This window comes from Neptunomonas marina (assembly GCF_004005935.1).
Lineage (GTDB): Bacteria > Pseudomonadota > Gammaproteobacteria > Pseudomonadales > Balneatricaceae > Neptunomonas > Neptunomonas marina.
Genome location: NZ_SACQ01000006.1, coordinates 57,672 through 173,014, shown reverse-complemented (window position 1 = coordinate 173,014; position 115,343 = coordinate 57,672). Strand labels below are relative to the sequence as shown.

Here is a 115,343-nt window from a genome sequence, read left to right as displayed (position 1 = left end):
TGGGCGATGCGCAGTTACCAGCAACTCGATAGCTGGGGGATGTTAGAGATCTACCTTCTTGGTGTTTTTGTATCGATGATTAAACTTGTCGATATTGCCGAGGTCACACCGGGGATTGGTTTATACAGCATGGCGGCGCTTATCTTGACGACGCTCATTACCTCAACACAGTTGGACCAGCACCGTTTTTGGCGGCGCATTGAGCAGTTGGAGCGCGCCCGATGAGCCATAGCGCACTTAAACAAGGTTTGTTGTGCTGTACACAGTGCCACAAAACGTTACCACACAGTTACGACGGGCGGCCCTGTCCGCGTTGCGGCACTAAGGTCCACCAGCGGCGTCCGCACTCGATCACCTATTCGTGGGCACTGCTGATCAGCGCGGCATTTGCTCTTATTCCAGCTTATATGCTGCCGATCATGACGCTCAAATCATTAGGGCAGGGCGCACCTTCCACCATTATTGGCGGCGTTATTGATCTTATCGAGTACGATATGCTGGGAATCGCCTTTGTGGTGCTCACCGCATCGGTCATTATTCCGCTGATTAAAGTGGTGGGGATGGTGATTTTATTGTTAACCGTGCAGCGAGGTGTTGTCACCAACCTGCACCAGAAAATGCTAATGTACCGGTTTGTCGAATGGATCGGCCGCTGGTCTATGCTGGACATCTTTGTTGTGGCGATTTTGGCCGCCATTGTGCAGCTCGGTAACCTCGCTTCCATCAATGGTGAAGTGGGTGCCACTGCATTCGGAGCCGCCGTGATTTTAACAATGTTATCCGCCACGGTGTTCGATACGCGCCTTATTTGGGATAAGCACTTACAACAGCTCGAGGAGTCGCAATGAGCGATAACGATCCTATCATCCGCCGCCGACGTATGCCCTCTGCGGTATGGCTCCTGCCGCTCATCGCCGCCATTATCGCAGGCTGGCTGGTCTACAAAAACTACACGGACCGTGGCATTAAGATTGAAGTCCTATTTGACTCTGCCGCAGGCCTTGAGGCCAACAAGACGAAAGTGCTTTACCGTGGTTTACCGGCAGGTGTCGTTAAAAAGCTCGAAATTGACGAAAACTTACGCCAAGTTCGCGCATTTATCGAGATGGCACCGCAAGCGGATGACTCGCTCACCGACAAAGCTAAGTTCTGGCTTGTTAAGCCACAAGTGTCATTATCGGGTGTGCGCGGGCTCGAGACGCTCCTCTCTGGCCACTATATCGGCTTTCAACCTGGCCTTGGTGGCAACTCGACACGCGAGTTCACGGCGCTAAATCAGCAGCCGCCGCCGATTAAAGATGCGGAGGGCCTCTATCTGACTCTCACCGCCGACAGCGCCCGCTCGGTGTATCAGGGTGCGAATGTGTTTTATCGCGACATCTCTGTCGGCGAGGTGCTCAGCCATTCGCTCAGTAAAGATGGCAAAGAGGTGCTTATCGAGGTCTATATTGAGCCACGCTATACCCACCTTATCCGCGAAAATACGCGCTTTTGGAACGCTGGCGGCATCAAGGTCAAAGCTGACTTGCCTAAGATCGATATCGAGGTCGGCTCTCTCGCCTCTTTAATTGCAGGGGGTATCCACTTCTCAACACCACAAACAGACTCGCCAGCCGCGCAAAGTGGAGCACTGTTTACGCTCTTTGGTGACTTTGAAGATGCGCAAGATGGCATTGAGATCACCCTACGCTTTCCAGGCGCTACGGAGCTAACAGAGGGTGCGAAAGTGCAAAGCCGTGGCGTACAGGTGGGCCGCGTGACACGCGTTGCGCTAACTGACGACTTCAAACACCTCGACGCCACGCTGCTGATCGACCCAAGAGCGCAGCATATGCTGCGCAGCGGTAGCCGCTTCTGGCTACAAAAACCCGATCTATCACTGGATAATTTAAAACTCAGCGCCTTGCTGCGTGGCAGCTATATCGAACTAGACGCGGGCCAAGGCGAGCCACAACGCCAGTTTACGGCACTGACGATTCCACCCGCCAAGCGCCAGCTATCGATGGGAGCCTCTATCGAGCTACACACCAAGCAGCTAGGCTCTATTACGCAGGGTTCGCCATTACTTTATCGTCAGCTTCCGGTTGGGGAGGTGATCAGCTATGAGCTGGCTACCGCTGGCGATTACGTGGTGATTCACGCCGTTATCGAGCAACGCTATGCGCATTTATTGTCGAGTAATAGCCGCTTTTGGAACGCCAGTGGTATACGTTTGTCGGCAAACATAGACGAAATCAAATTGCGTACAGAATCCACGAGCGCGTTGTTACAGGGCGGGATCGCGTTCTTTAACCCGACGCAAAAACGCACTCCGGTTAGTAAAGATAAAATCTACTCTCTGTTTGAAGACTATCAAGCTGCAACAGAAAATGGCCGCTTAGCCGATGCAAATCGCGCACAAACACTGCGCTTTCGCCTTCATACAGAATCTGTAGGGTCACTCACATCAGGCGCACCTATCCTCTATAAACAGGTCCCGGTTGGGCAGGTGCTGGAAACCGTTTTGGATAAGAATGGTCGCAGCTTAACGATTTTTGCCGAGGTCGAAGCGAAATATCGCCACCTTGTCCACGAGGGTAGCCGCTTTTGGGATGTCAGCGGCATCAATGCTCAAGTCAGCCTGAAGGAAACGCGTATTCGTACCGAATCACTCAAATCACTGCTACGCGGCGGTATCGCCTTCGAAAACCCGCAACAAGGTGCGAAGGTCAAAGCCAACCACTTATTTACACTCTATCCCGACCACGAAAGCAGCGTACAGCAGCCACTCGCGATCCGTGTCACCTTCCCAACGGGTAAAAACTTGCAGCCTTTGGCCGATATCCGTTATCGAGGGCAAAACGTGGGTAAAGTCAGGACAGTGCGCGTTGTCAACGAAGGAAAGGCCATCGAGGCTGATATCGATCTCTATCGTGACGGACACTTCCTAGCACGCGAGGGTAGCGATTTCTGGATTGTTGAGCCTGTCATTCGTCTGAGTAGCATCGAAAACCCCGAAGGCGTCATCCTCGGTAACTATGTCGAAGCACGCAAAGGCGATGGCGCCGCGAAGGTTCAATTCACTGGCCTGCGTGAGACGCCTCCGTTTCAAGATCGCAATGGGTTAAATGTTGTTGTGCGTGCAGCTCAGCTAGGGTCTTTGGTAAAAGGCTCCCCCGTGTTTTATCGCCAAGTCCCTGTTGGATCGGTTGTCGGGTATGACCTACACCCAACTGAGCCTTGGGTAGAAATTTTCCTCAATATTGCGCCTGAATATGCCAATTTCGTAAAAAAACAGAGCGAGTTTGCCAATATCAGCGGTTTGCGGGTGGATTTCTCCTTACTGGGTGGGCTAGATATCCAAACTGAAAGCCTTGAAACACTGGTAGGTGGCGGTTTGAGCTTTACCTCGCCCACCAACGGGACACCAGCACAATCAGGCGATACGTTTACGGTTACATCAAACCGATAGCGAGGTCAGGATGTTAAGAAGCTTATGTATCGTATTGCTAGTTTCATCCTTAGCGCTCCTCTGTGGGTGTACCGCAGGCACCGTGCCATCGTTTAACCTGAAAAAATTGGCCAAGTCTGATATCGATATGGTCATCGACCGACACATCAGCGAAACTAACCGTCTTGCTGCGCAATTGATGGTCAAACTCTATAAGCGCAACCCCCGCGAGCTGCGCAAAGGCCCACCGGGAATGACAGTCGCGAAGCGTCTTAAACTACTCTTCAACACGCCTTACACGGTCAACTTCAATGAGCTGAACGGGGCCTACGGCAACCGCGCAATTCCGTTAGCATTTGATCCAAACTTCAAGGGTGATCGCGTGTTTGCCTTGATGGCGGGTATCGCGGGCATGCTCCATACGGCCTACAACCATCAAACGGAGTACTTTATGTTTGATGATCTCGACCAGCAGAAGATCTACCACTGTGCTCGCAACCTTGAATCAATAGCCTGGCAGCTTAATAGCCGCCGCGCGGACAATGGTGAGTTATTTATTCTGGCGAACAGTATTGACGCACAAAGTGGGCTATCTAACTTCAGCTTTGAGCGCCTCTTCGGCAAGATGATTGCCATTCAAGATGTGCTGGCGCAGATCATCTCTGATAAAAATGATCGCGCCATCAATAAGGTGGTACACGGCGTCGCTTCCACCGTGTTGTTGCCGATTTAACGTTTCTTATCCATCGACGCGATAAATGCGTCTGATTCACGGATAGAGCGCTGCATATCACGCATTAGGCGATCAATGTTCTGACGGATGTTAGCAAACTCACCCTTCAGCGCGCCGACCGCTTGCGCATTTAGGTTGTGCTTGAGGTAAAGCACGTTATCGTTCAACGCTAAAAGCACTGGTTGCATGCGCTTTTCAGCCTGCTTCATGGTCGCGATCAAACTCTGATAGCGAGCTTTCGTATCACGTAGTTGGCGGGCGCTCTGTACACGTAACCGATCACTCTGATACTGCAGCAGCTCTTCATCCCACTCTTCAAATAGCGCCTCAGCGACACTTTCAACACTGCGGATACGGTCAGATACACGCTCTGCAGCGTCATAGCTATCATCATACTCAGCTTGCAGACGCTCATAGAGCTGGTCTAACTCACCGCCATCAAACTGCACAACAGCGCGGTACTGTTCGAGCGCATCGCGAAACTCCTCTTGCGCTTCACCTTGAGCATCACGTGTTTCTTCCACACGATCCACCAAAATATCGCGCTTATGGACACCAACTTGCTCCATCGCCGAGTAGTAAGCGCTTTGGCAGCCGGTTAAGGCAACCAGCAGCGTTGCTGCAAATAATTTCTTCATCTTTATTACCTCACTGCTTAGCGTGCAGATGCCGCTCTATAGCGGGTTGTTGATCTGGATTTTACTAATTTTGTGGTTTTCATTGAGCATAAGCGTGATATCTGCTCGGTTTGGCATCTCATCCAGCATCGTGCGCGTTAAGCGCTCGTAGTGTTGGATAAAACGCTCAATCTCTTGCTCGTTCATGATGCGCAGATGATCAGTCGGCTGCTGAGTGTCAAAGATATATTTTACCCGCTCCGCCAGCTTCTTCTCTTGTAACGAGCGCCATTCAAATACAGCCTCCATACTCGGAACTTTCAGCATCACCAAAGTATCGATCATGCCAAAGAGCTGTTGGTAGCGCCCGGCTAACTGCTCGTTCACGTATTGTCGCCATTCGCCGCTGGCGTCTTCATTTCGTTCCAGCGTATTGATCGGCACATCAAGCGCACCCTGTGTCTGCGCCATCGCGCCCACACACCAACCTTCAAAGACAATCACATCCGCAGGCCCTACCCACTCCTGCCACACAGCGGTCTGACAACGGTCGTCAGTTGATTTATCAAAAACAGGAATTTTGGTCGGCTGCTCGGCATCACCTTTGATGAGGGAGTGGATAATATCGATGCCCAGCTGAACATCATGCGTACCCGGCACGCCACGTGTCATGAGCAATGGGTGAACCGCTTCAGACAGTTTTTCACGCTGCGCCCGCGTTTTGTACAGATCATCCAAAGAAAAGCCCACAACGCGTTGCCCAAACCCCTCGCTGAGGATCACTTCGATCAGGTTAAACAGCGTTGATTTGCCCGCGCCCTGAGCACCATTTATGCCTACCACCAGCGGCCCATCTTGCTGTAAACGTCGCTGATATAACCATGCTCCGAGTGGCACATAGATCGACTCAAACATCTCTTTGAGCCCAATATCTACTTTGAGGGAAGCTAGCGCAGACGCGAACGCCTCCTCCACCTTATCCACAGCTTGCTTGCGCGCTTCATAGCTCAAACACAACTGCTCTTTTGGCCACAATGACATGGGTGTGACATCCTCCTGCTTACCAATTAGTGAGTACGTAACCACTCACAAACATGACTGATTTGATCCGTCTCCATCAATGACGGTACATGCGGCACGCCAGCAACGCGATATAGATCGAGCTGGGGGTTTTCGTTGCACATCTGCGTTACTGTTGGTTCTGTTAGCACATCTGACTGGTCGCCCCAGATCAGTAATTGTGGGCACTGAATCGCACGCCAAATAGCCCACAGATCAACATCCTCTGACGCCGCGACTCGGGTGATATCGCCAATCGTTGGATCATAGTGCTGTGTCCAACCCTGCTCGGTTTCACGAAAGCCGTGCTGAACAAGAGTATCCCAGCTCTGCGCTGAAATCTTACTCAAACCTGGGTAGGTCTGCTGCATAAAGGCTTTGGCCTCAGAGAGGTCAGCGAAGTACTTGGGTACCAGATAATCGCCAATATGAGCCAGCGCTTCTTTAGAAACAAACGCACCAATATCGTTAAGAATCAGCTTACGTATCGGCGACTGAGGCAATGCAGCCATCGCCATTCCAATAATGCCGCCCATCGATGTCCCCAGCCAATCAACAGATGCCACGTTCAATCGCGCCAACAGCGCTGTCATATCAGAAACATACTGGGGGATCGCATAGTGTGCAGCCGCTGCAGACGGCAACCAGTCGCTCTCTCCCCGACCAACCATATCGGGGCAAATAACGCGATATTCACGCGATAAGACCTTTGCGATCTCATCAAAATCCCGGCCGTTGCGTGCTAAACCGTGCACGCAAACTAAGACTCTTTCGTTATCTTGGCTGCCCCACTCGCGGTACGCAATACGATGAAAACCCGTTGGATTTAACCCTAGAACAACCCCTTTACGCATCATTTCATCCTTTATTGATTTAGGTAATAGGTGGATAGCAGGCTCACCCTGGATAGATTAGCAGAGTAGAATGTAAAGTTTGGTAAACACATCAATAGGTTTCACTACAAACGCTGGGCTTTAGATTATCATAAGTTAGCGTCTGACTCTCAGCTTGATAGCAGAGATATCTGGTGCTGCGTTAACGGCAAACAACCGTTTACCGGTCTGATGCGTATAGTGAATGGAATAAAACTGAATAAGGTGAACTAGATGTCAGCTGTGGAGACAGATTCACGCCCCTCCCTTGCTAAAACTCTCATGAAATGGCTCCTGCCGCTGCTCATTCTGGCCGCTGCAGTCTTCATTTTTCAGTACCTCAAGGGGAGTAAACCTGTTGCCAGCTCCAAGCCGCCGCAGCAGCGCTTATGGAGTGTACAAACCCAGCCGGTCGCATTTGAGCGCCATCAACCGGAGCTAGTGCTTTACGGAAAGGTGGAGTCCCCAGCGGCATCAAAACTCACCGCCGCCGTTACCGCTTATGTGGAGAAAGTTGCCGTTAAAGAGGGCCAAACTGTAGCCAAGGGAGATCTTCTACTACAACTTGACCCGCGCGACGCAGAACTATCCGTACGCCAGCAAGAGGGTAATCTACAAAGCATCAAGGCACAGTTGGATGCCTTAGAGGTTCAGCATCGCGCTGATAAAGCGGCGCTGCGCATTGAAAAAGAGCTGTACGCTTTAGCCGAGAAATCAGTCAAGCGTTTTCAAAATCTTGCTAAACGTAAAGTCAGCTCAGAAGATCAGCTAGATAACGCGAAGCGTGCTTACCAACAGCAAGCCCTGTCACTGAATAACCGCGAGCAAGCCATTCGCAGCTATTCGGCCCGTAAAGCTCAACTGCAAGCCGAACTCACTCGCGCTAGCGCAGCCCATGACGCCGCCAAGCTCGATTTAGACAGAACCTCAGTCACAGCCCCCTTTGCTGGGAAAATTGCGAGTGTGGATGTTTCCGTGGGTGACCGAGTGCGCAGCGGCGAGATCTTGACCACGCTATACGATCCCAGTGAGATCCAGATCCGCTCGCAAATCCCATCAAAAGATTTGGCGCAAGTACGCGCATCACTGGCAGCAGGTCAGCAATTACAGGCGAAAACACAAGTTGACGGGCAAACGGTATCGCTAACGCTAGCACGCTTGGCCAGCTCAGTAGCGGCAGGGAAAGCGGGCGTTGATGCCCTATTCGACCTGCAGCAAGGCAGCTTTGCCCCCGAGACAGGACGCACCCTCTCGCTCACACTTGCCCTAGCGCCTCAAGACAACACCATTGCCCTACCACCACTGGCGTTATATGGCATTGATCGTGTCTATCGTGTTCAAAATGGTGCTTTAGAAGCGGTTAACGTTGAGCGCATTGGTAACACACAGACTAGCGTTGGAGAAACCCGTGTACTGGTGCGTTCACAGGCTCTTAAGCCGGATGATCAGGTCATTATTACCCAACTGCCCAATGCCATTTCAGGCTTGCCAGTTAAGATCGCGGAGTAGTGTGATATGTCGACCTACTCTGGCCCTCTACACAGTTTAACCGCCACTTTTACGCAGCATCGCGTTGCCGCCAACCTTTTAATGATCCTGATGATCTTGGCGGGCGTATGGGGCGTTAAAAAGCTAAATACACAATTTTTCCCCTCGTTTGAGCTCGATATCATTACCGTTGGTGTGACTTGGTCAGGTGCGGCGGCTGAGGATGTGGAGACCTCCATCGTACTGCCGATTGAGGAGGAGATTCGCTCGATTGATGGGCTGGATACACTCTACGCCACCAGCAACCAAGGACGCGCGTCATTTCGCCTGGAGCTACTCGAAGGCACCGACGTCCAATACACGCTGGATGAGGTCAAACAGAAGATCGATGGTATTCGCTCCTCTTTACCGAGTGATGCCGACGAACCCGTGGTGCAGCGGATTATCCGTTATGAGCCCATTGCATCGCTGCTGCTAACGTCTGACCGTAGCTCCCTTGAGGAGCTGCGCCCGCTAGCCAATCGTATCGAGCGGGAGTTGCTCGAAACCGGCATTCGTAAAATTGATATTAACGGCCTGCCTACAGAAGAGATCGCCGTTCAAGTGCCGACAGCAAAGTTACATGCATTAGGTATGTCGTTAAACGACATTGCGCAAGAGGTTGGTCTACGTAGTATCGACCTCCCCGCGGGCACCGCCGCAAAAGAGGAAGGCGCCAAGCAGATCCGTAGCCTCAGCCAGCAACGTGATGTGGAGGGTTTTCAGCAGCTGCCGCTGATCGCCGATGCCAATGGGCGTCTGGTACGCTTGGGTGATGTGGCAGACATTGAGTGGCGCGCCAAAGATCAGCAGGTTGAGCTTAACTATCGTGGTCAACCCGCAGTGCTAATTGAGCTGCGCCGTACCGAAAACGAAGACTCTCTGAAAGCCGCCAAGCTCATGCACACCTGGCTACAAGATGCGAAAACCGACCTCCCTGAAGGGGCTGAGCTTATCGTATTCGATGAGTCTTGGACGAAAGTACAGGCGCGGATCGACCTGCTTTTAAAGAACGGTCTCGGCGGCTTGGTCCTCGTTATCATCATTCTATTTCTATTCCTGAACGCGCGCGTCGCATTCTGGGTTACCGTGGGTATTCCTGTTTCGTTTCTGGCAACCTTGGCTATTCTTTATATGATTGGTGGTTCCATCAATATGATCAGCCTTTTCGGGCTGATCATGGCACTGGGGATTATCGTCGATGACGCCATCGTGGTGGGGGAAGACACGCTGACCCACCTACAGATGGGCGAAAGCGGCCTAAAAGCGGCCATTGGGGGCGCCCAGCGCATGCTAGCGCCAGTTGTTGCTTCCTCGATGACAACCATTGCCGCCTTTCTTCCTCTGCTCCTCATCGGCGGTACCATCGGCAATATCCTAATCGATATTCCCACCGTGGTGATCTGCGTGATCGTCGCTTCACTGATCGAGTGTTTCCTAATCTTACCCGGCCACTTACACCATAGCCTGCACAGTAAAAAGGACTTACACCCATCGAAGATGCGTACAGAAATCGAAGCGCGTGTTAACCGTTTTCGCGATCACTACTTCAGACGGGTGGTGCGAGCCGCTATTCGTTTGCGTTGGGCGACGATAGCCAGCGCTTTGGGGATTTTCATCATCGCCATCGGCTTGGTGATGGGTGGCCGCGTGAAATTTGTGTTCTTCCCCGCCATCGACGGTGAGGACTTTACCGCCAACGTACAGTTCACATCGGGTACCGATGATCGCCATGTCCGCGACTTTCTTAACCATCTCGATAGTACCCTGCGGGCAACAGATGCCGAGCTAGGCGGCGGGTTACTTACGGTCGCGGTGCAGGAGGTCGGCAAGATCAACACTGACCGCCGCACTGCAGGTCCCACAACCGGTGACGAATTTGGCTCTCTTTATGTGGAGATGATCCCCGTTGATACACGTGACGTCACCAACCGCGAATTTGTGGCCAAGTGGCGGGAGCGGATTGAAATTCCGCCCGGTGTCGAGAAGTTTACAATCGACCAGTCTCGAACCGGGCCGCGCGGGAAACCGGTCGAGATAAAGCTGATCGGCACCGATATTGGCGCCCTCAAACAAGCCTCGCTTGATATCCAAGAGCTACTTAAAGGTTATCAGGGGCTAAGCAACGTGGATGACGACTTACCTTTCGGCAAGCCGCAATTGATCTACTCCTTAACGCCAGCCGGTGAAGCAAGCGGCTTGCGTTTGCAGCAGGTAGGTCGACAGTTGAGCGCGGCCTTTAATGGTATTGAGGTTCAAACCTTTTATGAAGATCAAGACGAGGTTGAGGTGCGCGTCATGCTGCCAGATGACGAACGTAACCAACTACGCTCGTTAGAAAGCATCCCCATTGTGCTGCCCGACGGCTCAACGGCACCGCTCGCCAACATCGTGCACTTCGAACCAAAGCAAGGCCTAGACTCCCTGCAGCGAGTGGATGGCCAGCTATCGATTAACGTGACCGCAGACCTTAACGAAGCCGTCGCCAATGCCAATGAGATTATTGCAGATCTAAGGGAAGGTGCGCTTCCTGCCATCCTCGGTAAGTGGGGCGTGGAAGCGAGCTTCGAAGGTAAGAACCGAAACCAGCGCGAAACGCTGGCCGATATGAAGCTGGGCTTATTGATCGCCCTATCGCTTATCTACATCATTTTGGCTTGGGTGTTTGCATCCTACAGCTGGCCGATTACCGTGATGCTGGCTATTCCGCTGGGCTTAACGGGTGCAATCTTTGGACATGCGCTGTCTGGGCTGGATCTTACAATACTGTCGCTATTTGGTTTCTTCGGTTTATCAGGCATTGTGATCAACGATTCGATCGTCTTGGTGACCTTCTACCAAAAACTACGCGCCAGCGGCATGGCTGTCGAAGCTGCTATAGAAGAGGCCGCATGTCAGCGTTTACGCGCAGTCTTGCTAACATCCCTCACGACTATCGCGGGGCTTACCCCCATCTTGTTTGAGACCTCATTGCAGGCGCAGTTCTTGATTCCAATGGCAACATCCATCGTCTTTGGCCTAGCGTATGGCACCCTGCTGATCCTGTTGTTCATACCTGCCGTACTCACGGTGCTGGAGAACACCAAGCGTAGGCTGGGACTGCGCCTTCAATACAGCTAAACGCCCTCAGAAATAGCGACTTACTAAATTAGTCGCTATTTCTGAAATCATAACTAATTGATTTATAAGACTTAAAAAATAAACACCAAAAAAAGTCACCAAAAAGCAACACTTTAATACCTATATCGCCTCACACGCCTGCCACCACCTCTAAAATTCAAAAAAACAAAACATAACCCTTTGTTTTAAATAACTTTTTTAGAAGCAGGCACAGCTTTCGCTATCTCCTTCGCAACAACATCATGACCGTAAGGAGATCTACTCATGAAAAAAACTATCGCAATCGCAGCAGCCATCTTCTCTTCCACTCTGATGGCACAGCCTGAAGGCGGCTCAGATATGTTCCAAGCACTGGATGCTGACAACAACCAAGCCATCAGCTCCGAAGAGGCGCAAGCCTATGAGCCGGTGCTGGCGAAATTTAAGGCACTCGATAGTAATCAAGATGGCGAACTCAGCCGCGCTGAGTTCGAACAACTATTACAAGGCTAACCCAACCCGCGTAACGGAACACGCTAAGCGTTAGCGAAGCTGTAAAACAGGAGATCTATAAATGAAAAAACTTATCGCATTATCCGTCATGGCTATCTCTTTCAACGCCCTCGCCGATGGGCACGAGACACTCTTCAAGACATTAGATACTGATGCAAATCAGATGATCTCAGCGGAAGAAGCACAGATCCACGAGCAATTAGCGCAACAGTTCAGCCAGCTCGATGTGAACAAGGATAGCCAGCTGAGCTTGGATGAGTTCCGCGCATTGCAAAAATAATGCTCTGCAACCCACACACATAAACTTACAAATACGCGCGCCGATATGCCCGCGCGACAGGAGAGAAACATGAAAAACATCATGACAGCTACAGTGATCGCACTATCCACAGCAACGTTAGCTCAAGCAGACGGCACTGAGCTTTTCCAGCAACTGGACGCTAATAACGACCAAGCGATCAGTTTGGAAGAAGCGCAAGCATCTGAAGCGCTGGTGGCACAATTTGAGCAGCTAGATGCGAACAAAGATGGCCTTATTAACGCAGCTGAGTTTACTCAGTTGGTTAAAGGCTAACCAACTGCACATCAGTTTTTCGCTAGGGCTAGTCCTTCATCACCACTCGTTCTAGCGACTACTCGAAAGTGGCATCCTGCTGCTTTCCCAGCATTTTGCGCCCAGTACATCCCTCTTTTCGCTGGGCGCTTTTTTTACCCTTACCAAAAACCTAGTCTCTTACTTCCTCTCACATCATTCCGTGCTACTCTTACTAGAGTAAATAAGAAGTTATTTAATTCAAATTCAATAACATAAATAGCATCAGAGAGTCCGAGATGAACAGCCTACGTGAATTTACATCTTACTTGCTTGGACTCGCTGGCGTGATCTTAGCCTGTAACGGATACGCGAGCCCTCAATCGGAATATATTCGTGTTACCGACTATTTAGCGGAACATCCAGACCAGCCAAAGATCATGGCGCGCTTCTCTGATGTTGTCAGGAGCACACCAAAGGCGCTCACAGCCCAGCAAACCGCGCCAGTAAAAGTTGCGGTTGTCTATCCGGGTGTACAGAGTTCAGATTACTGGCGCCGCAGTTTGAAAGCCTTTGAGCGCCGCCTGCAAGACCTAAAGGTTAATTACGAGATAAAGACCTACCTCTCGCGCCCCTCCGTCGATCTGGACCTTCAGGCAGAGCAGTTGATTGAGGCCCTGCACTGGCGGCCAGATTATCTCATATTTACGGTCGATGCCTTGCACCATCGCAGTATGATCGAACGTGTTATCTTGCGCGGAAAGCCCAAACTCATTCTGCAAAACATCACCACGCCTATCACTGACTGGCGCTTCAAGCGCCCCTTTATGTACACAGGATTTGACCACGCCTTGGGCACCGAGCTACTGGCTGAACGGATGCTCAATAAAGAACAACTGAATCGCTTTGGGTTGCTATATTTCTCACAGGGCTATGTTTCCGTTATGCGCGGCGACACCTTCCTCAGCGCAGCACAACAGCATGCAAACAATAAAATGGTCGGCGGATTTTATACCGATGGAAATCGAGGTAAAGCTCGAGCAGCGACTACGCAGCTCTTAAAGGACGAGCCAGATATGAACATGCTGTTTGCATGCTCAACTGATATTGCCCTTGGCGCGCTTGATGCACTTCGAGACGCAGGAAAGATAGGTAAGGTCACAGTCAACGGCTGGGGTGGCGGTGACGCAGAGTTACAAGCCCTACAAGCCAAAGAGCTAGATCTAACGGTTATGCGCATGAACGACGATGCGAGTGTCGCGATGGCAGAAGCGATCAAACTCGACCTCGAGGGCAAGGCCTCCCAAGTTCCCCACATCTACTCGGGTGATATGGTGTTGATCGACCAGAACACCTCCCAAGAGATGATTCAAAAATACAAATCACGTGCATTTCGATATAGCAATGAATAGATTTTGTTCTCCCTCCCGCGGTCAGGCGTTGTGTAGTGCGTAGTCTACGTTTTTCAACTGCCATTCTAAGTATCGTTCTCTTGGCACTGCTATTTGTGTCAGGTGCATTATTGCTGCTCGCTTATGAAGGTTCACAAACCGCCCTCGACGAGGAAGTGAAGCTTACTTACGATCAAGACCATAAAGTCGTTAGCCGCATGGTCAAAGAATATTTGACGGGTGTTGCTGGCGTTGCCGAAGAGATCGCCAAGCGGAATGACATTCGTGCCAGTGCCGCGGCAAACGATTTCATGACAATAGATATGATCCTTGGCGACAGTATTCGAGGCCCAGCGGGCGAGCGGATTCACGCCATCGTGGTAGACGTAAACGACCTACAACCGGTAGTTGTCAGCGGCGTCTCGATGTACAGCATGGATTTGGCGCTCAATACCTTTACTAACGATACAACCCCAATGCGCGCTTGGGACAACATAATGATCAGTACAGATGAGGGAGACTTCCATCTATTACGCTATAAAACACCGATCATTCGCCAGTCGCTCGGAGAGGTGATGGGAGCGCTTTATGCTTATATTCTTGTTAACGACAACTACTGGCTTCTGACTGAAATCCAAGAGATAACAGGCGCAGGTAGCCTCTCTTTCTTCTCTGGCATGGACAACGTCGGTAGTTTAGAAGCGAGTATGATCCATCCTAATGAACTATTGGTCGCAACGCCCAATAGCCCCATTGTGCCGCTTAGTGATGGGACTGCTCACTTCCATTCGTTAACGATTGGTCGCGAGCCATTTAGGCTATATCTGCACAAGCCCGGCAACTCATCATTAATACTTACCCGTGCTTATAACGAAAATCTACTCATCGGTACGGTGACCGTTATACTGATCAGCTTAATCGTCATGGCACTGATCCGGTCGCTCACACAGCGCTCCCTTGGGAGATTGCTCAAGTATGCAGAGAAGGTTCCCTACCAAGTCATACCAACACCCTATAAAAATGGGCTGTTCGATGAGTTCAACAAGGTCGGAACCGAAATAGAAGAGATGGTGCGCGATATTCGCGCCCAAGAAAACCAGCTCGATGCGATCTTCCATAACGCGCCAAGCTTAATGTTTATCAAAAGCGCGGATCTAAAATATATCATGATCAACCCAAAAGCCCCCGAGCACTATCAATGCCGGGAGATGGATATTTTGGGTAGCAACGACTTTGATCTACTCCCGCAGAAACAAGCCGAAATCCTCCGCGAAGCTGATCTTAGAGTTGTCAGCCAGCATCGACCAGCACAATGTGAATACAGCATTGATCAGAACGGCACGACTCGTCATTACCTCTGTACCAAGTTCCCGCTACTGCGGGACAGTGGCGAAGTCTATGCCATTGGCGGAATCACAACCGATATCACCGATAAAGTGAATGCCGAAGCAGAAGCGCAAATATCAAACAAGGTATTTGAAGCCGCCGCTGAGGCGATTCTGATCATGAACGATAAAGGTAAAGTGTTAACCAACTCGGCGTTTACGCGGATTACCGGTTACTCTTCACAGCGGGCGCGTCGCTTCGCCTTAAGCTTGTTAGCTGAACACCCTGAAATAGAGATCGCACTTGATAAACATGGCCGCTGGAAAGGCGAGAGCACCCAACGCCGCGCGAATGGCGAGAAACTGCCTGTTTGGGCATCAATCAGTGTGGTGGAAGAGATCACCGGCGGGAAGATCTATGTTGCCGTATTCTCTGATATTTCGGACCTAAAAGAGGCGGAGCAAAAGCTCGAGAAGCTGGCTCACTACGACAATCTGACCGGTTTACCAAACCGGACCTTGTTTTACGACCGCTTCGAGTCAGCCCTGCAGCTTTCCGAACGCTTGGGTAGTAAAACAGCCCTGCTCTTTATCGACCTAGACCGATTTAAGCCGATCAATGACAACTACGGGCACCATGTCGGCGATAAAATGCTAATCGAAGCAGCCGGCCGTATCCGTCAGCATATTCGCCCCAGCGATACCGTTTCCCGCCTTGGAGGCGATGAATTTACGGTTATTCTCTCTGACCTGAGCTCATCCGATGTCGCTCAAGATATTGCGCGCCGCATTCAAAGCGAACTCAAGAAAGTTTACGTGTGTGAAGGTAAAGAGCTGTTCTCTTCGGCGAGCATTGGTATCGCGCTCTATCCGGATGATGGTAGGAACACACAGGTGCTTTTAAAACATGCCGATACAGCGATGTACCATATCAAGGAACGTGGCCGAAATGACGTTATGTTCTTCGATAAAGCACTGAACGCTCAGGCTGAGGCACGTATCCAGCTTGAAGAAAATCTTCGTATGGCGATTAATACTCAGTCTCTTTTCTTGGTGTATCAGCCACGCTTTGATATCGCCGGTCAACGTGTTTTATCTGCCGAAGCGCTGATCCGTTGGCACCACCCGATTCGCGGCATGATTCCACCGTCTGAGTTTATTGTGTTAGCCGAAGAGTGTGGGTTGATTGTAGAACTTGGACGCATGGTACTGCGCCGCGCTTGCCAAGCAGCCAAAGACTGGAATCAGATCTTAGAGCGTCCCGTCCCTGTGTCTGTCAACCTATCGGCTCGCCAGCTGCATTCAGAAGAGCTCGTCAGCGATATTGAAGCAGCGCTCAAAAGTGCTGACTTAGCCCCAGAACTGCTTGAGCTTGAGATCACTGAGACCATGGTGATTAAAGACCTGAACACCGTCATAAAGACGCTACAGTCTATACGCGCATTGGGTGTGAAGATGTCGGTGGATGACTTTGGCACCGGCTATTCATCGCTGATCTATTTGAAACGCCTCCCTGTGAGTACGGTAAAAATTGACCGCTCATTTATCGACGATGTACCCGGCAGTGAGGATGGCGAGAGTCTCGTTAAGGCGATTATCTCTATGTCTCACACTCTAAATCTGCGGGTTGTCGCTGAGGGTGTTGAGGAGCAATCACAACTGGCTTTCCTGCGCCAACACCAATGTGATGAGATACAAGGCTTTCTGCTCGCTAAACCTGACCATCCCAGCAAAATTCACGCGCTACTCAGCCATGAACTAAACGGCTCCCACTCAGCGACGATTCCATAAAACCTGATAACATAAGACCTAAGTTAACACGCGATATCATTCATGGCAGGTCGCGTGTTATGCAGGCATCCGGTATACTCTCCAGCCGTTTTTTGATGAAAACCGCAGCTGGAAGGAAAAACTATGAACCGGGATCTCGCGCGCCTGCAACCCTACCCTTTCGAGAAGCTAACTGCATTGAAAGCAGAGGTCACTCCGCCTTCTGAGTTGGCACATATCGCCTTTTCTATTGGTGAGCCCAAGCACGCTTCCCCCTATTTTGTCGTCAAGACCCTAACAGACAACATCAACGCACTGGCAAATTACCCGACCACAAAAGGTATGCCTGAGTTGCGCGAGGCGATCGCTACATGGTGTACGCAACGTTTTCATCTGACTCCGAATACGCTAACAGCCGACAGCCATGTGCTGCCGGTGAATGGCACACGTGAAGCTATTTTCGCATTTACGCAAGCCGCGGTTGAGCGCAAGCCAAACGCTCTGGTGATTTCACCCAATCCGTTTTACCAGATCTACGAAGGCGCAGCTTACCTAGCAGGTGCAGAACCTCACTACCTTAACTGCACCGGCGATAATGGTTTTATCCCCGATTACGACGCCGTCTCTGCTGATGTATGGGAGCGTTGCCAAATTTTATTTATCTGTTCACCCAGCAACCCAACCGGCGCCGTTACGCACTTCGATACGCTGGCGAAATTAATTAAGCTGGCTGATCAGTATGACTTCACTATTGTTTCGGATGAGTGTTACTCCGAGATCTATCTAGATGAAGCGAATCCGCCAATCGGCCTGCTGGAAGCTTGCGCGAAACTCGGCCGCAACGACTTCGATAAGTGTATCGTGATGCATAGCTTGTCAAAGCGCTCTAACCTTCCGGGGTTACGTTCTGGCTTTGTCGCAGGGGATGCCAAGCTACTCGGTCCATTCCTGCAGTATCGCACTTATCACGGTTGCTCAATGCCGGTTCAGCATCAACTAGCGTCTATTGCTGCATGGCAAGATGAAGCACACGTTAAAGCCAACCGCGACCTGTATCGCGAGAAGTTTGCCAAAGTGGTTGAGATCCTCTCCCCGGTTATGGAGGTAGAGCAACCAGAGGCGAGCTTCTATCTGTGGGCAAAAACGCCGATCGCAGATGATATCTTTGCTCAACGCCTATTCGCGGAGGAGCACATGACTGTGCTACCAGGCCGCTACCTGTCTCGTGAAGTCGATGGGGTTGTGCCGGGTGCAGGCTATGTGCGCATGGCGTTGGTCGCGACAGTTGAGGAGTGTGTTGAAGGTGCAGAGCGCATTCGCCGCTTTATCGAGCGCCTAGGAGACAATGCATGAGTACGACGTTATACGGCATTAAAAACTGCGATACGATTAAAAAAGCGCGTAAGTGGCTAGATAATCAATCGATCGATTATCAGTTTCATGATTTTCGTGTCGACGGCCTTGAGGAGCAACTACTCGATAGCTGGTTAGAGCAACTAGGTTGGGAAGGCTTGATCAACAAACGTGGCACGACTTGGCGCCAATTGAGCGACGAGCAGAAAGCGGCGATGGACAACACGTTAGCGCGAGCGGTGATTTTAGAAAACCCTGCGCTCATTAAGCGTCCAGTTTTGATCAATAACGAACATATTGAAGTGGGCTTTAAGGAGCCGACTTATCAAACAATTTTTGCGCAATAAGCATTAGACGGAGACGATACATGAGTTACTTTGCATTTGGTCTAGGGATCGGTACCCAATCTTCCAACGGTGACTGGTTAGAGATCTACTACAATAAACCGCTTCTTAACCCGTCTGACGCGCTGATCCAAGCGGTAAGCGACAAGCTTGGCTATGAAGGTGGCGATGCTGCTATCGAGATTTGCGAAGAGCAACTAAAAGACTTAGAAGCGGCATTTCTAAGCGTTGATGCCGAAGATCAAGCCGAGATCGTGGAAGTACTGAAAGGTACGCAGCAACCGATGGTTGTAACAATCTTGGCAACAGATTCAGCACCGGCAACCACTGCTGAGGTATACCTTAAGCTTGCCCTGTTGTCCCATCGCTTAGTTAAGCCGCACGGCACTGACCTATCAGGCATGTTTGGTTTGCTACCGAACGTTGCGTGGACAAGCGAAGGCGCTATCGCGCTTGAAGACCTGCCACGCCGACAGCTGGCAGCGCGAGCACAAGGCCGTGTACTCAATGTTCAATCTGTGGATAAATTCCCACAAATGACCAACTATGTCGTGCCAGAGGGCATCCGTGTCGGTGATGCATCACGCATCCGCCTAGGCGCGCACGTCGGTGAAGGCACCACGGTAATGCACGAAGGTTTCATCAACTTCAATGCCGGCACAATGGGCGTATCGATGGTAGAAGGCCGTATCTCCGCTGGGGTTGTGGTTGGCAACGGCTCTGACATTGGCGGCGGTGCATCCACGATGGGTACGCTATCAGGGGGCAATAACGTGGTGATTTCTGTGGGCGAAAACTGCCTGCTAGGCGCAAATGCGGGCCTCGGCTTGCCACTAGGCGACCGTTGCACACTGGAAGCAGGACTTTATGTTACTGCAGGATCAAAAGTGACATTACTGGATGATCAGAACAACGAAGTCGGTGTTGTTAAAGCTGCAGAGCTTGCCGGTAAACCAGATCTTCTGTTCCGTCGTAACTCTCAAAACGGCCGTATCGAAGTGAAGACAAACCAGTCTGCTATCGAGCTAAACGCAGAGCTACACAAGCACAACTAATCTCGTGTAAATCTGTAAGCCGACAGGCCCGTTTCGACGGGCCTGATTTTTCTCTACTACTCGAACACTGGAGCTGTGATGACATCTGCCACGCTTGAACTTGCCAAAGACCTAATCTCCCGCCCTTCGGTCACACCTGAAGACGCTGGCTGCCAGGAGATGATGATTGAACGGCTCACTGCCATGGGCTTTACCATTGAGCGCTTGCCGTTTGAAGAGGTGACTAACTTTTGGGCACGCCGCGGTACCGAAGGCCCGCTGTTTTGCTTTGCTGGCCACACCGATGTCGTACCTACCGGTCCCGTTGAGCGTTGGTCACACCCTCCGTTCGAGCCTGTTATTCAAGACGGTTACCTATGTGGCCGTGGCGCTGCGGATATGAAAGGAAGCATCGCTGCCTTCATGACTGCTTTAGAGCGCTTTATCGACCACCATCCTGACCACAACGGCTCCATTGCCTTGTTAATTACCAGTGATGAGGAGGGGCCATTTATCAATGGTACCACTCGCGTCATAGACCACCTTGAAGCTCGGAATGAGAAGATTGACTGGTGCATCGTGGGCGAACCGTCCAGCACAGCTAAAGTCGGCGATATCATCAAAAATGGCCGCCGTGGTTCACTCAGTGGCAAGCTGCATGTTAACGGTATTCAGGGCCATGTTGCTTATCCACACCTTGTGCGTAACCCAATCCACGAGGCGGCACCGGCATTAGCGGAGCTAGCCGCGAAAGAGTGGGACAAGGGTAATGATTTCTTCCCGCCCACTAGTTTCCAAATTTCCAATATTCATGCCGGCACTGGCGCAACTAATGTGGTGCCTGGCCAGATCGAAGTGGACTTCAATTTCCGCTTCTCCACCGAATCCACAGCTGAGGGTTTAAAAGCGCAAGTACAAACGATTCTTGAGCAACATAACCTTGATTGGAGCATCGAGTGGACTCTCTCAGGCAACCCTTTCCTAACAGCTGAGGGCGAGCTGGTTAACGCCGCTCAACAAGCTATTAAAGCGATTACCGGCTACGACACTGAGTTATCCACATCGGGAGGCACGTCAGATGGCCGCTTTATTGCCCCAACAGGTGCTCAGGTTGTGGAGTTAGGCCCAGTCAATGCGACGATTCACAAAGTGGACGAGCGCGTCAGCGTCAAAGACTTAGATACGCTGAGCGATATGTACGAAAACATTATGGCGCGCTTACTAACCGAATGAGCGGTAACAATCAGATGGCCCAACTCAGCTGCCCGCTCTGTCAAGCTCCCTTAGTGCTTACACAACGCACGCTACGGTGCGCCAATAACCACAGCTTTGATCAAGCGAAGCAAGGTTATTGGCACCTGCTACCCGTGCAGAAGAAGCGCTCGCGGGCACCCGGCGACAACGCGCAGATGGTTGCGGCAAGAACGCGCTTTCTGGAAAAAGGCCACTATCTACCCTTTCTGAGTGCACTTTGTGCAAAAATTAGCCAGAAAACACAACGGCACGATGCACCCAAAGTACTTGATATGGGCTGCGGTGAAGGCTATTACACTGCAGCGATCGCCGCCGCTTTGCCAAGTTCTGCCGAGGTGATCGGGCTCGATATCTCCAAAGAAGCGATCAAGGCGGCATCACGCCGCAACCGTGATATCTGTTGGATTGTTGCCTCTGGGGCCGATATGCCCGTGCCACAGCACTCCCAAGATATCTTGGTTGTACTCTTCAGCCGGCTGATGCCCGACGCACTCGCACAGGTTATGAGTTCAGGCGGGACCTTGCTATATGCATGGCCCGGTGAGCAGCACTTAATCGAGCTGCGCCGAGCTATCTACGAGGAGATTAAGCCCTCACGCTTTGATCCCATCAAAGAGCTGGCCGATCATTTTTCAGTCGCTGAGGTAGAGCAACACAGCTTTTCGTTCAGCTTAACCAATGAAGATGAGCTCGACGCGCTGCTACACATGACGCCTCATGGCCAACGTATGAAGCAGGAGAAACGCCAGCAACTGCTTGAACAGCTGCCGCTGACGTTAACCTTTGATGTCAACCTGGGTGAGTTTCACCCCAGCTCTGATGACCATGCACACGCTCACTAAACGCGTTCTTAGGCGTGTGATACGCCAAGCCGATCAGGTGAAGCAAAACCTCGTTTGGCTGCTCGGAGGTCTAGCGAGTTGTTTCTTCGGGTTACTGCTTATTGTGACTGCTGAATTTTTGTTTCAGCAGTCACTCACCCAAGAGATCGTCGCCTTTACTGGCGTTGTGCTTATCGCCGTTGGGCTGCTCTTCGCCGCCGCTGGCTTTATCAGTCTGAGCTTGCTACGCCTGATTCGTTTTCTTCAAGAGGATTCTCAGCGCTAAGATCAAAATGTTTACCATTCACAGTAACGATCTCTTCAGAGAACACAATCCGACTGATGTAGTTACTCCCCTTCTCGCTCATCCAGCCATCCAATGCAAGCTGTCCCATATCTATACCAGCCACCTCTTGCAGCCAAGGCGCAAGGGTTTGTTCCATACGCAAACTACCCTTCGCTTGCGTGCGCGGCCCTAAACGACCGTCACCAGCACCAACACGGCCACTGCCACTCGCCTCAATACGCGAACCACCGACGGATACGATGGTCTCTTTTAACGTCATCTCTGCACCGCTTGCTAACCATTGTTCGAGCTGTGCACTCGGCCCTCCCTCCGTGAAGCTGCCAAGAAAACTGACTAAACGCTCAGCACCTAAGTGCGGTGTCTCCACTGCAAGATCGGCACGAAAAAGATCAAACTTGCGGCTTAAAGCCCCTGGCGTAGACACCACCGCAGAGGTAAATAGCAGATCGATATCGGAACGAAGCGTTTGTGCTTCGCGCTTTTGAAAGAGATCGACCTCCGCTCCCGACACCTCGGTTTTCGTCGTAACTTGATCGAAGGTGGCTGTTTCTACGCGAATCAGCCCCTCTAGCTCAGCAAAGCGCCCGTCATGATCTAACAGCCCAGACTGATTACCGTGGATATCTTGCAAGGATAACTCGCCCTGCTCCCCGACTAGAGTCAATTCATCCACCTTAAACATCGACTGTAAACGAGATCCACGATGATAGTAACTGATACCAATTTCGCCAAGATGCCCTCGGGCCGAATCGGTAGAGAGTGTAAACGCATCCGTTTTGATACGTAGCGCCTCTATCAACCTCGTATCGAACGGCGATAGTCGATGCGTTGCGGCGATTTCAAATGGCACTTGCTGCGGGTTGTCTTGATAGAATGCTAATCGCTCTCGCAGCACACCTGGCAGAATCTCAACACGCGAATGAGCGCTAAAAAATCCGTGACTGACTCTTAAAGCAAGCGTTACAACCTCCCCCGACCGTAGCCAGCTATTGAAGGGATCAGGCAATGTATCAACCAACAGTGAGAGCTCATATTCACTGCTGAACAATCCAGACTGCCCTGTCACCGAAAAAGCGCCGAAAGGGGCTAATTGCTCAGTCAACTGCTTAGTTTGTGACTCAACTGTAAGGGAAACCTTTTGGCTGGTCATATACACACCACCAAAATAGACCAGCACAGCAGCTACTGTTACATACCCCATTACACGCCGCAGCTTTCGTAAGCGCCGCCGAGTTCTCCGTCTCATACGATTATCTATCCTTTTCCTATAAACTATGCTGAATCAATACGGCACCCAATGCTTGTTAGCATCACTTTGAATGCTGACAGCACATGAACGATGGGTGCTAAACTCTTTTTAAGCTTCTTTACTGACGACTGATACTGATCATGAGTGACAACCGCCACCCCGACATCGAAATATATGTAAAAAATTGCTCGCCAGATAGCCTACATAAGTGGTTACAAAGCGTTGCTGAACAGGTCACGCAGGAAGCCTCTCAACCCGGCACCCATGCATTTACCTTACTTATTGCTGGCCATCGAGTCCCGGTACTCATCCATGAGAAAGTAGCCGGAAAAGCGTGGACAAGTGTTTGGTTCAAGGAGAACCACACGCCTTGGGAAAAGGATATCGACTGTGCAAGAGCGGCTTCAACAGCATTAGAAACACAAATTCGCTGCATCGCCAGCGGATGGAATAATGGTGATGACCCAGATGAATGGTGGAAGGTTGAAGGGGATAATGAAGAGTTGATTACGTGGTTAACTTAGCGCGACTAAGCTGTTGCCACCAGGCGCGACTGCGTGATCTCATCAAGCATCAGCTTACCTGCTGACATTAAGCTAACTTTCGCAAATGCATCAGCCCCAGATGAACTGCTACGCGGCTGCTCAGCCTTAGTTTTTACATGGCTATTTAGGTAAGCAAAGTCACCCGTTAAATGCTCTGCTACAGCGGTATTGAAGCGGCGCACAATCGTTGGCGTGTGGATATCCTCTGAGCGCGTTTGTGTATCCGTTTCGGGTAACCGGAAGTCAGTACCGGTAGCGTGCTCCAACGCCCTTGCGGTAGGCACATACTGATTTGCCTGATTTTCAGAGATCAGGCTTAATAGCATCGCAAACTGAGCACCATGGGACGCCTGCACCGCCTGAGGCAGTGACGAAGTATACGTCTCTATTCTGTGCTGGATTTTGTCTGCTTGCATGAGAATGCTCAGGTTAAGTGATCAATTTTTTATAGCGGCATCGGTAGGCACATCTTTACCACTTTAATTCGACGAGGTTAATTCATGGGACGCTGGCGCGCACCACAACCACGCAGCAGCAAGTATATCACCGTAGAGGGGTATGAGCGCTTAAACAGCGAGCTAAAAGAGCTTTGGAAAGTGAAGCGGCCACAGGTCACACAGGCCGTTAAAGAAGCTGCAGCACAAGGTGATCGCTCCGAAAACGCCGAATATATTTATGGCAAGAAGCAGCTACGCGAGATTGATCGCCGCGTGCGTTACCTCGCTAAGCGGCTTGAAGATATCGTTGTGGTTGAAAGAGCACCGGATAACCCAAACATGGTCTTTTTTGGCGCTTGGGTCACACTGCTAGACGAGGATGACCAAAAGCATTGTTACCGCTTAGTTGGAGCAGATGAGATTGGCGACCAACCTGACTACATTAGCATCGATTCACCTCTCGCGCGCCAACTGGTTAAAAAGCAGCTCAACGATGAGGTCACGTTTACTAAGCCCAATGGCGACGAAGTGTACTATGAGATTGTGGGTATCGAATATCGATATGACAAACGAACCACCTAAATACAGCGTAAAAGGTAGTCAAAAAGAATGGTGGGTCGTATAGGATTTGAACCTATGACCAATTGGTTAAAAGCCAACTGCTCTACCACTGAGCTAACGACCCGGAGAAAAAATAGAGTTGGCTCCTCGAGCTGGACTCGAACCAGCGACCAATAGATTAACAGTCTACTGCTCTACCAACTGAGCTATCGAGGAACTCAAAGCCCAAATAAGCAAATTACTTATCTAGGAAAATGGTGGGTCGTATAGGATTTGAACCTATGACCAATTGGTTAAAAGCCAACTGCTCTACCACTGAGCTAACGACCCATATAAAGAAGAAAAGTGGTGGGTCGTATAGGATTTGAACCTATGACCAATTGGTTAAAAGCCAACTGCTCTACCACTGAGCTAACGACCCACTGAAGTGGCTCCTCGAGCTGGACTCGAACCAGCGACCAATAGATTAACAGTCTACTGCTCTACCAACTGAGCTATCGAGGAACTTCAGCATCCTTTAAATGGCGGAGGGGCAGGGATTCGAACCCTGGGAGCCTCTCGACTCGCCGGTTTTCAAGACCGGTGCTTTCGACCACTCAGCCACCCCTCCAAAGGATGGGCGCAGATTTTATAGAGTTCGGAAAAAGAGTCAACACCCTTTTTCTATTTTTTTGATTTTTTTTCAAAAAAATCGATTTTTTTCAAAAACTTGAGTAATTTTCGAACAATAACAACCAAAAGTGATCAAAATTCAATCAGAAAGCGCCATTATGGCGTTAGAACACTTTTGGTAGCTCGTAAGCCGACATATAGTTTTTTAATAAAAACACCCGAGGTCATCATGCGTGTTATAAAGAAAGAGGCTGTCATTTCGGTACACCACTGGAACGACTCACTCTTCAGTATCCGAACCACCCGTAACCCTAGCTTTCGTTTTGAGAACGGCCAGTTTACGTTAGTCGGTATTGAACGCGACGGCAGAAAGGTGATGCGCGCTTACAGTATGGTGAGCGCCAACTATGAGGACCACCTGGAGTTTTTTAGCATCAAGGTGCCTGATGGCCCCCTAACCTCCCAGCTAGCGACCATACAGCCCGGAGATGCGCTCTGGGTAAGTCAAAAGACGACAGGCACCCTTGTAAATGGCCACCTACTGCCAGGAAAACGGCTCTACATGTTCGCCACAGGCACAGGGCTAGCCCCTTTCCTAAGCCTAATAAAGGACCCCTCTATTTATGATGCATATGAGAGTGTCATTTTGGCGCACTGCGTACGTAAGGTCTCTGACTTAGCTTATCAACGCGAAATTAGCCACGTATTGACGAGCAACCCCTACTTTGGAGAAAGCGTCAAGGAGAAGCTCATCTACTTTCCAACGGTAACGCGCGAGCCATTTCGCAATCAGGGCCGTTTGACCGATCTGCTCAAAACAGACCAGCTCACTAACACGCTTGGCTTGCCGCCGCTTGCACCCACGGCCGATAGAGTCATGTTGTGCGGAAATCCAGAGATGATAAAAGAGATGAGTGAACAGTTGAGCGAAAGAGGGTTTGCAGAAGCAAAAAGTGGCCACTTAGGCCACTATGTTATCGAGCGAGCATTTGTGGAGCGTTAGCCACATTAAACTGACATATTAACGACGCCGTCATGCACAAACTGAATTGCCAATGCCGCAAGAATAACGCCCAGAAAACGACGCAAAATATCATCACCAGTGCGACCAATGATTCGCTTTACGTATCGTGAAAGCATCATCAGCAAAAAGGTAGATACCGTAATGGATAAGATGGCCAGAGTAACCGCCATGTTAGACGCAGACGCCTCTCCTTTTGAATAAAGCAGAATCGCCAACGTTAACGACCCAGGCCCAGCCATCAGCGGTATAGACATGGGAAATACAGCAATATCTTTACGTTCAGTGGTAGTGGTGTACTCCATATCTTTGGTGATCATATTGAATGCGGTGTAAAACAACAGAATCCCGCCCGAAATCCGTAGCGCATCAATACTGATACCAAGCTTGTGCAGCAAAGGCTCACCAAAGTTACCAAACAACACCAACAACGCGAAAGAAATAACCCCTGCCTTTAACGCCATTTTAAAGCGGTGAGCCATATCATCAGGTGGCACAAGGGAATGAAAAATTAGCGCTGCGCCGATAGGATCAATAATCACAAATAGGGCGATCAGCGCATTCAAATAAGCAGCTATATCCATGTAAACCTCGAGAGTAGACGAACGTCTAAAACTAAAGCGCAATGGTAATATGGACGCACTAAAAAAGCACCCGAAGGTGCTTAGCTGATATGCCGCTGTGGCGAAAACGCTCAGTTAGTCACGCTTATGCGGGGTGAGCAGCGAGTAGTTCGCTAAGACTTTACCCCCATCTAAGGTGCCGTTCTCAAAGGTTGTGAGACGGAACCCCAGCATAGGCACCCGGGGCTGCGTTCGCTCAGCCGGTAATGCCCATGTCAGCACCGAAGCACGACCGTTAAGCAGATCAACCAAGGTGCGAGGGGCTTGGACCCAGTTCTCTGCACCTGCGTCGGCTAAGACCGGCTCCGCACCAAAGCCCACCACATTCACCGCATGGCATAGACCGGCGGGGCGAGTCGGGCTGTACTCCGTGTCTTGTGGTTGTAGCGCGGTAACGCCTTGCTGCTGATTAACCTGCACACTTGCCGCCGGTTCTGCTGAGGTTGTGGGATAAACCCCAAAGCTATCGCACCACTGCGTCGTATGGCCTAAGTCGGTGGTATAGGGTTTATGGTTCATGTAGCCGGCTAGGGGATAGCTAACGACCCATTCGGTTGCTGCATTAATATCTTTAAGCTGTACCACTTCATTGGTGAGACTCGCCACTGACAAGGCATCAGCGACCGCCGCTATACCCCCTTCAGCACGTGAGAGGTCGTAATTATTCAGTGTTGGATGGAAGTGCTCGGCTGGGAGGTTCAAGCCTCTCAGTGCAGTGGCTCGATAACTAGAGAGCAAGCCCCGACCTACATTTGCAATCGCAACATAACCTTCTAAGGTTCCGTGAGTATTCGCTAACCCTACACTTGTCGTTTGCTCACCTTGCTGCCAAAGATTCACCATAGCGTCGCAATTATTAAGGCCATCAACCACACTAATAGGGTAAATTTCTAAAGAGCCACTACTTTCCTCTAACTCAACTGAACTCTGATAGCTCGTATTTTGATAGGAACGAATAGGCGCATCGATAACTCCCCCAATGATGCAATTATGACCAACAGAGCTATCAACGAAATTAAGCATTGCCCTGCCGTTTTCAAGCGAATACATAGCCATACTAAAAAGAGCAGCTTTGCCGAGGTACACATTATACGAAGCTAAAACGTCGCCGTTCACTATACTACGAAATTTGATATGCAGAGCTTTCGAATCTGATGCAATATTTAAGTATGTTTCCCAGTTATTCTGGGCGCTGAAGAATGGGACAATTAACGCCTCTCCACGATGATCACCAGCCAACTCAAGATTGCCTGCAACGCTCATTTGCGACGTAAACATTCCCATAAGCATTACCATAAACAAACTTAGCTTCCGCATGACATATTCTCCTTGTCGTTGCAGATTGGGCGGTGAGCATCTAAAAACATGTAATTCGACAGTACTTTTCCACCAAATAACGTTCCGTTTACATATGTCGTTAAACGAAAGCCAAGTACTGGATGCTTAATTTCACCTACAGTCTTTCCGTTACCAAAGTTTTGTTGGCTTTGAATAAAGCTGAGTTTTAAGAGCCCAACCTCTGTTCGACTGAACGAAAAGCCCTCCGTGATTAACGATGACGAATCACTTAAACTGTTATAACTACTCACTTGCCCCACAGGAGCATATAGATTCACAGCATTGCAAAATCCATGGCTAACGCTATGAGACTGATTCAACACCGATGTAAAGTTAGTGACAAAGACATCTGTATGATGAGCGAGCTCTGCTGTCACTGAAGAGATATTTGAGTTGTGTGCGATGCCACAGCTGGTTTCAACATCTCGCACGTATGGTTTTGTATAGCCGTACCCTGCTAATGGATACGTGACTACCCACTGAGTGTCCGCAGCAGTGAAATCGTTACTATCAACAAAATTCGAGATTCCCGTAACATTCAAAGCATCCGCGACCGCCTGAATACCACCAACAGTTTGCGTTAAATTGATCTGGTTTTTAGTTGGATGCTGATGGCTAAATTGTATCCCTGTTTCGGCAAGAGCGACAGCGGTGCTGACTGCCGAAAGTCCTTTCGTTACACTAACTAAGTTAACATTGCCACGGATCTGTGCGGTGTAACCTGCTGCATCCATGTCCGCATCGGGGTGGGTCTGCCAGCGCCCATTTGTAGCCCAGTTAGCCGCATACTCTGCGCAGCTAAAACCGGTTCGTCCATACTCAGGCTGCATGCCATTCATGGCTAAGCCCGTTGCAAAGACTTCGATAAAACCGATATCTGCCGAGAGCGGTAGGTCGGTACCAACACCGCCTTGATGTAGTACTTCAGATCCCACTTGTCCGCCAATCACACATTGCCCTTCTGCAACACGCATGACGGTTTTACCTGGTGCGATGGTCGATAAGCTGGCACGAAACGTGGACGCGGCTCCCCCGTAAATATGGAAAGAGTCCAACACTTCACCCGTTTGCGCACTGCGGAATTTGATGTGGACTAAACCGCCCTGTGTAAACAGGTTTAGGTAGGTATCCCACCCGTTTTGGGCGGTATAGAGCGGAAAGAGCAAGACTTCACCGCGATCATTGGAGGAGACGTTAACGGCATGAACAAAGGGGGCTGTGAGTATCAACAGCCCACAGCACAACAAACGCTGTAAGTAGGTTTTCATCTCAGTACTGTCCTTGTATATATTTTGTATCATTGTGGTGTGGTGGTTATTAGGGCATGGCTCCACAGTAAGACATCACACGTTTAGTCACGCTTATGCGGGGTGAGCAGCGAGTAGTTCGCTAAGACTTTACCCCCATCTAAGGTGCCGTTCTCAAAGGTTGTGAGACGGAATCCCAGCATAGGCACCCGGGGCTGCGTTCGCTCAGCCGGCAATGCCCATGTCAGCACCGAAGCACGACCGTTAAGCAGATCAACCAAGGTGCGAGGGGCTTGGACCCAGTTCTCTGCACCTGCGTCGGCTAAGACCGGCTCCGCACCAAAGCCCACCACATTCACCGCATGGCATAGACCGGCGGGGCGAGCTGGGCTGTACTCCGTGTCTTGTGGCTGTAGCGCGGTAACACCTTGCTGCTGATTAACCTGCACACTTGCCGCCGGTTCTGCTGAGGCTGTGGGATAAACCCCAAAACTATCGCACCACTGCGTCGTATGGCCTAAGTCGGTGGTATAGGGTTTATGGTTCATGTAGCCGGCTAGGGGATAGCTAACGACCCATTCGGTTGCTGCATTAATATCTTTAAGCTGTACCACTTCATTGGTGAGACTCGCCACTGACAAGGCATCAGCGACCGCCGCTATCCCCCCTTCAGCACGTGAGAGGTCGTAATTATTCAGTGTTGGATGGAAGTGCTCGGCTGGGAGGTTCAAGCCTCTCAGTGCAGTAGCTTGGTAGCCGGACATGAGCCCTCGGGCGACATTGATTAAAGTAACCTCGGCCCCCAGTATCGCTTGGCCGTCGTCACTAAAGCTCCCTTCCTCGACGATGGCACCGCGTGTTTGCCATTGTTCTGCAATTTCCTCACAGGTTAAGGATGCTTCCCAACGCTCGGCTAACGAGGCCGGTATGGCATATAACTCGACAGAGCCTTGGTCTACCGGTAAGTCAAATCTGAGAACCTGGGAATAATCATCTCTTATAAAGGAGGTTGGCTTACCCACATCTCCGCCAACCAAGCATATTGATGCACTTAAGGAATTTGCGAAAGCAGCTCTGCTTCTACCCTCGGAGTCTTTGTATAATGCAAAAGCAAGTAGTCTTTTTTGTACTTCGTCTATGTAATAAATGTTATAAGCAGCGCGTACTGCACCTGTGTGTGCATCTCTTATTTTCATGTGCAAGCGCTCGCTAGTAGGCTCTACATTGATGTAAGTCTCCCACCCGCTTTGGGCTGAGAAGAACGGCACAATAAGCGCTTCTCCAAAGCGCGAGTGCGTTACTCGCTCTGGCACATTATCGCTATTTGCTGCTACAGAGAGACTTATGGCAGCACCTAATACAAAAACTTGAGCGGTTAATCTTTGCATCGCTGACCATCCTTGCTGTCGCAGCCGAAAGTATGTGGTGTTAAAAATGAGTAGTTAGCCAGTGTACCACCACCGTTTAATGTGCCGTTTTCATAACTAGTCAATCTGAATCCAATAACCGGATGTTTCATGGGGTGATAGGTTACGTTTGTGGGTGCCTGGGGTACATGCCTACGATCTGGATATACAGGCAACTCCCCATCTTCAGGCCGCTCAAATTCAAAACTGACCTGCGTAAACCATGATTGCCAGGCTACAGCACTCACAAAACCCAGCCTGTTACTCGCTGTAGAAAGACTTGAACTATTAGGGTGGCGAGGTTGAAGATGTTGGAGATATTGAATATTAGCGGCTTCGCAGAAGAAGGGCGCAAGAGAAGGTGCAGGTACTATGGAGTCGAGCGTCCTTATTGGATAGAAATCTGTGCTACTGCCATCAGAAGAAATAATACCGCCGCTTCGTACGCTACCTAATTCGTTAGTATCGGATATCACTGTCCAGCCACCGCAGTTTAAGCCTTCCCCGTCTTGTTGAACGGTATACGGTTTCTCATAGCCATACCCCACTAACGGGTAGGTAACGACCCACTCAGTATATGCATTTACGTCGGAGGAGTGATCCATGACATTCGATATTCCTGTCACATGCAGAGCCTGCGCGACTGCCTCTATCCCCCCTTGGGTCTGGGTAAGATCTAACGTATTACGGGTGGGGTGCTGATGCGTGAAACGCGCTCCGGTATTGGTTAACGCAGTGGCATGATTCGCAGATGACAACCCCTGCGTTACATTCACAAAGTTAACAGTGCCATGGATCTGTGCGGTGTAACCTGCTGCATCCATGTCCGCATCGGGGTGGGTCTGCCAGCGCCCATTTGTAGCCCAGTTAGCCGCATACTCTGCGCAGCTAAAACCGGTTCGTCCATACTCAGGCTGCATGCCATTCATGATTAAGCCCGTTGCAAAGACTTCGATAAAGCCGATATCTGCCGAGAGCGGTAGATCGGTACCAACGCCGCCTTGGTGTAGTACTTCAGATCCCACTTGTCCGCCAATCACACATTGCCCTTCTGCAACACGCATGACGGTTTTACCTGGTGCGATGGTCGATAAGCTGGCACGAAACGTGGACGCGGCTCCCCCGTAAATATGGAAAGAGTCCAACACTTCACCCGTTTGCGCACTGCGGAATTTGATGTGGACTAAGCCGCCCTGTGTAAACAGGTTTAGGTAGGTATCCCACCCGTTTTGGGCGGTATAGAGCGGAAAGAGCAAGACTTCACCGCGATCATTGGAGGAGACGTTAACAGCACTCGCAAAAGGAGCAATAACAAACATTAGCGCACACAACATGCGCCGCATCGTAAAAGCAGTACTCATACCTTTCCCTGTATTAGATTCCCTTTAATGAGCACATATTAATCTATCCAAGGGAGTATGAGTACTATCTATATTGGGCTGAAGAGCGACTTCCCTTCTATTCACATATTCGGATAGTTAGGTCCGCCTGTGCCTTCAGGGGTCACCCAAACAATATTCTGTGCTGGGTCTTTGATGTCACAGGTTTTGCAGTGGACGCAGTTCTGAGCATTGATCTGGAAGCTCGGTTGGCTGGCGTCATCCTCTACCACTTCATACACACCCGCTGGGCAGTAACGTTGTGCTGGTTCCGCGTAAGTTGGCAGATTTTTCGCCAACGGAACGCTCGGGTCTTTTAGTGTCAAGTGGCACGGTTGGTCCTCTTCATGGTTCGTGTTGGAGAGGAAAACCGAGCTGAGCTTATCAAAGCTCAAGACGCCATCCGGTTTGGGGTACGCGATGGGTGTAAATTCCGATGCCGGGCGCATCTGCGCGTAGTCTTCGTGGTTATCACGCAAGGTGATCGGTAACTTGCCGCCAAAGATATTTTGGTCGATAAAGTTGAACGCACCACCCAAGAACGGCCCAAACTTATGCATCGCCGGTCCAAAGTTACGTGTGCGGTATAGCTCTTCATACAACCACGAGTCTTTGAATGCCGTGTTGAAGCTGTCGAGCTTCTTACCACCGGTGCAACCGGCTTGCAGCGCGGCAAAGACGCTCTCGGCGGCTAACATGCCAGACTTCATCGCGGTGTGCGTCCCTTTGATCTTGGCAAAGTTCAGCGTACCGGCGTTACAACCGATCAGCAGACCGCCGGGGAAGACCATCTCAGGTAACGCATTGAAACCGCCTTTCGCGATTGCACGCGCACCGTAAGAGACGCGCTTGCCGCCCTCAAGGTGTTGCTTTAGAACTGGGTGATGCTTAAGGCGCTGGAACTCATCAAACGGGCTGATGTACGGGTTGGCGTAGTTCAGATCCACGATCAGCCCCACCACCACTTGGTTATCATCGGTATGATAGAGGAAGAAACCACCGCTGGTGCCCCCTGATAGCGGCCAGCCAGAGCCATGTACCACTAAGCCCGGCTTGTGCTTAGCGGGATCGATATCCCATAGCTCTTTAATACCGATGCCATAGTGTTGTGCATCGGCGTCTTTATCCAACTCAAATTGGCTGTAGAGCTGTTTACCCAAGTGGCCACGGCAGCCTTCAGCAAACAGAGTGTACTTGGCATGCAGCTCCATGCCGGGCATGTAGCTGTCTTTCTCGCTGCCATCCGCACCAATGCCCATATCACCGGTCGCGATCCCCTTAACGCTGCCATCGTCGTGGTATAGCACTTCCGATGCGGCAAAGCCTGGGAAGATCTCAACACCGAGGGCTTCAGCCTGCTCACCCAACCAGCGTGTCACATTCCCTAAGCTAACAATATAGTTACCTTCGTTGTGCATGGTTTTGGGAATCAGTGCATTGGGCAGTTTCTTTGCGCTTTCCCCGTCTTTTAGCAGGTAGAGTTCATCTTCGGTGACCGGGGTATTTAGAGGGGCACCGCGCTCTTTCCAATCGGGGAAGAGTTCATCTAGGGCGCGTGATTCAATCACCGCACCCGATAAGATATGTGCGCCCACTTCTGAGCCTTTTTCTACGACACAAACGGTCAGCTCTTGTTCAGCTGCATTAGCTTGTTGCATGAGTCGGCAAGCTGCCGAGAGGCCCGCAGGCCCTGCACCGACGATGACAACATCAAACTCCATCGATTCACGTTCAGTCATAACCCTTCTCCGGCTCAATTTTATTATCTATAACGCTCGCTGAAATATAGGCAAAGCTCCCCAATCAGCTTTCACAACTTCTGGGGTGGGAGCTTTTCAGTCCGTTGGATGATTGACCAAGGAGCAAGAAACCGCAATATCGAAAGCCAACACTTTCACTGACAAAAAAAGTCAAACCTCATGCGAGTACTGATTTTGATAGTCTTCACTTTTACGGTATTGCCCAGGTGTCATACCGGTCCATTTTTTGAAAGACCGAAAGAAAGCAGAAGGCTCTTCAAACCCCATTAACCCGGCAACATCATTGATGGAGAGGTGCGGAGAGTTCATGTAATTAATGGCTGCTTCTTTACGACAATCATCTTTAATCTTTTGATATGAAGTCCCCTCCTCTAACAGCCGGCGCCGCAATGTTGAAACCGAAACATGCAGCATCGACGCGACCTCATCAGCACTCGGTAGCTCGCGGCTGAAGTCTTTGCCTAACATCGCAACCACTTGCGACTTCAAAGACTTATCGTCATCCACCATAACGTGCAACTGAAAGGGTGCTGTTTTTAGAAATCCGCGCAGGGAGGCTTCTGTTTGAATCAAGGGGTAATCCAGAAAGCGTGCAGGGAAAACAATCGCGTTATCATGCTGATCAAAGCGCACCTCAGAGCGGAACAGAGTACGGTAATAGTCAGCATCATCAGGCTTTGAAAAGGTGAAGTAGGCTGCCTTCAACTCCAGCCGCGTGCCAATCAACCAGCTCGTGAAGTGCTGCCATACCGACATAGAAGCACGAATCTTTTCAGGTGCTTCAACTTCAAGCAGGTGCGCAAACTCCTCGGCGGTGACCCCTTGAACCGGCGCAAAAGAGATCTTTGCGTAGCGCCCGCGCCTAATCAATACAGGCTTGATAACTGGGCCGCGGCATATCTCGTAAAAGTCGGTACACCGGTGGAGCGCCTTCTCTAAGCTGCTGCAATGCAGAATCGCATGGCACATCATCCTAAAGGTTCCGTTGGGAACGCGTCCGCCCCCCATAAGCCCAAACGACTCATCTTGCGTAATCCAGATAATGCGCTGATACAGCTGACCAAACTTATCAGCTGGAAACTCTGTTTGCTGATCCACATCCTCCTGCTGTAAGCCGACATAATCCAGCAGGCTCGCTACTTCGAAGCCTTGCGCTTCAGCCAAATCCAGCAAGTGCTTAACGTAACCACTTGGGACTGTGATCTTGCGTTCCATAACTTTATAACCTCACGCGTAGTGACTCTCGCAGCCTATTATTTTTATTGGTACTGCCACCCACATTTCCGTATGACTCATCGCACTGTTTTGTTAGTTATTCTGGCGATTATTGCTATTGTTGTACTTAAGCACAGTGTAGAAGATGCTTAATCAAGCTACACTGGCGAAATGGATTCACGATTTCAAGCCCTTGTGATGAATAAGTGACTTGAAAGCATCGACTTGTGATTCTACGGACGGTTACAAAGTAACACCACAAGCAGCATAACGTGACAGCTGTAGCGGCCGTTGCTACAAAAATAACAATGCAAGGTGAACGAAAATGGCAATAAAAATGAACGGAGTGCCACCCAAGTCTCTGCCTCCCTCTCACGCATTTTCTCGCAAACTCCTCCCTACTATTTTGGCGCTGACCATGGCGCAACAAGCCTATGCGGCGGAGTTCCAACTCGGCGAGATCGAAGGTCGATTTGACTCTCAGGTGTCCCTTGGTGCCAGCTGGCGCGTTGAGAGCCCTGATTCAGACCTGATCTCCGCGCCAAATGGAGGCACGGGGCGAGGCTCTGGTAGTTTTGATGATGGTAACCAGAACTTCAAACGGGGCGATACGTTCTCACGTACCCTGAAAAGTTTGCACGAACTATCACTCACCTACGAAAACTATGGCGCTTTCATCCGAGGAAAGTACTGGGTTGATTTTGAGCTAAACGATGGCAATCGAGCACATGGCCACACCAACAACGGCTATGCAGCTAATACCCCGCTCGATGATTCAGGCTTTAATGACTATGCCAAGTTCACCGGCGGCGAAATTCTCGACGCATATGTTTGGGGTAACTTTGACATTGGTAATAAGCCACTCGACGTGCGCTTAGGTAGCCAAGTACTCAACTGGGGTGAAAGTACTTTCATCCAAGGTGGCTTGAACGCCATCAACCCGTTCGATGTCAGTGCGCTACGTCGCCCTGGTGCAGAAATCAAAGAAGCCTTGCTGCCCGTTAACATGGTTTTCGCATCACTCGGTGCTACCGATAATCTCAGCTTAGAAGCCTTCTACCAGCTTACATGGGAGCCTACGGTTGAAGATGGCTGCGGGACTTATTTCTCTGCCAACGACTTTGCCGCACAGGGTTGTAACGGCATCCGAGTCAACGCTGGCGACTTTAACTTCGTTCCTGACTCGCCCTACTTCAATGCTGTCGCGAACACCTCGCCTTGGAACCTGACCGGTACCACGCCTGTTGTTCTAAGAGATGCGGACGGTGTCCGCGAAGCGGACGATAACGGCCAATTTGGTTTTGCAGCGCGCTATTTCGCGGAGTCACTGAACGATACCGAATTTGGCTTCTATTTCGCGAACTACCACAGCCGCCTACCTATCGTGAGCGGTATCAAGACACCAACAGATCCGGCAGCACTGGGCGCAGCGCTGGCGCCGGGTGTAACCGCACAAGTCACGCAGCAGTTTATTGGCATGGGAGCAGACGTAACCGACCCTGCCGTTCAAGCAGCTATTGCGCAAACAGTCACGACCACCGTGGGGCAAATTGTTCAGGGCACTGTACCTTTCAATAGCCGCTACTTCACCGAATACCCAGAAGATGTGAAGATGTTTGGTGTGAGCTGGAATACCAACATCGGAGACTTGGCGTGGTCGGGTGAGATCAGCCACAAACAAGATGTGCCTTTGCAGCTGAATGGCCCTATGCTGGTCGCTTCAATGCTCACGCTAGGCACTCAGCCGGGTAACCCTGCTAACGGTACTGTGGTACCTGTCGGTACAGCCGGACTGGGTGATGACATCAGCGGTTACACACAGTTTGACATCACTCAGATTCAAACCACGGTGATTAAAACCGTTAACAATATTATGGGCGCAAGCCGCTTAGCTCTTATTGGCGAGCTTGGCTGGACCCACATCCATAACTTTGATGAGAGCGCAGCCGCCCTCAAATATGGCCGCAGCGGCGTATTTGGATACGCACCGGGTGATGATGATGGCTTCGTAACCCAAGACTCCTTCGGTTATGTTGCTCGCGCGGCTCTTACCTATCCGAATGCATTTTCTGGCGTCACGCTGACGCCACAGGTGAGCTTCAAACATGGCCTCAGCGGCTACGGCCCACAGCCAGGCGCAGCATTCAACGAAGACCAGAAATCGCTCAACATTAGCCTGCGCGCCGATTATCTAGAACGCTACTCTGCTCAGCTGTCCTATACCAATTTCTTTGGTGGTGACTATAACGAGCTAGAAGACCGCGACTTTATCTCCTTAAGCGCTTCCGTGTCGTTCTAACCTAGCAGCAGAGAAGAGGATGAAACTTATGACATTTAAATCAACGACCCTGCTAGTAGCATCAGCACTGTCGATGAGTTGGAGTATCGCAGCGCTGGCGGCGGTCTCAGCAGAAGAAGCTGCTCGATTGGGTAAAGATCTAACACCCATGGGTGCTGAAAAAGCAGGCAATAGCGATGGTTCAATCCCCGCTTGGACGGGTGGTATCGCATCCACTGATAACCGTTATAGCAACCCCTTTGCTGATGAGCAGCCGCTGTTTACCATCACCGCAGCCAATGCCGATCAGTATAAAGACAAGCTGTCGCCGGGCCAGCTAGCGATGCTCGCTAAATACCCAGATACGTTTAAGATTCCCGTCTATAAAACGCATCGCACAGCAAAGTTGCCACAGAAGGTTTATTCTGCCGTTGCGCAAAACGCAACCAGCGCCGAGCTCACTGATAACGGCAATGGTATTGCAGGCCTTTCTGAGGCCGTGCCTTTCCCGATTCCAGCCAACGGCTTGGAAGTGATTTGGAACCATATGACACGCTACCGTGGGGGTGCGCTCGAACGTACATTCGTGCAAGTCCCTGTACAAGCGAATGGCAGCTTTACACCGGTTAAGATCAACGAAAAGATGTCTTGGCCAACCTACCTAAAAGAGCCCTATGATCCAAAGACAGACGACAACATTTTGTTCTACTTTGTACAAAAAGTTGAAGCACCTGCTCGCCTAACCGGTAACGTGCTGCTGGTTCACGAAACCATGAACCAAGTTACACAACCGCGTCAGGCCTGGACGTACAACGCAGGGCAGCGTCGAGTGCGCCGCGCTCCTCAGATTGCATATGATGCACCGGGTACGGCCACTGATGGCCAACGCACAACAGACAACCTAGACATGTTTAACGGCGCTCCCGATCGTTACGAGTGGAATCTTGTTGGCAAACAAGAGATGTACATCCCTTATAACAGCTTTAAACTCGCTGATCGTGAGCTAAATTACGAGGATATCCTGCAAGCAGGCCACGTAAACTCGGACTTAACGCGCTACGAGCTACACCGTGTTTGGAAAGTAGAAGCTACCTTGAAAGAGGGAGCACGCCATGTTTATGCCAAGCGCACCTTCTACATCGATGAAGATACTTGGCAAGCCGCCGTGGTTGATCACTACGATGGGCGCGGCGAACTGTGGCGAGTTGGCGAAGCGCACCAATTCCAGTTCCGTGATGTGGATGTACCTTGGTTAACCGCAGAGCTGCTGTATGATCTTCAGTCGGGGCGCTATCTTGCCGGCGGCCTCACTAATGAAGAGGGCATCGGCTTCGACTTTACGAAACGCTTCTCACACAAAGACTTTACACCACAGGCGATTCGCCGCCTTGGTCGTTAGTCATAAAAAAGCCCGCTTCATGCGGGCTTTTTTTTACGCTTCGGCTGGTTCTTGAAGCGAAAATTTCGCTAAGTCTTGCAACGGCATGGGCTTAGCAAAATAGTAACCTTGTATCTCATCACACTGCTGAGCGCTCAAGAAATCAACCTGCTCCTGCGACTCAGCCCCCTCTGCGATCACCTTAATACCCAACGCATGGGACATAACAATAACCGTTTGCACAATGGTCTGATCATCAGGGTCCACACCTATATCTTTTACGAAGCTGCGGTCTATTTTTAAATATTGAATGGGCATCTTCTTAAGATAAGACAAAGACGAGTAACCCGTTCCGAAATCATCGATGGCAATCGTCGCACCAAGGTCTCGTAATGCCTGCAGCTGTTCGAGCGTTTTATCAAACGAATCCACCAGCGCCGTTTCAGTGACCTCAATGGTAATCGCATGCGCGTTGATCAGGTTGTTTGCGTCAAGCTCGCGCAGTGTATTGATCCATGCATCGCTGCGAAACTGCTTGGCTGAAATGTTGATCGACACGTTAGATCGGTCAAGCACGTTGGAAACTTGCATATCCGTCGCAACCCGCTGCAGCACCCAGTCGGTAATCCGTTCGATCTCACCCGATTCCTCAGCTATTGGAATAAACTCGGCAGGAGATATAGGGCCTAGCTGTGCGCTGTCCCAACGAATAAGCGCCTCATAACCGGTCAATGTCATCTGAGCGGGGTTGACCTTAGGCTGATACACCAAGCTGAACTCTTTATCCTCGATGGCAGAGCGCAACGCATGTTTCACTTTGATCATACGCTGGTTACGCGCATTGATGTTGAAATCAAAAAATGAGAAGCAGCCTCGTCCCTGCGCTTTAGCGTTATACATCGCGGCATCAGCGTGCTTCAAAAGTAGTTCTATATCATCACCATCCCGGGGGAAGATCGCTATCCCAATGCTGCTGCCAATCATCACTTTCTGCTTTTCGATCACAAACGGAGCACTCAGCACGGTAATAATTTGATTGGCTAACACCGCTAATCCAGACTCGGTTACCTCCCCCGGCACTAACACGGTGAATTCATCGCCTCCTAAGCGGCTCACAACATCCACTGTTCGCGTGTTTTCTCTCAGCCGCTCAGCCACCATCACAAGCAGCTGGTCGCCAAAGTCATGGCCTTGGGTATCATTCACCTCTTTAAAGTGATCAAGATCGATAAACAGCACACCAAAAGAGGAGCGATAACGTTTTGCGTAACTAACAGTATCCGCCAAGCGAATCTTAAAGGACTCTCGGTTGTGTAGGTCCGTTAAAGGGTCTCGATAAGCGAGCTTGGTCAGATTTTCACTGGCCTGTTTCTCTTCAGTGATATCTTGGAAGATGCCGATATAGCCGGTTACAACCTCATCGCGCCCCATAATCGAGTTGATTGAGAGGCGCTCGTGATACTCTTGGCCATTTTTACGGCGATTAATCACCTCGCCCTTCCAATGTCCATATGCCTCTAACGCTTGCCACATGCCACGATAAACGCCATCTTGCGTTTTCCCTGACGCGCGAAAGTTTGGATCTAAGCCAACAACATCACTCTTTGTATAGCCAGTAATGCGCTCAAAGGACTGGTTCACATCCAGGATTTTCCGGTCTACATCGGTAATCAGAATCGCTTCTCGGGTATTTTCGAAGATGCTACGCGAGATATTCAGTAGGTTCTCAGTTTGCTCGACATTGGAGAGGTCGGTTACCACCGAGCAGATGCCGTAAACCGCATCATTCACATCCAGCAAGGGGAATTTGACCAGCAGCAGTTGGTGCTCCTCACCCTCACGCACGATCGAAACTCGGCGGCTGATAGCCTGCTTCGAGGCCATCACTTCTTGGTCATATTCAACAAAACGATCAGCATCGTTAGGCTCAACCACATCGTAAACAGTGCGCCCAATAAGAGGCCCCCGTTCACTAAACGCTTCATCAAAGCGCCGGTTAGTAAGGATATACCGCCCCTGCAGGTCCTTAATAAAAACCCAAGACGGGATATGATGAAGAATATCGTCAAGCTGACGGTTGTTATTGAGTAACGCCTCTTGCGAGGCTTGAATACGCTGCATCATCGTATTCATAGCTGCCGCAACCTGACCAATTTCGTCATCTGTCGGCATCGACGTACGCGCAGTTAGATCGCCTTGCGCCACCGCCTCAGACACTTGCACCATATGTTGCAAGCGCACCCGGACTTTGCGCCAGAATAATACGGCCAACGCGCCAAAAAAGAGTAGTAGTACGACAAACAAACCAAGGAAGTAGCGCTGTACTACCCCATAGAAAATCGCTTCCCAATCAGCGATATTACGCTGCAATATCAAATAGCGACGACCACTTTCTGGATCTGGCGGCAACGCGATAGCGCCAAAAAGCGCCCCCTGCTGGCCATGCTCTATCCAAGAATAGGTATCAACGGCGCTATCTAAATAGGCCACAAGCAACTCATTGGCGCTGAGTAGACGTTCACTATCACCGTTTAATACATGTAACTGGCGATCCGCTTTACGCCCGACAAGAAAAATATTATCAGGCGCAACTAACTGCTGTGCTTGAGCGAACCACCGCTCTGATAATGCACCATCGTCTGTTAAAACGAGCTTCTCAAGCTCACCTAATTTCACCGCAAATCCTTTGCTCAATTGCTCCTCTACCGCCACTAGTAATTGTGGCCGCAGTATGGAATGGGTTAACCAGCAAAGACTCGCTACGACTAGCAATAGCAGCACCGCGATCTTGCCTTGCACCCCTATGGAGAACGATTTGAACATAACGTATTACTAACCTAAAACACGTAAAAGCACCGAGAAAAGATCGCTTTACCCTGCATTACTCACCAAGAGAGAACCTGTTAATTCAATCCTGATTAATTTAGCCGCAGGTTTAATATCAATATCGACAAGCCTTTTTTGGGCCTGCCCGCCAATTATAGACGCAAATAAAGGGAGTCATTTGATGACTAAAGTTCTTCGCACGGCAGCAACAACTATGATGCTTACAATCAGCATTGCAGCAGCACCAAACGTTTTAGCGGCTTCAGCCTGTAAAGGTTTATCAGAATCTGCATGTGACAAAAGCAAGAGCTGCTACTGGATCAGCAGCTACAAGCGTTCCGATGGACGTAAAGTATCAGCGCATTGCCGCACTAAGCCTTCGTCATCTATAAAAAATTCCGCTAAGTCCACAAAGCAAAAAGCAAGTGACAAAGCAGCAAACAAGACCAAGAGCGTTACCGATAAAGCCAAGACTAGCTCAGCTAAAGCAACGAAGAAGGCCGCTGATAAGAGTGCAAACGCTAAGAAAAAAGCCTTGAAGACCACAGAGAAGAAAAACTAAACAGAAAAAAGAGGGCTGCAAAAGCAGCCCTGAATATGACAAGAACCGTGATGCTGATGTAATTGAGGGAGCTACACCAGCATTGGATGAAGCACACCACGCCAACTTATAAACGCGGTATAACTTGCGAGCCACTTCATTATACAAAAACGAGAATCATTATCAATAGCATTTGTGAATTAATATCGTTTCGCCATCCAATAGCGTGTTTTCCAATACGGATTGGTTAACGGTGTTACCGTCACACCTACACTGGTTGATGCATGCATGAAGTTCCCATCACCAACATAAACACCGACATGGCGCTGTTTTCGCCCCGTCTTAAAAAAGATAAGGTCTCCCACCTGCCATGCACCGAATGCAACCGACTCCCCTGTCTGGCTCAGCATCAACGTCGTGCGAGGAATAGACCGAGATAAAACATCTCGATAGGCGTGCTGCACAAACGCAGAACAATCAACTCCCTGCTTAGAGCTACCGCCCAATAGATAAGGCGTGCCTCGCCACTGTGTATAAAACCCACTGAAAGGTGCCGCCGGCCATGCGCTTACAGCCACAGGTGGCCGTGAACCTTTGCTACTGCAGCCGGCCAACAGAGAGATCAATAACACCCAATAGATCACCCGATACTTCACTACGCTCTCTCCTGAATGAACCCCAATGTACTGTTTAGCCTAGCAAAGGCCACTTCATCATGCAGACATATATAGATGATAGTCATGCTAGGTCTAGTGGCTGTGCGAAAATCCACTTATGATAAAAAAGCGGTTACAGCGCTTTGCTGTACCGGCTCTATTAAGCAATGCGGCATACAATCAATCAGACAACGCTCTACCAACTGAAGGATATTAGGAATGGCTAAACTGACTGACATTAAGGGTATCGACGAGGCAATTGCTGAGAAACTGAAATCAGCAGGCGCAACAACGCAAGAGAGCTTTCTAGAAGTTTGTGGCGAGAAAAAAGGCCGCAAGGAAGCTGCTAACGCAACAGGCTTAGATGAAAAAGAGATCCTCGGCTGGCTCAACCGTGCCGACCTTGCGCGCATCAAGGGCGTAAGCACGCAATATGCCGACCTATTAGAAATTGCAGGTGTCGACACAGTCCCTGAGCTTGCTCAGCGAAACGGTGCGAATCTATTCGCGAAAATGGAAGAGATCAACGCCGATAAAGCCGTGGTAGAAAAGATGCCAACAGGCGCGCAAGTGGAAGATTGGGTAGCACAAGCGAAAGCACTACCTCGCGCGATCCACTACTAATCCATACCGCGGCGCAATTCTGCGCCGCTTTTACATTCTGCTCTCAGCGCAGCTCTGGTAAACTGGCAGCTTAACCCTTCCTTTTGGAGACTTCGCTACAGTGTTCGCCGAACTGCACCTTGATAATCGCCTGCTACGTGGGTTAGACGCCCTTGACTTCACCGAGCCAACTGAGGTTCAGCAAGCCACAATCCCACCAGCAATGGACGGCAAGGACTTATTGGTCACGGCAGCTACCGGTAGCGGTAAAACGGCTGCATTTCTGTTGCCTATTCTACAGCACCTCCTAGAGAACAAAGCACCCAACAGCGGCACGCGCGCGCTCATCTTAGCGCCCACGCGCGAGTTAGCTCAGCAGATCCTGAAAGATATCGAAGCGCTAGCCCGCTTCACCTTCTTAAGCGCTGATATGGTCTGTGGTGGCGAAACCTTCAAACCACAAGCGGCAAGACTGCGCAAAAACCCCGAGATTATCGTTGGCACACCGGGCCGTTTGATCGAGCATCTAGATAAGCAAACACTAGATTTTGATGATGTTGAGTGCCTAGTGCTGGATGAAGCTGACCGTATGCTAGATATGGGGTTTCAAGAGGATGTGATGCGCATTGTGCAATCCGCCCCTTCCAGCCGCCAAACGATGCTATTTTCAGCAACCCTCTCCCACGACGGTATGCAAAATGTCATCGCTCACGCGCTTAACGAGCCCACGTCTCTGCAACTGCACAGCCACCGAGAAGCGAAAGCAAGCATCAAGCAGCAGATCATTACAGCCAATGACAATGCGCTTAAAGATAAACAGCTAGTGTGGCTTGCCACTAACGAGCAGTTTGATAAAGCCATCGTCTTTGTGAATACAAAAACGGCCGCAGACCGCCTAAACGGCTACCTACGCCACCATGACGTGAGAGCGGGCTTGATTCACGGAGATCTCACCCAAGAGCAGCGCAAGCACGTGATGGGGCTGATGCGTCAAGGCAAGATCAATGTACTCGTTGCTACGGATGTCGCTGCACGCGGTATCGATGTGAAAGGCATCGACCTTGTCATCAATTACGATATGGCACGTAGCGGTGATGACCACACCCACCGTGTGGGCCGCACTGGACGCGCAGGAAACACCGGCCTTGCGATTAGCCTTATTGAACCGAGTGAATGGAACTTGATGTCCAGCATCGAGCGCTACCTAAAAACCCGCTTCGAAAAGCGTGTCATCAAAGGCATGGAGGGCAGTTATCAAGGTCCAAAAAAACTGAAAAGTTCAGGTAAAGCCGCCGGACCTAAGCGCAAGAAAAGCGCGAAGAAGCCGGCGAGCAAAGTGAAACGCAGTAAAGATAAAAAGCCTGCAGCACCAAAGGGCCCGGTAGATCACGGCTTCGCTCCTCTAAAGCGTAAGCGCTAGCTCTCGCCTAGCGAATCACAATAGGCAGCGACCTTAGACAATGGCGCTGCCTCGATAAAATACCGACCTTTCACGAAGCGATAGCCACACGCTTTCAACAGCTCTAAGCGCTCCTCTGAATCAGCCCCACCGGCCACCACATCGATCTTATAATGTGCAGCCAACTTAGCGACCACCTCAATTAAGGTGGCAGAAGCGCTCGATTCATTCTCTTGGATCGCGAACTGTGCGGCCAGATTTAGATACGTAACAGGATAGTCATCTAAGTAGTTCAAGGCCGCAAAGCTTGCCCCAAAATTACTGATCGCAAAACGAACACCTAACGCCGCAAGTGCGTCAACCGCTTGCTTGCGTGGCGGGCTTGCGCTCACCAAATTAGATTCATCAATAGAAAAGATAAACTGCGATGCTGCTACCCCGTTCTCCCGAAAAATACCACGATACTGCTCAGCCACCGAGCGTACATAGAACTCACTGGGATATTTGGGCAATGAAATAGCAAGCGGCAACCCATCCTCCTGTAACGCACGCAAGTCTTTACATGCCTGTCGCAACGCCCACTCACCTAGCAAGCGAATCGCTCCAGTACGGTTCGCAGCAGGAATAAAGGTTTGACTAGGCAACAAACCGCGCTCAGGGTGGTGCCAGCGCAGCTCCGCTTCCAGAACATGCGCCACCCCTTGGTTTAAATCGATAACCGGCTGATACACCAGCTCAAACTCACGCGCTTCTATCCCCCTTAGGATGTCGCCGTTCATAGCTTGATAATGCTCAGACTCTTCGCGCAGCTCTTCGTTGAAGAACATCTGTGAAGCAGCGCCCTGCTTAGCCGCCTCACGTAGCGCTAGATCAGCACGCTGCAGCAACAATGAGCCGCTTTCACCATCAATCGGGAACAATGCAATACCGACCGATGCAGAGACAGCACAGGTTTGCCCTTGCACTTCAAACCGGTCACGCAAAGAGCCTTGGATCTTTTCGATCATCAAATCAGCTTGAATCGCATCAGAGATATCGCGCAGCAAAATCACAAACTGATGCCCCTCTAGACGCGAGACAATATCAGACTTGCGCAGGCACTCACTGAGCCGCTGACCAACTTGTCGGAGCACCTCTTTGCCGACTTCATTGCCGAGCGTTTCGCTCAATTCAACGAAATTATCTAGCTCTAGCACAATCAGCGCGCACTCTTTGTCTTCACGCGCTAACTCGCTCAACACTTGATCTAAGCGCTGTGCAAAGTAGCTCTGGCTAGGTAAGCCGGTCACAAGATCGTGATGGGTCTGATAACGCATGGTTGCCAACGTCGCTTGCTGCTCACGCTTCAACTGGGTCCATTGATAGGACGCCCAGCCCACCACCAACGCCAACCCTGATAGCAGCCCCCAGATAAGTAAGCTCAAACGTTCCATAGGCCGGTTGTGGGACACATTACCCACCAACTCCCAGCGCTGTCCTTCAAGCTCTAGAGGTAAAACCGCACTATCGGCGGCGCTAAATAACTGCTGCTCGCCAACGATGGGACGGCCTTGCTCATCACGGATAGCAACCGCTACGCCGGTACCGCTTAAGCGTTCTAAAAGCTGCGCTAAATCGAGCCTCCCAACCAGTTGGCTGGCAGGTTTTTGCCCTGACAGTGGCACCGCCAATACCAACGCTGGCGCGCTGCCATCCTGTTGCGAAACCAGTTTGAGTGGTGGCCGTTGTTCACCTTCAAATTGGCTTTGCGCCGAGCCTCCTTCCGCAGGAAAAAGCTGTACGGATGCCCCTGAGGGTTGAACCCAAGTAATGTTGGTTAGCATGGAGGGTAACAAGGGGGAAATGGCAGGTAACCCGTGTGCTGAATCGTGATTCGCAACTTGCAACGCCAAGTGCTCGAGTGCTAGCTGATCCACTTGAATCTGTTGAGTTAGCATCTCACGCAGGGTTTCGACAACCGCATCATTCCCCGAACGTGCTCTCTCATTTTGGCTATCTGACAAGCTCATTAGATGCAGCGAACCAACAAAAAACACGCTGATGCCACAAAACGCGGCCACTAATCTCGGGTACCGACTGATCCTTTCACAGAGTCCAAATTTCGCCACGTAGTGTGTCAACCTCATTGCGCTAGAAAACGGTGGAACAAATTGAGTGGTGCAAACTCCATTTCCACCACTCCTTCGTCTCTATCTAACAACAAATTATAACTTAAAGATATAAATGTGTATCTGTTTGGAGCCGACGCAAAGCAAATAGATTATACTTTAGTATTTATTCAAAAATAATATATTGATTTTAAAGCGTTATTACCTTTCCAGGATTCATTAAACTTTCCGGATCGAGGGCCTGTTTGATCTGTTTCATAACCTCCACGCCCGCTGGAAGCTCCGCTTCCAAATAGTCCTTTTTACCCTGGCCAATGCCATGCTCTCCGGTGCATGTTCCACCCATCTGTAGGGCACGCTCTATAAGACGGTGGTGAAATGCTTCGACCGCTGCAACTTCAGCGGCGTTGCTCGTATCTAACGCAGGCACCACATGAAAGTTACCATCCCCTACATGGCCCACAATCGGCATTGGGATCGGCATCGTTTTGATATCATCAGCTGTTGCTAAAATACACTCAGCTAACCGTGAAATCGGCACACAGACATCGGTGGAAAAGATCTTCGCGTTGTCACGCATTGCCCGTGCAGCATAAGCAAGGTCATGGCGCGCTTGCCACAGTGCAGAACGCTCCTCGGTATTGGCGGTCCATTGGAAGTTGCGCCCGCCGTTCTCAGTTGCTAGCGCTGCGACGGTTTCCGCCTGCTCTTCCACCCAAGCGTGAGTGCCATGAAACTCCAAAAACAGATGCGGTAGAGCAGGATAGTCGGTGTTACTGAAGCGGTTGACTGCATCAATTGCAACGCTGTCTAGCAGCTCGATACGTGCCATGGGCACGCCCATCTGAATGGTCTCGATGACCGAGTTCACAGCCCCTTCCAAAGAATCAAATGCGCAAACGGCTGCAGAAATAGCCTCCGGCACAGGGTGCAGACGTAACGTGATTTCGCAGATAACCCCTAACGTTCCTTCCGATCCGACAAACAACCGCGTCAAGTCATACCCTGCTGCGGACTTACGGGCGCGCGAGGCGGTTTTGACGATACGTCCATCCGCCATCACTACGGTTAACCCCAGCACGGCCTCGCGCATTGTCCCGTAACGTACAGCATTTGTGCCAGAAGCTCGCGTCGCCGCCATGCCTCCCAACGAAGCATCAGCACCGGGGTCGATAGGGAAAAAGATACCTTGGTCACGCAGGTGGTCATTGAGCTGCTTTCGGGTGACACCTGCCTGCACCGTGCAGTCCATATCCTGCGCCGACACAGAGAGGATCTTGTTCATCAGCGACATATCAACACTCAGCCCGCCCTGAGTTGCGTTTACCCCACCTTCCATCGCCGTCCCGGTGCCAAACGGGACAACAGGCATATGATGGCGACGACAGATACGCACCACCTCCGATACCTCTGATGTGCTGCGCACGAACGCAACCGCATCCGGTTCTGCCGGTGCGTGAAATGACTCATCCTGTGCGTGGTGCTGCCGCACCCCTGCGGCGGTCTGGAGCCTATCGCCTAGCAACGCCTGCAACTCCTCGATCGCTAGTGTAAATCTGGGTGCCATAACGCTAATCCTTCGCTTGCTTGATAGATTCATCCACTTTAGCAGAGATCAGAGCGCTACATACAATCAATAGTGAGACCATAAATCTCATTTTATAAAAATATTGACTCGTTAGATGCTTTCGTTAAGAATCCACGAAAACAAGACATCATGTCTCAAAATAAAAAAGGAGTGTTTATGTCGAATCGAATCTTGCTACCACGAATCATGCAAGTTGGCGCGGGTGCCTCAAAAGAGACACCACAGGTGCTAGCAGCGCTGGGATGCAACTGCCCATTGATCATTACAGATCCGATGATGGTAACGCTTGGCTATGCCGAAAATCTTAGCCAGTTACTGAAAGACGCCAGCATTCCTCACGCGATCTTCTCTGATACGGTGCCCGAGCCAACCGAAGACTCAATCACCGCCGGTGTCGAAACGGTAAAAGCAGGTTACGACGCGACAACGCCCTTCGACAGTATTATCGCACTCGGTGGCGGCAGCCCGATTGACTCTGCTAAAGCGATCAGCATCCTTGGCAAGTTTGGTGGCCAGATGCGCGACTACAAGTTCCCCCGCGATGTGAGCGAAGAGGGCTTACCGGTCATCGCTATTCCGACCACCGCAGGCACAGGCTCAGAGGTGACCCGCTTTACCATCATCACTGACGATAAAGTGGACGAAAAAATGCTATGCGTGGGGCTTGGCTTTATGCCCGCCGCTGCGCTCGTTGACTACGAGTTAACGCTCTCTGTTCCGGCGCGCGTCACTGCCGATACCGGCATCGATGCCCTGACGCACGCGATGGAAGCTTATGTCAGCGCCAAAGCAAACCCCTACAGCGACCAGCAAGCCTTGGCAGCCATGCGCTTGATCGGGCCAAACCTTCGCAACGCCTATTTCGAGCCACACAACCACCCCGCGCGTGAGGCGATGATGCTGGGATCAACGCTGGCAGGCATCGCCTTTTCAGCCGCCTCCGTTGCGCTAGTGCACGGGATGAGCCGCCCCATCGGCGCGTTTTTCCATGTTCCTCATGGCATGTCTAACGCCATGCTACTGCCAACAATTACGGCGTTTTCAATCCCTGCGGCAGTCTCACGCTATGCTGATTGCGCACGCGCAATGGGTGTGGCTCAAGCGCAAGATAGTGATGATGTCGCCAATGAAAAGCTGCTGACTGAACTGCGCGCAATCAATAAAGAGCTAAGCGTACCGAGCTTGGCGGAGTTCGGTGTTGCAGAGGCCGAATTTTTTGAGATTCGAGAAAAGATGGCAGAGCAAGCACTCGCCTCCGGATCACCTAACAATAACCCCCGTGTACCGACGGTCGCCGAAATGGTCGATCTCTATGAACAGGTATGGAATCAGGAGTAATCCATATGACAACGCCTATCGGCAACTTTATCAACAACCAGCTCACCCCAAGTGATTCAGGCCGCACAGCGGCGGTCTTTAACCCCGCAACGGGACAGCAGTCGGGCAGTGTGTGTTTAGCTTCAGCAGATGAAACACGCGCTGCGATTGCCGCAGCACAAACCGCATTCCCGGCATGGTCCAAGACACCACCGGTGATCCGCGCCCGCGTCATGTTTCAGTTTAAAGCGATCGTTGAAGCACGTCGCGACGAGCTTGCGAAACTCATCTGCTTGGAACACGGTAAAGTGTTCTCCGACGCCCAGGGTGAGATCACCCGTGGACTTGAGGTCATCGAGTTTGCATGCGGTATTCCACACCTTTTAAAAGGTGAGCACAGCCTAAATGTTGGGCGCGAGGTTGATTCGCACTCCATGATGCAGCCACTCGGCGTATGCGCTGGTATCTCGCCGTTCAACTTCCCCGCTATGGTGCCGCTTTGGATGTTCCCTGTCGCGATCGCATGCGGCAATACCTTTGTGATGAAGCCTTCAGAGAAGGATCCAAGTTCAACGCTATTGCTGGCGCAATGGCTTGCTGAAGCAGGGCTGCCTGAGGGCGTATTCAACTTAGTCAATGGCGATAAAGAAGCGGTTGATGTGTTGCTTACCGATGAGCGCGTGCAAGCGGTTAGCTTTGTAGGCTCAACCCCTATTGCCGAGTATATCTACGCAACAGCCTCTGCACATGGTAAGCGTTGCCAAGCCCTTGGCGGTGCGAAAAACCATATGATCGTAATGCCAGACGCAGATCCAGACCAAGTCGTGAACTCACTGATGGGAGCGGCTTATGGGTCGGCGGGCGAGCGCTGTATGGCGATATCAGTAGCGGTTTGCGTGGGAGATGAGGTCGCTGACCACCTCGTTGAGCGGCTGCAAGGTGAGATAGCAGAACTGCGCGTAGGCCCGGGGTTCGGTACAGAGCCTGAGCCGCATATGGGGCCGGTTGTCACTCAGCAGCATCAGCAGAAGATCCTCTCCTATATTGATGCGGGTGTCGCTGAAGGCGCCAAACTACTGGTGGATGGCCGCGATTGCCAAGTGGCAGGACATGAGGAGGGGTTCTTCGTTGGCCCAACCTTGTTCGATCATGTAACTACCGCCATGTCGATCTATCAAGAGGAGATCTTTGGCCCTGTTCTGGTTGTGGTGCGCGTAGCGGACTTCGAGACCGCGCTGCAGATGATCAATGATCACGAATATGGCAACGGTACAGCCATCTTTACCCGCGATGGTGATGTGGCTCGCCAATTTGAGGAAAACGTCAAGGTGGGTATGGTCGGTGTCAATGTACCCATTCCAGTACCCATGGCCTTCCACTGCTTTGGTGGCTGGAAGCGCTCAGCCTTTGGGCCGCTCAATATGCACGGCCCTGATGGCGTACGTTTCTTTACACGCATGAAAACGATCACCAAGCGTTGGCCAACCGGCATTCGCTCGGGTGCTGAGTTCTCGATGCCAACAATGAAGTAGCGCTAAGTATGCAGGTGGCCTAAGTGTCACCTGCACAATCTGCGATATACTGGCACTTTTTATCGTGAGGATGTTAACGCGTTTATGAGTAACCAACGCCGCGAAAAAGGCTCTTCCATTGTGCGCGTACTTGAGATTATCGAGACGATCGCGCAATCAGAGCAGCCGCTCTCCTCTGCGGACCTTGCCTATCAACTCGATATCCCCCGTGCCACGGCACACAGGTTAGTGCAAACGCTCGAGTCTGAGGGGTTTATCCAGACCAACATGCGTGGCAACCTCATCCCCGCCGACCGTTTCCATAAGGTTGCCCTTGGGGTTTTATACACTGGCCGCTACAAGGCCCAACGCCGCGCAATACTGGAAAACTTAGCCCAGCAAACCGGCGAGACCTGCGGCATCTCGATTCCTGATGGCACCGAGATGATCTACTACGACAGAGTGACCTGCAATTGGCCCATTCAAATCCATCTGCCAGTGGGTACACGCTCGCCCGCTTGGTGCACGGCTAGCGGCAAGCTCTACTTGAGTACCCTTTCTAAAGCGAAAGTGGAAAAGTTGCTCCAGCTTCTGCCACTGGAACAGAAAGCGCGGAACACGTTGATCGCCCCTGACGCGTTGATGGATAACTTAGTGACTATCTACGAGGCCGAGCTCGGCACTGATAACGAGGAGTTTATCGATGGTATGGTGGCGTGCGCCGTACCGATCAGAAATGATCGCGGCCAATTGATCGCCAGCTTATTTTGCCACGCACCCGTGATTCGTAAGAGCTTGGACGATTTGATGGCGTATGCGCCCGTCATGCGTAAAGCGGCCGATGAACTGAGCCAAATCTTCAGTAGCTCCAATAAAAACCGGCTCGACCAATAACAAAAAGGGTGTTGCTGCACCGAGGCAAACAACACCCAATGGTGTGCGCTACAGCAGCGCACACGACCTAGGAAAATGATCTTCAGTAACCTTAGCGGCTAGCTAACCAAGCCTCTAGCTCATCTGCACCGCCAATGTGTTGGCCATCGATGTAGACTTGCGGCGTTGTGCCTTGGCCAGAGATCGCATTCAAAGTTGAGAAACTCACTCCATTTTTACCCAGCTCGATCTCTTCGTAGCTCAAACCGCGCGCTTTCAGCGCTGTTTTAGCACGTGTACAGTGGCCGCAACCGGGTTTCGTCAACATCGTTACGCGCTTAGGTAACTCACACTCTGGGTTTAAGTAGTTCAGCATCGTATCCGCATCAGACACCTCGAATGGGTCGCCCGGAACATCGGCTTCGATAAACATCTTCTCGATCACACCATCGCGCACCAGCATGGAGTAGCGCCAGCTACGCTTGCCAAAGCCAAGGTCGTGCTTATCAACCAACATACCCATACCCTCTGAGAACTCACCGTTGCCATCAGGGATGAACGTGATGTTTTCCGCATGCTGATCTTCAGCCCAGCTGTTCATGACGAATGTATCGTTCACAGACAAGCAAATGATGCTATCGATGCCCTCTTTTTTGAAAACAGGCGCTAACTCATTGTAGCGCGGCAAATGGGTACTCGAACAAGTTGGCGTGAAGGCACCTGGCAATGCAAAGACGATAACGCTTTTGCCTTTGAACAACTCGTCCGTGGTGACATTAACCCAATCATTACCCACACGCGTTGGGAAAGTGACCTGTGGGATTGTTTGACCTTCGCGATTCTCTAACATAAAAGCTCCTTTGGATTTCAGTGGGCCGCGCCATAACTCGCTACCGTTAGACACACTATAGACCGCCGATTTCACAAAATGTAATTAATTAAAATTAATCCGTTAATAGATATTAGCTATTTGAAGCGCGAATCTGACCGGGAGGCACCCCCATCACCTGACGAAACACGCGGCGAAACGCTGTCTCGCTCTGATAACCAAGCCGATCTGCGATTTGCGCCACGCTCAGCTCACGAGCCCGCAAGTACTGATAAGCCAGTTGCATACGCCACTGCTTCAAATACTCACCAGGGGGACACCCCACTACCGCTTTAAAGTGTTGGCTAAAAGCGGTGCGTGACATACCAGCCGCTTGCGCTAATGTACTTAAGCTCCAAGCCTGTTCAGGCGTATCATGCATGCTCACCAGTGCACGCGAGAGACGAGGATCGCTCAAACCACCAATAACCCCCGATGTCACCTCCATAGAGCCCACCACAACGCGCAACATATGGATCAGCAGCACATCCATAAGATGGGTAAGCACTTGCTGATAACCACAATGCGCCCCCTCTACCTCTTGGCATAGCAGCGTCAAAATCGGTGCCAGCTCGGGTTGTTCACTTGCAGCCGGTATATGCAATAGCATCGGCAATGATTCGAAAACCATATTCAGGTGCATAGGGCCGAAGCGATAGCTCAACGCTAGCCAACATGATCTTTCACTGGCCAGAACCTCTGCCGCATCCGCATTTGGCAGCCAAATCAGCTCACCCTTAACGACCTTATGCTGTTGATCGTCTATAGAGATATTTAACTCACCCTCAAGTACATATAACGCCTGCGAATGCACTTGGTTAAAGCGATCGGAACGATGCTGCAGAGTCTCAAGGGGCGTGCCCTTTAAAAAGCGAGCATCGCTGGGTTGGGGCTGAAACAGTGCTAGCAAAGAAGTCAGACGATCCATAAAAAACCTGTACGATTTGATACAAAAAACGAATTAAATGTATCACTAAATACAGAGATAAGCAGCTAGACTAAGAACACTTAACATCATAGAGGTACCACATCATGACACCACTTATTCCTCGACAAGCTGTGCCTGCACTGGATATCAACACCCTGAACGGGCCTTGGTCGCTGGCCGATCAAGCGCCAGGCCACTTCACAATGATTGTGTTCTACCGCGGCCTACACTGCCCTTTATGCAAACTGTATCTACGCGAGCTGAACCGTACGCTGGATGAGTTTTCACAACGCGGTGTTAACGTGATCGCCCTTAGCAGCGACACCAAAGAGCGCGCTGAAACAGCGCATAATGAATGGGGCATCGAGCACATTACGCTCGGCTATGAGCTATCCGATGAGCAAGCGATCGCGTGGGGGCTGTATCGCTCAGAAGGGCGCGGCAAAACATCGATAGGCATTGAGGAGCCTACGCTGTTCTCAGAACCGGGGCTGTTCCTCGTGCGACCAGACGGCACTCTGTACTGGAGTCAAGTCAGCACCATGCCGTTTGCGCGACCACACTTCAAAGAGATCCTCACCGCGCTCGATTTTGCCATCGATAAGGGCTATCCAGCACGCGGTGAAGTGGTTTAACAGCGGTCAGCTTTGCTGACGCTTTAGATAGGCCGCTCTACGTGCCTGTGACTGCGCAAGAATCTTCTTGCGCATCGCAGGTGTTGCCGACGTCCACGCGAGAATTTCATCGATGGACCGATAGCAGCCAAGACAAATATCCTCACGATCTAAACAGCAGTTGCGTACACAGGGCGTTGTGTATGCGTCTTCATCCATTGCATTACCTCTCTATTTCCCAGAGAAGCCTCCCATCATGCCGCGGATCGCAGCAGGTACATCAGCAGGCAGTACGATTGTCTTAGCATTGTCTGATGTCGCCACTTCCTGCAGCGCATCAACATACTTCTCACCTAAGATATACATCACGGGCATTTCATTATCTTTAATCGCCTCGGAAACACGCTCAATAGCCACTTGGCTTGCTTTAGCTAACACCACTTGTGCTTCTGCATCTCGGCGAGATGCCTCTAAACGCCCTTCGGCTTCAAGGATCGCGGCAGACTTCTCACCATCGGCACGCGTGACGGTCGCACGGCGCTCACGCTCTGCAGCCGCTTGCTCTTCCATCGCACGCTGCATCGTACCCGAGGGCGTAATATCTTGGATTTCAACGGTTTTTAGCGTAATACCCCAATCCGAAATATCATCCGAGATACCGCCTTTAAGCTTTGCTTTAATCTGCTCACGCGAAGAGAGCGCATCATCCAAACCCATCTCGCCGATGATCGAACGCAAGGATGTCTGCACCAAGTTTTGAATCGCAATAATATAGTTCTCTACACCATAAACAGCTTTCTCTGGTGCAACGATATTGATGTAAGCCACAGCGTTAGCGATGATTACCGCGTTGTCGCGGGTGATTACCTCTTGCGAGGGAATATCCAGAACAATATCTTTGGTGGTCACTTTATAAGCTACCTGATCCATGTAAGGTACGATCAGATTAAGACCCGGCCCCAGCGTACAATTATATTTGCCCAACCGCTGCACAACCCACTTGGAACCTTGGGGAACAATCTTGACCCCCATCGCCAACGTGATGATCACCAAAAAGAGGACAACACCTGCAATACTTAAGCCTTCCATAGAACAAACTCCGCAAATAAATTAACGCTTTTCAACCAGTAACGTATTACCCGACAGTTCAATGACGCTCACGCGATCACCCAGCTCCACGTCACTGCTACAAATAAACTCCCACTCATCATCGCCCAGCAGCGGCGTGGTAAAGCGCACGCGCCCGCGATGATGCTCACCAGGGCGACGGATAACCTGCCCCACCTGCCCAGCAATCGCTTCCTTTGCCATCCCTGCGCGTGTCTTATCGCGCATTTTAGGGCGCAGCAGTAAAAACCACAGCCCAGCCAGGGCAGACGTCAAACCAGCCCAAATCGCCACCTGCCAACTGAGTGAGAGATCAGGGTCGACTGCTAATACGCCGCCCACAATGATCGCCGCGATACCGAACCAAACGATCGTAAAGCTTGGGATAAAAATCTCTGCAGCAATCAGCAGCATCCCTAGCACCAACCAGTGCCAATACAACACCGTGCCTTCCATCGTATGCATGACTCCTTTCTAAAATGTGACAAGCACGCCTCTTATAGCTGCGCTCGCCGTTAGACGAACCGTCCAATCTAAGATCAGGTATCATGGTTCGTCACCTGATACCTGACGGTACTACATAACTCTTGCCGCGCGTACCCATTTTCCGGCAAGAGTTGAGGTCAGCCGGTGCTTTCTTGTAGCTCCCTGCTTGCTACCGGTGGCTCTGTTTTCGCACTTTCGTTGCTCGGTTTGACTGCAATATCCTGCTCTTGCGGCACCGGAGCAACATGCTTACCCAACCGGTACAAACCCACATCATTAAGTAAGCGATCATCCAGATGAGCGGTGGACTGATAGGTGTAGTGGTTTTCAATAGCCTGCTTGCAACGCAGATAAGCCGCGGTAAAAAGGCCTAGAAATGTCATAACGGACTCCTTAAATAAAAGAGCCGGGATAACTTCTACAGAGGGGATTAACCAAAAACGCCGCGAAGTTATCCGCGGCGTGAGTGAAATTAGGACCTAGCCGCAAGACACAAAAAGCCGCGTTTCCAATGCACCATCGAAGCGAAGCGATGGGAAATAGAATTGGCGTTTAAGCGTGTCATGGCTAGCAAAGTCCTTTTGAGAGTAAATAATCGCTTGCAAATGTTTTGCAAGAGCGATCCATTAGAGGTACTGCAGCATTCACTGTCAACTACTTTTTCTAGGAAATGCAATAACTTCTCGCCCCGTTTCCAGCATTTCGCTAAACTAGCGCCCTGTTTTTATCCCCTATCGACCATCAATTCATCGGTGTTTTATGTCCGCTTTCGGCTCTCTGGGACTGTGTCCTGAACTTCAATTCACGCTACAAGAGCTGGGCTACCGCCAGCCTACCCCTATTCAGGAAGCCGCCATTCCCATGGTGCTTGAGGGGCATGACTTGATTGCCGAAGCGCAAACAGGAACCGGGAAAACCGCAAGCTTTGCGCTGCCAATGATTGAGCAGCTGAGCCGCCAACCTCAAGGTCCTGAGTACTATCCGATCCGCGGCTTAGTGCTGGTACCTACTCGTGAGCTCGCAATTCAAGTTGCTGACGCGACACTAGCCTATGGGCTCGCGCTCGGAATGCGTGTTATCTCCATTTATGGCGGCGTACGCTTTGATAACCAGATTCGCAAAATGAAGCGCGGCGCAGATATTTTAGTGGCAACGCCAGGCCGTTTGCTCGAGATGCTACGCCAGAAGAAATTCGCGCTCGATCACCTGGAGTTTTTAGTGCTCGACGAAGCTGATCGCATGTTAGATTTGGGTTTCATCCATGACCTCAGGGCGATTTTGTCCTTCACCCCCGCACAGAAGCAAACGCTCCTCTTTTCGGCGACCTTCACGCCTGCGGTCGAAAAGCTCACCGATGGGCTCTTGAATGCTCCCGAGCGGGTCAGTGTTGCGCCGCGTAATGCCACCAGCAAAAAGGTCACCCAGCACGCATTTGCTATCGACAATCGCGACAAAACCGACATTCTGAGCTACCTGATTACGGGCTGTGGCTGGCAGCAAACCTTAGTTTTTGCTCGCACTAAACGCCGTGCCGAACAGGTGTCACAAGCCCTGCAAAAAGAGGGAATCAATGCCGTTTCCATCCACGGAGATAAAAATCAACGTGAGCGCAGTGCAGCGCTCGCAGCATTTACAGCCGGTGAAGCCACCGCTTTGATTGCGACGGATGTAGCGGCGCGAGGGCTTGATATTGAAGGACTACCTCGGGTTATCAATTACGATATTCCGCAACAAGCCGAAGCCTATGTCCACCGTATTGGGCGCACTGGACGTGCAGGACAAACGGGTATCGCGTTCTCGTTTTGCTCACCTGATGAAAAAGCACTGTGGGCGGATATCGGCCAACTGATTGGCAAACAGATACCGCTACAACCCGTTCCGCTGGTCGAAAACGGTAAGCTGGTGATGCAATCAGCTCCCCCCGCCCCGCGCCGAGGCCAAAAAAATCGTCGCCCGAAACCTCATAAAGCGGCTAACAAACCAGCAGCAAAGGGAAAAGCCCAGAATACCAACAAGCCAACCCGTCAAAAGCCAGCTGCGGATACTAAGCCTGCGAAGAAGCCGGGTGCTCGCCGCTCCCTCTTTAAATAGACCTGAAACGCGAGAGACACCATGGGTTTGTGGATCCCTTTTACGCTCTTTGCAGCGTTTATGCAGTCTTGGCGTAACGCCTTTCAAAGCCAATTAAGTAAAGAGGTGAGCACCGCGGGCGTGACGCTCGCCCGTTTTATCTACGCAAGCCCACTGGCTGTACTGTATCTGGTTGTGCTGTATCAGGTATCGCCGGCCCCGCTACCCACCGTCACCACCAAGCTTAGCGTGATGATCATACTCGCTAGCGTGTCACAAATCGTGGCCACCGCACTCATGGTGAAACTGTTCCAGTTACGTAATTATGCTATCGGTGTTGGGCTGGCAAAAAGCGAAGCTATTATCGCTGCCACGCTCGGGGCGCTATTCTTTGCCGCTCCTTTAAATATGCTGGCATGGGTTGGCGTTATTGTTGGGGGTATTGCGGTGTGGCTGATGAGCGCCGCAGGTTCTTTTAAAACGCTCTCATGGCGTACCGTGCTGCTCGGTGTTGGCAGCGGCCTTGCGTTTGCACTGACCACATTATGGGTCCGTGAGGCCAGCCTGATACTTGCTTTGCCTTTTCCACACGGGGCTGCATGGGTGCTAGTCGCGGTGATTTCGCTGCAAACATTAATGCTGCTAGCTTGGATCGGCTGGCGTGAGCCTGAAACGTTACACGCGCTTTATCAACGCCCCAAGAAGACATTTTTGATCAGTTTATGCAGTTGTTTGGGCTCTCTGGGTTGGTTTACCGCCATGAGCTTAGAAACGGTTGCATTGGTCAAAACGCTGGGGCAGGTTGAAGTGCTGTTTACCCTCCTAATATCAGCACGTTTTTTTAAGGACGCACTCGCCCCTCGCGATCTCTTAGGGTTAGGGCTGATTGTGGCTGGCGCCGTTTGCGTTATCATCGCCTAGCAAAATATTGTGCATCGCAGCAAAATAAATCACTTATAGGTCAACTAGTTAATTAACAAAATATCTAAGTAAATAAAAGACTTAGACTAACGGCCATTGGCCGGGCCCTAAATGCTGTGCTATTTCTATTTGCAAGGCCACCTCGTGTGCCTATAAAATAATCAAAAATTGTGCACCGCAAAAAAATGGCCTGCGCTGTTGTTCCTATGCTTTGGCCTGACTAAACCAACACTGGTGAGGATTCTTCTATGCTGTATCAAGTGCACCATGCCATGAATCAATCCGTTCAGCCGATCCATCTTTGGGCGCAGGCATGGAAAAAACAACTCAAGCTTCCTTGGATGCTTCCGTTTACGTTTAGCTCGGCAACGCGCACAACGCTGGCCACGCTTGAGCTGATCGAACGACTGACCGACAACTATGAAAAGCCTGCATTTGGCTTAAATGAAACGACCATCAACGGTGAAACCGTGCGTGTCCGTGAAGAGGTGGTTCATTCACTACCCTTCTGTGATCTGTTGCACTTCCGCCGCGCAGGCAAGCACAAGCAGCCCAAAGTGCTCATCGCAGCCCCGATGTCAGGGCACTACGCAACGTTGCTACGTGGCACAGTTGAGCAGTTTTTACCAGATCACGAGGTATACATTACTGACTGGCAAAACGCTCGTGACGTACCGCTACGCGAAGGCGGCTTCAGCTTTGATGACTATGTTCGTTATCTTATTGAGTTCTTAGATCATCTAGGCCCTGACACACACTTAATCGCCGTATGCCAGCCAAGTGTGCCAGCAATTGTCGCTACCACAGTGATGGCTGAGCGAGACAATCCAAACCAACCACGTTCGCTGATCTTAATGGGCGGGCCAATCGATACTCGCGTTAACCCAACCGAGGTCAACGATTACGCTTCAGGCAAAGACTTAGAGTGGTTTGAAAATAACGTCATCTGCACCGTTCCGGGCGACTTCCCAGGGGCAGGCCAAAAGGTCTATCCAGGCTTTATTCAACTATCTGGCTTTATGAGCATGAATATCGACAGCCATGTTCGTAAGCACTTTAAGTTCTTCGGTGACTTAATCAAAGGCGATGGTGATAGCGCCGAAGCACACCGTAGCTTCTATAACGAATATCTTGCGGTAATGGACCTGCCCGCTGAATTTTATCTAGATACGATTCGGCGCGTATTTCTGGAACACCGTCTTCCTAAGGGCGAAATGACGTTCGAAGATAAACTCATCGATACGAGTAAAGTCACTTTTCCTTCACTACTCACCATTGAAGGTGAAGATGATGACATCACAGGTAAAGGACAAACCAAAGCGGCACATGATGTATTGAGCGGTCTACCAGAAAAGCAACGCCAACATTATGTTCAACCCGAAGTTGGCCACTACGGCATTTTCAACGGACGTCGCTTCCGCGAAGAAGTGGCACCAACCATCAAGACATTTATCCAAAACTGCGGCAAATAAGCCGACATCCTCCGCGCTCATGCGCGGAGGCTCTTTTTATCAGAATATCTCTCTTGCCCCACCTCGAAACAAAAAAGACTCCTTTAAAAGACGGTTTTAGATAAGCAAATAAATTATCCACATAATTTAAAATTAACAAAACATTAACAGAAAAAAATATTTTTAAAAAAGCAGAAACTTTCGAACAAATATCAATATAAACAACAAACAAGCATTTTATTTAAAATCCTCTTCTATACTGAATCTCACACTTTTCACCTCAAGTTTAAATTCGCTTTGCCGAATTAATAAACACTAATAAACCCAATAAAAAGTGACCATATGAGCTCAGTAAAATTAAAACCTCTGTATTTTGCTCTGTCTGCGGCACTCTATGTCCCTCACGGGATGGCTGTAACGAACACCAACGTTGTTAAAAGCCTTAACGCTGCTTCCAATCCAATCGACTCGGGTGAGATCTTTGCTTATAACATGGCATGGAGTTGCCCCGGTTCTGTTAGCCCTGCTGACGACTGCTTGAATATGCGTATCGCTGATACGCTGCCTCAGCATGTTCAAGCAACGGCATTGCCATCATCTGATGGCAAGCTTGCCAAGGTGTGTGTACAGGCACCTCTGGCGCCATTACCCGACTTTTCCAGCTGCTCCCAACCCGGTGTCAGTACCTCTTCACCTGTGGCAGCCGGATCTACGCTTCACTTCGTGTTTAACAGCCGTATCACGGCAGGTGATTCGGGCTCTCTCACACTAGAGACCCGCTTTGAACCAGGTAGCACTCCAGATGGGCATTCGGTCACCAACGATGCAACGATCACCGCCGAATGTGATAGCGCAGCAGATCCCGGCTGTAGTGATCCAGCGCCTCGTACCAGCACCAGCGCCTCGATCACAGCATCAGCAACGGATGAGACATCTATCGTCAAATCCGTGCTTTCTGAAGGTGCCATCACGTACGACACCAGCTACCGTATTCGCGTTTGTCCAAGCAGCGATAACATCGGTTTTATTACGCCTGAAAACCTAGTGATCGAAGATACACTACCGGACGGCGCAAACTTTGTTTCAGCGTCTGTTGCGCCAGATAGCGGCACAGGCACCGCGGTTGACCCACTCACGTGGAACATCGCCAGTTTATCCAGCTGCCAAAATATTGATGTTGTCGTTAATTACCCATCGGGCGGCACCAACACAAACGGCGCGACTAAAACCAATACCGCCACCCTCGACTACGAGATCAACAGCACGCCCGCGACAACACTGTCAGATGATGCTGTTATCACCCTAGACAACCCAAATCCGTCTATTTCAGCATCGAAAAGCGCCTCCGATCAGTTCGTTAACCCTAACCAGACGATGAGCTACACCATCACTGGGCGCAACAACGGTAACATTCCCTTGGGGATGACGATTGCAGACACCATTCCAAACCACTGCGATGTCACCACACTCGACGTGCGCAATGCTGATACCTATATCCTCAACATTGATACTAACGGGGATGGCGTTAGCGACCGCACCGATACCGAAGCCGACGCAGGTAGCACGCACACCTACTCAAGCGGCAATATTACCTTTTCCGTTGGTGAAACGCTGATTGGTTTTAGCGCAGCATTCGGTAGCGCGGGTTCGCCTTCCGTGCCATTTACAGGCAGCAATAGCCGTTCAGTCACCATCGCTTGTGATGTGATCAACCCGGGTATCGATGGAAGCACCATCACCATGCCTGCAAGTATCACAAATACCGCAACCATCGATGGTGCGAACGGCGGTGATGTCGCTCCGCAGCAAACACCATCCCGCACCATTACACTGCGCGACCCTGCTGCAAACCAAACCATTGCACCTGATGCGATCAAAACGCAAAACCCATCTGGCGTCATAACGCCTGGGGATAACGCAACATTTGAAATCGCGATGACTAACAGTGGTAACTACTCGTCTGCTCCGGAGCAGGCGGACTTAACCGACCCAGTCTTTGCAGACCTGCTACCAACCGATATGAGCTATGTCAGTTCAACAATCGTAGGTTCAGCCCCTGCAAGCTGTGCAACACCACCTGATATTAATGTCATCAACGACTACAACAGCACTGGCCGAACTCTAGTCGTTTGGGATTGGACGGGTAAGAGCTGTACTCTCAGCCGCGGTGAGACCGTCACTTATAATCTGGTATCCACCGTTGGCCCAACTACGCCAGCGGGCAGTGTGACCAACAATGTGGCCTTCCTTGGTTCTAGTAACACCGAAACACGCGGTACCGAGCAGTGTTCAGTATCGGGCGGTTTTGTTGCAGACACACTAACAGGCACACTTGATGGAGCCACAGGTACAGCTGATGCAAGCCAGCTCTGTCATGCCGGCAGCCGCTCATTTACTGTGCAACGTGTTACCAATGTTATCTCCCGAAAAGCGGTACGCGGCTCTTTGGATAACACCTGGTTATACAATGCGGATGAGCCAAACAATGTTGGCCGTACTCACCATGAAGGTGGCGTTTTCTGGCGTTTAGAAGTGGAAAACACGGCAAATATTCCGCTGGATAACATCGAGCTAATCGACATCATGCCGTTTGGTGCAGATATCAGCCCAGATGGCACCTCAAATACAGGTGTCGGTACAGGTGCGGCTTTAGGTAGTACCTGGGACCCTAACTTCGTGAAGGATATCGACCTCTCTTCAGCGCCCGTGGGCACTAAGGTCTACTACACACAAGCAACTAATCCTTGCCGAGCGAATATTGTTAATGCGCCTGGCTGTAACCCAATGACAACACTGCCGGACGGCACACCGCTCTCCAGCGAAGCTGTCATTCCAGCGTCGGGAGCACCGGGTGAATGGTCGGATGTTTTGCCCAACATCCCTAGCCGAGTTCATGCGTTCCGTATCGTTTACCCAACGAGCTACCAACTGCCACCGGGTGAAACACTGGTATTTGAGTACTCCCAGTTTGGGATTGCTGATGCGCCAATCACCGACTGCCCAGCCGCAGCCAACTCCTCGTGCTCAAACATCGCTTGGAATACGTTTGGCTACAGCTATGAAGAGGCCGATATCAACCTAGCTAACGCCTCTGCGCCAACACGTGTGGGTATTGTGGTACAGCCGATTCCAGCAGGCACCGCTGCGCTGGGCGATTTCGTTTGGCACGACACGAACGAAGATGGCGTACAAGACAATGACGAGCGCAGCAACGGCATCAATGATGTACTAGTACAACTCTTCCGTGACCCGAACGGTATTCCTAATGATGGTGACGAGGTACTCGTTGTTGATACCAACACCATTAACCACCCCGTTACAGGTCTACCAGGCTACTACCACTTCTCGGGTCTGACGCCGACAAGTGGCGGCGAGCGCTATATCGTACGCTTTGGTATTCCAAACGGTATGACTGGCTCTCCGCAAGACAGTACGAGCGATGGCAACGACTCAGACGGTGCTCAAAATGGCACCATGTTTGAAGTAACAGGCATTACGCTAGCAAGCGGTGAAGACCGTCTGGACATCGACCAAGGCTATTTCGCAAACCCAGCGATCTTTAGTATTGGTAACCGTGTTTGGTTGGATAGCAACGCAGATAGCATCGACAACGATGGCGCTGGTAACGCAGCTGAGAGCAGCACAGGGCTGGCCGGTATTACGGTTGAACTTTGGGCCGCTGATGGCTCTGGCACGGCCCTCGCGACTGCAACAACCAACAGCACGGGCCACTACTTGTTCCCTAACCTGAGTGCGGGTGACTATCGCGTTGTTATTCCAGCGGCTGCGAAACCTGCTGGCCTATTTGCAAGCGGTGTCTCGATCACCAATGCCGGTTTGCAAGAGTCTTCACCAGTTTCGGGCAACAGCGATATCGATGTGCATGATCACGGTGAAGAGATCAGCGCACCGGTTGGTAATATCCCTGCCAATAGCATTGTGAGTTCCACTGTGACACTCGGCCCACTAGCGGGTGAGCCTATTAACGAAGCTGGCACAGATGGCCCTGAACAAACACCTGGCTACTATGACTTTGCACCAGATAACCGCAGCAACCTATCCGTTGACTTCGGCTTCTACGCACTAAGTGTGGGTAACCAAGTATGGTTCGATACCGACAACAATGGTGTACGTGATCCAGCCGAGCTGCCCGTTGTGGGGGTAACAGTGGAAGTGCTTAACCCTGATGGTTCCGTTGCAGGTTCAAGCGTCACGGATGCCAATGGTTTCTGGCGTGTTGATGGCCTACCCGCTGGCAGTGGCTACCGTGCACGTGTCACCGCCGCAGCCTTCGGTGTTGGTGCCCCACTTGAGGGTTATGTCAGCAGTACGTGGCATGCGCTTAGTGTCGATCTTGATAAAGATACCTACGATCATGGCCTAGATAGCGATACCCCTGAGGTAGACGGCATTCGCACGCTGCCCTTTACCCTATCGCCTAGTAACCTACCTACGACAGAAGTCACAGGTAGCGGCCAAGGCGCCAACGGTAGCAACGGTGATAACGCTGATAACCTAACCGTGGACTTTGGCTTTACCCTGCCGGGAACACCACAAACGCCAGACTCGCCTATTAAGAAGCCACCAACGCAAATTCCAGTCATGCCACTCTGGGCATACGGAATTCTAGCGGGCTTACTGGGTTTATTTGGCCGCCGCAAGCTGGCGAATCGCTGATTAGCGTTGCTAATTAAATAAGCAAAACAAAGGGGCTATACAGCCCCTTTTTTATTATCCTCGTTTCAACTTGAGGGCTTAGCTAGAGTCCTACATCGGCAAGGCGTATGATGGCAACTCCCTATCTCGACCTTACGCAAGGAGCGTGCCGTGGCTTCCATCAATCTGTCTAGCATCCATCAGTATCCGATTAAATCATGCGCCCCCGTTTCGATGACGCGTGCTGTTATTGATGAGCTGGGGGTCACAGGTGATCGCCGCTATCTCGTTGTTGATGCCACAGGAAGATTTATCACCGCACGCAAACACCCAAAACTGATCCAGCTACAGGCAACACTGTTTGATGGCGGCATTGCGCTCGCAGCTGAAGGTGCAGCAACACTGTTCCTGAACCAACGTGACTTTCCCGACCATTACCGTCCTGTGACCGTTTGGAAGCAAACAATTGAGGCGCAAAGCTGTGGTGCGATAGCAGACAACTGGATTAGCACGTTTCTTGGCATTGAGTGCCAGCTTGTCTTTTTTGGACCCCGCAGCTTACGCCCCATCCGCAAACAACCTGAGCGCCAAGTCAGCTTCGCTGACGGCTACCCACTCTTGCTGACATCCACAGCATCACTAGAGTGGCTGCAAGAGCGCTGCGCTGAGCCCTTTGTGATGGAACAATTTCGTCCCAATATTGTTGTCACCGGTAACGAGCCATTTAGCGAAGATAGTTGGCAGATGATCCGTATAGGGGAGGTCACCTTTCAGGTTTTCTCACCCTGTGAGCGCTGCAAACTGACAACTCTGCCGCCGCGCAGTACAACCTTCAACCCAAAGCAAGAACCGCTGCGCACCATGCTCACTTATCGTCGAGCTCACGAAGGCGGCGCTTTGTTTGGGCAAAATGTTATCGCCCAAAACAGCGGAGTTATTGAGGTCGGTATGCCGGTAGAGGTTCTCGAAGCAGCACCGGTCGATATTGTGCGTGCAGTAGACAACTAAGCCAGCCTTCAATAGATAACGCTTAAATCACAGATCACGGCTTCTCAATTGTCGTGATTCACTCTATTATGTAACCAGTTACGTAATAAGATACATTGTATGAAAAACCATGACATAATGCGCCAGTTCGGCAGCCTATCGCTGGGCAGCCGCCTCAAGCGCCTATCTGATCAGCTGTTCCAAGACGTGATCGAGATCTATCAGCGCAGCGACATACCGCTAAGCCCAACCTATTTCCCGCTATTTAACTTGCTGGCACAGCACGGTAGCGCGAGCGTCACGGAAGCGGCAGAGCAGCTTAACGTTAGCCACCCCGCTATCAGCAAGATGGCGCGCAAGATGCTGGCCGAAGGCTGGCTCTGCAAAACACCCGACCCCAAGGACGAGCGCCGCCAACTCCTTGCGCTGTCTTCCCAAAGCGAACAGCTATTAGTATCCATACAGCCTGTTTGGCACGAGATACGTCACTACCTAGATAGCCTGATGGCACAGCACCAACACTCGTTACTCAACGCACTCGATGAGTTCGAAAATGATCTTCGTAAGCACGGCTTTGTTGAACCGGTGTTGCAACAACTCGGTCAGCAGCGCGCCGTCGCGCAAATTGAGATACTGAATTGGAGCCCAGAGTACCGAGAGCACTTTCGTAGCCTCAATCTCGCTTGGTTGGATAAGTACTTTGATGGCGAACTCACTGAACACGACCGTAGCGCACTCGATGAACCTGAAAGTTACTATCTATCGCGGGGCGGCTACATCTGGTTTGCACGTGTAAAAAACGACATTGTTGGCTGTGTCGCTTTAGCTTGCCATGGCAATGGCTGCTTCGAGATCTCGAAGATGGGGGTAACCGATCAGCTACAAGGCTTTGGCATTGGGCGCCAATTGTTGCTAACGGCGCTAGATAAAGCGCGCGCTTTAAACGCTACTCATCTCTACTTAGAAAGCTCAACTAAGCTCGAGCGTGCTATCGCTCTCTATCGTCATATGGGTTTTCGCGAAGTGCCTCACCCAAACGGGCGCTCGATCTACCCTCGTTCCGATATCTATATGACTCTTCAGCTTCATCAGGAGGCCCATTCATGACAACTGCTACCTCTGTCGGAGCATTACGCAGTACCGAATTCATCGCCGGTGCAAAGGCCACGTTTCCGCTGATCGTTGGCGCGATTCCGTTCGGCATTATCTTCGGTACATTAGCCGAGCCAAGCGGGCTATCTGCACTGGGGGCACTCGCGATGTCACTGTTTGTTTTCGCAGGTTCTGGGCAATTTATCGCGCTGGGGTTATTGGCTGCTGGCGCGTCGATCCCCATCATCATTGCAACAACGTTTATCGTCAACCTGCGCCACTTGCTCTATGCCGCTAACTTAGTACCCAAGGTACGCCACCTGCCGCAAAGGTGGCGCGTACTCATGGCTTTTGGGCTTACGGATGAGACCTTTGCAGCTGTCAGTAGCCGTTACCTACGTCGTGACGATATCGAGACAGCCCATTGGTTTTATCTAGGGTCTTTTTTGGCCATGTACGGTAACTGGGTGCTCTGCACTGCCGTTGGCGTGGCACTGGGAGAACTCTTTCCCGATATGACCCAATGGGGGCTAGATTTTGCAATGTCCGTCACATTTATTGGTATGGTCGTCCCTTATTTGACTTCACGTCCGATGTGGGCGGCTGTCATCGTGGGCGGCATGATGGCGATCGCGACCGCGGCACTGCCACACAAGCTTGGTTTAATTGTCGCGTCATTGTGCGGAATTGCCGTTGGCCTATCTCTTTTCATGCTTGAAAAACGCAAGCAGCAAGGCTTGGAGAATCGTGTATGAGCAGCGCAGAACTCACTCTGATCTTCGGAATGTTCGTCGTTACGTTTGGGGTACGCTATGTGCTTTTCGGTATGGCTGGGCGCATCCACTTCCCGGCATGGTTAAGTAGCGCATTGGGGTTTGTGCCTCCAGTGGTGCTAACCGCAATCATTGTACCCGCTGTACTGATGCCCAAGGGCACACTTTGGATAAGCCCCTATAACCCTTGGTTACTCGCTGCCCTATTCGCTTTTCTGGTGGCACTCGTACGCAAAGACTTACTCACCACCATTGTGGCCGGCATGCTCGCGTTTATGTTGCTACGCTTTGGTATCGGACTATAATTTTCAACATGAAAAAACACCGCAATTGCTGCACATGCGCAGCAAATAAAACCACAAATAAAGGAAAAAACAAAACATAACATCGATTAAAAATAAAAATAACCTAAAAAATCTCACCAATCTGGTGCTAGTCTGAATAACATATTGGAACAAGGCGCACAGTGTGCGGTTCAAAAAGAAGAAACCACCATAGGAGAGATCATCATGCTCATCGGTGTACCTAAAGAGATTAAAAATCACGAGTATCGTATCGGCATGACGCCTGCTGGAGTGCGTGAAGTGATTGCCGCTGGTCACGAGGTTATGATTCAGCGCGATGGCGGAGCCGCTATTGGCTTAACGAACGAACAGTACGAAGCCGCGGGCGCGAAGATTATTGATACTGCTGAAGAGATTTTCGCCACAGCAGATATGATCGTTAAGGTCAAAGAGCCGCAGCCAAACGAGTGCAAGATGCTCCGCTCTGGTCAGTTGCTCTTCACCTATCTCCACTTGGCTCCAGACCCAGAACAGACCCGTTTGCTGGTTGAGTCTGACGCGGTTGCAATCGCTTATGAAACCGTCACCGATAACCACCGAGGTTTACCGCTGCTCGCCCCAATGAGTGAAGTCGCTGGCCGCATGGCTATTCAAGCCGGTGCTCACTCGCTCGAGAAAGCACAGGGTGGTTTGGGCACGTTACTCGGCGGCGTACCTGGCGTTGCCCCTGCCAAAGTCGTTGTCATTGGTGGTGGCGTTGTGGGTATCAACGCAGCACGCATGGCGATGGGCTTAGGTGCTGACGTTACCGTTCTTGATCGCTCGTTGCCGCGCCTGAAGCAGCTCGACGAACTATACGGACCTCAGCTCAAAACGCTTTACTCCAGTGCAGAATCGATCGAAACAGAGGTGGTACAAGCCGACCTCGTTGTTGGTGCCGTACTCATTCCTGGCGCCGCTGCACCCAAATTGGTGACACGTGAGCATCTTAAGAAAATGAAGAATGGCTCAGTGCTGGTTGATGTGGCTATTGACCAAGGCGGATGCTTCGAAACCTCTAAAGCGACCACACACCAAGAGCCTATCTATGAGGTCGATGGTGTCATTCACTACTGCGTTGCAAACATGCCGGGCGGTGTCGCTCGTACATCGACCTTCGCACTGACGAACGCAACGCTACCGTTTATTCTGAATCTTGCTAATAAGGGTTATCAGCAAGCGCTTAAAGATGACGAGCATCTGCGTAACGGCCTCAATGTTCACCGCGGCAACGTCACCTACCAAGCGGTTGCAGAGGGCCTTGGCTATCCTTACCAAAGTGCTGAAGAGGCGATCGCTTAAAGCACGTCTCGTTTCAGCTTCCACAAAAAAGCCCAGCATCGCTGGGCTTTTTTAGTTTCAATACGCCGGTTAGTTCAGACGCTCAAAGACCGTCGCAACCCCCTGCCCCATGCCGATACACATTGTGGCTAAGCCCAACGTGCCGTCCTGTTGCTCAAGGACATTCAGCAGTGTTGTTGAGATACGCGTGCCTGAGCAACCTAGCGGGTGGCCCAACGCAATCGCACCACCATTCAAGTTAACGCTATCTTCCATGCGATCTGTCAGCTTCAACCCCTTCATGACCGCCAACGCTTGCGCCGCAAAGGCCTCGTTGAGCTCGATATAGTCGATATCCTGCATCGATACACCAGCACGCTTAAGCGCCTTCTGTGACGCAGGTACTGGCCCATATCCCATGATGGATGGATCACAGCCCGCCACCGCCATAGAACGAATCACAGCACGCGGCTTCAAGCCTAGCGCTTCGGCTTTCGCGGCTGACATCAGCAACATCCCAGATGCCCCATCAGAAAACGCGGAAGATGTACCAGCCGTTACAGTACCAACTTTAGGAACAAAGGCAGGCTTCAACTGGGCTAGCCCTTGCGCTGTAGTCTCGGGACGGATCACCTCATCGTAATCAAGCAGTGTTTTGAAACCACGCTCATCATGCCCTTCGATAGGGATGATCTCGTTGGCAAAGCGGCCCGCTTGCGTGGCTTCGTGTGCCAAGCGTTGGGAACGCGCACCAAACTCATCCTGCATCTCTCGGCTGATACCGTTCATTTTACCCAGCATCTCAGCAGTCACGCCCATCATCAGTGCCGCTTTCGCCACCTGCTTGGACATCTCTGGATTAACATCGATACCATGCAAGATGTCTAGGTGCCCCATATGCTCAACGCCACCAACCAAGAATAGATCGCCGTTGCCGGTCATGATCGATTGGGCCGCACTGTGCAATGCTGACATTGACGAACCACACAAGCGGTTAACTGTTTGTCCACCAATCGTATGCGGCAGGCCACCGAGCACCAAGGCGTTACGCGCGATGTTAAAGCCTTGCTCTTTCGTTTGGTTAACACAGCCCCAAACCACATCTTCGATCTCAGCGGCCTGTACCGCAGGGTTACGTTGTAGCAACGCGTTCATCACCGCTGCTGATAGCGCTTCGGCACGCACATTGCGGAACGAACCGCCTTTTGAGCGTCCCATCGGCGTACGCACAGCATCAACAATGACAACATCATTTGGTTTTAAGCTCATCGTTATTTCTCCCCGCCGAAGTAGGTTTGTCCTGCCGCTGCCATCGCCAGCATCTTCTCTGTAGGTTGGTAGAGTGGTCCTAAATGGCTGTAGTTTTGCGCTAACTCACAGAACGCAGCCAAGCCCATCTGATCTAGATAGTGCAGCGCTCCGCCACGGAACGGTGGGAAGCCAATCCCGTAGATCAAGCCCATATCCGCTTCCGCCGCCGAATCCACAATACCCTCTTCGAGGCAGCGGGCCGTTTCGATACACAGAGGTATCATCATACGAGCGATGATCTCCTCATCAGCAATATCAGCCGCGTCGCCAAGCACGCCCGCTAACAGCTCATCCACTTTCGGGTCATCTAGCTTCTTCGGCTTGCCCTTACGGTCGGTCTCATAACGATAAAAACCTTCGCTGTTCTTCTGGCCAAAGCGGCCGAGCTGGAACATCCGGTCGATCACATTCTCGCCCTCATGCTCCATGCGGTCAGGGAAGCCCGCCGCCATCACGCGATCTGCATGATGCGCAGTATCAACACCCACCACATCCAGCAGGTAAGCAGGCCCCATCGGCCAGCCGAAACGCTCCATCACTTTATCGACTTTGCGGAAATCAGCGCCATCGGCAATCAATGCCGCAAAACCACCGAAATAGGGGAACAAGATCCGGTTCACAAGAAAGCCTGGGCAGTCGTTAACCACGATCGGCGTTTTACCCATCGCTTTGGCATAGGCCACGGTTTTGGCGATGGCCGCTTCGCTGGTTTTCTCACCACGAATCACCTCCACCAAAGGCATTTTGTGAACGGGGTTAAAGAAGTGCATGCCACAGAAGTTTTCTGGGCGTTTAAGCGCCTCCGCCAGAGCGGTGATCGATATTGTCGACGTGTTAGAGGTGATAATCGCATCCTCAGCAAGATGCGCTTCAACATCTGCCAGTACCGACTTCTTCACCTGCTCGTTCTCAACCACCGCCTCTACGACCAGATCAACCTGCTCAAAGTCACCATAGCTTAGTGTGGGAACAATACGGTTCAGCGTTTGTGCCATCTTCGCAGCGTCGATACGGCCGCGCTTGAGCTGCCCGGCAAGCAACTTGTTAGCCTCGTCCAAACCAAGCTGTAGTGCATCGGTGCGGATATCTTTCATCAAGATTGGCGTGCCCTTGGATGCCGACTGATAAGCCACACCGCCACCCATAATGCCAGCGCCTAGCACCGCTGCCTGACGTACGGGTTCTGCTTGCGACTCATACTTTTTGCTCACCTTCTTAACGTGCTGATCTTTTAGAAACAGCCCCACCAGCGAGCGAGTTACCTCATTACGGGCCAGCTTCGCGAACCCTTTCGCCTCCACTTCTAGCGCTTTGTCACGTGTCAGCGTACAGCCTTTTTGAACCGTCTTGAGCACTTGCATAGGCGCAGGGTAATGAGGGCCTGCTTTCGCGCCGATAACCCCTTTCGCGGACTCGAAGGCCATCATCTGCTCAACCGTGTTGAGCTTAACAGGCGAGTTTTTCTCGTCACGGCGTGCTTGGTAATCGAAACGGCCCTGCATACACTGGCGCACCAGATCGATGGCAGCCTCCAAAACGAGTTCGTGTTTAACGACGGCATCAACAGCCTGATCTTTGAGCGCCGCCTTTGCGCGTTTCTCAGCGCCGGTACAGATCCACTCGTTCGCGTTATCGATACCGATGAGGCGCGGCAGTCGAACCGTACCGCCCCATCCGGGGTAGATACCTAGCTTCACCTCAGGTAGGCCAACCTTCGCTTGTTCCGACATCACTCGATAATCGGTTGCTAGCGCTAGCTCAAATCCGCCACCCAGCGCTAGGCCGTTAATCGCGCTTACCGTCGGAGCTGGCAAGTCTTCGATACGGTTAATGAGCTGCTGAAGGCCCATCAGGTGGGTCACGATCGTTTCTTCATCGTGATCAAACATCGCATTGAATTCGGTGATATCAGCGCCAACAATAAAGCTCTCTTTGCCGCTGGCAAAAACTACGCCGCCAAGGTCAGATTGTTTACTCACGACCTCTATCGCCTGCTCTAGCTCTGCAAGTGTCGCGCTACCTAGGGTGTTCACGGCATCAGACTTAGCATCGAAGATGACGCCGTAGATCCCTTCATCAAGCGCTTTAACTTGGATTGCTTGGCCATCCATTAACATAGGAAAACCCCACTCGTTAGTGTATCTGTTTATTTTTTTAAGGATTCAGTCAGTCTATCCACTCATAGCGGCTAAACAATGACACTTTCCTCCAGCATAACTGACGTTACGATTCAGTAGCCCTTTGCGGGGCAAAATCCGTTACAAAGAGCAGATCTTAGACTGGCATTTTTATTCAACATGCCTTGTGTAACACCATAGCAAAGACGCTCATGCCACCGCATGGAAATCAGTAAAAGAGCACCACCGCAGGCAACGTAGAGAGCCTATTGAAATGCACGGGTAAAAAATCTGTGGATAAGATTTTCATACAAACCCTTGACTTGAGATAACACCAGTAATGACGCGGCTTTATCGAATATAATAAACATCTAATAAAAAACAAAGAACAACTGATCAATTAATAACCAGACATCTACTACACTCGTTGCTATTTTTGCTACTTTTTTTCATTCATAGGATTGACATTTAATTGCAGTAAAAGAGCGAAAGACTTTTCAGAAGAAACTGAAAAAAACCCCATTGACATCCAAACAGACAACAAAAAAAAACTTAAACTATTGATTTTAATATACTATTTCTTTTTTCATAGGAGTCACAACTTACCCACAGAAGTTGTGAACAACTTAGGTAAAATCCTCTGCATAACTCCCGCAGGGCCTATCATTGCGCGCTTTTACCATACCGAACACTTGCTGAACGCTCTTAGTGGCTGTCTGGCTGCTCAGTCAGGGTCCCTAAAAAAAATGACCATTTACAGGTATAAAAATGTTGCCTAAGCAATACAGTTAGTAAGATCTACGCCTGTTGCAGTCTCGTAACATATCCCCACTTTCTGGGGATAACTCAATGAATAACTTTCTCCTTAGACGCTCATCATCGCCCTAATTTATTGTGAGATTCAACGCATTTTGTGCCCTTTTGTCACCACGCAAAAAAAAGCGTGTGACCTATACAGGGCACACGCTCAAGTGACGTTGTATTGCAGGGTGTTTAGATATCAGAAAAAACGGGGGCACGTTTCTCCATGAAGGCGCTGAAAGCCTCTTGTGCCTCTGCCGAGGACAAGCGAGCAGCAAACTGCTCGATCTCAGCTAGCAGCACTTTCTGTAACAGGTCGCCTTGATGCTCACGCAGCATCGCTTTACTTTGACGCACAGCAGCCGGTGCCAGCGCTACTAGGCTCTGAGCCGCGGCCTGTGCATCGGTCATTGGGCTATGCGACGCTGCATTGATCAAGCCAAGCTGTGCAGCGCGCTCGCCAGAGACGGCGTCGCCCTTCACCAGCAGTTCAAATGCCAATCGATGCCCTAGCTGCTGCGGTAAGAGTAAACTCGTGCCACCCTCCGGTACTAAGCCAAGACGCGCGAAGGGCAATTGTAATTTAGCATCGGCTGCGGCATAGACGAGATCGCAGTGCAACAGCATCGAGGTACCGATACCAATGGCATCGCCCTCGACAGCCGCGACCAGCGGTTTAGTGAAGGTTGAGATAGTCTGCAAAAACTGCGTTGGCGCAGCAAGTGCCACGGGGTCTTGTCGCGATGCCGCCGCAACAAAGTCGACGATATCGTTCCCAGCAGAGAAGCAGCCGCCCTCCCCAGTTAAGATCACCGCCCGCACCGAGCGCTCCTCCTGAGCACTGCGCAACGCTTCAGTCAACGCCTGATACATCTCTAACGTCAAAGCGTTACGCTTCTCTGGACGAGCAATGGTGATTGTCTGGATCTGACCCTCTTGTGAGGTTTTAATACTCATGAAACCTCCCGTTGTGGCTTGAGCGCGTAACCGCGGCTGAGATTGGCAAAGTCGACGGTTGCGTCAACATATTCGCTGTGTAGGTCCGCTACCAGCTTCGCCACTGGCGGTACATCATCGATAGACCCCACACCTTGCCCCGCAGACCAGATAGTTTTCCACGCTTTCGCCCCCTCTTTTGGCGCGGTTAGCTCCTCACCAAGATTGATCTCTTTGGGGCTAGCGTTCTGTTCACCTGGCGCTTTGCCCGTTTTAGGATCAAGGCCAGCAGCAACAAGGCTTGGGGTCAAAAAGTTAGCAGGAATGCCGGAAATTTCTGGCGTGTAGGTGATGTCAGCTGCATCTGAGTCCACGATCATCGCTTTGTACTCGGCAACGGCTTGGCTCTCTTGCGTATTGATAAAGCGCGTTCCCATATACGCCATATCCGCGCCATGCATCTGCGCGGCAGCAACATCGCGGCCCGTAGAGATACAGCCGGCCAAAATCACGGTGCCGCTGAAGAACTGGCGAATCTCATTCACAAAAGCGAAGGGGCTTAAGACACCGGCGTGTCCACCCGCGCCACCACAAACAGCAATCAGACCATCCACTCCGGTGGAAGCAGCTTTCTTAGCATGGCGCAGGTTAGCCACATCATGAAACACTTGGCCACCGTAGCTATGCACCGACTTAACCACCTCAGGCACAGCACCCAATGATGTAATGATAAGTGGCACTTCATGTTTTACACACAGCGCGAGGTCCGCCTCCAAACGAGGATTTGACCCATGCACAATTAAGTTGACACCAAACGGCGCGGCTTTCTGGCCGGTGCTCTCCTCGAACGCCGCCAGCCGCGATTTGATATCCACCAGCCAGGCTTCAAAATCTTCGCTAGAGCGCTGGTTTAGCGCTGGGAAGGTGCCAATCACACCCGCTTTACAACTTTCTACAACAAGGTCAGGGCCTGAAACGAGAAACATAGGTGATGCGATAACAGGCAAGGTAAGTTGTTCTTGAAACTGACTCGGGATACTCATTCAATTGACTCCAGAGGTTTTGAGGATTGATATAGTTCAGGCAGGTGACGTTTAACCACCTCACCATCTTGCGCCCAACTGCGACAGCTATTGAGCAGAAAACGTGAGCCAACGCGCAGCACATCATCACCCAGCGTTGGCCACAGGCTTTGAATGGCGGTTGTCGCCAGCACAGGTAACAGTTCGGTGATATGGGTACAACCTGCAACACCCGCGACTCGGTCTTGGGCTTCTTTGTGCCAGCCGGGACCAATTTGTGTGCCCACTAAGCCCCCAAACGCTTTCGCAGCCGCAGGGCAGTTTTTAAAGGGGGAGGCATCGATAACGGCATCTGCCGAGACGATGGTGAAGGTTGCGTCGATCGTGAGGCGAGCGGAGATATCGTGAAATGGTTCACCTGCCGAGACAAAACCGCCGCGCTCCAAGTTATCAACCGGCGCAGTTTTAACATCGGTCATTCGGGCTTCTATATCCCAAAGGCCATCTTCACGCTGGTACCCATCGCTAATGATCTGGCGCCGATGAGCTAATTGGCGCCTCATAGGTTTTGCTAGCGGCATTGAGGTCCCTCCGGTTCTAGTCAGCAAGCAACGCTCAACACTGCCAAACAAACGCCGCAAGGCGCCGGCCATGCTAGCTTGCCGGCGTATCCTTCAACATGCGACGTAACACCTTACCCACATTGGATTTAGGCAAATCGTCAACAAACTCGATTTGGCGCGGCACCTTGTAGTTGGTTAAGCGCTCTTTGCACCACCGAATGATCGTTTTCTCATCCAAATTGGTATCTTTGCGCACCACATAAAGCTTTGGTACCTCACCACAACGCTCATCCTTTACGCCAATCGCTGCGCACTCCACGACACCTTCGTGGGAGGTCACAACATCTTCAATCTCATTTGGATAAACATTGAAGCCAGAAACGATGATCAGGTCTTTGGCGCGGTCAACGATACGCAAACGGCCATCGTCATCCTGTACCGCAACGTCCCCAGTGATCAGGTAGCCATCATCGGTAAAAGATGCGGCCGTTGCATCATCACGCTGCCAGTAGCCCTGCATCACTTGCGGACCTTTCACACATAGATCCCCCGGCGTACCCGCCTCCACCGGCTTACCATCCGTTCCAATGATGGCCACGTCGGTTTCAGCCAACGGCCAACCGATAGTGCCTACTGCAATCGCATCCGGCGGATTAATGGCTACCGCTGGGGAGGTTTCGGTAAGGCCGTACCCCTCCATAATTTCGCAGCCTGTCGACTTACGCCACGTATCTGCCGCGGCATGAGTGAGGGCCATACCGCCAGAGATGGTGATAATCAGTTTAGAGAAATCGACTCCCGCAAAACCTTCGTTATTACATAGCGCAACGAATAACGTATTAAGGCCAATAAATGTGGTGGGTTGCCAGCTGTTTAGCTCTTTAACAAACCCTGGAATATCGCGCGGGTTGGCAATCAATACGCTATGGCCACCATCCTCCATTATCACGAGGGATAGCGTGAACGCGTAGATGTGATAAAGAGGTAAGGGAGATATCGCCGTCTCCGACCAACCCTCTTTTGCTCGGCTGATCAACTCGCGTCCTTGCAACATATTGGAGATTAGGTTGCCATGGGTCAGCACCGCCCCTTTCGATACGCCCGTGGTACCGCCCGTGTATTGCAAAACAGCGGTATCGCTGGTGTTAACGGTCACCGGAGTTGGCATTTCACCTTCATACTTCAGCAGCGCTTCGCGCAACGGCTGCTCCAAAGGCAAGTCGTATGCAGGCTCCATTTTCTTTACGTATTTAATTGCAGCATTAATCAGCGTGCGCTTAAGGAAGCCATGCAGATCACCCACTTGGGTGACGAAGATATGCTCGATACTGGTTTTATCGATAATCTTCTCAGCGTTATGCGCCATGCTGGCATGGATAATCAACGCCTTGGCACCAGAATCAACAAACTGATGCTCCAACTCTCTTGGTGTGTAGAGCGGGTTGGTATTCACGATCACTAAACCCGCCCGCATCGCACCGAACAAAGCGATGGGGTACTGAATGAGGTTTGGCAGCTGTATCGCGATGCGATCACCCGGCTGTAAATTGGTCTCTTTTTGCAAGTAAACAGCAAAAGAGTTGGCTAAGCGATCTAGCTCGCCATAGCTCAGCGTTCGACCAAAGCTGGTAAACGCTGGTTTATCTGCATAACGTTGACAATGGCTGCTGATAACATCCAGTAACGTTTGATAGCCGCTGGGGTTCAGCGATTCCGGAATCCAACTCCCACGAGTGTGATCCATAGGTAAGCCCCCTTTTGATTATTCTTATATGTGGGCAGAGACTGGCTCTGCTTCACTCATCCCGTACTAAGTTACAGTATCTACTATATTAGAACGGAATAAAAAGAAGCAGCTAAGTCCTGTACTACGCTCGGTATTAGCGTATGCGACCTTTAACTTAAGCCACCGGGAAAACCGATGCTAAGCGAGTCGCCAACATAATATCGCCATCCGCTTTGATACGTCCCATCATAAAGGCCTGCATACCATCAGTTTCACCAGACATCACTTCAGCGAGCGTGTCAGCATCCATGTGTAGTGTGACGCTTGGGTCGTCATGCTCACCCTGCGCAACATTACACTCACCATCAGCCACTGCCACATAGTAGGGCTCGCCATCAGTGATCTGATACTGAAAAACCGCATCCAAACCTGCCGCGGCGCCGCTATCAAAGTTGTTTTGCATCTGTGTGAAAAGAGCATTTAGGTCAGACATGTTATATCTCCATCAATATCGTTAAACGCGGGTACTCCGCTATTGGAGTACCCAGACACTACGTTTTAATTAAAAGGCAAAGTCATCTGGCGCTAACGCCATCAACGGATCAATATCAGCTTTGACAATTTCGGCGTGGCTGCGCGTACGTGGCAGTATCCGCTTGTAATAGAAGTCAGCGGTTGTGATTTTGGCGTTGTAGAAGCCCGCCTCAGAGCTGCCATCGGCAAGCGCTTGGTGTGCCACCAGCGCCATCTGCGCCCAGAAGTACGCCAACACCACATAGCCCGAGTACATCAGATAATCGACAGCTGCTGCCCCGACCTCTTCGCGATCTTTCATCGCTTTCATGCCAACCTGCATAGTTAACTCGCCCCACTCTTTATTGAGTGCCGCAAGCTCTTTCACAAGATGGCCAATATGCTCGTCATCCGCATGGGCTTGGCAGAACTTATGCACGATTTTCGTGAAGTTTTTCAACGACTCGCCCTGCGTCATCAGAACTTTACGCCCCAAGAGATCCAGTGCTTGGATCTGTGTCGTGCCCTCATAAAGCATCGCGATTCGTGCATCACGTACGTTTTGCTCCATGCCCCACTCGCTAATAAAGCCGTGGCCACCGTAAACCTGCAATGCATGGTTCGCGGACTCAAAACCCACCTCAGTGAGAAACGCTTTCGCAATCGGCGTTAAGAACGCCAATAGCGCATCTGCATCAGCTTTCTCTTGGGCTTCGGCTTGCTTGGTTTTATCCACCAACAGCGCCGAGTAATAGATCATCGCGCGGCCACCCTCAGCAAACGCTTTTTGCGTCATCAGCATATTGCGCACAGCAGGATGAACAATAATTGGATCAGCGGGGCCATCGGTGTTTTTCGCGCCACTCAACGAGCGCATCTGTAAGCGATCTTTCGCGTAGACCAACGAGTTCTGGAAACCCCACTCAGTGTGTGCAAGTCCCTGAATCGCAGTACCTAAACGTGCGGTGTTCATAAAGGTGAACATGCAGTTCAACCCTTTGTTCGGCGGCCCGATCAAAAAGCCCGTCGCGTTATCAAAGTTCATAACGCAGGTCGCATTACCGTGTATGCCCATCTTATGCTCGATCGAGCCACAGGTAACGCCGTTACGCTCACCGCTTTCTGGCATAAACTTCGGTACGATAAATAGCGAAATACCTTTCGTACCTTCTGGTGCATCAGGAAGACGGGCTAGCACAATATGGACAATGTTCTCAGCCATATCATGCTCACCTGCCGAGATAAAAATCTTCGTGCCCGATAAGCTGTAGCTGCCATCAGCATTGGGCTCAGCTTTCGTGCGCAACATCCCAAGGTCAGTGCCGCAGTGTGGTTCTGTTAAGCACATCGTGCCGGTCCACTCGCCACTCACCAATTTCGTCAGGTAAGTCTCTTTCTGCTCCGGGCTACCATGCTCAGTTAAGGTGTTCATCGCACCATGACTCAAACCAGGGTACATACTCCAAGACCAGTTGGCGGTACCCACCATCTCATTGAGAATCGTCCCAATCGACTCAGGCAAGCCTTGGCCACCATGCTCAGGGTCGTGCGCCAACGACGGCCAGCCGCCCTCCACATATTGTTGGTACGCTTCTTTGAAGCCTTCAGGGGTGGTTACTTCACCCTCATTAAACTGGCAACCTTGTTGGTCGCCGATCTGGTTTAGAGGGGCTAATACGCGCTCAGAAAACTTGGCACCCTCTTCAAGAATGGCATTCACCATATCGGGGGTCGCCTCTTCACAGCCAGGGAGCGAGGCATAGTGTTCCTCAGCCGCTAGCACTTCGTTGAGCACGAACTGCATATCACGCAAGGGGGCTTTATACTCAGGCATGGCGCTTCTCCGCTTGTTATTATCTACGTTGGGTCCATTAAGTTGATGGACATAAGCATCGCCGAACTGTTCCTGCTGACCAATAACAAAAGATGCCAATATCACTAGCATTATCTGTCAAACTGCCAAAAATAGGCGCAATAACAACAATTAACCAATTTCGTTCAATAACAATTTACTTCATAACCATTTTCAAAACTGTTCATCACCGCCCATGCGCCACGCTATGAATCACGCTAAAATAGCCACTCAATACGGAGACGTTATGCACCATCTTGTTGTTATTGGCTATGTTTGGCCTGAACCCAACTCCTCAGCAGCTGGGTACCATATGCTATCTCTTATTCGGGCGTTTCAAGACTGGGGCTGGCAGGTCACCTTCGCAAGCCCTGCGGCGGCGGGCGAGCACCGTTTCGCACTGACAGAGATTGGCGTTGCTGAAGTGAGTATCGCGTTAAACTGCAGCAGCTTCGATAGCTGGATCAAAGAACAGGCGCCTGATGCCGTGCTCTTTGATCGCTTTATGATGGAGGAGCAATTTGGCTGGCGTGTTGCGAAAAACTGCCCGCAGGCGCTACAGATCCTCGATCTAGAAGACCTCCACAGCTTGCGTGACGCGCGTCAGCAAATACTCAAGCAGCAGCTGCGTGACGGGCCGGTTGCGTTTCCCATGCTGATGGATCACGCTCAGCTTTATCCACAGATGGCCAGCAGCGATATGGCAAAGCGGGAGATTGCCGCCATCCACCGCGCTGACCTAAGCCTCGTGATTTCACACGCAGAGCTGCAGTTGCTCACCCGTGAGTTTCATGTTCCACCGCAGGAACTGCTGCACTGCCCTTTTATTCAGCCGCCAGCGCTGACTGACACACCCAGCTTTGCAAACCGCCAGCACTTCGTTTCTATTGGTAACTTTCGCCATGCACCCAACTGGGACGCAGTACGCTGGCTAAAAGAGTCGATTTGGCCACAGATACGGCAGCAACTGCCGCAAGCACAGCTGCATGTTTATGGTGCGTATCCACCCAAAAAAGCCACGCAGCTTCATAACGAACGTGACGGCTTCTTGGTGAAAGGCTGGGTAGAAGATGCCCACCAAGCGATTGCCGCAAGCCGTGTGTTGCTGGCGCCATTGCGCTTTGGAGCAGGCATAAAAGGCAAACTGCTTGATGCGATGCGCACCGGAACCCCCTCAGTAACGACCCCGATAGGTGCCGAAGGGATGCTAACAAGCGCCGACTGGCCCGGCGAGGTGTGCGATACCGCCAGCCATTTTGCGGATGCAGCGGTTACGCTGTACAAGGATGCAGACCGCTGGCAGCAAGCCCAGCAAACAGGATGGTGTGCACTAGAAAAACACTTTGATGCTGCACTCATCCGCTCACAGCTGTACGCGCGTATTGTAGCGCTAATCCAGCCTGATCAGCTTGCGCAACACCGCGCCCAAAATTTTACCGGCCAGATGCTGCAACACCATCAACACCGCAGTACCCAATTTATGTCGCAATGGATTGAGGTGAAGCAGCAACTGAGCGATCTAAAATCAGGCACTCAAACGGATTAACTACGCCTGCCGAGGATCTGTCGCCACTGCGATCTCGCGTGACTGATGCTGATCACGAAACGCCTGCAGCGCCGGGTAATCTGCCAACACAAACAGATTACGAAAATCACACCAATCCAATAAGCAGTAGAGGCAGATAGCCAGATAATCCCACTGGGCAAATTGCCCTTCTTGCACCGCGGTTTCTAATAGCGGCAACACCTGCTGTAGGCGCTCATCCTGCAAGCGCGTCACCAGCGTTTCATCGGTTGTCTCGATCCCTGAACGCATCACCATCATTTTGATGACAAACGCATCGTTGGCTGCATCAATCAGCGTCATGGTGTTTTCTTGCTCCCAACTCAAAGCCGGTAGTGCCAACTTGTCGGTCAGATAACGATAGATCACACGAGAATCAAACAGCGTCTGCTCACCATCCACCAGCACAGGGATCTTCATGGCAGGGGTGAATTTCTCCAGCGCGACGCGCCCCTCTGGAGAGTAGATATCTAACGCGGTAAACGTATAGTCGCGCCCCTCCAACAACATACGGGTACGGCGAACATAAGGTGATGGGATAGAACCTACTAACTGCATTGGAACCTTCTCCTGATACATAACAATCGGAGCACAGTGCAGCGGACGAATGTGTCATATATCCGTCACATTAATATGCTGCAATGCGCCTCCTCTGAAAACAATCACCTTACCTTAGTTTGCGACGGATTGGACTCTATGGGCGACCATAAACTGATTTTTGTCGGTCCAGTGGGCGCAGGGAAAACCACGGCGATCGCAACATTAAGCGATCACGACATCATCTCTACCGACGCAAAAGCGACTGACATCACAGGCCAGCGAAAAGCGACCACTACCGTGGCGCTGGACTACGGTAGCCTGAAAACAGGTTCCCAAAAGATCAAACTCTACGGCGCACCCGGGCAGATCCGTTTCAGCTTCATGTGGGACGTGCTCGCCAACGAGTTAGCTGCCGATACGGCTGCGGTGATATTGATGCTGGATAACACCCGCAACGCGCCACAGCGGGATCTCGCTTTCTATGTTAAGGAGTTTAAAACACTTATCGAGGACTCGCAGCTGATCGTTGCGATTACCCACACAGACGAAAAGCCAACACCCACCCTAGCCCACTACCACACTTGGCTTGAACAACTGGGCGTTAGCGCATCGGTGCTCTTTGCCGATGCCCGCGATCACGAGCAGCTACTGCAGCTATTACACAAAGCACTACCCGAAGTCGTAGCCGCTCCAAATGTGCCAGTGACTCCCACGAGTCATGATGCACCGCAGTCAGCGCCAGCGCCTTATCAAGAGAGTATTAAAATGAAAGACACTATTCTCAACGACGTGATGAAAATACGTGGCGTGACGGGCGCCATCTTGGCAAACCCAATGGGTGATATTCTCAATAGCAGCAACGAGGACCCAGCCCTTGAGGAGTATCTGGGCTATATCGCGGGCATGATCCCCGCGTTTCAAAGTGCCTCATCCTTCGATACCGCGCGCAGTATCCACCTCAAGAGTCAGCAAGGCGAAAACCTAACAGTGTTCATCGAACAAGAGCAGATCCTTGGCGTGCTATCGGCACAGCGTGCCTCACTGCGCTCTGTCAAACAGCAGGTCGAAGACCTATTACAGTGGAGTTGATACGATGAAACTACTAGAAGAGTTCCAGTTACTAGGCGGCGTACGCCACGTTTGTCTTGCTGAGCAAGGGGAAGTCGCACTCTCGACCTTTCCAAGCCTACTCAACGAGAGTTTAGCGGGAGCGGCCCGCGTGATGAACATGATGCTATCCAGCACACCCGATGAGCACAGCGGTTTCTCAGAGGTGCATATCGAGATGGATGACTCCCAACTGATGGCTATCACCCTAGATGACACACACCAACTGATACTGATGACAGATCGTGAGATCAACTACGCCCTTGTTGGCACGGCAGTACGTGCCGCCAAACCGCGTTTACGGCAACTGGCGCAAACCGCCACCACAGACCAACCGCAAGCAGCCTTAGTAGATGCGCCAAAAGAGCCACCAAAGCTCACCGAGATCGCACAACCTAGCGCAGCTCATGCAGAACCACAACAACGCTTCAACCAGCATATCAGCGCCCTTGAGCCTCTGCTTGCCGAGTTTGTGGGCCCAGCAGCCAAAGTGTTGTTGCAACGCGTACGCAGCAGCTGGCCGGAGGGAGAGAGCAATCTCAGTGTGCGAGACCTCCCCGCTTTTTGCCAACAACTCGCTAAATACCTAGATACCGACGAGCAGCAGAGCCAGTTTCTGCGTAAAGCTCGCACCTCCCTACAAGGAAACGTGTCATGAAATCGATTCGTCACCGCCTAGAGCGAGCGTTAATGATCGCCGCGCTCGTACCCGTACTGTTAATTGCGATCTACGTTTATTTTGCCACGCAAAATACCCTCAAAGACTCTGGCGTACGCAATATCGAGCAGCAGGTCGCACTGCTTGCCAGTAGTGTGCAGGCGACGCTCAAGCATGTTCCGGGCGATCTATTTTATCTGCGTGACTCCAACTCTTTTCACCATTATGGCCGCGCATTGGTGATCAATGATGCCGCTACACTGGAGAAATTAGGCCGTAATATCGCGCGCGACTTTCTCAGCATCGCAAAGAACCGCCGCATCTATAACCAGCTACGCTTTATCGATGCGAACGGCCAAGAGCGGATCCGCGTGGAGCATGATGAATCAGCAGGAACAAGCCGCATACTGCAGCCAGAGCAACTACGCGATAAAAAAGACAGCCCCTACTTTATCGCGGCCACTGAGCTTGGTTTAGGGGAGTTCTCGATATCAGAGATCAATCTCAACCGCGAAGATGGCCGGCTAGAGGAACCTGCAAAACCAACCATCCGTTACGCTACACCGGTGTTTGCGGTAGGTGACCGCTTGGTTGGCGTGCTTATCCTTAATGTGGATGCGAATGCGTTTCTACAACCGATCAGTTCCACCAGCGAACCGGATGGCCTAACCTTCGCACTCGTTAATGATGCGGGCTTCCTGCTGAGCAGCCCGCGCAAAGAGCTGAACTGGGGCGGGCCAGAGGACTTTGCTCACGGCTTTAATGTGCAAGACTTACTGCCAACCTTGCCACCAGCCAACACCCTTTCCGAGCAAGGGTCTATTGAAACCGGCGAGCAGCTGGTTAGCTACCAAACCATCAGAACGGCAATTAGCGGCCAGCCTATTGGCCAGCTGATCGGCTTCGCACCCAAGTCGTTTATCCTGCAGTTGCTAGACTCGTTCTTAATTGTGTTTGTGCTGTTTGTTGCGTTGGCCTTGGTGATCGCAGCGATCATCGCTCGCCTGACCTCTCGCACCTTAACAGCGCCACTGATCAACCTGACTGAAGCGGCTGAAAAGCTCAGCAAAGGTGAGATCGATACCCCTATCAACGTCACCAGTGACGACGAGATCGGCTCACTTGCTGCAGCGTTTGAGCGGCTGCGCAGCTCCATTAAACTGCTGATGAAATTAGGCTAGGCGTCTTGGTTTATTAAGGCGGCAATGCCTTGCGTATGGGCCGCCTTAATAACCAGCACGTCACAACTCAAACGATCCAAAATACGCTCGGCGGTATTGCCCAATAAGGCACCGGCGATGCCTTCTCGGCCATGGGTGCCAATCACCACTAACTTGGCCTGCTCTTGCTGAGCCGCTGCGGGTATCCAGTACTCAGGCGGGCCCTCACCAATCAGTGGCGCGGTACTAGCAAGCGATAACTTCGCCAACGTCGCGCTGATCATTTGTTCCGCGTTTGCACCTAGCGTTGTCGCGCTCTGGCTTTGGGCATCAGAGGAGAGCATAGGCGGCGGGTAAGCGCCCACAACACGGCAGTGCGCCTGTGCTTGATGTGCAATAAAGCTACCTAAGCGCAACACATCGTGGCTTAAGTGATCGCCTGCAAGCTGCGCAGTCGGATCCACGGCAGCCAAGATAGTCCCCTGCTGCCAACTCATGTCGTGCTTTACCAAAAGCACAGGACAAGGCATCCGTCTAAGGAGCTGCCAATCGAGCGGCGTCCAAAAGTCCCGGTGGCTCTCATCGCAGCCTTTGATAATCAGCATCTGCTGTCGAGTTTGCCAGCACGCCTCTATCTCATCGAGTAATTTAGAGGCGTTACTGTAGTGCTGCTCCACCGCAATACCCGAGACAATAATTTTGGCCACGATCTGCATGATTGGCCGATCCGGTAAGACGCTCTCGCGCCACATCAGATCTAATGATGCGCCGGTTTTCTGCGCGATCAGCAAACTGCGCTGTAACGCCGTTTCAGCTAACGGCGAGCTATCCAGCACCACCAAAATACGCGAGTTAACTGCCATGATTATGAATCTCCCTCTGGACGGCGCTCACGGCGCAACAGGCAAGTCAAAGCGGGAAGCAAGATCAACGCACCCAACATGTTCCAAAGGAACATAAAGGTCAGCAAAATGCCCATATCGGCTTGGAATTTAATCGGCGAAAACACCCACAACACCACACCTATCGCTAGCGTCAGCCCCGTAAATGCCACAGAAGAACCGGTGGTTTTCAGCGTTTCAAGGTACGCATCGGGTAGCGAGCGCCCCTCAAGCAAAAAGGTGTTCAAGCGCGAATAGATATAGATCCCGTAATCCACACCAATTCCCACACCTAAGGCAATCACCGGTAGCGTGGCCACCTTCACCCCGATACCCATCGCCGCCATCAATGCCTGGCATAAAATAGAGGTCAGCATCAACGGCGCGATAATACAAACCACCGTACGCACCGAGCGGAACGTCAGCAAGCACAGTAAGCTCACAACGCCATACACCCAAGCGAGCATCTCGTACTGAGCACGGCTGATCACTTCATTCGTGGCTGCCTCAAAGCCGCTGTTACCCGCCGCCATCTCAAAGGAGATGTCCGAACTGTTGTGTTGCTGCGCAAACCGCTCTACCGATTCAGAAACGCGGGAGAGCGTTTGCGCTTTATGGTCATCTAAGAAGATGATCACCGGCAGTAGCGAGCAATCACCATTCATAAAGCCTGCTGGTACATAGGAGAGTGAGGCGTTGATCACAAACTGATTTCGGCTCACGCTACGCCATTTCAAGCTCCCCTCATTTAAGCCTGCGGTCACCCGCTTGGAGACATCAGCCAACGACACACTGCTTTGCACCCCTTCAACCTGCGCCATGTAGCGCTGGAAATAATCCACACGGCTCAGCGTTGCGAAGCTAGAGCACTGCTCAGCGGGCGTCGCCACCATCACCACGAAGATATCGCTAGAGGTTGCATAGTTTTCAGTAACGAACAGGTTATCAAGGTTGTAACGTGCATCTGCTCGCAGCTCTGGCGCGCCTTTATCAAGATCACCTATCTGTAGGTTTTGACTCCCCCATAGCCCCACTACCAACACTACCAGCGCGGTAGCGGTGGCAACTGCAGCCCCTTTGGGAGTTGCGAAAACAGACAGATGACGCCAATGCTGCCCGGCATTCGTGCGGCGCGCAGCTTGGCGAATCGCACGCTGACCCACGCCGGTATAAGACATCAACAGCGGCAGCAACAGCAGGTTGGTAATGATAATCACCGCAACGCCAACGGAGGCTGCAACGGCCAGATCCTGTATGACCTGAATCTCGATAACTGACAGGGTCACAAAGCCCAAACCGTCAGACAGTAGCGCCGTCAAACCAGGGATATAGATGGCTCGGAACGCCCGCCGAGAAGCCAGCCATGCATCCGCCCCAGCGACTTGTTCAAGGCGAATGGTGTTGACCACCTGCACCGCGTGGCTAACGCCAATCGCGAAGATCAAAAACGGCACCAGCATGGAGTATGGATCCAGACCATAACCAAACCAGCGCAGCAGCCCCAACTGCCAAACCACAGCCACCAATGAGCAGATAATCGGAATCAAAGAGCCGGCGAAGCTACCGCTATAAATAAATAGCAGCGCAAGTGTGATCACAATGGCGATGGCAAAGAAAACCGCCACCGACTGCGCACCTTCGATCAGGTCGCCAACGATTTTGGCAAAGCCAACAACGCGAATCTGAATATCATCATTTTGGTATTTGTCGCGAATCAGCGCTTCGAGCTTCTGTGAAAAAGCTTGGTAGTTCAGTTTCTCGCCCGTTTCTGGGTCACGATCAAAAAGGGGGACTTGGACAATGGCCGATTTAAAGTCGTTAGCAACCAGCAGTCCGACCTGCCCTGAGCGCAGAATATTTTGTCTAACTTTCTCTAACGACTGTGGTGAGCCATCGTAGTCGGGCGGAATGATCGGACCACCGACGAAGCCCTCCTCGGTCACCTCTGTCCAGCGCACATTAGGGGTCCAGATCGACTTAAGTGCCGAGCGATCAACCCCCTTGATAAAGAACGCCTCATCGGTCACCTGCTGCAGCACTTGCTGGAAAGGTGCCGAGAAGATATCACCCGTACGACTCTGCACCACAATTTTCACACTGTTGCCTAAGCCAGAGAGGTCATCGCGATGGCGTAGATAGTTCTGCACATAGGGATGGTTGGTTGGGATCATCTTGACAAAGCTGGCATCAGGGCGAATTTGAATCGCTTGATATCCCAACGCAAGAGTGATCACCAAGAATAACAGCAAGAAGGTGATGCGGCGGTGGAACAGCACCCGCTCAATCAGTTGCTCAGAGCGTTTAATCGGCCCTAAAAGCGTCTGTTCAACATTATTCTGCGCCATGGCTATCGTCTCCCTGCATCAGCCGAACTACGCCCGTTTCGCCCACCAGCACCCAGAACGGCTCCACAGCGGCTGCTTGGCTGATAGATGCTCGGCTCGATAAACGTTGGCTCGCCAGCGCATCAGGTGCATCACCGGTTGCCACAAAACCACCGCTACCGGCAAATAGCAGCGTGGTATCTGCAACCGTAGCAGCCGTTAAAGAGGCCGTTGTTTCCAGCAACACTTGCTGCCACTGTTCGCCAAAGTCATCGCTATAGAACAGGTGACCCCGCAGACCCATCACATAGAGCCGCTCAAGACCGGCTTGCTCAGATGCTTGCAACTTGAAGAATGAGCCCTCATAAGGCGAGGCGAGCGCCTCCCAATGCTGACCTTGGTCTAGCGAGCGAAAAAGTACACCCGCTTCACCAGCGATGAACAAACGATCAGCGATCTGCGCCATGGAGTTTAGGTGAAAGCGATCAATATTCGGCACAACATGTGAATCAACCTGCCAACTATCGCCACCATCGCTAGTGCGTAGTAACAGCCCATAAGCGCCGAGAATAAACCCGTGTTGCGCGTCCGAGAAAAAAACATCGAGCAGCGGATAGGTTGCACCCTCTTCCTGTGCAAACAACGCATCATCAAGCATGACCGCAAAATCATCGGCGCTCACCTCAGGTGTACGAGGATCCGTACCCGCTGCGTTTAAATGCTCATAGCGCGCCACTTGCCACTGATTAACGACGTTGCCATCAGCAACGCGCTGCCACGTCTCGCCGCGATCGCTTGAGCGTAAAATTGCGCCATCGTGCCCCACTGCCCAGCCATTGTTGCTATCTGCAAACGCCACCGCCGTTAGCAATACGCTCACCGGCACATCTGCCTGCTGCCATTGTTCACCCTGATCATCTGACCAGATAATGGTGCCCTGTTCACCCACCGCCACCAGCCGTGAGCCCACACGGGTAATATCTAGCAATAAAGAGCGTTCGGGGTGGATGGCAATCTGCGCGGGTTGTTCAAGCCGGTCTGACGCCACGGTTATCGAAGAGAGGGGTAAAACTAGCAACAAGAGCAGTAGCCAATACAATGGATACCCTTGCATTCTGAGGCAGTTTTTCGAGAGCATTGAGCCACCGGTTTATTATGATTATTGTTTGATCGACTGTTGTCAGGCGGTGTAACGGTCGCATCAACTAAAAAGATTTTAACTGGGGATTCAAGTTACAATTATTGCGACCTTAGTATGAACGCAATTGCGACCTAAACTTAAACTAAAGCGACGCGAGAAGCGCTCATATCACACCGAAACATGCCGTAGTTCAAAGGATCTTTTTTCTCGCCGCGCCCCACAATAGCAGAACTTACCAATTTGGGTGACATTATCGATCATATTCGCTGATTTCTCCCATCGCAGCACTCTTGTTTCCTATAGTAAACATTGATTTTTTTTTGACTTTATAGTTAATTCACCCTGTCAACAAAAAATATAACTATGTGTCCCGGAATCGAAAACCGATCAGAGGCACGGAGAGGGTATACTTCCGATGAAAAAATTCACGCGCACACTGCTGTCTGTTGGTCTTGCAGCTAGTCTCTACGGGGCTTCAGCTCAAGCTGATACGATTAAAATCGCGTTGGCAGGCCCAGCTACAGGCCCTGTTGCTCAGTATGGCGACATGCAGAAAATTGGTGTCATGGCTGCTATCGAAGATATCAACAATGCAGGTGGCATCAACGGCGATAAGCTCGAAGGCGTAATTTACGACGACGCTTGCGATCCAAAACAAGCGGTAGCGGTTGCTAACAAAATCGTTAACGATGACATCCAATTGGTTGTTGGTCACCTTTGCTCCTCCTCAACAGAGCCTGCTTCTGACATCTACGAAGAGGAAGGTATTCTGATGATCACAGCAGCATCCACCTCTCCAAGCATCACGGAAAAAGGCCATCAAATGGTATTCCGTACTATCGGTCTGGATAGCTTGCAGGGCACATTGGCAGCTGAGCACATCTTGAACAACGTTAAGCCAAAAACGATTGCTGTTATCCACGATAAGCAGCAGTACGGTGAAGGCCTAGCAACGACGGTTAAGTCTGCGCTGGAAAAAGGCGGCTTGAACATTACGATGTTTGAAGGTGTAACAGCCGGTGATAAAGATTTCTCTGCTCTGATCGCGAAACTGAAAAAAGAAGGCGTTGACTTCGTATACTACGGTGGCTACCACCCAGAACTTGGTCTTATCTTGCGTCAGTCAAAAGAGAAAGGCTTCAACGCTCAATTCATGGGCCCAGAAGGTATCGTAAACAGCGACCTTGCGAAGATTGCTGGCGAAGCATCTGAAGGCGTTCTGGCAACTGCTCCTAAGAGCTTTGACCAAAACCCAGTTAACCAAGCGCGTGTTGAAGCGATCAAAGCGAAAGGTGAAGATCCAACAGGTCCATTCGTATTCACAGCTTATGCTGCTGTTGAGCTGATGAAAAATGCGATTGAGAAAACAGGTGGCACTGATCCAGAAAAAATGGCTGAGCACCTTCGCTCTAACCCACTGGATACAGCGATTGGCAAAATCGCTTACGATGCTAAAGGCGACCTAACTGAGTCTACTTTCCAGGTTTACCAGCTGCACAAAGATGGCTCTAAAACTGCAGTAAAGTAAGTCTTCACTAAACACAAGAACACCTTGATATCGCGATCCGGTATCAAGGTGTTCTGCTATCCGGGTCCCGAAACATGACCGAAACTTTTCTTTATTTAATTCAGCAGCTTATCAACGGGCTGACGATCGGGTCCACATACGCGTTGATCGCAATAGGCTATACAATGGTCTACGGCATCATCGGTATGATCAACTTCGCACACGGAGAGATCTACATGATCGGCTCTTACATTACGTTTATCGTAATTGCCGGTCTGCTAGGTATGGGCATGGTAAGCCTACCGATCATTCTGATCATCGCACTGATTGTGGCTGTTATCATTGCCAGCACGTATGGCTGGACGGTTGAGCGCGTTGCTTATCGCCCTCTGCGCGGCACAAACCGCCTTATCCCACTGATCTCTGCGATCGGTATGTCCATTTTCCTACAAAACTATGTCGTTCTGGCTCAGGGCTCACGTGATGTTGCGCTACCACCACAGATTTCAGGTGGCTGGACGTTTGGTGATCCTAGTGTGTTTGAGGTGTCTTTCTCTTACATGCAGGCACTTATCTGGGTTGTGACTTTTGTGGCGATGACAGCACTAACGCTCTTCATCTCCCGCTCGCGGATGGGCCGCGCTTGCCGTGCATGCTCTGAAGATTTGGGCATGACCAACTTACTGGGTATTGATACCAACCGCACCATCGCATTGACCTTTATTATCGGTGCTGCCTTGGCCGCGGTAGCAGGTCTACTGCTGGGTCTTTACTACGGTGTGGTGAATCCGTTTGTTGGCTTTATCGCCGGTTTGAAAGCTTTCACCGCTGCTGTACTGGGTGGTATCGGTTCGATTCCTGGTGCCGTGCTAGGTGGCTTAATTCTGGGTGTAACCGAAGCATTAACCTCCGCATATTTCCCATCTGAGTATAAAGATGTCGTCTCGTTTGGCTTGCTGGTACTTATCCTGCTGTTCCGCCCTTCGGGTCTCCTAGGTAAGCCTGAGGTGGAGAAAGTCTGATGCAAAATAGTAAGTTTTTAAGCGCGATTTTTGCCGCGGGTGTCACCTTTGTTTTAGCGTGTCTCATGTTGGGTGTGAAGCTCAATACAGAGGGAACGACGCTACAAGTGGAAGGTGCCTCTACTGAGCAATGGACGTGGATTGGTTTAGGCATAGCGGTGGTATTTTTATCACAGCTTTTCTCTGCACAGATTGATGCCTTCTTCTCTGGCTTACCCAAGCCACAGCTGGCTAAAGTGCTACCTGAAGCGAGCGTCATGGCGCGCCTGAAGCCTTGGCTACTTGCCGCGTTGATCGTTGGCATGTTGGTTTGGCCATTCATGGTTTCCCGAGGTTCCGTAGACCTAGCCACTCTCACCCTGATCTACATTATGTTGGGCTTAGGCCTGAACATTGTGGTCGGGTTAGCCGGTCTACTTGATTTAGGCTTCGTTGCTTTCTACGCCGTCGGTGCGTACACCTATGCATTGCTGTCGATGTACTTCGGCCTGTCCTTCTGGATCTGCTTACCATTAGCAGCGGCACTTGCTGCCCTATTTGGCTTCATACTAGGCTTCCCTGTTCTGCGTCTACGTGGTGATTACCTTGCCATCGTAACGCTAGGCTTTGGTGAGATTATCCGTATCTTGCTAAATAACTGGACAGCCGTGACTGGTGGCCCGAACGGTATCTCTGGTATCGCGAAACCAACCCTGTTTGGTCTTGAGTTTACCCGCCGTGCGAAAGAGGAAGGCGCAATGACCTTCCATGAGTTCTTTGGCATCAGCTACTCAAGCTCTTACAAAGTGATCTTCCTATACCTCATCGCAGTTGTGCTGGTGATCTTCGTGATCTATCTGATCAACCGCCTGATGCGCATGCCCATTGGCCGCGCTTGGGAGGCACTACGAGAAGATGAGATCGCTTGTCGCTCGCTTGGCCTTAACCGTACAGCGATCAAACTCTCTGCGTTCACCATTGGTGCATCTACAGCGGGCTTTGCAGGTTCGTTCTTCGCTGCGCGCCAAGGCTTTATCAGCCCAGAGTCCTTTATCTTCATTGAGTCAGCAATCATTCTAGCGATTGTGGTTCTTGGCGGTATGGGGTCGCAAATTGGGGTTATCTTGGCAGCGATTGTCATGACGATTCTGCCGGAACTGGCTCGAGAGTTCTCCGAGTACCGAATGCTACTGTTCGGATTGTTGATGGTCATAATGATGCGCTGGCGCCCTGAAGGCCTCGTACCCATGAAACGTCCTCACTTGGAGCTGAAGCAATGAGCCAACTGTTACTTGATGTAAACGGCCTGACCATGCGCTTCGGCGGTTTGGTTGCGGTCAACAAGGTGAACCTTGCGGTAAAAAACCGCCAGATCGTATCGATCATTGGCCCTAACGGTGCCGGTAAAACGACCGTTTTTAACTGTTTGTCTGGATTCTATATCCCGTCTGAAGGCAGCGTTATGTTTAACGGTGGCGAGATTGCGGGCATGAAGGATTTCCAGATCTCGCGCCAAGGCTTGGTACGTACGTTCCAGCACGTGCGCCTTTTCTCGAAGATGACCGTGATCGAAAACATGCTGGTTGCCCAGCACCGCCACCTCAACACCAGCCTGCTGGCAGGTCTGTTCAAAACAGGTAGCTACAAGCGCCTCGAACAGGAAGCCATGGACCGTGCCGCATACTGGCTAAAACAGGTGGATCTGTTGGAGTTTGCTAACCGCGAGGCGGGCAACCTGGCCTATGGTCAGCAGCGCCGCCTTGAGATCGCGCGTTGTATGGTGACTCAGCCTGAGTTACTGCTGCTCGATGAGCCAGCGGCAGGCCTTAACCCGAACGAGACCAAAGAGCTGGATGAGCTCATCATTCGCTTGCGCGACGAGCACGAAATTTCAGTGCTACTGATCGAGCACGATATGGGCTTGGTTATGGGTATTTCAGATCACATCTACGTTATTGCGCAAGGTACACCGCTTGCCGATGGTACCGCCGATGAGATCAAGAATAACGATGACGTTATCAAAGCCTACTTGGGAGAAGAGTAAGATGCTGAGTATCAAAAACATCAACACTCACTACGGCCCAATTCAGGCGCTGCATGATGTCTCCGTTGAGGTCAAACAAGGTGAGATCGTTACCCTGATCGGTGCCAACGGCGCAGGTAAAACCACGCTGATGATGTCCATCTGTGGTGACCCGCAGGCCACCTCAGGCACTATCCAGTTTGATGGTGAAGAGATTACCGGCCAGCAAACCTCGAGCATCATGCAGAAAGGTCTGGCGATCGTCCCCGAAGGGCGTCGTGTCTTTAGCGGTATGACCGTTGAAGAGAATCTTTTCATGGGTGCATACCACCGTGATCGCCGCGAAGCGGAGATGACAGCCGAGCACGTCTTAGCACTGTTCCCACGTTTGCGCGAACGGTATAGCCAACGTGCCGGTACCATGTCGGGTGGTGAGCAGCAGATGCTAGCCATTGGCCGCGCAATGATGTCGAAGCCACGTATGATCTTGCTAGACGAGCCCTCTCTGGGTCTGGCGCCTATCATTATTCAACAGATCTTCGATATCATCGAAAAGCTGCGTGAAGAGGGCGTTACGATCTTCCTCGTAGAGCAAAATGCAAACCAAGCATTGCGGATCGCTGACCGCGGTTACGTGCTGGAAAATGGCCGCGTTATCATGGAAGACACCGGTGCTGCGCTACTGGTGAATGAAGATGTTCGTAAAGCTTATTTAGGCGGTTAATCTACCGTTTTCTAAAAGCCGCTTTTCAGCGGCTTTTTTTATGTCCACATGCCGCTCCCCTCACCTTCATATATTGCCCAATGTAACTGAATGCAGACATAAAAAAGCTATTCTATGTGCTACATTGAAACATCCGTTTGATGATAACCAGTGGATGTTCTTCGTATGAAAAAGGAGTTCTACGACTACCTCAAGGTACTCGCAGCCAACGATGGTTCTGACCTGTACCTCTCGACCAATGCCCCACCATGCGGCAAGTTTCAGGGCACGCTCAAACCCCTCAACAAAAAGCGCTTCGCGCCGGGAGAGATTGAGCAGATCGCCATGGCGGTCATGGACAAAGAGCAGCAGGATGAGTTTGCACACGAGCTTGAAATGAACCTTGCGATCTCAGTAGAGGGCGCGGGCCGTTTCCGTTTGAATATATTTCGCCAACGTAATGATGTCTCGATTGTAGCGCGGAATATCAAAACCGAAATCCCGCAGATGCAGGATCTTGGTCTGCCTGAAGTGCTGAAAGATGTCATCATGTCCAAGCGTGGCCTCGTGTTGTTTGTGGGCGGCACAGGCTCCGGCAAATCCACCTCGTTGGCCGCTCTGATCGATCATCGTAACAGCAACTCCGGTGGGCATATCATCACGATTGAAGACCCTATCGAGTTTGTCCACAACCACAAAAAGTCGATCATCAACCAACGCGAGGTGGGCGTTGATACACGCAGCTTCCACAACGCTCTTAAGAACACTTTGCGCCAAGCGCCTGATGTTATTCTGATTGGTGAGATTCGCGATCGAGAAACCATGGAGCATTGCTTGGCGTTTGCCGAAACCGGCCATCTGGCGATCTCGACACTGCATGCAAACAACGCCAACCAAGCCTTTGACCGCATTATCAACTTCTTCCCAGAAGAGAAGCGCAACCAGCTGTTAACTGATCTCTCGCTCAATGTGCGGGCTATTATATCGCAACGTTTGATCCCAACCGTGGATGGCAAGCGCTGCGCTGCTATCGAAATTCTCCTAGGCACATCGACCATCAAAGATCTGATTTTGCGTGGCGACATCGATGGTATCAAAGAGATTATGGAGAAATCCGAAGCGCTTGGGATGCAAACGTTCGACTCCGCTCTGTTTAAACTCGTGGTTGAGGGACGAATCAGTGAAGAGGAAGCGCTGAAGAACGCAGACTCCGCCAATAACCTGAGATTGCGCTTGAAGCTGCGTAACGAGATACCAAGCGAGGCAGAAAGTAGCGGTGGCTTCTCATTGGAAGATATTGTCGAAGAGGAGGAGACCGAAGAGGAGGAAGATTCCGGTATTGCCCACCGCCTCTGACGTCAAAGAACGCAAAGATTGTGTCTTGCCTGCGCTTTGGCTACATTACGCGGCAAGATACAACGAGGTGCCTCCATGAACGATATTATCGACCAACTACATGAGCTAAACGAAGACCGTTTCTCCAGCATGGAGTTGCCAGACGAGGACTTACTGGTCGAGCTTGAGGAGGAGATGCTACTGCCTATCCCAGCCGACCTCAAAGAGTACCTTCTCTACGGTAGCGATGTTGTATTTGGCTCACTCAGCCCTGTCACAGCAAGCGACCCAAATGCACATACCCACCTACCGGAGGTGACTGCCGTGGCTTGGTCTCGGGGCTTACCACGCGACTTGATGCCGATCTGTGAAGACTTAGAGGGTGGCTACTATGTGATCGCATCACAGGGCGCTATCTGCCACTGGCACAGTTCTGGCGAACTAGAAGAGACCAAATGGGAGACACTTTGGGAGTGGATAGCAGAGGTGTGGATCAACAGCTGATCCACTAGAGAGTAATACCGCGCTGGCGTAATTCAGCCACTAAAATGCTTTCAAGCGAAGCCAGTTGCCCCTCTTTCAGTTCCAACACATGCAGATCGAGTGCTTTGAGGCGCTCGATCTTTTCACATTTCCAGCGCACATAACGCGCCTCATGTTCAGAGTGCCAGCACTCGATCATAAGCCCCGCAGCTGGCAGATAGAAATCTGGCCGTAGCGACGCAGCATCACTTAGCGCCCGCCGATAACTGAAAACAACGCCAGCAAGGTAGAGCCAATTCGCGGCCACTAGTTCCAACCGCGAGCAAACAGCACGGCCATCTAAGGTGTGATAGTGCGCTGGGAACATCGCCATCATCTCGGCATCAAGACTATCATCCGCAAACCCTAACGCACCGGCTAAATCACCACTGACGCCCTTAACAGCGGCTACCACGGCAGGATGGCTCATCACCTCCTCGGGCCACAATGCATAGGGAACATCGCGTACACTTTTACGCTGGGCAGCGCCTTGAGCGATACCTCGGGCGGTGACTCGCCAGCCCTTTCCATCACGTATAAGCCACCCTAGCTCAGCGAAAATCAAATTGATTGTCCGAGGTGAGAGCCCCAACTGCTGCGCGACGGTGGTGGCTGTCACCTTCTTGCCGCTATAGTCGGGTAATGCGACATTCCCCGCTATTTTAAGCGCCTCAGGCCAAACAATATAAGCACCAAATTTACGGCTCTGACGAACCTCTCCTTGCTGCTCACGCCCCTGTGAGGTCAACTCCCACTGCTCACCTAAGCGTACAATCCAACCAAGCAGTTCGAGCTCTTTAAAAAGTTCGGTTGTGGGTACCCCAAGACGCTTTGCTAAGGCAGATGTCGAAATTTTATCGCTGAAAGTCATATCAAGCTGAGTACAGAAGTCGCTGTAAAAATGAAATATTACCTCTAATATGCCCATAAGGGTAACCTGTGAGCAAGCAGAACAATGATGATATAACCAACTCGCGGAATCGACCGGCTCAGCACCGCCAACGCCACATTTAAGTGCCTGTTTTGTGCAACATTTTCGCTGCTACCACTTACCAAGGCAGCAGGAACTTAGTAAGTTAACCTCCCTAGAGTTGTTACTCGCCCGACGATTTAGCTGATGCAGGAGGCACCATGAACCCACGCGTAATCACCGCCAATGAAGCAGCCGAACTTATTCATGATGGCGCAACTATTGCGACAGCGGGGTTTATTGGCATCGGGTTTGCTGAGGCCCTCGCCAAAGCTCTCGAAAAGCGCTTTCTTAAAACCGGAACACCCACTGACCTCAGCTTGGTTTATGCAGCGGGCCAAGGCGATGCTGAACTGCGTGGTCTCAACCATTTTGGCCACGAAAAGCTGATTCGCCGTGTCATCGGTGGGCATTGGGGGCTGGCCCCCTCTCTGGGTGAACTCGCGTTACAGAATAAGATAGAGGCTTACAACCTGCCTCAGGGCGTGATTTGCCATCTGTTTCGCGATATCGCTGCCGGTAAGCCCGGCACCATCACCCATGTTGGCTTGAACACCTTTGTTGATCCAGACGTTGACGGCGGCAGAGTGAACAGCTGCTCAACCGATGCGATAGTCGAGAAAATTTCGCTTAACGGCACTCCTTACCTGTTCTATAAAGCCTTCCCTATCGATATCGCATTTTTACGCGGCACAACGGCCGATAGCCACGGCAATATCTCGATGGAGCATGAGGCTCTTCCCCTAGAGGCTCTCGCTATTGCTCAAGCGGTACGCAACAGCGGCGGTAAAGTGATTGTGCAGGTAGAGCGGGTCACTGAACGCCACCAGCTCACCCCAGACCGAATACGCATCCCCGGCATTTTGGTGGATCATGTGGTTGTGGCTGACCGACAAGATCACCCACAAACCTTCGCTGAGCATTACAATCCCGCCTACTCTGGCGAGATCAATATCAACAGCGAACACAGCCATGTCCCATTATCGACTCGCAAGGTGATCGCACGCCGTGCACTTATGGAGCTGGGTAAAGATACGGTGGTTAACTTAGGCATCGGTATGCCAGAGCTCATCTCCATGATTGCAGCCGAGGAGAAGCGGCTAAATGACTTCACACTGACCGTCGAACCCGGCGGTATTGGCGGGCAACCGGCGGGCGGGCTGAGCTTTGGTGCTGTCGCCAATGCCGATGCGATTATCGATCAACCCTCCCAGTTTGATTTCTACGATGGTGGCGGCCTGCATCAAGCTTTTTTGGGTATGGCGGAGGTTGATAGCCGTGGCTGCGTCAATGTCAGCCGCTTCGGTCGGCATTTAGCCGGCTGTGGGGGATTTATTAACATCTCGCAGAATACGCCAAACCTCTATTTTTTGGGCAACTTCACCTCATCAGGCCAAGAGATAGAGATCCATGACAATCGCCTTGAGATAAAACAAAACGGCAAGATCACCAAGTTCCGCAACCAGGTTGAGCAAATCACCTTTAACGGCCAGTTTGCGCTAGAAAAAGGGCAAAATGTCCTATTTATCACCGAGCGAGCTGTCTTCAAGCTGACACCTCAGGGCGTTAAATTAATTGAAATCGCACCGGGTGTAGATATTCAGAAAGATATCCTCGACCTTATGGAGTTTAAGCCCATCGTTGAGGAGTACCGCACCATGGATCCTCGCCTTTTCAACGAAGGCCCGATGCATGTCCAGCACGTCGGCAGTATGCCCATGAGCCACATGCGAGACACCTGGAAACGCATGATGGATGCAAGCGATAATAGCGACCTTGCTTAATTTGCAACACAAAGGAACACCATGCGTTTACTCACTCTTGTTCGCCACGCTAAGTCGAGCTGGAAAGACCCTGATTTAACCGATTACGAGCGGCCATTAAATAAGCGAGGCCGACGCGATTTGCCACATGCTGCACAGCGCTGCAAAGCGCAGTTGCCGCCGCCTGATATTATTATTGCCAGCGGCGCGGTACGTACGTGGATCACAGCAACCGCGATACACCAACATTTCGGCCTAGCCGTACCGCTGATAGAAGACGATAGCCTCTATCTCGCCTCAGCCGAGGCGATGGCTGCGCTCCTTATGGGCCAGAGCGACCACCATGTCATGCTGGTAGGACACAACCCAGGTCTTACAGAGCTGGTCTATGCCCTCAGTGGAGAAGCCCTCGATAAATTTCCCACCAGCGCCATTTTGCATCTTCACCTAAATCTCGATGATTGGGCCGACCTACACTTGGACTGTGGCATAATTAGCCACTTCGATTACCCCAAGCTACATAAGTAGCGCGCTTTTCCCAGAGCTATTAGCGCTGCGATTGCGCAGGGAACGCCACGCAGTCAGGAGGCACCTTGAGCCAGCATCTGGAAACCTTTGCTTACACCGCAAATGTTGTCGCACCGATCTTCTTTATCGTCTTTCTTGGTTTTTTACTCAAGCGCACTCGTATTATTGATGATGCGTTTGTTGCAACGGCCTCGAAACTGGTCTTCGTAGTCACGTTGCCTGCACTCGTTTTTATGAGTATCAGCCGCACGAACTTCCATGCAGTCTTTAACCCACAGATGCTGAGCTATATTACGATCGCCACCTTGATTGTGGTGGCACTGATTAGTTGGCAAGCACAACGGTTGATACAACGGCCAGAGGATGTGGGCGTTTTTATTCAAGGCGCTTTTCGCGGCAACTATGGCATCGTCGGGCTCGCCGTGAGCTTGAATATTTATGGTGACGAAGGGCTAGCCAAGGCCTCTTTGATCTTGGCGTTGATTATTCCGCTCTACAACAGCCTCTCGATTATCGCGCTCACACTGCCAATGAAGCAGCAAAACAACTTGTCTGCCGCGAAGGTGGGCGTAGAGATTCTTAAAAATCCCCTGATTATCGCCGTGTTACTCGCGCTTCCCTTCTCTTACTTCGGCTTTACGCTGCCTGCAGTGATCAACCGCACAGGGGACTATTTTGCCGATATAACACTGCCACTGGCCCTGATGGCCGTAGGCGCATCTTTGAACTTAAAAAGCCTCAAACACACGTCATCTATGGCGTTTTGGGCCACAGCCACAAAGCTGGTATTGATCCCATTCGTGCTGACATGCGTAGCAGCATTACTTGGCTTTGCCGATCAAGATGTTGTGTTAATGTTCGTGTTATTCGGCACACCCACGGCCGCTGCAAGCTTTATCATGGCTAAAGCGATGGGCGGGAACGCAGAGCTTGCCGCCAACATCATCTTAACCACTACATTGGGATCTATTGTCAGCCTTGGCGCCGGCATATTTATTCTGAAAATGCTGCAATTTCTTTAGTTATGCAGGCTGTAAAGGGCCATGCCACCAACTGAAAGCGATAACGATGCTAAATCTATTTAAAGACCAGACCATTAAGAAGCTAAAGCGCGCTATTGAAGAGGGCGATACTCAAACCGTCAGCCAAACCTTCAAGAAGCTCAAGCAGGCGGAACAAGCAGCCCTTGCACCAGAGCTTCTTAGCCTGGCCATTACAACGGCTCAACCCGCCGCTTTAGAAACCTTACTAAGCGCAGACATCAGCCCCAACACCACCACTGAGCATGGCACGCCTTCGCTCATTTTAGCGCTTGAACAATCGGATAGCCTGCGCTTAATCACACCGCTACTACAAGCGGGAGCAAACACCCAAGGGCTCGATCTACCGCTGCGCTGCCTTGAGTTATGCCGTGACGAAACGCTCATGATGCATCTAAATCGGCTACAGCAACACGGGGTGGGTCTCGATGCCCACAGCGAAGCATTGTTTGCACACGCTGCGGCTAAGAACAATGCCGAATTGATTAAGTTCTTGGTGCACTCTGAAGTCACTATGCCTTCAGAGTGGCCTGCGGGCACTCCCGAGATGATTATCGCCCTCGCGAAACGCTGTGAAGAGGATCAACGTATCCAAAAGCTGATGTTGCAACGGTAACTTACAAAAAGTCGCATCCGCGGTTATCTGTGCTTAAATGAATTGTATGCATAATAACAAACATACGGTCACGCATGAGTACACGAATAGAACACGACCGGCTGGGCGATGAACAGGTTCCCCAACACGCATGGTACGGTATTCAGACGCTACGCGCCTTGCGACATTTTCATGCAAGCCATGCACCTCTTAGCCAGTTTCCTGACCTTATCCACAGCTACTGCCTCATCAAAGAAACAGCCGCCGGCCTCAACTATCACGACGGCAAGCTCAGCCTGAGCAAATACAAGGCCCTGCTCAACGCCTGTAACCGTATTAAAGCCGGCGAGCTACACGACCAATTCGTTGTGGATATCGTACATGGCGATGTGATCTCAGCAATCAACACCAACTGTAACGAGGTGATTACCAACCTAGCGCTTACAGAGATGGGACTAAAGCGTGGCCAATACTATGCGCTCAACCCCAACAAAGATTGCAATCGCGCCCAGCACCCAAGCGAGAACTATCAGCTTGCAACACGCATCTCCCTCATCAACGGCCAGCGTGCACTCATGACGGCACTCGAGAGCTTAATTTTACTCGCACAACACAAAGAGGGGCTCTTAAGCCGATGGCTGCAACAAGGCCCACAACAATTGGACCCCGGCGTGCTCGCAATAAGCTATCGCTTTGCTGAACACCGCAAAGACCTAAAAGGCTGCACCGAACAGGCTGACTTGCTTATTCAAGCACTCGGACAGTGCAGCCCCGAGCAAGGTGAGCTAACACGTCAATGCCTGCCCGTACTAGCTAACTTGTCGAGCACCCCACTCAGCTACTCCCAAGAGGGCTCATCACTGATCTCGCTGCTCGCTGATCTTGCCACATTGCATACCCAGATCGCCCAGTTACTGCTGCGCCTGTGTGAAGATATCGCACAGCTACACCGTTCAAGCAGCCTTGTCGCAGGCTCCAGCGATCCCTGGACCAACCATAACGCCCTGCAAACAGCCTTACGTATTCTAGGCCAAGAGGCCACCGCTAAATTATGCCTATCTGGGCCAGCTCCGTTCGCAGTGATCGCTCCGATGCTGGCCTGCGACGCGCAGCTAACGACGCGGATGCTCGTAGCTGCTCTGTATAATGTTGGGCAACGCTGTATCAGGCCCATCAAACTGCACTTAACACTAGCGCCAGCGCCGCTTCACAAGACTACTGCTAGCGCACCGCCGATAAGCTATGATAGTGCGAGCTATGTTAAAAAGCAGGCCGACTCAAGCGCGTTAAGCGGCTGATTTACATACATTAAGCTCGATAATGCAGCTCAGTTAAATGGTTTGGTAGTATGAACAACGACAAGATCCTTTTTATCTATACCGGCGGCACCATTGGTAGCTGGCCAACCCCTCAAGGCTATGTCCCCAAGCATGGCTTCGATGCGCTAATCGACCAACAATTAGGGGATGCCGCACACGAAGCGCTGGGCAACTATGACCTAGTCGAGCTAGATGAGCTCCTCGACAGCTCCAACATCCAGCCCAATGACTGGACGCGCCTCGCCGAGATGGTAGTACGCCGCTATGAAGACTACAGTGGCTTCGTTATCTTGCACGGCACCGATACAATGGCATATAGCGCATCAGCGCTGTCGTTCATGCTACGCGGGCTAACGAAGCCTGTTATTTTGACCGGTGCTCAAATTCCACTCAGTCAACCACGTACAGATGCGGTGCGTAACCTGCTTGATGCCGTTCACTATGCGCGCCATTCCGCATTACATGAAGTTGCCATCTGCTTTGGTGGGCGGCTGATTCGCGGCAACCGCGCCACTAAGGCACACACGTCCGCACTGCAAGCGTTTGACTCACCGAACTTCCCACTACTGAGCGAAGCGGGCATTCAACCTTTGCCTGTCAGCAGTAACCTGCCCGAGCAGCCATTGCGCTTTATGCTCCCCAGCAAACCAAGCCGCGTAGCCCAGCTCGCCCTTTACCCCGGCATTATCGACGAACAGATCGACGCAGTGCTTAATAACCCGGATATCGCGGCTGTTGTATTGCAAACATTCGGCGCAGGCAACCCACCCGATCGCAACCAGCACCTGATGAACCGGCTAGCCGAGGCAAACCAACGGGGAGTGATTGTGGTGAATAGCACCCTGTGCCATGGCGGGCCTGTTGTACAAGGTACCTATGCAACCGGCGCACGCCTGAAAGCGCTAAATGTCATTTCCGGCCAAGATATGACGCTAGAAGCGGCATTTTGTAAGCTGCACTACCTTTTGGGCCGTAACTTACCGACTCAAGAGGTACGCGAGTTGATGGGGCAATCTCTAGCAGGAGAGATCACCCTTGCAGAGGACTAAACACGCTGCGCCGGTGTTGTAACACCCAGCAGTGGAATCTCAATTTTAGGGCAATGATCCATAACAACCGTTAACCCAGCGGCTTGCGCTCTCTGAGCGGCCGTTGGGTTTATCACCCCTAATTGCAGCCAAACGGCACGGGCACCAACTGCGATAGCCTCATCAACGGCATCGCCCGCCGCATCGGCGTTGCGGAAAATATCGACCATATCGATCGGCTCGTTGATATCCGCTAGCGACGCCAATACCGGCTGTCCGAGAATTTCACCTCCCGCTTTCGCCGGATTAATTGGCCATACGGTGTAGCCCTGTTCAAGCAGAAACGCCATCACCCGATAGCTGGCGCGGTGAGGTTTATCACTCGCCCCTACTAAGGCAATCGTGTTTGCACTCTCTAATAGCTGTTTAATCGTATCCGCGTTGCTCATCACTTACTCCTGTATACCGCATACGGCACAGTTGGCATCTTTGCGTAGTTTCAAGGTGCGCCATGCGGTTTCCTTAGCATCAAAAATCAACAAGCGCCCGGTTAATGATTCGCCAACGTTCGCCAATACTTTGAGAGCTTCTAGTGCTTGTAGTGAGCCGATAATACCCACCACAGGTGCCAATACGCCGGAGTCGGCACAGGTTAGATTCTCATCATCGCTCTCTTTGTAGAGGCAGTGATAGCAGGGGCTATCGTCTTGTTGTGGCTGAAAGACAGCGACTTGGCCTTCCATGCGGATCGCTGCACCTGAAACCAACGGTGTTTTGCTCGCCACACAAGCACGATTAATGGCATGACGCGTGGTGAAGTTATCTGTGCAGTCGAGCACCAAGTCGGCCTCAGTCACAAGGCCCAGCAGTTCAGCCTCATCACATCGTTTTGCGATCGGTGTAATGCGGATATGTGGATTAAGCTCCGCCAACGCTTGCGCAGCCGACGCCACTTTCGGCATACCAATACGCGCCGTTGTGTGTAGCACCTGTCGCTGTAAGTTGGTTAGATCAACTTCATCATCATCAACCAGCACGAGCTCACCAACACCAGCTGCAGCAAGATACATGGCAACAGGTGAACCCAGTCCGCCTAAGCCAACAATCAACACCTTCGAAGCGCGCCAACGCTCCTGCCCGGCAATATCCACATCGGGCAACATGATTTGGCGGCTGTAGCGCAGTAGTTCGTCATCTGTCAGCATGGTTTACCTCTCCAACACCCTAAAGTCACACGGTCGTTACCCGCATAGTCGGGCCGCGTTTCTACTTGGTTATAACCTAATTGGGTCAACAACAGACGTACAGCTTCACCCTGATCATAACCATGCTCAAAGAGCAGCCATCCGCTATCTGTTAGGTACTCAGTTGCCGTTGTCGCAATGTGCGTAATATCAGCTAGACCAGCAGCCTCGGCTACCAATGCAGAACGCGGCTCAAAGCGCACATCTCCTTCGTTAAGGTGTTGATCGAGCGGATCAATATAAGGGGGGTTGCTCACAATCAGCTCAAAGCGGCCATCCAGAGGCTCAAACCAGCTGCCTTGCAGAAACGCAACCTGATCCAGTCCACAGCGGCGGCCATTGCGCTGCGCCAAAGCGACGGCATCAGGCATCAGATCGCATCCAACAACGTGCCAATCCGGCCGTTCGCTGGCCAACGCGAGTGCAATAGCGCCGGTACCGGTACCTAGATCTGCCACGCGAAACGTGCCGTTTGGTAAACAGTCGAGTGCCGTTTCAACTAACACCTCGGTGTCAGGACGCGGTATTAGCGTCACGGGCGAGACTTCAAGTTCCAACGTCCAAAAGGACTGAACGCCCAAAATATAAGCGATCGGTTCGCCTTTTAGGCGTCTAGCGACAAGCGCATTGAAAGCGCTGAGCTGCGTTTCAGTCAGTTGCTTATCAGGCCAAGTCAAAAAGTAACTACGAGACTGACCAATTACATGCCCCAACAGCAGCTCTAGATCAAGGCGCGGAGAGTCACTTAAACCGCTCAGCGCCTCTGGCGGGGTTAACGCATCAGCAATGCGCATCGGATCTGTTACTCAGACAACGCACCAAGCTGCTCAGCTTGGTATTCGTGCATGAGAGGATCGATCACCTCAGAAAGCTTGCCTTCCATCACCTCTTCAAGCTTGTAGAGCGTCAAGTTGATGCGGTGATCGGTAACCCGCCCCTGCGGATAGTTGTAAGTGCGAATACGCTCTGAGCGATCGCCACTACCGACAAGGCTCTTACGCGTGCTCGCTTGCTCAGCCGCCGCTTTCTCTAACTCAGCCGCTTGCAAACGTGAAGCTAACAGCGCCATCGCTTTCGCGCGGTTCTTGTGCTGTGAACGCTCCTCTTGGCACTCCACCACCACCCCAGTTGGGATATGTGTGATACGGATCGCCGAATCGGTTTTGTTAACGTGCTGACCACCTGCACCCGATGCACGGTAGGTATCGATACGCAGATCTGCCTTGTTGATCTCAACCTCGGCGCTCTCGTCCATCTCTGGCATCACCGCAACGGTGCACGCAGAGGTATGGATGCGGCCTTGAGATTCGGTTTCAGGAACGCGTTGTACGCGGTGCGCACCCGATTCAAACTTCAAGCGCGAGTAAACAGCATCGCCCACCACGCGAGCGATCACCTCTTTGTAGCCGCCGTGCTCGCCTTCGCTCGCACTGACGACCTCAATACGCCATCCCTGATTCTCCGCATACTTTGAGTACATACGGAATAGGTCGCCCGAGAAGATAGCAGCCTCATCACCGCCCGTTCCGGCGCGGATCTCGAGAAAGACGTTGGCGCCATCATTTGGATCTTTTGGCAACAAGTGAATTTGCAGCGCTTGCTCAAGCTCTTCGATCTGCGCCTGCGCACTGGCATGCTCATCTTTTGCCATTTCACGCATATCAGGATCGCTGTCCTGCATCATCAGCTGTGCTTCTTCAAGATCACCCTCAGCTTGCTGAAAGGCACTGTAAGATTGTACAACCGGCTCAAGCTCGGCGTACTCTTTGGAGTAATCACGGAATTTTTGCTGATCAGAAATGACATCAGCATCGCTCAGCAGAGCAGCAAGCTCTTCAAAGCGATCGGCTAGCTTTTCCAGCTTAGCGCGAATCGAATCTTTCATAATTTAATCGTCCGAATCAGACAGCTGGAAGAGCGTTGTGGCAGCGTCAATGAGCTCCACCTGCCCCTCGGCACTGGCTTTTCTTAATTGTATCGTCGGGTGGTGCAGGACTTTATTGGTCAGGCGACGCGCCATCTGCTCAAGCACGGCTTCAGGGTCTTTACCACTGCGCATCTGTTTAAGCGCTGCTTCTACTTCATCATCACGCAGCGTTTCGTAATGGCCGCGCAGTTTCGTGAGCGTAGAGACCGCACCGCGCGAGCGCAGCATGCCCATAAACTCATCAGCGCCACGCTGAATAATCTGCTCTGCCTCACGGGCAGCGGATTCACGGCTGCGCTGATTCTCTTCGATCACCTCGCGCAGATCATCAACCGTATAGAGGTAAACATCATCGAGTTCAGACACTTGCGGTTCAATGTCGCGCGGAACCGCGATATCCACCATAAAGATCGGCTGATGGCGACGTTGTTTCAACGCCTCTTCGACGGCACCTTTACCCAAAATGGGTAACGGGCTTGCAGTCGAAGCGATCACGATATCGGCGTTCGGCAGCGCATCTGGAATATCACCCAACAGGATCGCTTGCGCATCAAACTCTTCAGCGACGCCCAATGCTCTGTCTAACGTGCGGTTAGCGACAGTCATTTGCTGTACGCCCGCATTGCGCAGGTGACGCGCAACGAGTTCAACCGTTTCACCAGCACCGATCAGCAGCGCACGGCTATCACGTAGATCAGAGAAGATGTGCTGCGCTAAGTTTACCGCTGCGTAGGCCACCGATACGGGGTTTTCACCGATCGCTGTTTCCGTGCGTACTTTTTTTGCCACAGAAAATGCTTGTTGAAACAACCTGCCGAGCTCTGCGCCCAGCACACTGTTTTCAAGCGAGACGGAATAAGCGGATTTCAGCTGTCCGAGAATTTGCGGCTCACCCAACACGAGAGAATCGAGGCCACTGGCAACACGCATCATATGCTGCACAGCATGTTCATCAGCGTGGGCATAGATGCTTTGGTGTAGCTCATCGGTGGGAATATCGTGGTAATCAGCAAGCCACTCCAACACCGTTTGTAGCTGTGGGCCATCGGAGGAGCAATACAGCTCCATCCGGTTACAGGTTGAAAGTATGGCAACCTCTTTGAGCTGCGCGCGAGCCTTCACCTCATCTAGCGCACTAGTGAGCTGGTCAGGACTAAACGCGACTTTCTCCCGTACTGCAACGGAAGCCGTCTTGTGATTGATGCCCAAAGCAAGGAGAGACATGAAACGAGACACTTCACCTGATAACAAATAAGCGCGTAATAATACACGCTTTTCAGCGCAAACGAAAAACCGCCAATAGTACTGATAAACTAATTTGAACCAATTCAGTCGCGGTTACACTAACTTTCCATAGTTTAGGCGGTGACAAGCCTGTCACGCCTCCTCTATATTGGTACCAAAGAGTCGTTTTCTAGGATGAAATCCATCGTGTTTAAAGTTTATATCCCACTGTTGATATCAGGTACGCTTCTCGCTGGCTGCAGTGGCCCGATGACGAGTCTAGTTCCCGCTGCACCTGAGCCGGAGCCTGTCGTATACAAAGAGGGGGAGCTAAACCGCGAAACCCTGTTCGATATCCTGACCGCAGAGATTGCTGGGCACCAAAAACGCTTCGATCTGGCACAAGAGAAATATTTAAAACAAGCAGAGCTGACAGGCGACCCAGCAGTCATAAGACGTGCTGTGCGCATCGCTCAGTACAACAAAGATCAGGTTGCGCTCCAAAAAGCCGCTGATATTTGGATCAAGTACGAGCCTGACAACTTAGAGCCATTTGAGATCATGGCGAGCATCCTGCTTCACGAGCGCCAGTTTGAAGCCGCTCAGCCCTATATTCGCAAAGCTCTAACACGCCAAAGCCAACGTATATTACTGCTGATCAACGCCCAAGCCCCGCGCCTGCCAAACGATACAGCGAAGGGGTACTTAAACGAGATCAGCGAGCTATTGCGCGATAACCCCGAGCGGGCCGACCTTTGGATGACCAGTGGCCTGCTACAGCAAAAATTAGCCCGCAACGATGACGCCCTTGCCAGCTTTTCGAAAGCGATTCGTTACAACCCAAGTAACTACGACGCGTACTTGCGTAAAGCCGATCTGCAACGCGAAATGAAACGCTTTGATGAAGCACTCGTCACGCTCAAACCGGTCAAGAAACGAGCACCGCGCAACAAACAGGTGCTGCTCTCTGAGATGCAAGTGCTGTATGCAGCAGAGCGGAACAAAGAAGCCGCCGCGAAGGGAGCAAAGCTGATTGCCCAGTTCCCCGAAGATGATCAACTACAGCTTTACATCGCACTACTGGCTTTAGATCACGGCCAACTTGAACAGAGCGAGGAGCTGCTCAAAGCACTCCAGGCGCAAAAAGAGCGCTCTGACCTTAATTTCTATCTTGGTCTAATAGCTGAACAGCGCGACCAAAAAGAGACTGCGCTGGCGTACTACACCGCGACAGCCGAGGGCAACAATATCATGCAGGCATACGGCCGAGCCCTTGCCTTGCAAACCTCAATTCAACGACGTGATGATGTCGCCAACGCTATCAATAACGCCATTAAGCGTCATCCTGAATTAGCACCAGACCTTTACAACCTGCATGCTGATTGGCTGCGTACACGCGGCGACAAACAGGGCGCAATTAACGTACTCGATAAAGGCCTCAGCACTTACAGCCAAAACCCGACTCTCGTCTACGCGCGCGCTATGCTCAGGCCCCCTGAAGAGTTCTCAACGACCGAAAAAGAGTTTCGCCTTGTGCTCGCACAGGATCCAGATAATGCATCGGCGTTAAATGCTTTGGGTTACACCCTAACCATCTACACAGAGCGTTACGACGAAGCCTTTGCGCTGCTTGACCGCGCTATCGTTTTGAAGCCAGATGACCCGGCTGTGATCGACTCTTATGGCTGGATCCTCTACAAGCTAGGTCGCTACCAAGAAGCCCGCCAATATTTAGAAAAAGCGTTCGGCATCTTAGAAGACCCAGAAGTCGGCGGGCATCTTGTCGTGGTGCTCATCGCACTAGAAGAGCATGAGGCTGCGCAACAACTCTATAACAAGTTACAAGCACAGTTCCCCGATAGCAGCCATCTAGAGGAAGCGAAGGAATTATTAGCATCATGAAATTTTCGCTTACACGAGTCATCGGTACCCTTTTAGTCGCCACCGTTTTTGCAGGATGTAGCTCGGCACCACCGCAAGTCGTGGAGCCTAGTGTCAGCGCTCCGCCACCGGGCTGGCAGCAACAGTATGATCAGTTGTTAGCACTGGAGAGCTGGGCTTTACAGGGAAAAATAGGTATTCGCACAGCGGATGATAGCGCGTCTGCAGGTGTCAGTTGGAAGCAGCAACAAGACCGCTTCAATATCACACTCGCAGGCCCTTTTGGCCAAGGCGCGACCATCTCTGGTAGCCGCCGCGACGCAACGCTTGAAGTGTCGGGCCAACAGCCTATCTCGGCCGGTTCTCCTGAGGAGTTGCTGGCATACCAGTTTGGCTGGGAGTTCCCCGTACAAGCCGCGCGTTACTGGGTAAAAGGAGCGCCTGCACCGGAGTCGAGCTACCAAGCTAAGTTTAATAGCCAAGGGCTAGCGGAGTTGGACCAAAATGGCTGGCATATTCAATACCGCAACTATGTCGACAACGGCCAGTTAAAGCTTCCAACCAAAGTTGTTCTCACGCGGGATGAGCTAAAATTAACCCTTCTCGTGAGAAACTGGCAAAAAGGTCTCTGACACTGCGCCGCAATGGCGATTTTAACTTGACCAATTGACCACTTTTTAAGAGAATACGGGCCTCTTTTTTGGGAGATAGACCTTCCAGAGGATATACAGGGGTATAGCCAAGCGGTAAGGCAACGGGTTTTGATCCCGTCATGCGTTGGTTCGAATCCAGCTACCCCTGCCATATAATCAACGATGAACTCCCAGTCGAACATGAACCCCAATGCCGAACAATCCGAGAAGGTGCTCACCATGTCCAAAATGATGGTTTTCACTGGCAATGCGAACCCAGAGCTGGCTCTGAAAGTCGTCGAACGTCTTGATATTCCGATGGGTAAAGCCCATGTTGCTCGCTTTAGCGATGGCGAAGTGAGTATCGAAATTCAAGAGAACGTACGGGGCAAGGATGTTTTCATCATCCAGCCAACATGCGCACCTACTAACGACAACCTAATGGAACTTATCGTTCTTGCAGACGCGCTGCGCCGAGCATCTGCTGCGCGTATCACTGCTGTTGTTCCTTACTTTGGCTATGCGCGCCAAGACCGCCGCCCACGTTCTGCTCGTGTTGCGATCAGTGCCAAAGTGGTTGCAGATATGATGACTGCCGTTGGCGTCGACCGCGTACTGACCGTTGACCTGCACGCTGACCAAATTCAAGGCTTCTTCTCGGTGCCAGTAGACAACGTTTACGGCTCTCCTGTTCTTTTAGATGATATCGTCGATCAACAGTACGAGAACACGATTGTTGTTTCTCCTGATGTTGGCGGTGTTGTACGTGCACGTGCTGTTGCAAAACAGCTAGACACTGACCTTGCGATCATCGATAAGCGCCGCGAACGCGCCAACGAATCACAAGTAATGAACATCATCGGTGATGTACAAGACCGTACTTGCTTGCTGGTTGATGACATGTGCGATACAGCTGGTACGCTTTGCAAAGCCGCTCAAGCGCTCAAAGATAACGGCGCAGCTCGCGTTGTTGCATATGCAACGCACCCCGTACTTTCTGGCCCAGCGATCAATAACATTACATCGTCACAGCTTGATGAGCTGGTTGTTACGGATACGATTCCGCTATCACCACAAGCAAAAGAGTGCAGCAAAATTCGTCAGCTAACGCTGGCACCGATGCTGGCAGAAGCGGTCCGTCGCGTCTGCAATGAAGAATCTATCAGTGCGATGTTCCGCTAAGAACAACGCGCTGTAGCCTGCAAAGGCACATATCAGCTCAACTTTGTTGAGCTTTTTCAAAATACTGTAAAATCCTGGTCGCGGGGTTTTGCAGTTTTATTTATTAAAGGTAAGAAAAATGTCTAAATTTGTTGTAAATACTGTTGCCCGCGAAGATCAGGGGAAAGGTGCGAGCCGCCGCCTGCGTCGTGAAGGCCTAGTTCCTGGTGTTGTATACGGTGGTGACAAGCGCAAGAAGCCTGTTGCGATCTCTATGCAGAACCGCGAACTGGTTAAACTGATCGAAGACGAGAAGTTCTTCTCTTCTATCCTGACACTGAAAAACGGTGACAGCGAAGATCAGGTTATCATCAAAGACCTACAACGCCACCCAGCAAAAAACCAAGTGCTGCACGCTGATTTCCAGCGCATCACTAAGTCCAACAAGATCAGCATCTCTGTTCCTCTACAATTCGTTAACTTCGAACAATCTGCAGTTGCAAAAGCTGCGGCTAAGTTCGCTGTTGAAGCTAACGTTGTTGAAGTTCTTTGTTTGCCAGAGAACCTGCCTGAAACTCTAACAGTAGACCTTTCTGCTGTAGAAGCAGGTCAGATCATGCACTTGTCTGACATCGAAACACCAGAAGGCGTTGAAATCGCTGCTCTACGTCGTGGCGCTGACCATGACCAAGGTATCGGTTACGTATACTCGCCACGTGGCGCGAAGAAGTAAGACGTTTTAGGACGTTTCCCAGCATGAAAGACTCGATTCAATTGATTGTTGGTCTGGGCAATCCAGGTAGCCAATATATGAATACGCGCCATAATGCTGGGGCTGATTTTGTCGAGCAGCTAGCTGCTCGACAAAATGCAGTTTTACAGCCAGAGAAAAAGTACTTTGGTTTGTACACCAAAACCCTGATCGACTCCCAACCAGTGCATCTACTCATTCCCACGACTTATATGAATCTCAGTGGTCAATCGGTAGCTGCACTAGCTAATTTTTTCAAAATCCCAGCAGAGCAGATCTTGGTCGCTCATGATGAGCTAGACCTCCCTCCGGGCATTGCACGCTTCAAGCAAGGCGGCGGGCACGGCGGCCATAACGGCCTGCGAGATATCATCAGCAAGCTGGGTAATAACAAACAGTTTTACCGCTTACGCCTCGGTATTGGCCACCCCGGCCACGCAAGCGAGGTTGCTAATTTCGTGCTCAAGAAAGCCCCCTCTAGCGAGTACACCAAAACTCAGGCGGCAACAGACGAAGCACTGCACCACCTGCCACTGGCGCTTTCAGGTGACTGGGCAAAAGCGATGAACAAACTTCACAGTTTTAAAGGCTAAAGGTAACCATACTATGGGTTTTAAATGCGGTATCGTTGGGCTTCCTAACGTTGGTAAATCAACGCTATTTAATGCACTGACTAAGGCAGGCATCGATGCAGAAAACTTCCCTTTCTGTACGATCGAGCCAAACTCCGGTGTGGTACCGATGCCAGATCCTCGCTTGGATAAACTATCCGCAATCGTGAACCCAGAGCGCGTCATCCCTACGACGATGGAGTTTGTGGATATCGCAGGCTTGGTAGCTGGTGCCTCAAAAGGTGAAGGCCTTGGTAACAAATTCTTGGCGAACATCCGTGAAACGGATGCAATCGCACACGTGGTGCGTTGCTTTGAAAATGAAAACGTTATCCACGTTGCTAACCGCATCGACCCTATTTCTGATATCGAGACGATCAACCTAGAGCTTGCTTTAGCGGATCTAGAGTCTTGTGAGAAGCAGCTACAGCGTTTGCAGAAGCAAGCAAAAGGTGGAGACAAAGACGCCATCAAAGCCAAAGAGCTCCTTGAGCGCTTGATTCCTCACCTTGAAGAGGGGCAGCCGGCGCGCTCAATCGGCTTTGACGCTGATGACCTAAAGACTGTGAAGACATTCCACCTGCTGACGATCAAGCCAACGATGTATATCGCCAATGTGGATGAAGATGGCTTTGAAGACAATCCTCACCTAGATAAAGTACGCGAGCTAGCAGCCAGCGAAGGCGCAGAGTTAGTGGCAATCTGCAACAAGCTGGAAGCAGAAATCGCCGAACTAGATGACGAAGAGCGCACTGAATTCCTAGAAGACCTCGGCATGGAAGAAGCAGGCCTTGACCGCGTTATTCGTGCAGGATATGACCTCCTCGGCCTGCAAACCTACTTCACCGCAGGTGTAAAAGAGGTACGTGCTTGGACTGTGCGTATCGGTGCCACTGCTCCAAATGCAGCGGGTGTCATTCACACGGACTTCGAGAAAGGCTTCATCCGCGCAGAAGTTATCGCTTATAACGACTATATCGAATACAACGGTGAGCAAGGTGCGAAAGATGCCGGAAAATGGCGTCTAGAGGGCAAGGAATATATCGTTCAAGATGGCGATGTAGTCCACTTCCGCTTCAATGTGTAAAATCTAAGCTATTGAAAAGCCGGCATATTAAGCCGGCTTTTTTATCGCCTATCGATGCGAAAACTTTCCCTTAACGGGTTGACATAAAAAAGAATAAAGAGAATAATACGCGCCTCAAATGCAGCGCGGCAATGTAGCTCAGTTGGTTAGAGCAACGCATTCATAATGCGTGGGTCGCAGGTTCGAGTCCCGCCATTGCCACCATTTGAAAGATACAGGGGTATAGCCAAGCGGTAAGGCAACGGGTTTTGATCCCGTCATGCGTT

101 protein-coding genes and 9 tRNA genes (2 of these 110 cut by a window edge) are annotated in these 115,343 nt (G+C 51.3%); 64 read left to right on the top strand and 46 right to left on the bottom strand.

Annotated elements, in window-relative coordinates:
* The 4 genes in view from EOE65_RS13505 to EOE65_RS13490 are tightly spaced (at most 10 nt apart) and all read left to right on the top strand, a layout consistent with a single transcriptional unit that may run on beyond the window.
* Positions 1–225, top strand: partial view of a paraquat-inducible protein A gene (locus tag EOE65_RS13505; protein WP_127694848.1) — the end only. 414 nt of this gene lie to the left of the window's left edge; 225 of the gene's 639 nt are visible here — the last part of the coding sequence; its start codon lies off the left edge, out of view; its stop codon occupies positions 223–225.
* Positions 222–848, top strand: a complete 627-nt coding sequence (locus tag EOE65_RS13500; protein WP_127694847.1) for a paraquat-inducible protein A — start codon at positions 222–224, stop codon at positions 846–848. The genes EOE65_RS13505 and EOE65_RS13500 overlap by 4 nt, the downstream gene beginning before the upstream one ends.
* Positions 845–3,451 carry an MlaD family protein gene (locus EOE65_RS13495; RefSeq protein WP_127694846.1) on the top strand — a complete coding sequence of 869 codons (2,607 nt, stop codon included), beginning with the start codon at positions 845–847 and terminating at the stop codon, positions 3,449–3,451. The genes EOE65_RS13500 and EOE65_RS13495 overlap by 4 nt, the downstream gene beginning before the upstream one ends.
* A gap of 10 nt (positions 3,452–3,461) precedes the next feature.
* A complete protein-coding gene (locus EOE65_RS13490; RefSeq protein WP_127694845.1) occupies positions 3,462–4,163 on the top strand; it encodes a hypothetical protein in 702 nt (233 codons plus the stop codon).
* Here the strand turns inward: EOE65_RS13490 and EOE65_RS13485 are convergent.
* From EOE65_RS13485 to EOE65_RS13475, 3 genes are read right to left on the bottom strand one after another with little or no spacing between them, the layout of a single operon-like run.
* Positions 4,160–4,801 (bottom strand): DUF2959 domain-containing protein, encoded by a 642-nt coding sequence (locus EOE65_RS13485; protein ID WP_127694844.1) that lies wholly within the window; start codon positions 4,799–4,801, stop codon positions 4,160–4,162. The two genes, EOE65_RS13490 and EOE65_RS13485, sit on opposite strands and share 4 nt — an antisense overlap.
* A gap of 36 nt (positions 4,802–4,837) precedes the next feature.
* The gene (locus EOE65_RS13480) at positions 4,838–5,821 is read right to left on the bottom strand and encodes a hypothetical protein (RefSeq protein WP_127694843.1); all 984 of its coding nucleotides are present in this window, start codon (positions 5,819–5,821) and stop codon (positions 4,838–4,840) included.
* 26 nt (positions 5,822–5,847) lie between these two features.
* Positions 5,848–6,693 (bottom strand): alpha/beta fold hydrolase, encoded by an 846-nt coding sequence (locus EOE65_RS13475; protein ID WP_127694842.1) that lies wholly within the window; start codon positions 6,691–6,693, stop codon positions 5,848–5,850.
* Between the two features lie 252 nt (positions 6,694–6,945).
* Between EOE65_RS13475 and EOE65_RS13470 the strand changes: the two genes are divergently transcribed.
* The 13 genes from EOE65_RS13470 to EOE65_RS13410 all read left to right on the top strand — a co-directional run bounded on the left by EOE65_RS13470 (position 6,946) and on the right by EOE65_RS13410 (position 21,960).
* On the top strand, positions 6,946–8,220 hold the full coding sequence (locus tag EOE65_RS13470; RefSeq protein ID WP_127694841.1) for an efflux RND transporter periplasmic adaptor subunit: 1,275 nt from the start codon (positions 6,946–6,948) through the stop codon (positions 8,218–8,220).
* 6 nt (positions 8,221–8,226) lie between these two features.
* On the top strand, positions 8,227–11,358 hold the full coding sequence (locus EOE65_RS13465; protein ID WP_127694840.1) for an efflux RND transporter permease subunit: 3,132 nt from the start codon (positions 8,227–8,229) through the stop codon (positions 11,356–11,358).
* A 264-nt stretch (positions 11,359–11,622) separates the two neighbouring features.
* The gene (locus EOE65_RS13460) at positions 11,623–11,850 is read left to right on the top strand and encodes an EF-hand domain-containing protein (RefSeq protein WP_127694839.1); all 228 of its coding nucleotides are present in this window, start codon (positions 11,623–11,625) and stop codon (positions 11,848–11,850) included.
* A 61-nt stretch (positions 11,851–11,911) separates the two neighbouring features.
* Positions 11,912–12,130 carry an EF-hand domain-containing protein gene (locus EOE65_RS13455; protein ID WP_127694838.1) on the top strand — a complete coding sequence of 73 codons (219 nt, stop codon included), beginning with the start codon at positions 11,912–11,914 and terminating at the stop codon, positions 12,128–12,130.
* 69 nt (positions 12,131–12,199) lie between these two features.
* The gene (locus tag EOE65_RS13450) at positions 12,200–12,424 is read left to right on the top strand and encodes an EF-hand domain-containing protein (protein WP_164847113.1); all 225 of its coding nucleotides are present in this window, start codon (positions 12,200–12,202) and stop codon (positions 12,422–12,424) included.
* A 257-nt stretch (positions 12,425–12,681) separates the two neighbouring features.
* On the top strand, positions 12,682–13,794 hold the full coding sequence (locus tag EOE65_RS13445; protein ID WP_127694837.1) for a substrate-binding domain-containing protein: 1,113 nt from the start codon (positions 12,682–12,684) through the stop codon (positions 13,792–13,794).
* A 35-nt stretch (positions 13,795–13,829) separates the two neighbouring features.
* Entirely contained in the window at positions 13,830–16,889 is a 3,060-nt protein-coding gene (locus EOE65_RS13440) for an EAL domain-containing protein (RefSeq protein WP_127694836.1), read from the top strand.
* A gap of 123 nt (positions 16,890–17,012) precedes the next feature.
* Entirely contained in the window at positions 17,013–18,221 is a 1,209-nt protein-coding gene (gene dapC / locus EOE65_RS13435; RefSeq protein WP_127694835.1) for a succinyldiaminopimelate transaminase, read from the top strand.
* Positions 18,218–18,568: an ArsC family reductase gene (locus tag EOE65_RS13430; protein ID WP_127694834.1), complete on the top strand. Its 351-nt coding sequence runs from the start codon at positions 18,218–18,220 to the stop codon at positions 18,566–18,568. Before dapC ends, EOE65_RS13430 begins: the two co-directional genes overlap by 4 nt.
* A gap of 20 nt (positions 18,569–18,588) precedes the next feature.
* Positions 18,589–19,620: a 2,3,4,5-tetrahydropyridine-2,6-dicarboxylate N-succinyltransferase gene (gene dapD / locus EOE65_RS13425; RefSeq protein ID WP_127694833.1), complete on the top strand. Its 1,032-nt coding sequence runs from the start codon at positions 18,589–18,591 to the stop codon at positions 19,618–19,620.
* Between the two features lie 78 nt (positions 19,621–19,698).
* Positions 19,699–20,832, top strand: a complete 1,134-nt coding sequence (gene dapE, locus EOE65_RS13420; protein WP_127694832.1) for a succinyl-diaminopimelate desuccinylase — start codon at positions 19,699–19,701, stop codon at positions 20,830–20,832.
* A complete protein-coding gene (locus tag EOE65_RS13415; protein WP_338067679.1) occupies positions 20,829–21,695 on the top strand; it encodes a putative RNA methyltransferase in 867 nt (288 codons plus the stop codon). Before dapE ends, EOE65_RS13415 begins: the two co-directional genes overlap by 4 nt.
* Entirely contained in the window at positions 21,679–21,960 is a 282-nt protein-coding gene (locus EOE65_RS13410; protein WP_164847112.1) for a hypothetical protein, read from the top strand. The genes EOE65_RS13415 and EOE65_RS13410 overlap by 17 nt, the downstream gene beginning before the upstream one ends.
* On the opposite strand, the gene EOE65_RS13405 is transcribed toward EOE65_RS13410, so the two are convergent.
* Positions 21,905–23,227 carry a DUF945 family protein gene (locus tag EOE65_RS13405; protein WP_127694829.1) on the bottom strand — a complete coding sequence of 441 codons (1,323 nt, stop codon included), beginning with the start codon at positions 23,225–23,227 and terminating at the stop codon, positions 21,905–21,907. The genes EOE65_RS13410 and EOE65_RS13405 overlap by 56 nt on opposite strands.
* A 143-nt stretch (positions 23,228–23,370) precedes the next feature.
* On the opposite strand from EOE65_RS13405, the gene EOE65_RS13400 reads away from it, so the two are divergent.
* A complete protein-coding gene (locus EOE65_RS13400; RefSeq protein WP_127694828.1) occupies positions 23,371–23,754 on the top strand; it encodes a hypothetical protein in 384 nt (127 codons plus the stop codon).
* A gap of 5 nt (positions 23,755–23,759) precedes the next feature.
* Here EOE65_RS13400 and EOE65_RS13395 read toward each other — a convergent pair whose 3' ends face one another.
* Positions 23,760–24,191, bottom strand: coding sequence for a hypothetical protein (locus EOE65_RS13395; RefSeq protein ID WP_127694827.1), 432 nt, complete (start codon positions 24,189–24,191; stop codon positions 23,760–23,762).
* An 84-nt stretch (positions 24,192–24,275) separates the two neighbouring features.
* On the opposite strand from EOE65_RS13395, the gene greB reads away from it, so the two are divergent.
* Positions 24,276–24,794 carry a transcription elongation factor GreB gene (greB, locus tag EOE65_RS13390; RefSeq protein ID WP_127694826.1) on the top strand — a complete coding sequence of 173 codons (519 nt, stop codon included), beginning with the start codon at positions 24,276–24,278 and terminating at the stop codon, positions 24,792–24,794.
* 28 nt (positions 24,795–24,822) lie between these two features.
* Here the strand turns inward: greB and EOE65_RS13385 are convergent.
* From EOE65_RS13385 to EOE65_RS13360, 6 genes are all read right to left on the bottom strand, one after another.
* Positions 24,823–24,897 (bottom strand) — tRNA-Lys (locus EOE65_RS13385).
* 16 nt (positions 24,898–24,913) lie between these two features.
* Positions 24,914–24,989 (bottom strand) — tRNA-Asn (locus EOE65_RS13380).
* Between the two features lie 39 nt (positions 24,990–25,028).
* Positions 25,029–25,103 (bottom strand) — tRNA-Lys (locus EOE65_RS13375).
* A 16-nt stretch (positions 25,104–25,119) separates the two neighbouring features.
* Positions 25,120–25,194, bottom strand: a tRNA-Lys gene (locus tag EOE65_RS13370).
* 7 nt (positions 25,195–25,201) lie between these two features.
* A tRNA-Asn gene (locus tag EOE65_RS13365) sits at positions 25,202–25,277 on the bottom strand.
* Positions 25,278–25,295: 18 nt separating this feature from the next.
* Positions 25,296–25,383, bottom strand: a tRNA-Ser gene (locus EOE65_RS13360).
* A gap of 231 nt (positions 25,384–25,614) precedes the next feature.
* Between EOE65_RS13360 and EOE65_RS13355 the strand changes: the two genes are divergently transcribed.
* Positions 25,615–26,388 carry a ferredoxin--NADP reductase gene (locus EOE65_RS13355; protein ID WP_127694825.1) on the top strand — a complete coding sequence of 258 codons (774 nt, stop codon included), beginning with the start codon at positions 25,615–25,617 and terminating at the stop codon, positions 26,386–26,388.
* 5 nt (positions 26,389–26,393) lie between these two features.
* Here EOE65_RS13355 and EOE65_RS13350 read toward each other — a convergent pair whose 3' ends face one another.
* The 7 genes from EOE65_RS13350 to EOE65_RS13320 all read right to left on the bottom strand — a co-directional run bounded on the left by EOE65_RS13350 (position 26,394) and on the right by EOE65_RS13320 (position 35,374).
* Positions 26,394–26,990, bottom strand: coding sequence for a MarC family protein (locus EOE65_RS13350; protein ID WP_127694824.1), 597 nt, complete (start codon positions 26,988–26,990; stop codon positions 26,394–26,396).
* A gap of 114 nt (positions 26,991–27,104) precedes the next feature.
* On the bottom strand, positions 27,105–28,052 hold the full coding sequence (locus EOE65_RS13345) for a hypothetical protein (RefSeq protein WP_127694823.1): 948 nt from the start codon (positions 28,050–28,052) through the stop codon (positions 27,105–27,107).
* Positions 28,053–28,333: 281 nt separating this feature from the next.
* On the bottom strand, positions 28,334–29,635 hold the full coding sequence (locus EOE65_RS13340; RefSeq protein WP_127694822.1) for a hypothetical protein: 1,302 nt from the start codon (positions 29,633–29,635) through the stop codon (positions 28,334–28,336).
* Between the two features lie 83 nt (positions 29,636–29,718).
* Positions 29,719–30,636, bottom strand: coding sequence for a hypothetical protein (locus EOE65_RS13335; protein ID WP_127694821.1), 918 nt, complete (start codon positions 30,634–30,636; stop codon positions 29,719–29,721).
* Between the two features lie 353 nt (positions 30,637–30,989).
* Positions 30,990–32,381, bottom strand: a complete 1,392-nt coding sequence (locus EOE65_RS13330; protein WP_127694820.1) for a hypothetical protein — start codon at positions 32,379–32,381, stop codon at positions 30,990–30,992.
* 101 nt (positions 32,382–32,482) lie between these two features.
* Positions 32,483–34,138 (bottom strand): electron transfer flavoprotein-ubiquinone oxidoreductase, encoded by a 1,656-nt coding sequence (locus tag EOE65_RS13325; protein WP_206052687.1) that lies wholly within the window; start codon positions 34,136–34,138, stop codon positions 32,483–32,485.
* A 171-nt stretch (positions 34,139–34,309) separates the two neighbouring features.
* Positions 34,310–35,374 carry an AraC family transcriptional regulator gene (locus EOE65_RS13320; RefSeq protein ID WP_127694819.1) on the bottom strand — a complete coding sequence of 355 codons (1,065 nt, stop codon included), beginning with the start codon at positions 35,372–35,374 and terminating at the stop codon, positions 34,310–34,312.
* 325 nt (positions 35,375–35,699) lie between these two features.
* Between EOE65_RS13320 and EOE65_RS13315 the strand changes: the two genes are divergently transcribed.
* A complete protein-coding gene (locus EOE65_RS13315; protein ID WP_127694818.1) occupies positions 35,700–37,673 on the top strand; it encodes a DUF1302 domain-containing protein in 1,974 nt (657 codons plus the stop codon).
* A 28-nt stretch (positions 37,674–37,701) separates the two neighbouring features.
* The gene (locus EOE65_RS13310; RefSeq protein WP_127694817.1) at positions 37,702–39,051 is read left to right on the top strand and encodes a DUF1329 domain-containing protein; all 1,350 of its coding nucleotides are present in this window, start codon (positions 37,702–37,704) and stop codon (positions 39,049–39,051) included.
* A gap of 33 nt (positions 39,052–39,084) precedes the next feature.
* Here EOE65_RS13310 and EOE65_RS13305 read toward each other — a convergent pair whose 3' ends face one another.
* Positions 39,085–41,853 carry a bifunctional diguanylate cyclase/phosphodiesterase gene (locus tag EOE65_RS13305; RefSeq protein ID WP_127694816.1) on the bottom strand — a complete coding sequence of 923 codons (2,769 nt, stop codon included), beginning with the start codon at positions 41,851–41,853 and terminating at the stop codon, positions 39,085–39,087.
* A gap of 184 nt (positions 41,854–42,037) precedes the next feature.
* Here EOE65_RS13305 and EOE65_RS13300 point away from each other — a divergent pair, with 184 nt between their 5' ends.
* Positions 42,038–42,418, top strand: a complete 381-nt coding sequence (locus EOE65_RS13300; protein WP_127694815.1) for a chromosome partitioning protein ParB — start codon at positions 42,038–42,040, stop codon at positions 42,416–42,418.
* A gap of 179 nt (positions 42,419–42,597) precedes the next feature.
* On the opposite strand, the gene EOE65_RS13295 is transcribed toward EOE65_RS13300, so the two are convergent.
* The gene (locus EOE65_RS13295; protein WP_127694814.1) at positions 42,598–43,053 is read right to left on the bottom strand and encodes an NlpC/P60 family protein; all 456 of its coding nucleotides are present in this window, start codon (positions 43,051–43,053) and stop codon (positions 42,598–42,600) included.
* A 219-nt stretch (positions 43,054–43,272) separates the two neighbouring features.
* Here EOE65_RS13295 and EOE65_RS13290 point away from each other — a divergent pair, with 219 nt between their 5' ends.
* On the top strand, positions 43,273–43,677 hold the full coding sequence (locus tag EOE65_RS13290; protein ID WP_127694813.1) for a DUF4332 domain-containing protein: 405 nt from the start codon (positions 43,273–43,275) through the stop codon (positions 43,675–43,677).
* Positions 43,678–43,777: 100 nt separating this feature from the next.
* The gene (locus EOE65_RS13285; protein ID WP_127694812.1) at positions 43,778–45,076 is read left to right on the top strand and encodes a DEAD/DEAH box helicase; all 1,299 of its coding nucleotides are present in this window, start codon (positions 43,778–43,780) and stop codon (positions 45,074–45,076) included.
* Here EOE65_RS13285 and EOE65_RS13280 read toward each other — a convergent pair.
* A complete protein-coding gene (locus EOE65_RS13280; RefSeq protein WP_164847111.1) occupies positions 45,073–47,064 on the bottom strand; it encodes a putative bifunctional diguanylate cyclase/phosphodiesterase in 1,992 nt (663 codons plus the stop codon). The genes EOE65_RS13285 and EOE65_RS13280 overlap by 4 nt on opposite strands.
* Positions 47,065–47,353: 289 nt before the next feature.
* A complete protein-coding gene (locus EOE65_RS13275; protein ID WP_127694810.1) occupies positions 47,354–48,730 on the bottom strand; it encodes an FAD-binding oxidoreductase in 1,377 nt (458 codons plus the stop codon).
* A 177-nt stretch (positions 48,731–48,907) separates the two neighbouring features.
* Between EOE65_RS13275 and EOE65_RS13270 the strand changes: the two genes are divergently transcribed.
* The 3 genes from EOE65_RS13270 to EOE65_RS13260 all read left to right on the top strand — a co-directional run bounded on the left by EOE65_RS13270 (position 48,908) and on the right by EOE65_RS13260 (position 52,473).
* The gene (locus tag EOE65_RS13270) at positions 48,908–50,089 is read left to right on the top strand and encodes an iron-containing alcohol dehydrogenase (RefSeq protein ID WP_127694809.1); all 1,182 of its coding nucleotides are present in this window, start codon (positions 48,908–48,910) and stop codon (positions 50,087–50,089) included.
* Between the two features lie 5 nt (positions 50,090–50,094).
* Positions 50,095–51,600: a CoA-acylating methylmalonate-semialdehyde dehydrogenase gene (locus tag EOE65_RS13265; protein WP_127694808.1), complete on the top strand. Its 1,506-nt coding sequence runs from the start codon at positions 50,095–50,097 to the stop codon at positions 51,598–51,600.
* Between the two features lie 84 nt (positions 51,601–51,684).
* Entirely contained in the window at positions 51,685–52,473 is a 789-nt protein-coding gene (locus tag EOE65_RS13260) for an IclR family transcriptional regulator (protein WP_127694807.1), read from the top strand.
* Between the two features lie 91 nt (positions 52,474–52,564).
* On the opposite strand, the gene EOE65_RS13255 is transcribed toward EOE65_RS13260, so the two are convergent.
* Both EOE65_RS13255 and EOE65_RS13250 read right to left on the bottom strand, forming a co-directional pair.
* Positions 52,565–53,302, bottom strand: a complete 738-nt coding sequence (locus tag EOE65_RS13255) for a glutathione peroxidase (RefSeq protein WP_127694806.1) — start codon at positions 53,300–53,302, stop codon at positions 52,565–52,567.
* Between the two features lie 112 nt (positions 53,303–53,414).
* Positions 53,415–54,248: an AraC family transcriptional regulator gene (locus tag EOE65_RS13250; RefSeq protein ID WP_127694805.1), complete on the bottom strand. Its 834-nt coding sequence runs from the start codon at positions 54,246–54,248 to the stop codon at positions 53,415–53,417.
* A gap of 104 nt (positions 54,249–54,352) precedes the next feature.
* Between EOE65_RS13250 and EOE65_RS13245 the strand changes: the two genes are divergently transcribed.
* On the top strand, positions 54,353–54,883 hold the full coding sequence (locus tag EOE65_RS13245) for a peroxiredoxin-like family protein (protein ID WP_127694804.1): 531 nt from the start codon (positions 54,353–54,355) through the stop codon (positions 54,881–54,883).
* Between the two features lie 6 nt (positions 54,884–54,889).
* Here the strand turns inward: EOE65_RS13245 and EOE65_RS13240 are convergent, their stop codons facing one another.
* The 4 genes from EOE65_RS13240 to EOE65_RS13225 form a co-directional block, all read right to left on the bottom strand.
* Positions 54,890–55,081: a DUF1289 domain-containing protein gene (locus tag EOE65_RS13240; protein WP_127694803.1), complete on the bottom strand. Its 192-nt coding sequence runs from the start codon at positions 55,079–55,081 to the stop codon at positions 54,890–54,892.
* A 12-nt stretch (positions 55,082–55,093) separates the two neighbouring features.
* On the bottom strand, positions 55,094–55,951 hold the full coding sequence (locus tag EOE65_RS13235; protein ID WP_127694802.1) for an SPFH domain-containing protein: 858 nt from the start codon (positions 55,949–55,951) through the stop codon (positions 55,094–55,096).
* Positions 55,952–55,972: 21 nt separating this feature from the next.
* A complete protein-coding gene (locus tag EOE65_RS13230; protein WP_240656994.1) occupies positions 55,973–56,434 on the bottom strand; it encodes an NfeD family protein in 462 nt (153 codons plus the stop codon).
* Between the two features lie 158 nt (positions 56,435–56,592).
* Entirely contained in the window at positions 56,593–56,838 is a 246-nt protein-coding gene (locus EOE65_RS13225; RefSeq protein WP_127694801.1) for a DUF1127 domain-containing protein, read from the bottom strand.
* A 376-nt stretch (positions 56,839–57,214) separates the two neighbouring features.
* On the opposite strand from EOE65_RS13225, the gene EOE65_RS13220 reads away from it, so the two are divergent.
* The 9 genes from EOE65_RS13220 to ald all read left to right on the top strand — a co-directional run bounded on the left by EOE65_RS13220 (position 57,215) and on the right by ald (position 70,030).
* Positions 57,215–58,546, top strand: a complete 1,332-nt coding sequence (locus EOE65_RS13220) for a DEAD/DEAH box helicase (protein ID WP_127694800.1) — start codon at positions 57,215–57,217, stop codon at positions 58,544–58,546.
* 21 nt (positions 58,547–58,567) lie between these two features.
* Positions 58,568–59,446, top strand: a complete 879-nt coding sequence (locus EOE65_RS13215) for a DMT family transporter (protein ID WP_127694799.1) — start codon at positions 58,568–58,570, stop codon at positions 59,444–59,446.
* Positions 59,447–59,694: 248 nt separating this feature from the next.
* Positions 59,695–60,918: a polyhydroxyalkanoate depolymerase gene (locus EOE65_RS13210; protein WP_127694798.1), complete on the top strand. Its 1,224-nt coding sequence runs from the start codon at positions 59,695–59,697 to the stop codon at positions 60,916–60,918.
* A 321-nt stretch (positions 60,919–61,239) separates the two neighbouring features.
* Entirely contained in the window at positions 61,240–65,574 is a 4,335-nt protein-coding gene (locus tag EOE65_RS13205) for an SdrD B-like domain-containing protein (protein ID WP_127694797.1), read from the top strand.
* 150 nt (positions 65,575–65,724) lie between these two features.
* Positions 65,725–66,561: an MOSC domain-containing protein gene (locus tag EOE65_RS13200; protein WP_127694796.1), complete on the top strand. Its 837-nt coding sequence runs from the start codon at positions 65,725–65,727 to the stop codon at positions 66,559–66,561.
* Positions 66,562–66,660: 99 nt separating this feature from the next.
* Complete coding sequence (locus tag EOE65_RS13195) at positions 66,661–67,647, top strand: bifunctional helix-turn-helix transcriptional regulator/GNAT family N-acetyltransferase (RefSeq protein ID WP_240656993.1); 987 nt, start codon at positions 66,661–66,663, stop codon at positions 67,645–67,647.
* Entirely contained in the window at positions 67,644–68,387 is a 744-nt protein-coding gene (locus tag EOE65_RS13190) for an AzlC family ABC transporter permease (RefSeq protein ID WP_127694795.1), read from the top strand. The genes EOE65_RS13195 and EOE65_RS13190 overlap by 4 nt, the downstream gene beginning before the upstream one ends.
* Positions 68,384–68,710, top strand: a complete 327-nt coding sequence (locus EOE65_RS13185) for an AzlD domain-containing protein (protein WP_127694794.1) — start codon at positions 68,384–68,386, stop codon at positions 68,708–68,710. Before EOE65_RS13190 ends, EOE65_RS13185 begins: the two co-directional genes overlap by 4 nt.
* A gap of 204 nt (positions 68,711–68,914) precedes the next feature.
* Entirely contained in the window at positions 68,915–70,030 is a 1,116-nt protein-coding gene (gene ald / locus EOE65_RS13180; protein WP_127694793.1) for an alanine dehydrogenase, read from the top strand.
* 69 nt (positions 70,031–70,099) lie between these two features.
* Here the strand turns inward: ald and fadA are convergent, their stop codons facing one another.
* The 8 genes from fadA to EOE65_RS13140 all read right to left on the bottom strand — a co-directional run bounded on the left by fadA (position 70,100) and on the right by EOE65_RS13140 (position 80,832).
* Positions 70,100–71,278, bottom strand: a complete 1,179-nt coding sequence (gene fadA, locus EOE65_RS13175; RefSeq protein ID WP_127694792.1) for an acetyl-CoA C-acyltransferase FadA — start codon at positions 71,276–71,278, stop codon at positions 70,100–70,102.
* A gap of 2 nt (positions 71,279–71,280) precedes the next feature.
* Positions 71,281–73,437, bottom strand: a complete 2,157-nt coding sequence (gene fadB / locus EOE65_RS13170; protein WP_127694791.1) for a fatty acid oxidation complex subunit alpha FadB — start codon at positions 73,435–73,437, stop codon at positions 71,281–71,283.
* A 993-nt stretch (positions 73,438–74,430) separates the two neighbouring features.
* Complete coding sequence (locus EOE65_RS13165) at positions 74,431–75,195, bottom strand: enoyl-CoA hydratase-related protein (protein ID WP_127694790.1); 765 nt, start codon at positions 75,193–75,195, stop codon at positions 74,431–74,433.
* Entirely contained in the window at positions 75,192–76,217 is a 1,026-nt protein-coding gene (locus EOE65_RS13160) for an NAD(P)H-dependent flavin oxidoreductase (protein ID WP_127694789.1), read from the bottom strand. Before EOE65_RS13160 ends, EOE65_RS13165 begins: the two co-directional genes overlap by 4 nt.
* The gene (locus EOE65_RS13155) at positions 76,214–76,759 is read right to left on the bottom strand and encodes a DUF2889 domain-containing protein (protein ID WP_240656992.1); all 546 of its coding nucleotides are present in this window, start codon (positions 76,757–76,759) and stop codon (positions 76,214–76,216) included. Before EOE65_RS13155 ends, EOE65_RS13160 begins: the two co-directional genes overlap by 4 nt.
* 91 nt (positions 76,760–76,850) lie before the next feature.
* On the bottom strand, positions 76,851–78,503 hold the full coding sequence (locus EOE65_RS13150; protein ID WP_127694787.1) for an AMP-binding protein: 1,653 nt from the start codon (positions 78,501–78,503) through the stop codon (positions 76,851–76,853).
* A gap of 157 nt (positions 78,504–78,660) precedes the next feature.
* The gene (locus tag EOE65_RS13145) at positions 78,661–78,978 is read right to left on the bottom strand and encodes an SCP2 sterol-binding domain-containing protein (RefSeq protein ID WP_127694786.1); all 318 of its coding nucleotides are present in this window, start codon (positions 78,976–78,978) and stop codon (positions 78,661–78,663) included.
* Between the two features lie 69 nt (positions 78,979–79,047).
* Positions 79,048–80,832 (bottom strand): acyl-CoA dehydrogenase C-terminal domain-containing protein, encoded by a 1,785-nt coding sequence (locus EOE65_RS13140; protein WP_127694785.1) that lies wholly within the window; start codon positions 80,830–80,832, stop codon positions 79,048–79,050.
* A gap of 265 nt (positions 80,833–81,097) precedes the next feature.
* Between EOE65_RS13140 and EOE65_RS13135 the strand changes: the two genes are divergently transcribed.
* Positions 81,098–82,396 (top strand): glycosyltransferase, encoded by a 1,299-nt coding sequence (locus EOE65_RS13135; protein ID WP_127694784.1) that lies wholly within the window; start codon positions 81,098–81,100, stop codon positions 82,394–82,396.
* Here EOE65_RS13135 and EOE65_RS13130 read toward each other — a convergent pair whose 3' ends face one another.
* Complete coding sequence (locus EOE65_RS13130) at positions 82,397–82,972, bottom strand: glutathione S-transferase family protein (protein ID WP_127694783.1); 576 nt, start codon at positions 82,970–82,972, stop codon at positions 82,397–82,399. It lies immediately after the preceding gene.
* A 138-nt stretch (positions 82,973–83,110) separates the two neighbouring features.
* On the opposite strand from EOE65_RS13130, the gene EOE65_RS13125 reads away from it, so the two are divergent.
* The 3 genes from EOE65_RS13125 to EOE65_RS13115 are packed head-to-tail and all read left to right on the top strand — an operon-like array spanning position 83,111 to position 85,900.
* Positions 83,111–84,043, top strand: coding sequence for a GTP-binding protein (locus EOE65_RS13125; RefSeq protein WP_164847110.1), 933 nt, complete (start codon positions 83,111–83,113; stop codon positions 84,041–84,043).
* 4 nt (positions 84,044–84,047) lie between these two features.
* Positions 84,048–84,719, top strand: a complete 672-nt coding sequence (locus tag EOE65_RS13120) for a DUF8082 domain-containing protein (protein ID WP_127694781.1) — start codon at positions 84,048–84,050, stop codon at positions 84,717–84,719.
* Positions 84,716–85,900, top strand: coding sequence for a HAMP domain-containing protein (locus EOE65_RS13115; RefSeq protein WP_127694780.1), 1,185 nt, complete (start codon positions 84,716–84,718; stop codon positions 85,898–85,900). The genes EOE65_RS13120 and EOE65_RS13115 overlap by 4 nt, the downstream gene beginning before the upstream one ends.
* Here EOE65_RS13115 and EOE65_RS13110 read toward each other — a convergent pair.
* The 3 genes from EOE65_RS13110 to EOE65_RS13100 are packed head-to-tail and all read right to left on the bottom strand — an operon-like array spanning position 85,897 to position 90,198.
* Complete coding sequence (locus EOE65_RS13110) at positions 85,897–86,742, bottom strand: universal stress protein (RefSeq protein ID WP_127694779.1); 846 nt, start codon at positions 86,740–86,742, stop codon at positions 85,897–85,899. The genes EOE65_RS13115 and EOE65_RS13110 overlap by 4 nt on opposite strands.
* A 2-nt stretch (positions 86,743–86,744) precedes the next feature.
* Entirely contained in the window at positions 86,745–89,105 is a 2,361-nt protein-coding gene (locus tag EOE65_RS13105; RefSeq protein WP_127694778.1) for an efflux RND transporter permease subunit, read from the bottom strand.
* A complete protein-coding gene (locus EOE65_RS13100) occupies positions 89,092–90,198 on the bottom strand; it encodes a WD40/YVTN/BNR-like repeat-containing protein (protein ID WP_206052685.1) in 1,107 nt (368 codons plus the stop codon). The genes EOE65_RS13105 and EOE65_RS13100 overlap by 14 nt, the downstream gene beginning before the upstream one ends.
* Positions 90,199–90,640: 442 nt before the next feature.
* Here EOE65_RS13100 and EOE65_RS13095 point away from each other — a divergent pair, with 442 nt between their 5' ends.
* The 7 genes from EOE65_RS13095 to EOE65_RS13065 all read left to right on the top strand — a co-directional run bounded on the left by EOE65_RS13095 (position 90,641) and on the right by EOE65_RS13065 (position 97,298).
* Entirely contained in the window at positions 90,641–91,753 is a 1,113-nt protein-coding gene (locus tag EOE65_RS13095) for a branched-chain amino acid ABC transporter substrate-binding protein (RefSeq protein WP_127694776.1), read from the top strand.
* A gap of 74 nt (positions 91,754–91,827) precedes the next feature.
* Positions 91,828–92,754 (top strand): high-affinity branched-chain amino acid ABC transporter permease LivH, encoded by a 927-nt coding sequence (livH, locus tag EOE65_RS13090; RefSeq protein WP_127694775.1) that lies wholly within the window; start codon positions 91,828–91,830, stop codon positions 92,752–92,754.
* A complete protein-coding gene (locus EOE65_RS13085; protein ID WP_127694774.1) occupies positions 92,754–94,013 on the top strand; it encodes a high-affinity branched-chain amino acid ABC transporter permease LivM in 1,260 nt (419 codons plus the stop codon). Before livH ends, EOE65_RS13085 begins: the two co-directional genes overlap by 1 nt.
* A complete protein-coding gene (gene livG / locus EOE65_RS13080) occupies positions 94,010–94,777 on the top strand; it encodes a high-affinity branched-chain amino acid ABC transporter ATP-binding protein LivG (RefSeq protein WP_127694773.1) in 768 nt (255 codons plus the stop codon). Before EOE65_RS13085 ends, livG begins: the two co-directional genes overlap by 4 nt.
* A gap of 1 nt (position 94,778) precedes the next feature.
* The gene (locus tag EOE65_RS13075; protein WP_127694772.1) at positions 94,779–95,480 is read left to right on the top strand and encodes an ABC transporter ATP-binding protein; all 702 of its coding nucleotides are present in this window, start codon (positions 94,779–94,781) and stop codon (positions 95,478–95,480) included.
* A 165-nt stretch (positions 95,481–95,645) separates the two neighbouring features.
* Positions 95,646–96,815, top strand: coding sequence for a PilT/PilU family type 4a pilus ATPase (locus EOE65_RS13070; RefSeq protein ID WP_127694771.1), 1,170 nt, complete (start codon positions 95,646–95,648; stop codon positions 96,813–96,815).
* Positions 96,816–96,890: 75 nt separating this feature from the next.
* Positions 96,891–97,298, top strand: a complete 408-nt coding sequence (locus EOE65_RS13065; protein ID WP_127694770.1) for an SMI1/KNR4 family protein — start codon at positions 96,891–96,893, stop codon at positions 97,296–97,298.
* 4 nt (positions 97,299–97,302) lie between these two features.
* On the opposite strand, the gene EOE65_RS13060 is transcribed toward EOE65_RS13065, so the two are convergent.
* Positions 97,303–98,244, bottom strand: a complete 942-nt coding sequence (locus EOE65_RS13060) for a hypothetical protein (RefSeq protein WP_127694769.1) — start codon at positions 98,242–98,244, stop codon at positions 97,303–97,305.
* Between the two features lie 203 nt (positions 98,245–98,447).
* Between EOE65_RS13060 and EOE65_RS13055 the strand changes: the two genes are divergently transcribed.
* From EOE65_RS13055 to EOE65_RS13030, 6 genes are all read left to right on the top strand, one after another.
* Positions 98,448–100,070 (top strand): acyl CoA:acetate/3-ketoacid CoA transferase, encoded by a 1,623-nt coding sequence (locus tag EOE65_RS13055; protein WP_127694768.1) that lies wholly within the window; start codon positions 98,448–98,450, stop codon positions 100,068–100,070.
* Positions 100,071–100,091: 21 nt separating this feature from the next.
* A complete protein-coding gene (locus tag EOE65_RS13050; RefSeq protein ID WP_127694767.1) occupies positions 100,092–100,577 on the top strand; it encodes a SixA phosphatase family protein in 486 nt (161 codons plus the stop codon).
* A gap of 65 nt (positions 100,578–100,642) precedes the next feature.
* Positions 100,643–101,599, top strand: a complete 957-nt coding sequence (locus EOE65_RS13045) for an AEC family transporter (protein WP_127694766.1) — start codon at positions 100,643–100,645, stop codon at positions 101,597–101,599.
* 46 nt (positions 101,600–101,645) lie between these two features.
* The gene (locus tag EOE65_RS13040) at positions 101,646–102,233 is read left to right on the top strand and encodes a hypothetical protein (protein ID WP_127694765.1); all 588 of its coding nucleotides are present in this window, start codon (positions 101,646–101,648) and stop codon (positions 102,231–102,233) included.
* Positions 102,234–102,307: 74 nt separating this feature from the next.
* On the top strand, positions 102,308–103,510 hold the full coding sequence (locus tag EOE65_RS13035; protein ID WP_127694764.1) for a lyase family protein: 1,203 nt from the start codon (positions 102,308–102,310) through the stop codon (positions 103,508–103,510).
* A gap of 50 nt (positions 103,511–103,560) precedes the next feature.
* Positions 103,561–104,580 carry a type I asparaginase gene (locus EOE65_RS13030; protein ID WP_127694763.1) on the top strand — a complete coding sequence of 340 codons (1,020 nt, stop codon included), beginning with the start codon at positions 103,561–103,563 and terminating at the stop codon, positions 104,578–104,580.
* On the opposite strand, the gene EOE65_RS13025 is transcribed toward EOE65_RS13030, so the two are convergent.
* Genes EOE65_RS13025 through hemA form a run of 5 tightly spaced genes read right to left on the bottom strand, consistent with a single transcriptional unit; the run spans position 104,577 to position 108,954 of the window.
* Positions 104,577–105,008, bottom strand: a complete 432-nt coding sequence (locus EOE65_RS13025; RefSeq protein ID WP_127694762.1) for a CoA-binding protein — start codon at positions 105,006–105,008, stop codon at positions 104,577–104,579. The genes EOE65_RS13030 and EOE65_RS13025 overlap by 4 nt on opposite strands.
* 3 nt (positions 105,009–105,011) lie before the next feature.
* Entirely contained in the window at positions 105,012–105,764 is a 753-nt protein-coding gene (locus EOE65_RS13020) for a molybdopterin-synthase adenylyltransferase MoeB (RefSeq protein ID WP_127694761.1), read from the bottom strand.
* A complete protein-coding gene (gene prmC / locus EOE65_RS13015) occupies positions 105,758–106,597 on the bottom strand; it encodes a peptide chain release factor N(5)-glutamine methyltransferase (RefSeq protein WP_127694760.1) in 840 nt (279 codons plus the stop codon). The genes EOE65_RS13020 and prmC overlap by 7 nt, the downstream gene beginning before the upstream one ends.
* Positions 106,598–106,605: 8 nt before the next feature.
* Entirely contained in the window at positions 106,606–107,688 is a 1,083-nt protein-coding gene (prfA, locus tag EOE65_RS13010; protein WP_127694759.1) for a peptide chain release factor 1, read from the bottom strand.
* A gap of 3 nt (positions 107,689–107,691) precedes the next feature.
* Complete coding sequence (hemA, locus tag EOE65_RS13005; RefSeq protein WP_127694758.1) at positions 107,692–108,954, bottom strand: glutamyl-tRNA reductase; 1,263 nt, start codon at positions 108,952–108,954, stop codon at positions 107,692–107,694.
* 270 nt (positions 108,955–109,224) lie between these two features.
* Here hemA and EOE65_RS13000 point away from each other — a divergent pair, with 270 nt between their 5' ends.
* The 9 genes from EOE65_RS13000 to EOE65_RS12960 form a co-directional block, all read left to right on the top strand.
* A complete protein-coding gene (locus EOE65_RS13000) occupies positions 109,225–110,856 on the top strand; it encodes a tetratricopeptide repeat protein (protein WP_206052684.1) in 1,632 nt (543 codons plus the stop codon).
* Positions 110,853–111,467 carry a lipoprotein insertase outer membrane protein LolB gene (gene lolB / locus EOE65_RS12995; RefSeq protein ID WP_127694756.1) on the top strand — a complete coding sequence of 205 codons (615 nt, stop codon included), beginning with the start codon at positions 110,853–110,855 and terminating at the stop codon, positions 111,465–111,467. The genes EOE65_RS13000 and lolB overlap by 4 nt, the downstream gene beginning before the upstream one ends.
* Positions 111,468–111,564: 97 nt before the next feature.
* Positions 111,565–111,639 (top strand) — tRNA-Gln (locus EOE65_RS12990).
* 68 nt (positions 111,640–111,707) lie between these two features.
* Positions 111,708–112,649, top strand: a complete 942-nt coding sequence (locus EOE65_RS12985) for a ribose-phosphate pyrophosphokinase (protein WP_127694755.1) — start codon at positions 111,708–111,710, stop codon at positions 112,647–112,649.
* Positions 112,650–112,767: 118 nt separating this feature from the next.
* Positions 112,768–113,361: a 50S ribosomal protein L25/general stress protein Ctc gene (locus EOE65_RS12980; RefSeq protein ID WP_127694754.1), complete on the top strand. Its 594-nt coding sequence runs from the start codon at positions 112,768–112,770 to the stop codon at positions 113,359–113,361.
* 23 nt (positions 113,362–113,384) lie between these two features.
* Positions 113,385–113,972, top strand: coding sequence for an aminoacyl-tRNA hydrolase (pth, locus tag EOE65_RS12975; RefSeq protein ID WP_127694753.1), 588 nt, complete (start codon positions 113,385–113,387; stop codon positions 113,970–113,972).
* Between the two features lie 13 nt (positions 113,973–113,985).
* Positions 113,986–115,077, top strand: a complete 1,092-nt coding sequence (gene ychF, locus EOE65_RS12970) for a redox-regulated ATPase YchF (protein ID WP_127694752.1) — start codon at positions 113,986–113,988, stop codon at positions 115,075–115,077.
* Between the two features lie 127 nt (positions 115,078–115,204).
* Positions 115,205–115,281 (top strand) — tRNA-Met (locus EOE65_RS12965).
* A gap of 12 nt (positions 115,282–115,293) precedes the next feature.
* Positions 115,294–115,343: transfer RNA gene (locus EOE65_RS12960), tRNA-Gln, on the top strand (it continues 25 nt past the right edge of the window).

What these genes read in the sequence shown, in the direction of transcription:
- EOE65_RS13155 (WP_240656992.1), bottom strand. Translation starts at nt 76,759, where the DNA reads ATGAGGCGCCAATTAGCTCATCGGCGCCAGATCATTAGCGATGGGTAC.
- fadB (WP_127694791.1), bottom strand. Translation starts at nt 73,437, where the DNA reads ATGTTAATGGATGGCCAAGCAATCCAAGTTAAAGCGCTTGATGAAGGG.
- EOE65_RS13460 (WP_127694839.1), top strand. Translation starts at nt 11,623, where the DNA reads ATGAAAAAAACTATCGCAATCGCAGCAGCCATCTTCTCTTCCACTCTG.
- EOE65_RS13070 (WP_127694771.1), top strand. Translation starts at nt 95,646, where the DNA reads ATGAAAAAGGAGTTCTACGACTACCTCAAGGTACTCGCAGCCAACGAT.
- EOE65_RS13395 (WP_127694827.1), bottom strand. Translation starts at nt 24,191, where the DNA reads ATGCAAGCAGACAAAATCCAGCACAGAATAGAGACGTATACTTCGTCA.
- pth (WP_127694753.1), top strand. Translation starts at nt 113,385, where the DNA reads ATGAAAGACTCGATTCAATTGATTGTTGGTCTGGGCAATCCAGGTAGC.
- EOE65_RS13240 (WP_127694803.1), bottom strand. Translation starts at nt 55,081, where the DNA reads ATGGATGAAGACGCATACACAACGCCCTGTGTACGCAACTGCTGTTTA.
- EOE65_RS13350 (WP_127694824.1), bottom strand. Translation starts at nt 26,990, where the DNA reads ATGGATATAGCTGCTTATTTGAATGCGCTGATCGCCCTATTTGTGATT.
- EOE65_RS13465 (WP_127694840.1), top strand. Translation starts at nt 8,227, where the DNA reads ATGTCGACCTACTCTGGCCCTCTACACAGTTTAACCGCCACTTTTACG.
- ald (WP_127694793.1), top strand. Translation starts at nt 68,915, where the DNA reads ATGCTCATCGGTGTACCTAAAGAGATTAAAAATCACGAGTATCGTATC.
- EOE65_RS13140 (WP_127694785.1), bottom strand. Translation starts at nt 80,832, where the DNA reads ATGCCTGAGTATAAAGCCCCCTTGCGTGATATGCAGTTCGTGCTCAAC.
- EOE65_RS13075 (WP_127694772.1), top strand. Translation starts at nt 94,779, where the DNA reads ATGCTGAGTATCAAAAACATCAACACTCACTACGGCCCAATTCAGGCG.
- EOE65_RS13055 (WP_127694768.1), top strand. Translation starts at nt 98,448, where the DNA reads ATGAACCCACGCGTAATCACCGCCAATGAAGCAGCCGAACTTATTCAT.
- EOE65_RS13135 (WP_127694784.1), top strand. Translation starts at nt 81,098, where the DNA reads ATGCACCATCTTGTTGTTATTGGCTATGTTTGGCCTGAACCCAACTCC.
- prfA (WP_127694759.1), bottom strand. Translation starts at nt 107,688, where the DNA reads ATGAAAGATTCGATTCGCGCTAAGCTGGAAAAGCTAGCCGATCGCTTT.
- EOE65_RS13025 (WP_127694762.1), bottom strand. Translation starts at nt 105,008, where the DNA reads ATGAGCAACGCGGATACGATTAAACAGCTATTAGAGAGTGCAAACACG.
- EOE65_RS13345 (WP_127694823.1), bottom strand. Translation starts at nt 28,052, where the DNA reads ATGCTTAATTTCGTTGATAGCTCTGTTGGTCATAATTGCATCATTGGG.
- hemA (WP_127694758.1), bottom strand. Translation starts at nt 108,954, where the DNA reads ATGTCTCTCCTTGCTTTGGGCATCAATCACAAGACGGCTTCCGTTGCA.
- EOE65_RS12980 (WP_127694754.1), top strand. Translation starts at nt 112,768, where the DNA reads ATGTCTAAATTTGTTGTAAATACTGTTGCCCGCGAAGATCAGGGGAAA.
- EOE65_RS13355 (WP_127694825.1), top strand. Translation starts at nt 25,615, where the DNA reads ATGCGTGTTATAAAGAAAGAGGCTGTCATTTCGGTACACCACTGGAAC.
- EOE65_RS13125 (WP_164847110.1), top strand. Translation starts at nt 83,111, where the DNA reads ATGGGCGACCATAAACTGATTTTTGTCGGTCCAGTGGGCGCAGGGAAA.
- EOE65_RS13110 (WP_127694779.1), bottom strand. Translation starts at nt 86,742, where the DNA reads ATGGCAGTTAACTCGCGTATTTTGGTGGTGCTGGATAGCTCGCCGTTA.
- EOE65_RS13000 (WP_206052684.1), top strand. Translation starts at nt 109,225, where the DNA reads ATGACGAGTCTAGTTCCCGCTGCACCTGAGCCGGAGCCTGTCGTATAC.
- EOE65_RS13150 (WP_127694787.1), bottom strand. Translation starts at nt 78,503, where the DNA reads ATGGATCACACTCGTGGGAGTTGGATTCCGGAATCGCTGAACCCCAGC.
- EOE65_RS13430 (WP_127694834.1), top strand. Translation starts at nt 18,218, where the DNA reads ATGAGTACGACGTTATACGGCATTAAAAACTGCGATACGATTAAAAAA.
- prmC (WP_127694760.1), bottom strand. Translation starts at nt 106,597, where the DNA reads ATGCGCATTGCTGATGCGTTAACCCCGCCAGAGGCGCTGAGCGGTTTA.
- EOE65_RS13270 (WP_127694809.1), top strand. Translation starts at nt 48,908, where the DNA reads ATGTCGAATCGAATCTTGCTACCACGAATCATGCAAGTTGGCGCGGGT.
- EOE65_RS13485 (WP_127694844.1), bottom strand. Translation starts at nt 4,801, where the DNA reads ATGAAGAAATTATTTGCAGCAACGCTGCTGGTTGCCTTAACCGGCTGC.
- livG (WP_127694773.1), top strand. Translation starts at nt 94,010, where the DNA reads ATGAGCCAACTGTTACTTGATGTAAACGGCCTGACCATGCGCTTCGGC.
- EOE65_RS13340 (WP_127694822.1), bottom strand. Translation starts at nt 29,635, where the DNA reads ATGAAAACCTACTTACAGCGTTTGTTGTGCTGTGGGCTGTTGATACTC.
- EOE65_RS13320 (WP_127694819.1), bottom strand. Translation starts at nt 35,374, where the DNA reads ATGGAACGCAAGATCACAGTCCCAAGTGGTTACGTTAAGCACTTGCTG.
- EOE65_RS13225 (WP_127694801.1), bottom strand. Translation starts at nt 56,838, where the DNA reads ATGACATTTCTAGGCCTTTTTACCGCGGCTTATCTGCGTTGCAAGCAG.
- EOE65_RS13100 (WP_206052685.1), bottom strand. Translation starts at nt 90,198, where the DNA reads ATGCAAGGGTATCCATTGTATTGGCTACTGCTCTTGTTGCTAGTTTTA.
- EOE65_RS13145 (WP_127694786.1), bottom strand. Translation starts at nt 78,978, where the DNA reads ATGTCTGACCTAAATGCTCTTTTCACACAGATGCAAAACAACTTTGAT.
- EOE65_RS13260 (WP_127694807.1), top strand. Translation starts at nt 51,685, where the DNA reads ATGAGTAACCAACGCCGCGAAAAAGGCTCTTCCATTGTGCGCGTACTT.
- EOE65_RS13245 (WP_127694804.1), top strand. Translation starts at nt 54,353, where the DNA reads ATGACACCACTTATTCCTCGACAAGCTGTGCCTGCACTGGATATCAAC.
- EOE65_RS13490 (WP_127694845.1), top strand. Translation starts at nt 3,462, where the DNA reads ATGTTAAGAAGCTTATGTATCGTATTGCTAGTTTCATCCTTAGCGCTC.
- EOE65_RS13445 (WP_127694837.1), top strand. Translation starts at nt 12,682, where the DNA reads ATGAACAGCCTACGTGAATTTACATCTTACTTGCTTGGACTCGCTGGC.
- ychF (WP_127694752.1), top strand. Translation starts at nt 113,986, where the DNA reads ATGGGTTTTAAATGCGGTATCGTTGGGCTTCCTAACGTTGGTAAATCA.
- greB (WP_127694826.1), top strand. Translation starts at nt 24,276, where the DNA reads ATGGGACGCTGGCGCGCACCACAACCACGCAGCAGCAAGTATATCACC.
- EOE65_RS13410 (WP_164847112.1), top strand. Translation starts at nt 21,679, where the DNA reads ATGCACACGCTCACTAAACGCGTTCTTAGGCGTGTGATACGCCAAGCC.
- EOE65_RS13255 (WP_127694806.1), bottom strand. Translation starts at nt 53,302, where the DNA reads ATGTTAGAGAATCGCGAAGGTCAAACAATCCCACAGGTCACTTTCCCA.
- EOE65_RS13065 (WP_127694770.1), top strand. Translation starts at nt 96,891, where the DNA reads ATGAACGATATTATCGACCAACTACATGAGCTAAACGAAGACCGTTTC.
- EOE65_RS13275 (WP_127694810.1), bottom strand. Translation starts at nt 48,730, where the DNA reads ATGGCACCCAGATTTACACTAGCGATCGAGGAGTTGCAGGCGTTGCTA.
- EOE65_RS13405 (WP_127694829.1), bottom strand. Translation starts at nt 23,227, where the DNA reads ATGAGACGGAGAACTCGGCGGCGCTTACGAAAGCTGCGGCGTGTAATG.
- EOE65_RS12985 (WP_127694755.1), top strand. Translation starts at nt 111,708, where the DNA reads ATGTCCAAAATGATGGTTTTCACTGGCAATGCGAACCCAGAGCTGGCT.
- EOE65_RS13265 (WP_127694808.1), top strand. Translation starts at nt 50,095, where the DNA reads ATGACAACGCCTATCGGCAACTTTATCAACAACCAGCTCACCCCAAGT.
- EOE65_RS13230 (WP_240656994.1), bottom strand. Translation starts at nt 56,434, where the DNA reads ATGCATACGATGGAAGGCACGGTGTTGTATTGGCACTGGTTGGTGCTA.
- dapC (WP_127694835.1), top strand. Translation starts at nt 17,013, where the DNA reads ATGAACCGGGATCTCGCGCGCCTGCAACCCTACCCTTTCGAGAAGCTA.
- lolB (WP_127694756.1), top strand. Translation starts at nt 110,853, where the DNA reads ATGAAATTTTCGCTTACACGAGTCATCGGTACCCTTTTAGTCGCCACC.
- EOE65_RS13040 (WP_127694765.1), top strand. Translation starts at nt 101,646, where the DNA reads ATGCTAAATCTATTTAAAGACCAGACCATTAAGAAGCTAAAGCGCGCT.
- EOE65_RS13330 (WP_127694820.1), bottom strand. Translation starts at nt 32,381, where the DNA reads ATGAGTACTGCTTTTACGATGCGGCGCATGTTGTGTGCGCTAATGTTT.
- livH (WP_127694775.1), top strand. Translation starts at nt 91,828, where the DNA reads ATGACCGAAACTTTTCTTTATTTAATTCAGCAGCTTATCAACGGGCTG.
- EOE65_RS13305 (WP_127694816.1), bottom strand. Translation starts at nt 41,853, where the DNA reads ATGTTCAAATCGTTCTCCATAGGGGTGCAAGGCAAGATCGCGGTGCTG.
- EOE65_RS13165 (WP_127694790.1), bottom strand. Translation starts at nt 75,195, where the DNA reads ATGAGTATTAAAACCTCACAAGAGGGTCAGATCCAGACAATCACCATT.
- EOE65_RS13160 (WP_127694789.1), bottom strand. Translation starts at nt 76,217, where the DNA reads ATGAGTATCCCGAGTCAGTTTCAAGAACAACTTACCTTGCCTGTTATC.
- EOE65_RS13220 (WP_127694800.1), top strand. Translation starts at nt 57,215, where the DNA reads ATGTCCGCTTTCGGCTCTCTGGGACTGTGTCCTGAACTTCAATTCACG.
- EOE65_RS13105 (WP_127694778.1), bottom strand. Translation starts at nt 89,105, where the DNA reads ATGGCGCAGAATAATGTTGAACAGACGCTTTTAGGGCCGATTAAACGC.
- EOE65_RS13450 (WP_164847113.1), top strand. Translation starts at nt 12,200, where the DNA reads ATGAAAAACATCATGACAGCTACAGTGATCGCACTATCCACAGCAACG.
- EOE65_RS13085 (WP_127694774.1), top strand. Translation starts at nt 92,754, where the DNA reads ATGCAAAATAGTAAGTTTTTAAGCGCGATTTTTGCCGCGGGTGTCACC.
- EOE65_RS13250 (WP_127694805.1), bottom strand. Translation starts at nt 54,248, where the DNA reads ATGGATCGTCTGACTTCTTTGCTAGCACTGTTTCAGCCCCAACCCAGC.
- EOE65_RS13235 (WP_127694802.1), bottom strand. Translation starts at nt 55,951, where the DNA reads ATGGAAGGCTTAAGTATTGCAGGTGTTGTCCTCTTTTTGGTGATCATC.
- EOE65_RS13455 (WP_127694838.1), top strand. Translation starts at nt 11,912, where the DNA reads ATGAAAAAACTTATCGCATTATCCGTCATGGCTATCTCTTTCAACGCC.
- EOE65_RS13205 (WP_127694797.1), top strand. Translation starts at nt 61,240, where the DNA reads ATGAGCTCAGTAAAATTAAAACCTCTGTATTTTGCTCTGTCTGCGGCA.
- EOE65_RS13195 (WP_240656993.1), top strand. Translation starts at nt 66,661, where the DNA reads ATGAAAAACCATGACATAATGCGCCAGTTCGGCAGCCTATCGCTGGGC.
- EOE65_RS13035 (WP_127694764.1), top strand. Translation starts at nt 102,308, where the DNA reads ATGAGTACACGAATAGAACACGACCGGCTGGGCGATGAACAGGTTCCC.
- EOE65_RS13280 (WP_164847111.1), bottom strand. Translation starts at nt 47,064, where the DNA reads ATGAGCTTGTCAGATAGCCAAAATGAGAGAGCACGTTCGGGGAATGAT.
- EOE65_RS13020 (WP_127694761.1), bottom strand. Translation starts at nt 105,764, where the DNA reads ATGCTGACAGATGACGAACTACTGCGCTACAGCCGCCAAATCATGTTG.
- EOE65_RS13495 (WP_127694846.1), top strand. Translation starts at nt 845, where the DNA reads ATGAGCGATAACGATCCTATCATCCGCCGCCGACGTATGCCCTCTGCG.
- EOE65_RS13415 (WP_338067679.1), top strand. Translation starts at nt 20,829, where the DNA reads ATGAGCGGTAACAATCAGATGGCCCAACTCAGCTGCCCGCTCTGTCAA.
- EOE65_RS13030 (WP_127694763.1), top strand. Translation starts at nt 103,561, where the DNA reads ATGAACAACGACAAGATCCTTTTTATCTATACCGGCGGCACCATTGGT.
- EOE65_RS13315 (WP_127694818.1), top strand. Translation starts at nt 35,700, where the DNA reads ATGGCAATAAAAATGAACGGAGTGCCACCCAAGTCTCTGCCTCCCTCT.
- EOE65_RS13190 (WP_127694795.1), top strand. Translation starts at nt 67,644, where the DNA reads ATGACAACTGCTACCTCTGTCGGAGCATTACGCAGTACCGAATTCATC.
- EOE65_RS13050 (WP_127694767.1), top strand. Translation starts at nt 100,092, where the DNA reads ATGCGTTTACTCACTCTTGTTCGCCACGCTAAGTCGAGCTGGAAAGAC.
- EOE65_RS13500 (WP_127694847.1), top strand. Translation starts at nt 222, where the DNA reads ATGAGCCATAGCGCACTTAAACAAGGTTTGTTGTGCTGTACACAGTGC.
- EOE65_RS13060 (WP_127694769.1), bottom strand. Translation starts at nt 98,244, where the DNA reads ATGGGCATATTAGAGGTAATATTTCATTTTTACAGCGACTTCTGTACT.
- EOE65_RS13210 (WP_127694798.1), top strand. Translation starts at nt 59,695, where the DNA reads ATGCTGTATCAAGTGCACCATGCCATGAATCAATCCGTTCAGCCGATC.
- EOE65_RS13115 (WP_127694780.1), top strand. Translation starts at nt 84,716, where the DNA reads ATGAAATCGATTCGTCACCGCCTAGAGCGAGCGTTAATGATCGCCGCG.
- dapE (WP_127694832.1), top strand. Translation starts at nt 19,699, where the DNA reads ATGACATCTGCCACGCTTGAACTTGCCAAAGACCTAATCTCCCGCCCT.
- fadA (WP_127694792.1), bottom strand. Translation starts at nt 71,278, where the DNA reads ATGAGCTTAAAACCAAATGATGTTGTCATTGTTGATGCTGTGCGTACG.
- EOE65_RS13120 (WP_127694781.1), top strand. Translation starts at nt 84,048, where the DNA reads ATGAAACTACTAGAAGAGTTCCAGTTACTAGGCGGCGTACGCCACGTT.
- EOE65_RS13130 (WP_127694783.1), bottom strand. Translation starts at nt 82,972, where the DNA reads ATGCAGTTAGTAGGTTCTATCCCATCACCTTATGTTCGCCGTACCCGT.
- EOE65_RS13480 (WP_127694843.1), bottom strand. Translation starts at nt 5,821, where the DNA reads ATGTCATTGTGGCCAAAAGAGCAGTTGTGTTTGAGCTATGAAGCGCGC.
- EOE65_RS13290 (WP_127694813.1), top strand. Translation starts at nt 43,273, where the DNA reads ATGGCTAAACTGACTGACATTAAGGGTATCGACGAGGCAATTGCTGAG.
- EOE65_RS13185 (WP_127694794.1), top strand. Translation starts at nt 68,384, where the DNA reads ATGAGCAGCGCAGAACTCACTCTGATCTTCGGAATGTTCGTCGTTACG.
- EOE65_RS13325 (WP_206052687.1), bottom strand. Translation starts at nt 34,138, where the DNA reads ATGACTGAACGTGAATCGATGGAGTTTGATGTTGTCATCGTCGGTGCA.
- EOE65_RS13095 (WP_127694776.1), top strand. Translation starts at nt 90,641, where the DNA reads ATGAAAAAATTCACGCGCACACTGCTGTCTGTTGGTCTTGCAGCTAGT.
- EOE65_RS13470 (WP_127694841.1), top strand. Translation starts at nt 6,946, where the DNA reads ATGTCAGCTGTGGAGACAGATTCACGCCCCTCCCTTGCTAAAACTCTC.
- EOE65_RS13310 (WP_127694817.1), top strand. Translation starts at nt 37,702, where the DNA reads ATGACATTTAAATCAACGACCCTGCTAGTAGCATCAGCACTGTCGATG.
- EOE65_RS13300 (WP_127694815.1), top strand. Translation starts at nt 42,038, where the DNA reads ATGACTAAAGTTCTTCGCACGGCAGCAACAACTATGATGCTTACAATC.
- dapD (WP_127694833.1), top strand. Translation starts at nt 18,589, where the DNA reads ATGAGTTACTTTGCATTTGGTCTAGGGATCGGTACCCAATCTTCCAAC.
- EOE65_RS13215 (WP_127694799.1), top strand. Translation starts at nt 58,568, where the DNA reads ATGGGTTTGTGGATCCCTTTTACGCTCTTTGCAGCGTTTATGCAGTCT.
- EOE65_RS13475 (WP_127694842.1), bottom strand. Translation starts at nt 6,693, where the DNA reads ATGCGTAAAGGGGTTGTTCTAGGGTTAAATCCAACGGGTTTTCATCGT.
- EOE65_RS13400 (WP_127694828.1), top strand. Translation starts at nt 23,371, where the DNA reads ATGAGTGACAACCGCCACCCCGACATCGAAATATATGTAAAAAATTGC.